This window comes from Phaeodactylibacter luteus (assembly GCF_007993045.1).
GTDB classification, from domain to species: Bacteria; Bacteroidota; Bacteroidia; order Chitinophagales; family Saprospiraceae; genus Phaeodactylibacter; species Phaeodactylibacter luteus.
Genome location: NZ_VOOR01000008.1, coordinates 1 through 115,343, shown reverse-complemented (window position 1 = coordinate 115,343; position 115,343 = coordinate 1). Strand labels below are relative to the sequence as shown.

At 54.0% G+C, this 115,343-nt stretch carries 104 protein-coding genes (1 of these 104 running past the window's edge); 49 read left to right on the top strand and 55 right to left on the bottom strand.

Translation table 11 applies throughout. From position 1 onward, the window contains the following. Both scpA and FRY97_RS05775 read right to left on the bottom strand, forming a co-directional pair. A protein-coding gene (gene scpA / locus FRY97_RS05780; RefSeq protein WP_147166490.1) for a methylmalonyl-CoA mutase crosses the window boundary here: on the bottom strand, positions 1–917 show its 5' portion. The gene continues 1,225 nt to the left of window position 1, outside the view; the window shows 917 of its 2,142 coding nt (coding positions 1–917); it begins with the start codon at positions 915–917; its stop codon lies beyond the left edge, outside the window. A gap of 99 nt (positions 918–1,016) precedes the next feature. Beyond that, a complete protein-coding gene (locus FRY97_RS05775; protein ID WP_170254519.1) occupies positions 1,017–1,760 on the bottom strand; it encodes an energy transducer TonB in 744 nt (247 codons plus the stop codon). Positions 1,761–1,994: 234 nt separating this feature from the next. On the opposite strand from FRY97_RS05775, the gene FRY97_RS05770 reads away from it, so the two are divergent. After that, entirely contained in the window at positions 1,995–3,251 is a 1,257-nt protein-coding gene (locus FRY97_RS05770) for a M16 family metallopeptidase (protein WP_147166488.1), read from the top strand. A gap of 8 nt (positions 3,252–3,259) precedes the next feature. Here FRY97_RS05770 and FRY97_RS05765 read toward each other — a convergent pair whose 3' ends face one another. The 5 genes from FRY97_RS05765 to truA form a co-directional block, all read right to left on the bottom strand. Beyond that, positions 3,260–3,943: an NAD(P)H-hydrate epimerase gene (locus FRY97_RS05765; RefSeq protein WP_147166487.1), complete on the bottom strand. Its 684-nt coding sequence runs from the start codon at positions 3,941–3,943 to the stop codon at positions 3,260–3,262. A 797-nt stretch (positions 3,944–4,740) separates the two neighbouring features. Continuing rightward, complete coding sequence (gene hpt, locus FRY97_RS05760) at positions 4,741–5,292, bottom strand: hypoxanthine phosphoribosyltransferase (RefSeq protein ID WP_147166486.1); 552 nt, start codon at positions 5,290–5,292, stop codon at positions 4,741–4,743. 39 nt (positions 5,293–5,331) lie between these two features. Continuing rightward, positions 5,332–6,726 (bottom strand): M20/M25/M40 family metallo-hydrolase, encoded by a 1,395-nt coding sequence (locus FRY97_RS05755; protein ID WP_147166485.1) that lies wholly within the window; start codon positions 6,724–6,726, stop codon positions 5,332–5,334. An 865-nt stretch (positions 6,727–7,591) separates the two neighbouring features. Next, positions 7,592–8,152: a hypothetical protein gene (locus FRY97_RS05750; protein ID WP_147166484.1), complete on the bottom strand. Its 561-nt coding sequence runs from the start codon at positions 8,150–8,152 to the stop codon at positions 7,592–7,594. A gap of 33 nt (positions 8,153–8,185) precedes the next feature. Beyond that, complete coding sequence (gene truA / locus FRY97_RS05745) at positions 8,186–8,929, bottom strand: tRNA pseudouridine(38-40) synthase TruA (protein WP_147166483.1); 744 nt, start codon at positions 8,927–8,929, stop codon at positions 8,186–8,188. Positions 8,930–9,340: 411 nt separating this feature from the next. On the opposite strand from truA, the gene FRY97_RS05740 reads away from it, so the two are divergent. Beyond that, positions 9,341–10,255 (top strand): hypothetical protein, encoded by a 915-nt coding sequence (locus tag FRY97_RS05740; RefSeq protein WP_147166482.1) that lies wholly within the window; start codon positions 9,341–9,343, stop codon positions 10,253–10,255. Positions 10,256–10,284: 29 nt separating this feature from the next. Here FRY97_RS05740 and FRY97_RS05735 read toward each other — a convergent pair whose 3' ends face one another. Then, positions 10,285–10,893, bottom strand: a complete 609-nt coding sequence (locus FRY97_RS05735; RefSeq protein ID WP_147166481.1) for a hypothetical protein — start codon at positions 10,891–10,893, stop codon at positions 10,285–10,287. A 127-nt stretch (positions 10,894–11,020) separates the two neighbouring features. Between FRY97_RS05735 and trxA the strand changes: the two genes are divergently transcribed. Beyond that, a complete protein-coding gene (gene trxA, locus FRY97_RS05730; RefSeq protein WP_147166480.1) occupies positions 11,021–11,794 on the top strand; it encodes a thioredoxin in 774 nt (257 codons plus the stop codon). Positions 11,795–12,278: 484 nt separating this feature from the next. Here trxA and nadD read toward each other — a convergent pair whose 3' ends face one another. The 3 genes from nadD to dnaN are packed head-to-tail and all read right to left on the bottom strand — an operon-like array spanning position 12,279 to position 14,491. Beyond that, positions 12,279–12,860 (bottom strand): nicotinate (nicotinamide) nucleotide adenylyltransferase, encoded by a 582-nt coding sequence (gene nadD / locus FRY97_RS05725; RefSeq protein ID WP_147166479.1) that lies wholly within the window; start codon positions 12,858–12,860, stop codon positions 12,279–12,281. An 18-nt stretch (positions 12,861–12,878) separates the two neighbouring features. Further along, the gene (locus FRY97_RS05720; protein ID WP_147166478.1) at positions 12,879–13,358 is read right to left on the bottom strand and encodes a hypothetical protein; all 480 of its coding nucleotides are present in this window, start codon (positions 13,356–13,358) and stop codon (positions 12,879–12,881) included. 17 nt (positions 13,359–13,375) lie between these two features. Then, positions 13,376–14,491: a DNA polymerase III subunit beta gene (dnaN, locus tag FRY97_RS05715; protein ID WP_147166477.1), complete on the bottom strand. Its 1,116-nt coding sequence runs from the start codon at positions 14,489–14,491 to the stop codon at positions 13,376–13,378. 271 nt (positions 14,492–14,762) lie between these two features. Between dnaN and FRY97_RS05710 the strand changes: the two genes are divergently transcribed. The 6 genes from FRY97_RS05710 (at position 14,763) to FRY97_RS05685 (ending at position 21,179) form a co-directional block, all read left to right on the top strand. Further along, positions 14,763–16,034 (top strand): M16 family metallopeptidase, encoded by a 1,272-nt coding sequence (locus FRY97_RS05710; protein ID WP_147166476.1) that lies wholly within the window; start codon positions 14,763–14,765, stop codon positions 16,032–16,034. Between the two features lie 316 nt (positions 16,035–16,350). Then, on the top strand, positions 16,351–17,382 hold the full coding sequence (locus tag FRY97_RS05705; RefSeq protein WP_147166475.1) for a rod shape-determining protein: 1,032 nt from the start codon (positions 16,351–16,353) through the stop codon (positions 17,380–17,382). Between the two features lie 45 nt (positions 17,383–17,427). After that, entirely contained in the window at positions 17,428–18,255 is an 828-nt protein-coding gene (mreC, locus tag FRY97_RS05700) for a rod shape-determining protein MreC (protein WP_147166474.1), read from the top strand. Continuing rightward, positions 18,248–18,769 (top strand): hypothetical protein, encoded by a 522-nt coding sequence (locus tag FRY97_RS05695; RefSeq protein ID WP_147166473.1) that lies wholly within the window; start codon positions 18,248–18,250, stop codon positions 18,767–18,769. Before mreC ends, FRY97_RS05695 begins: the two co-directional genes overlap by 8 nt. Before the next feature lie 40 nt (positions 18,770–18,809). Then, entirely contained in the window at positions 18,810–20,678 is a 1,869-nt protein-coding gene (mrdA, locus tag FRY97_RS05690) for a penicillin-binding protein 2 (RefSeq protein ID WP_147166472.1), read from the top strand. Positions 20,679–20,681: 3 nt separating this feature from the next. Then, positions 20,682–21,179 (top strand): dihydrofolate reductase, encoded by a 498-nt coding sequence (locus tag FRY97_RS05685; RefSeq protein ID WP_147166471.1) that lies wholly within the window; start codon positions 20,682–20,684, stop codon positions 21,177–21,179. 51 nt (positions 21,180–21,230) lie between these two features. On the opposite strand, the gene FRY97_RS05680 is transcribed toward FRY97_RS05685, so the two are convergent. Beyond that, complete coding sequence (locus FRY97_RS05680) at positions 21,231–22,610, bottom strand: serine hydrolase (protein ID WP_170254518.1); 1,380 nt, start codon at positions 22,608–22,610, stop codon at positions 21,231–21,233. Between the two features lie 842 nt (positions 22,611–23,452). On the opposite strand from FRY97_RS05680, the gene FRY97_RS05675 reads away from it, so the two are divergent. From FRY97_RS05675 to FRY97_RS05660, 4 genes are all read left to right on the top strand, one after another. Continuing rightward, positions 23,453–24,271: an inositol monophosphatase family protein gene (locus tag FRY97_RS05675; protein WP_147166469.1), complete on the top strand. Its 819-nt coding sequence runs from the start codon at positions 23,453–23,455 to the stop codon at positions 24,269–24,271. A 217-nt stretch (positions 24,272–24,488) separates the two neighbouring features. Then, the gene (locus FRY97_RS05670) at positions 24,489–25,727 is read left to right on the top strand and encodes an ABC transporter permease (protein WP_147166468.1); all 1,239 of its coding nucleotides are present in this window, start codon (positions 24,489–24,491) and stop codon (positions 25,725–25,727) included. A 139-nt stretch (positions 25,728–25,866) separates the two neighbouring features. Beyond that, positions 25,867–27,315 (top strand): oligosaccharide flippase family protein, encoded by a 1,449-nt coding sequence (locus FRY97_RS05665; protein ID WP_147166467.1) that lies wholly within the window; start codon positions 25,867–25,869, stop codon positions 27,313–27,315. Positions 27,316–27,364: 49 nt separating this feature from the next. Further along, entirely contained in the window at positions 27,365–28,306 is a 942-nt protein-coding gene (locus FRY97_RS05660; protein WP_147166466.1) for an FkbM family methyltransferase, read from the top strand. Positions 28,307–28,471: 165 nt separating this feature from the next. Here FRY97_RS05660 and FRY97_RS05655 read toward each other — a convergent pair whose 3' ends face one another. The 3 genes from FRY97_RS05655 to FRY97_RS05645 all read right to left on the bottom strand — a co-directional run bounded on the left by FRY97_RS05655 (position 28,472) and on the right by FRY97_RS05645 (position 31,358). Continuing rightward, a complete protein-coding gene (locus FRY97_RS05655; RefSeq protein ID WP_147166465.1) occupies positions 28,472–28,969 on the bottom strand; it encodes an NADAR family protein in 498 nt (165 codons plus the stop codon). Positions 28,970–29,176: 207 nt separating this feature from the next. After that, positions 29,177–30,304 (bottom strand): hypothetical protein, encoded by a 1,128-nt coding sequence (locus tag FRY97_RS05650; protein WP_170254517.1) that lies wholly within the window; start codon positions 30,302–30,304, stop codon positions 29,177–29,179. A gap of 523 nt (positions 30,305–30,827) precedes the next feature. Then, positions 30,828–31,358 (bottom strand): hypothetical protein, encoded by a 531-nt coding sequence (locus tag FRY97_RS05645; protein WP_147166464.1) that lies wholly within the window; start codon positions 31,356–31,358, stop codon positions 30,828–30,830. A 554-nt stretch (positions 31,359–31,912) separates the two neighbouring features. Here FRY97_RS05645 and FRY97_RS05640 point away from each other — a divergent pair. Further along, complete coding sequence (locus FRY97_RS05640; protein ID WP_170254516.1) at positions 31,913–33,016, top strand: GumC domain-containing protein; 1,104 nt, start codon at positions 31,913–31,915, stop codon at positions 33,014–33,016. Between the two features lie 3 nt (positions 33,017–33,019). Next, on the top strand, positions 33,020–34,519 hold the full coding sequence (locus FRY97_RS05635) for an O-antigen ligase family protein (RefSeq protein WP_147166462.1): 1,500 nt from the start codon (positions 33,020–33,022) through the stop codon (positions 34,517–34,519). A 7-nt stretch (positions 34,520–34,526) separates the two neighbouring features. Here the strand turns inward: FRY97_RS05635 and FRY97_RS05630 are convergent, their stop codons facing one another. The 3 genes from FRY97_RS05630 to FRY97_RS05620 form a co-directional block, all read right to left on the bottom strand. Next, complete coding sequence (locus FRY97_RS05630; protein WP_147166461.1) at positions 34,527–35,471, bottom strand: tryptophan 2,3-dioxygenase family protein; 945 nt, start codon at positions 35,469–35,471, stop codon at positions 34,527–34,529. A 55-nt stretch (positions 35,472–35,526) separates the two neighbouring features. Then, the gene (gene crcB / locus FRY97_RS05625; protein WP_147166460.1) at positions 35,527–35,889 is read right to left on the bottom strand and encodes a fluoride efflux transporter CrcB; all 363 of its coding nucleotides are present in this window, start codon (positions 35,887–35,889) and stop codon (positions 35,527–35,529) included. A 150-nt stretch (positions 35,890–36,039) separates the two neighbouring features. Continuing rightward, positions 36,040–37,110: a glycosyltransferase family 4 protein gene (locus FRY97_RS05620; RefSeq protein ID WP_147166459.1), complete on the bottom strand. Its 1,071-nt coding sequence runs from the start codon at positions 37,108–37,110 to the stop codon at positions 36,040–36,042. A 461-nt stretch (positions 37,111–37,571) separates the two neighbouring features. On the opposite strand from FRY97_RS05620, the gene FRY97_RS05615 reads away from it, so the two are divergent. The 3 genes from FRY97_RS05615 to FRY97_RS05605 are packed head-to-tail and all read left to right on the top strand — an operon-like array spanning position 37,572 to position 41,432. Beyond that, positions 37,572–38,747 (top strand): tetratricopeptide repeat protein, encoded by a 1,176-nt coding sequence (locus FRY97_RS05615; RefSeq protein ID WP_147166458.1) that lies wholly within the window; start codon positions 37,572–37,574, stop codon positions 38,745–38,747. Between the two features lie 15 nt (positions 38,748–38,762). Beyond that, complete coding sequence (locus FRY97_RS05610; RefSeq protein ID WP_147166457.1) at positions 38,763–39,134, top strand: BlaI/MecI/CopY family transcriptional regulator; 372 nt, start codon at positions 38,763–38,765, stop codon at positions 39,132–39,134. 12 nt (positions 39,135–39,146) lie between these two features. After that, positions 39,147–41,432 carry a TonB family protein gene (locus tag FRY97_RS05605; protein ID WP_147166456.1) on the top strand — a complete coding sequence of 762 codons (2,286 nt, stop codon included), beginning with the start codon at positions 39,147–39,149 and terminating at the stop codon, positions 41,430–41,432. A gap of 79 nt (positions 41,433–41,511) precedes the next feature. On the opposite strand, the gene FRY97_RS05600 is transcribed toward FRY97_RS05605, so the two are convergent. Further along, on the bottom strand, positions 41,512–42,357 hold the full coding sequence (locus FRY97_RS05600) for a DUF2911 domain-containing protein (protein ID WP_147166455.1): 846 nt from the start codon (positions 42,355–42,357) through the stop codon (positions 41,512–41,514). A 146-nt stretch (positions 42,358–42,503) separates the two neighbouring features. On the opposite strand from FRY97_RS05600, the gene FRY97_RS05595 reads away from it, so the two are divergent. Then, positions 42,504–42,866, top strand: coding sequence for a methylglyoxal synthase (locus FRY97_RS05595; RefSeq protein WP_147166454.1), 363 nt, complete (start codon positions 42,504–42,506; stop codon positions 42,864–42,866). Between the two features lie 5 nt (positions 42,867–42,871). Here FRY97_RS05595 and FRY97_RS05590 read toward each other — a convergent pair whose 3' ends face one another. Continuing rightward, positions 42,872–43,501, bottom strand: coding sequence for a T9SS type B sorting domain-containing protein (locus tag FRY97_RS05590; protein ID WP_170254515.1), 630 nt, complete (start codon positions 43,499–43,501; stop codon positions 42,872–42,874). 364 nt (positions 43,502–43,865) lie between these two features. On the opposite strand from FRY97_RS05590, the gene FRY97_RS05585 reads away from it, so the two are divergent. Both FRY97_RS05585 and FRY97_RS05580 read left to right on the top strand, forming a co-directional pair. Next, entirely contained in the window at positions 43,866–44,357 is a 492-nt protein-coding gene (locus tag FRY97_RS05585; protein ID WP_147166452.1) for a hypothetical protein, read from the top strand. 206 nt (positions 44,358–44,563) lie between these two features. Then, positions 44,564–45,139 (top strand): LOG family protein, encoded by a 576-nt coding sequence (locus FRY97_RS05580; RefSeq protein ID WP_147166451.1) that lies wholly within the window; start codon positions 44,564–44,566, stop codon positions 45,137–45,139. Positions 45,140–45,154: 15 nt separating this feature from the next. Here the strand turns inward: FRY97_RS05580 and FRY97_RS05575 are convergent, their stop codons facing one another. Both FRY97_RS05575 and FRY97_RS05570 read right to left on the bottom strand, forming a co-directional pair. After that, positions 45,155–45,814, bottom strand: coding sequence for a DUF6090 family protein (locus FRY97_RS05575; protein WP_147166450.1), 660 nt, complete (start codon positions 45,812–45,814; stop codon positions 45,155–45,157). Positions 45,815–46,318: 504 nt separating this feature from the next. Next, positions 46,319–48,286, bottom strand: coding sequence for a CBS domain-containing protein (locus FRY97_RS05570; protein WP_246141584.1), 1,968 nt, complete (start codon positions 48,284–48,286; stop codon positions 46,319–46,321). Positions 48,287–48,462: 176 nt separating this feature from the next. Here FRY97_RS05570 and FRY97_RS05565 point away from each other — a divergent pair, with 176 nt between their 5' ends. Next, positions 48,463–48,990 carry a hypothetical protein gene (locus FRY97_RS05565; RefSeq protein WP_147166449.1) on the top strand — a complete coding sequence of 176 codons (528 nt, stop codon included), beginning with the start codon at positions 48,463–48,465 and terminating at the stop codon, positions 48,988–48,990. Positions 48,991–49,535: 545 nt separating this feature from the next. Here the strand turns inward: FRY97_RS05565 and FRY97_RS05560 are convergent. The 4 genes from FRY97_RS05560 to FRY97_RS05545 form a co-directional block, all read right to left on the bottom strand. After that, positions 49,536–51,593: a PEP-utilizing enzyme gene (locus FRY97_RS05560; RefSeq protein ID WP_147166448.1), complete on the bottom strand. Its 2,058-nt coding sequence runs from the start codon at positions 51,591–51,593 to the stop codon at positions 49,536–49,538. Continuing rightward, positions 51,586–52,368: an alpha/beta fold hydrolase gene (locus FRY97_RS05555; RefSeq protein ID WP_147166447.1), complete on the bottom strand. Its 783-nt coding sequence runs from the start codon at positions 52,366–52,368 to the stop codon at positions 51,586–51,588. The genes FRY97_RS05560 and FRY97_RS05555 overlap by 8 nt, the downstream gene beginning before the upstream one ends. A gap of 87 nt (positions 52,369–52,455) precedes the next feature. After that, positions 52,456–53,031, bottom strand: coding sequence for a hypothetical protein (locus FRY97_RS05550; RefSeq protein ID WP_147166446.1), 576 nt, complete (start codon positions 53,029–53,031; stop codon positions 52,456–52,458). Between the two features lie 398 nt (positions 53,032–53,429). After that, entirely contained in the window at positions 53,430–54,059 is a 630-nt protein-coding gene (locus FRY97_RS05545) for an outer membrane beta-barrel protein (protein ID WP_147166445.1), read from the bottom strand. Between the two features lie 114 nt (positions 54,060–54,173). Here FRY97_RS05545 and FRY97_RS05540 point away from each other — a divergent pair, with 114 nt between their 5' ends. The 4 genes from FRY97_RS05540 (at position 54,174) to FRY97_RS05525 (ending at position 57,343) form a co-directional block, all read left to right on the top strand. Next, positions 54,174–55,304 (top strand): OmpA family protein, encoded by a 1,131-nt coding sequence (locus tag FRY97_RS05540; protein ID WP_147166444.1) that lies wholly within the window; start codon positions 54,174–54,176, stop codon positions 55,302–55,304. Positions 55,305–55,378: 74 nt separating this feature from the next. Then, positions 55,379–55,666 carry a hypothetical protein gene (locus FRY97_RS05535; protein ID WP_147166443.1) on the top strand — a complete coding sequence of 96 codons (288 nt, stop codon included), beginning with the start codon at positions 55,379–55,381 and terminating at the stop codon, positions 55,664–55,666. A gap of 43 nt (positions 55,667–55,709) precedes the next feature. Then, the gene (locus FRY97_RS05530; RefSeq protein ID WP_246141582.1) at positions 55,710–56,468 is read left to right on the top strand and encodes an MBL fold metallo-hydrolase; all 759 of its coding nucleotides are present in this window, start codon (positions 55,710–55,712) and stop codon (positions 56,466–56,468) included. Positions 56,469–56,482: 14 nt separating this feature from the next. Next, complete coding sequence (locus FRY97_RS05525; RefSeq protein WP_147166441.1) at positions 56,483–57,343, top strand: DUF695 domain-containing protein; 861 nt, start codon at positions 56,483–56,485, stop codon at positions 57,341–57,343. Positions 57,344–57,352: 9 nt separating this feature from the next. On the opposite strand, the gene FRY97_RS05520 is transcribed toward FRY97_RS05525, so the two are convergent. Beyond that, the gene (locus FRY97_RS05520; RefSeq protein WP_147166440.1) at positions 57,353–58,456 is read right to left on the bottom strand and encodes an XdhC family protein; all 1,104 of its coding nucleotides are present in this window, start codon (positions 58,454–58,456) and stop codon (positions 57,353–57,355) included. Positions 58,457–58,665: 209 nt separating this feature from the next. Between FRY97_RS05520 and FRY97_RS05515 the strand changes: the two genes are divergently transcribed. From FRY97_RS05515 to FRY97_RS05495, 5 genes are all read left to right on the top strand, one after another. Beyond that, on the top strand, positions 58,666–59,124 hold the full coding sequence (locus tag FRY97_RS05515) for a CoxG family protein (RefSeq protein WP_147166439.1): 459 nt from the start codon (positions 58,666–58,668) through the stop codon (positions 59,122–59,124). Positions 59,125–59,176: 52 nt separating this feature from the next. Further along, positions 59,177–59,665, top strand: a complete 489-nt coding sequence (locus FRY97_RS05510) for a (2Fe-2S)-binding protein (RefSeq protein ID WP_147166438.1) — start codon at positions 59,177–59,179, stop codon at positions 59,663–59,665. Beyond that, a complete protein-coding gene (locus FRY97_RS05505) occupies positions 59,665–62,034 on the top strand; it encodes a xanthine dehydrogenase family protein molybdopterin-binding subunit (protein ID WP_147166437.1) in 2,370 nt (789 codons plus the stop codon). The genes FRY97_RS05510 and FRY97_RS05505 overlap by 1 nt, the downstream gene beginning before the upstream one ends. Positions 62,035–62,115: 81 nt before the next feature. Beyond that, positions 62,116–62,970 (top strand): FAD binding domain-containing protein, encoded by an 855-nt coding sequence (locus tag FRY97_RS05500; protein WP_147166436.1) that lies wholly within the window; start codon positions 62,116–62,118, stop codon positions 62,968–62,970. 150 nt (positions 62,971–63,120) lie between these two features. Beyond that, a complete protein-coding gene (locus FRY97_RS05495; RefSeq protein WP_170254523.1) occupies positions 63,121–64,020 on the top strand; it encodes an AAA family ATPase in 900 nt (299 codons plus the stop codon). Positions 64,021–64,313: 293 nt separating this feature from the next. On the opposite strand, the gene FRY97_RS05490 is transcribed toward FRY97_RS05495, so the two are convergent. From FRY97_RS05490 to FRY97_RS05480, 3 genes are all read right to left on the bottom strand, one after another. After that, positions 64,314–65,858: an Rne/Rng family ribonuclease gene (locus tag FRY97_RS05490; protein ID WP_147166434.1), complete on the bottom strand. Its 1,545-nt coding sequence runs from the start codon at positions 65,856–65,858 to the stop codon at positions 64,314–64,316. 1,077 nt (positions 65,859–66,935) lie between these two features. Then, positions 66,936–67,724: a tetratricopeptide repeat protein gene (locus FRY97_RS05485; protein ID WP_147166433.1), complete on the bottom strand. Its 789-nt coding sequence runs from the start codon at positions 67,722–67,724 to the stop codon at positions 66,936–66,938. Between the two features lie 5 nt (positions 67,725–67,729). Continuing rightward, entirely contained in the window at positions 67,730–68,041 is a 312-nt protein-coding gene (locus FRY97_RS05480) for an HU family DNA-binding protein (RefSeq protein WP_147166432.1), read from the bottom strand. A gap of 322 nt (positions 68,042–68,363) precedes the next feature. On the opposite strand from FRY97_RS05480, the gene FRY97_RS05475 reads away from it, so the two are divergent. Genes FRY97_RS05475 through apaG form a run of 3 tightly spaced genes read left to right on the top strand, consistent with a single transcriptional unit; the run spans position 68,364 to position 70,198 of the window. After that, positions 68,364–69,239 carry a YicC/YloC family endoribonuclease gene (locus tag FRY97_RS05475; protein ID WP_246141580.1) on the top strand — a complete coding sequence of 292 codons (876 nt, stop codon included), beginning with the start codon at positions 68,364–68,366 and terminating at the stop codon, positions 69,237–69,239. Further along, the gene (gmk, locus tag FRY97_RS05470; RefSeq protein ID WP_147166431.1) at positions 69,236–69,805 is read left to right on the top strand and encodes a guanylate kinase; all 570 of its coding nucleotides are present in this window, start codon (positions 69,236–69,238) and stop codon (positions 69,803–69,805) included. The genes FRY97_RS05475 and gmk overlap by 4 nt, the downstream gene beginning before the upstream one ends. Positions 69,806–69,811: 6 nt before the next feature. Next, entirely contained in the window at positions 69,812–70,198 is a 387-nt protein-coding gene (gene apaG / locus FRY97_RS05465; protein WP_147166430.1) for a Co2+/Mg2+ efflux protein ApaG, read from the top strand. 45 nt (positions 70,199–70,243) lie between these two features. Here the strand turns inward: apaG and FRY97_RS05460 are convergent, their stop codons facing one another. The 4 genes from FRY97_RS05460 to FRY97_RS05445 all read right to left on the bottom strand — a co-directional run bounded on the left by FRY97_RS05460 (position 70,244) and on the right by FRY97_RS05445 (position 76,663). After that, complete coding sequence (locus FRY97_RS05460) at positions 70,244–72,481, bottom strand: tetratricopeptide repeat protein (RefSeq protein WP_170254514.1); 2,238 nt, start codon at positions 72,479–72,481, stop codon at positions 70,244–70,246. A 604-nt stretch (positions 72,482–73,085) separates the two neighbouring features. After that, a complete protein-coding gene (locus tag FRY97_RS05455; RefSeq protein ID WP_147166428.1) occupies positions 73,086–74,432 on the bottom strand; it encodes a dihydrolipoamide acetyltransferase family protein in 1,347 nt (448 codons plus the stop codon). 127 nt (positions 74,433–74,559) lie between these two features. Further along, on the bottom strand, positions 74,560–75,810 hold the full coding sequence (locus FRY97_RS05450; RefSeq protein WP_147166427.1) for a competence/damage-inducible protein A: 1,251 nt from the start codon (positions 75,808–75,810) through the stop codon (positions 74,560–74,562). Positions 75,811–75,892: 82 nt separating this feature from the next. Further along, on the bottom strand, positions 75,893–76,663 hold the full coding sequence (locus tag FRY97_RS05445; protein WP_262712226.1) for a biotin--[acetyl-CoA-carboxylase] ligase: 771 nt from the start codon (positions 76,661–76,663) through the stop codon (positions 75,893–75,895). Positions 76,664–76,869: 206 nt separating this feature from the next. Here FRY97_RS05445 and rsfS point away from each other — a divergent pair, with 206 nt between their 5' ends. Beyond that, positions 76,870–77,256, top strand: a complete 387-nt coding sequence (gene rsfS / locus FRY97_RS05440; protein ID WP_147166425.1) for a ribosome silencing factor — start codon at positions 76,870–76,872, stop codon at positions 77,254–77,256. Between the two features lie 162 nt (positions 77,257–77,418). Continuing rightward, the gene (gene ftsH / locus FRY97_RS05435; protein WP_147166424.1) at positions 77,419–79,488 is read left to right on the top strand and encodes an ATP-dependent zinc metalloprotease FtsH; all 2,070 of its coding nucleotides are present in this window, start codon (positions 77,419–77,421) and stop codon (positions 79,486–79,488) included. Between the two features lie 400 nt (positions 79,489–79,888). Here ftsH and FRY97_RS05430 read toward each other — a convergent pair whose 3' ends face one another. The 4 genes from FRY97_RS05430 to FRY97_RS05415 form a co-directional block, all read right to left on the bottom strand. After that, positions 79,889–80,332 carry an SRPBCC family protein gene (locus FRY97_RS05430; protein WP_147166423.1) on the bottom strand — a complete coding sequence of 148 codons (444 nt, stop codon included), beginning with the start codon at positions 80,330–80,332 and terminating at the stop codon, positions 79,889–79,891. Positions 80,333–80,344: 12 nt separating this feature from the next. Next, positions 80,345–81,226: a porin family protein gene (locus FRY97_RS05425; protein WP_147166422.1), complete on the bottom strand. Its 882-nt coding sequence runs from the start codon at positions 81,224–81,226 to the stop codon at positions 80,345–80,347. A gap of 70 nt (positions 81,227–81,296) precedes the next feature. Next, complete coding sequence (locus FRY97_RS05420) at positions 81,297–81,728, bottom strand: GNAT family N-acetyltransferase (protein WP_211356818.1); 432 nt, start codon at positions 81,726–81,728, stop codon at positions 81,297–81,299. Next, complete coding sequence (locus tag FRY97_RS05415; RefSeq protein ID WP_147166525.1) at positions 81,725–82,495, bottom strand: exodeoxyribonuclease III; 771 nt, start codon at positions 82,493–82,495, stop codon at positions 81,725–81,727. Before FRY97_RS05415 ends, FRY97_RS05420 begins: the two co-directional genes overlap by 4 nt. A 733-nt stretch (positions 82,496–83,228) precedes the next feature. On the opposite strand from FRY97_RS05415, the gene FRY97_RS05410 reads away from it, so the two are divergent. Next, entirely contained in the window at positions 83,229–83,672 is a 444-nt protein-coding gene (locus FRY97_RS05410) for an RpiB/LacA/LacB family sugar-phosphate isomerase (RefSeq protein WP_147166420.1), read from the top strand. Positions 83,673–83,765: 93 nt separating this feature from the next. After that, positions 83,766–84,806: a nucleoid-associated protein gene (locus FRY97_RS05405; RefSeq protein WP_147166419.1), complete on the top strand. Its 1,041-nt coding sequence runs from the start codon at positions 83,766–83,768 to the stop codon at positions 84,804–84,806. Between the two features lie 218 nt (positions 84,807–85,024). Here the strand turns inward: FRY97_RS05405 and FRY97_RS05400 are convergent, their stop codons facing one another. Both FRY97_RS05400 and FRY97_RS05395 read right to left on the bottom strand, forming a co-directional pair. Continuing rightward, positions 85,025–85,798: an endonuclease I family protein gene (locus FRY97_RS05400; RefSeq protein ID WP_147166418.1), complete on the bottom strand. Its 774-nt coding sequence runs from the start codon at positions 85,796–85,798 to the stop codon at positions 85,025–85,027. Between the two features lie 459 nt (positions 85,799–86,257). Continuing rightward, positions 86,258–86,842, bottom strand: a complete 585-nt coding sequence (locus FRY97_RS05395; RefSeq protein ID WP_147166417.1) for a DUF3109 family protein — start codon at positions 86,840–86,842, stop codon at positions 86,258–86,260. A gap of 458 nt (positions 86,843–87,300) precedes the next feature. Here FRY97_RS05395 and FRY97_RS05390 point away from each other — a divergent pair, with 458 nt between their 5' ends. The 6 genes from FRY97_RS05390 to FRY97_RS05365 all read left to right on the top strand — a co-directional run bounded on the left by FRY97_RS05390 (position 87,301) and on the right by FRY97_RS05365 (position 93,435). Then, positions 87,301–87,711: a hypothetical protein gene (locus FRY97_RS05390; protein WP_147166416.1), complete on the top strand. Its 411-nt coding sequence runs from the start codon at positions 87,301–87,303 to the stop codon at positions 87,709–87,711. A 464-nt stretch (positions 87,712–88,175) separates the two neighbouring features. Continuing rightward, on the top strand, positions 88,176–89,474 hold the full coding sequence (locus tag FRY97_RS05385) for a citrate (Si)-synthase, eukaryotic (protein ID WP_147166415.1): 1,299 nt from the start codon (positions 88,176–88,178) through the stop codon (positions 89,472–89,474). A 165-nt stretch (positions 89,475–89,639) separates the two neighbouring features. Next, a complete protein-coding gene (gene gcvH / locus FRY97_RS05380) occupies positions 89,640–90,032 on the top strand; it encodes a glycine cleavage system protein GcvH (protein ID WP_147166414.1) in 393 nt (130 codons plus the stop codon). A gap of 84 nt (positions 90,033–90,116) precedes the next feature. Next, positions 90,117–90,455 (top strand): VanZ family protein, encoded by a 339-nt coding sequence (locus FRY97_RS05375; protein WP_147166413.1) that lies wholly within the window; start codon positions 90,117–90,119, stop codon positions 90,453–90,455. Positions 90,456–90,503: 48 nt separating this feature from the next. Next, a complete protein-coding gene (locus FRY97_RS23190) occupies positions 90,504–91,406 on the top strand; it encodes an energy transducer TonB (RefSeq protein WP_147166412.1) in 903 nt (300 codons plus the stop codon). 220 nt (positions 91,407–91,626) lie between these two features. Next, complete coding sequence (locus FRY97_RS05365; protein ID WP_147166411.1) at positions 91,627–93,435, top strand: tetratricopeptide repeat protein; 1,809 nt, start codon at positions 91,627–91,629, stop codon at positions 93,433–93,435. 540 nt (positions 93,436–93,975) lie between these two features. On the opposite strand, the gene rpmH is transcribed toward FRY97_RS05365, so the two are convergent. The 4 genes from rpmH to serS all read right to left on the bottom strand — a co-directional run bounded on the left by rpmH (position 93,976) and on the right by serS (position 96,994). Beyond that, on the bottom strand, positions 93,976–94,131 hold the full coding sequence (gene rpmH / locus FRY97_RS05360; protein WP_147166410.1) for a 50S ribosomal protein L34: 156 nt from the start codon (positions 94,129–94,131) through the stop codon (positions 93,976–93,978). A gap of 246 nt (positions 94,132–94,377) precedes the next feature. Continuing rightward, positions 94,378–94,941: a ribosome recycling factor gene (gene frr, locus FRY97_RS05355; RefSeq protein ID WP_147166409.1), complete on the bottom strand. Its 564-nt coding sequence runs from the start codon at positions 94,939–94,941 to the stop codon at positions 94,378–94,380. Positions 94,942–94,985: 44 nt separating this feature from the next. Continuing rightward, positions 94,986–95,678 carry a zinc metallopeptidase gene (locus FRY97_RS05350; protein WP_246141576.1) on the bottom strand — a complete coding sequence of 231 codons (693 nt, stop codon included), beginning with the start codon at positions 95,676–95,678 and terminating at the stop codon, positions 94,986–94,988. A gap of 32 nt (positions 95,679–95,710) precedes the next feature. Further along, positions 95,711–96,994, bottom strand: coding sequence for a serine--tRNA ligase (gene serS, locus FRY97_RS05345; RefSeq protein WP_147166408.1), 1,284 nt, complete (start codon positions 96,992–96,994; stop codon positions 95,711–95,713). A gap of 1,001 nt (positions 96,995–97,995) precedes the next feature. Between serS and rho the strand changes: the two genes are divergently transcribed. Then, positions 97,996–99,717 carry a transcription termination factor Rho gene (gene rho, locus FRY97_RS05340; protein ID WP_147166407.1) on the top strand — a complete coding sequence of 574 codons (1,722 nt, stop codon included), beginning with the start codon at positions 97,996–97,998 and terminating at the stop codon, positions 99,715–99,717. Between the two features lie 114 nt (positions 99,718–99,831). Here rho and FRY97_RS05335 read toward each other — a convergent pair whose 3' ends face one another. Next, positions 99,832–101,445: a mechanosensitive ion channel family protein gene (locus tag FRY97_RS05335; protein ID WP_147166406.1), complete on the bottom strand. Its 1,614-nt coding sequence runs from the start codon at positions 101,443–101,445 to the stop codon at positions 99,832–99,834. Between the two features lie 64 nt (positions 101,446–101,509). Here FRY97_RS05335 and FRY97_RS05330 point away from each other — a divergent pair, with 64 nt between their 5' ends. Both FRY97_RS05330 and FRY97_RS05325 read left to right on the top strand, forming a co-directional pair. Next, positions 101,510–102,352: an endonuclease/exonuclease/phosphatase family protein gene (locus tag FRY97_RS05330; RefSeq protein WP_147166405.1), complete on the top strand. Its 843-nt coding sequence runs from the start codon at positions 101,510–101,512 to the stop codon at positions 102,350–102,352. Positions 102,353–102,406: 54 nt separating this feature from the next. Beyond that, positions 102,407–102,856, top strand: coding sequence for an SRPBCC family protein (locus FRY97_RS05325; protein ID WP_147166404.1), 450 nt, complete (start codon positions 102,407–102,409; stop codon positions 102,854–102,856). Here the strand turns inward: FRY97_RS05325 and FRY97_RS05320 are convergent. The 6 genes from FRY97_RS05320 to FRY97_RS05295 all read right to left on the bottom strand — a co-directional run bounded on the left by FRY97_RS05320 (position 102,843) and on the right by FRY97_RS05295 (position 109,504). Next, a complete protein-coding gene (locus tag FRY97_RS05320; protein ID WP_147166403.1) occupies positions 102,843–103,397 on the bottom strand; it encodes a thioredoxin family protein in 555 nt (184 codons plus the stop codon). The genes FRY97_RS05325 and FRY97_RS05320 overlap by 14 nt on opposite strands. A gap of 469 nt (positions 103,398–103,866) precedes the next feature. Further along, entirely contained in the window at positions 103,867–104,697 is an 831-nt protein-coding gene (locus tag FRY97_RS05315; protein ID WP_147166402.1) for a M15 family metallopeptidase, read from the bottom strand. Positions 104,698–104,707: 10 nt separating this feature from the next. Then, complete coding sequence (locus FRY97_RS05310; RefSeq protein WP_147166401.1) at positions 104,708–106,126, bottom strand: TonB-dependent receptor; 1,419 nt, start codon at positions 106,124–106,126, stop codon at positions 104,708–104,710. Between the two features lie 118 nt (positions 106,127–106,244). Next, on the bottom strand, positions 106,245–106,622 hold the full coding sequence (locus FRY97_RS05305; protein ID WP_147166400.1) for a DUF2237 family protein: 378 nt from the start codon (positions 106,620–106,622) through the stop codon (positions 106,245–106,247). A 12-nt stretch (positions 106,623–106,634) separates the two neighbouring features. After that, a complete protein-coding gene (gene rlmN / locus FRY97_RS05300) occupies positions 106,635–107,684 on the bottom strand; it encodes a 23S rRNA (adenine(2503)-C(2))-methyltransferase RlmN (protein WP_147166399.1) in 1,050 nt (349 codons plus the stop codon). A gap of 23 nt (positions 107,685–107,707) precedes the next feature. Next, positions 107,708–109,504 carry an aminopeptidase P family protein gene (locus FRY97_RS05295; RefSeq protein WP_147166398.1) on the bottom strand — a complete coding sequence of 599 codons (1,797 nt, stop codon included), beginning with the start codon at positions 109,502–109,504 and terminating at the stop codon, positions 107,708–107,710. Between the two features lie 372 nt (positions 109,505–109,876). Here FRY97_RS05295 and rpoN point away from each other — a divergent pair, with 372 nt between their 5' ends. Next, the gene (rpoN, locus tag FRY97_RS05290; protein WP_147166397.1) at positions 109,877–111,376 is read left to right on the top strand and encodes an RNA polymerase factor sigma-54; all 1,500 of its coding nucleotides are present in this window, start codon (positions 109,877–109,879) and stop codon (positions 111,374–111,376) included. A 2-nt stretch (positions 111,377–111,378) separates the two neighbouring features. Here the strand turns inward: rpoN and FRY97_RS05285 are convergent, their stop codons facing one another. Then, positions 111,379–112,581 (bottom strand): aspartate aminotransferase family protein, encoded by a 1,203-nt coding sequence (locus tag FRY97_RS05285; protein ID WP_147166396.1) that lies wholly within the window; start codon positions 112,579–112,581, stop codon positions 111,379–111,381. A gap of 198 nt (positions 112,582–112,779) precedes the next feature. Here FRY97_RS05285 and FRY97_RS05280 point away from each other — a divergent pair, with 198 nt between their 5' ends. Continuing rightward, a complete protein-coding gene (locus FRY97_RS05280) occupies positions 112,780–113,511 on the top strand; it encodes a glycoside hydrolase family 25 protein (protein ID WP_246141574.1) in 732 nt (243 codons plus the stop codon). A 342-nt stretch (positions 113,512–113,853) separates the two neighbouring features. Here FRY97_RS05280 and FRY97_RS05275 read toward each other — a convergent pair whose 3' ends face one another. From FRY97_RS05275 to FRY97_RS05265, 3 genes are all read right to left on the bottom strand, one after another. Beyond that, positions 113,854–114,663 carry a mechanosensitive ion channel family protein gene (locus tag FRY97_RS05275; RefSeq protein WP_147166395.1) on the bottom strand — a complete coding sequence of 270 codons (810 nt, stop codon included), beginning with the start codon at positions 114,661–114,663 and terminating at the stop codon, positions 113,854–113,856. Between the two features lie 63 nt (positions 114,664–114,726). Continuing rightward, the gene (locus FRY97_RS05270) at positions 114,727–115,023 is read right to left on the bottom strand and encodes a hypothetical protein (protein WP_147166394.1); all 297 of its coding nucleotides are present in this window, start codon (positions 115,021–115,023) and stop codon (positions 114,727–114,729) included. A gap of 2 nt (positions 115,024–115,025) precedes the next feature. Beyond that, the coding region (locus FRY97_RS05265; protein ID WP_147166393.1) for an RNA polymerase sigma factor at positions 115,026–115,343 on the bottom strand (318 nt) is incomplete at its 5' end.

Below are 115,343 nucleotides of genomic sequence, written 5' to 3'. Positions count from 1 at the left end.
TGCGGGTTGAACTGCTTGACGATTTTTGCCCAGAGCATACGGGCCGCCCGCATTTTGGCAATCTCCATAAAGTGGTTCATACCTATGCCCCAGAAAAAAGACAACCGGGGCGCAAAGTCGTCGATCTTGAGCCCTGCTTTCAAGCCAGCACGGATGTACTCCAGGCCATCGCCAAGGGTGTAAGCCAACTCGATATCAGCCGTAGCCCCAGCCTCGTGCATGTGGTAACCGCTGATGCTGATGGAATTGAAGCGCGGCATACGCTGAGCAGTGTACTCGAAGATATCCGCGATAATGCGCATAGAGGGCAGGGGCGGATAGATATAAGTGTTGCGCACCATAAACTCCTTCAGGATGTCATTTTGGATGGTGCCGCTGAGCTGTTCTGGCTTTACGCCCTGTTCTTCCGCCGCTACGATATAAAATGCCATGACCGGGATGACAGCCCCATTCATGGTCATAGAAACCGACATTTTGTCTAGAGGGATTTGATCGAAGAGGACTTTCATGTCTTCTACCGTATCTATGGCCACTCCTGCTTTGCCCACATCGCCCGATACACGCTCGTGATCAGAGTCGTACCCTCTGTGGGTGGCTAGGTCGAACGCAACAGAAAGCCCTTTTTGCCCCTGTTCTAGATTGCGGCGGTAAAAAGCATTGCTCTCTTCTGCTGTAGAAAAGCCAGCATACTGCCGGATGGTCCAAGGGCGCACCGTATACATAGAACTGTAAGGCCCCCTTAGGTAAGGGGGCAGGCCTGCGGCGTAAGACAAATGCGTTACGCCCTGTAGATCTTCGGCAGTAAGTGCCGGGGCAACAGATATGCGTTCGGGGGTTTGCCAGCTATCCTCTTTGGAAGGCGTATCCCGCAGCAATTCAAAATCGAGTGCGATCTGGCTGAAGTCAGGGCGTGCCATAATGCGGTCCATTTTGGTGTAGCTCCAAATATAGCAAATGCAGGGCAGGACAGCCGTGATCTTTTAAAAAATCAAAGGTGGACTAGCCCTGCCCTGCCCTTATTCCAAACGGAAGCGCACCGGCAGGCTCATCTGCACCCGAACCGGGCGGCCTCTTTGCAGGCCCGGCGACCACTGAGGCATGTCATTAAGGACACGCAGTACCTCCTTGCCACAGCCGCCCCCAATGTCCCGCATAATCTCTGCCTGAGAGATGGAGCCATCTTTTTCGATGACAAACCTGGCCACCACCGTGCCTTCCAAGGCCGATTCTCTCGCTATCGGCGGGTAGCGGATCTGGCTGTAAAGGTACTGCAGCAGGGCTCGGTCGCTGCAGGCCTGCCGTTCTGATTTGCCGTGGCCCTGCTCTCGGCAGGGGCCGAAGGCTGGCATTTCTTCCACGACCTGAAAGATGGGCGGGGGCTCGTTGCCGGGGGCAGGTGGCGACGGCAAAGGGGGCGCGGTAGCCCATACAGCAGGCGAGGGCTCAGCAAAGGCTAAAGGCTCAGGCCCTGGCTCGGCTGGCAAAACGGGCTCGGGCAGGGGCGCTGCTGCCAGCGGCTCTGCCTCCGCAGAAGGCATAAAGACGGGAGGGGCTGTACGCCGGGGCTCGGGGAAGTGTGTGCGCACGACCTCTATCTCCGGCTCCCCCGGGCTCAGCTCTAGGGGATAGCCGGCTGCCGGATGGCCGGGCACCGTCCACTGAAACGCTAAGATGGCAATGAGCAGGGCTACAATCAGCCCTACCTTGAAAAATAAAGGCTGATCACGCCTAAGCCTTGAAATATCTGTCCGTTTTTTCATGGTGGCTTGGTTTTGTGCCACCGGGCCCGATGTGCGATGAAAAACAAAGGTTCGTATTTTGCAACTGCACGCCATGCCTGCCTCAGAAGGGCAGAGCCTTCAACTGTTTGGCAGGCATACAACTTCAAAGATGCTAAGGTGTTTCCTTTTGGTGTATTTGCCAGCTTGACTTTCCCCCTCTCCTTGTGTATTATGCGGGCAAAGGCAAGCCCTATCAGCAAAAGCGTTGAGCAAGTGATTAGATTCGACCGATTTGAACTCAGCAACGGCCTCAGGGTCATCGTCCACGAAGACGATAGCACGCCCATGGCTGCCGTTAATGTATTGTACAACGTGGGAGCACGAGACGAGTCTCCCGACAAAACGGGCTTCGCCCACTTGTTCGAGCACCTGATGTTCGGCGGTTCAGCCAATGTGCCTGACTTTGACACCCCCATACAAATGGCCGGGGGCGAGAATAATGCCTTCACCAACAACGACATCACCAATTTTTACGACCTGCTGCCTGCCGAAAACCTCGAAACGGCTTTCTGGCTGGAATCTGACCGTATGCTCGCCCTCAACTTCGACGAGAAAGTGCTGGATGTGCAGCGCAAGGTCGTTATCGAAGAATTTAAAGAAACATGCCTGGATGAGCCCTATGGGGATGTCTGGCACCATATTGCAGATATGGCCTATAAGGTACACCCCTACCGCTGGCCTACAATCGGCAAAGTGCCCAAGCACGTAGAGGATGCTACGCTGGAAGACGTCAAGGCTTTCTTTTACAAATACTACCGCCCGAACAACGCCATATTAGCGGTAGCAGGCAATGTGAACGCAGAACAGGTCAGAATGCTCGCAGAAAAGTGGTTTGGGGACATCCCCCCAGGGCCCAAACACCTCAGGCAGCTGCCTCAGGAGCCCCCCCAAAAAAGACTGGAAAGGCGGATCAACGAAGCGAATGTCCCTGTCGATGCGCTTTACCTGGCATTCCACATGCCCTCGCGCTATCAGCGGGAGTATTACGTGGCCGACCTCCTGTCTGATGTGCTGTCCAATGGAGATTCCTCCCGCCTCTACCGCCGGCTCCTGAAAGAGCAGCAGTTGTTTACTGCCATAGACTGCTACGTGACGGGCAGCATCGACCCTGGCTTGTTTATCGTAGAAGGCAAGCCTGCCCCTGGGGTTTCCCTTGAAGCTTGTGCAGGCGCCATCTGGAAAGAGCTGGAACTGCTCAAAGCGGAGCCGGTGCCCGAAAGGGAGCTGCAGAAGCTGAAAAACAAGGTAGAAAGCACCCTGATTTTTTCTGAGCTCAATGTACTGAACAAAGCCATCAATCTAGCTTTCTTCGAACTCTTGGGCGACGCCGAGCTGATCAATCAGGAGGCGCAGTTCTATCAGGAGATCAGTAGCGAAGACCTGCATAAGGCTGCACAGGCCATCTTTACGGCAGAGAACTGCTCGGAGCTGTTCTATAAGGCTAAGCAAGCGGAAGCGCAGGGCGCCTAACCGAAGCGCTAAGGCAGGCGCAGTACATCGGATTCCGCAAACAGCGGGCTCTTAGGCAGCTGAACGCCCAGTGTGTCCCACAACACGCTTGGAATAGAAATATCTGCGAGGTAAAGCTCCCCCCTGAAATCCAGCACCGGAGCTTCGTACAAGGTATCCAATGGCAAGCCAAGGCTTAGTGTCGCCCGGGCCTTGGTACGGGCTGAAGCGGCCCCGGAAGGCGCCTCTACCGAGACTTTTGGGGCGGGTTGCCGGTTGAGCCAGGCAATAAGCCGTTCCTCCTCCCCTGTTGCATTGCCCTCCGCCCCTATGATCCCCTCCATGATGGCCTCGCTATCCAGCCGCTCCTGTGGGAGGTCGGACAAAGACAAGACCGTACAGCCCAATCGCTGCAAGACAGGGGCAGGCTCTTTTTGATAAATCGTAAGCTTCGCGCCCCAATTGCTGAGGCGCCGCGCCGCGCCGGCCGCTACCTCGCCTGCAAAGCCGGGCCCTGCTACCACGGTAAGCGGTTTGCCCCCAGGCTGCCCATCCAGAAAACGGTCCCTGACCAAGATAGCCATGCAACGGGAAGCGTTCTCCAATGCCTGCAGCGCAGAAACGCCATAATTCGGAAGGGCTTCAAATGCCTGTTGGCGCTGTGCCAGAGAGATGGTAGGGAGCTCGTCCCGAAAAACGCGTATGCTGCTCATGGTCGGATAAAAGGGTGTGCAAATGAACCTTAAAACAAAGGTGCGCAATACTACGGCATTCCGCCCGCTTTTCCTAGGCTTGGGCCGAATACCCTTTGCATATGCCCAAACCGGACACAACACTAGGCCCGCTCAGCCTATCACAAATAACAAGCCGGCATCTGGCGGGGCAAACCATGATATACTCCCCACGGGCGCAAACCTGATTGCTTTTTTCCCTGCCCCTGCCCAACGGGAGGGGGCCTGCCCCTGCCTAATGGCAGGGTGCCGCTATGCTCCGGGGCTCGCTATCCGCTCGGCCCTACCGGGCTTGCCACCCCTGCGCAGCGCTAGGCCGGTCCCCGCTATAGCCGATGCGCCTATTATACCTTCAAAATCTTAGCTGGCCTTTCGGCATTTTTATAAACCTCCAACATCGATGAAAAAGCCCTATGCCAGAAGTTTAGGGCCAAGAATACAATGCCTTGAGCAGGCACTGCTTGCAGCGGTAGCATAAATGCCGAAAATCCAGTTAGTTTTCATTAGGCTTGATGGGCCCTAGTGCGGCTAGACCGGATTATTTGATAGTATTTCCACGCTTAAGCCTTCTCTGGTGTTCGGCCTTTAATGGTCAAAAATTACGGCTCAATCTACTAGTGGTCTGTCAAGTGTTAATTTATGGGTTGAGTGGGAGCGAATTTTGAGGCTAATCAAGGCGGATGTTCCCGCGCATAGCAGCGCTACGTAAGGGGTTGTCCAACGAAGAGTAGCCTCAAAAGTCGCCGCAGGCAACCCCTAGTTTTAGCCTTGACAGACCACTAGGGCAATGTACTTGCCGCCAGGCTGTAGATGTCAGGCAGGTTCCTGCCGAGCTCGTTGTAGTCCAGCCCATACCCTACTACAAATTCATTGGGGATTTCGAAACCGGTATACTCGGCTTCAAAGGCAACCTTCCGGGCTTGTGGCTTAGAAAGCAGGGCTGCCACTTTCACTGATGCGGGCTTCTGCCGGGCCAGCTCGGGCAGGAAGGCATGCAGGGTCTGCCCAGTATCAATGATGTCTTCGACTAGTATCAGATGCCGGCCCTCTACGGGCTCCCGCAGCCCGATCATAGTCTTGACCGAACCGGTAGAAGAGGTGCCTTCGTAGGAGGAGAGCCGGACGAATGCAAAGTCGGCCTCAATCGGGCAAGCCCGGGCCAGATCGGCCATGAAAAGGAATGCCCCGTTTAGGATGCCGATGAACAGAGGCCGTTTGCCGGCATAGTCCTCCGCAATCTGCCGCCCCAGCTCTTGCACGCGCTCCTGAATCTGCCGGGCGCTGAGGTAAGGGGTGAAGGTCAGGTCGTGGAGCTGAACAGAATCTAGCATTGTGCATTTTACTTTTTATAAGGGTGAGGGAAAGGCCGCTTATTCCACCTCCAGCCCATATTTGTCAATCAGGTAGACCAGGCTGAGCATAGCGGCTGCGCCCAGCTCCAGCTCCCGCCGGTTGACCACGTCTGGCCCATCTATGGGCGTGTGGTGGTAGTCGAAATAGCGCTGGGAGTCTGGCTCAAAACCGAACAGCAGCCCTTTCTGGCTTTTCAGCCCTGATATATCAGCCCCGCTCCCGCCTTTGCGGAAGGATAGCCCATAGGGCTCGAGCAGGGGCAGCCACTCGATCGCTTTTTTGAACTTGGCATTAAATACCTCATCGTGGCCGTCTACCGTGAAACCACGCGGGGTGAAGCCGCCCCGGTCCGATTCTATGGCAGCGGTATGATATTCCTGGCCGGCATCCGACCACTCCCAATAGGCACGCCCGCCGCGCAGCCCATTCTCTTCGTTCATAAACAGCACGCAGCGGATGGTACGCTTGGGCCGGTAGCCAGCCAGCTTGATCTGCCGGAGCACTTCCATCGCATGTACACAGCCCGCCCCGTCATCATGCGCCCCGGTGCCCACATCCCAAGAGTCGAGGTGGCCGCCTACCAATATGATCTCTTCCGGGTGCACCGATCCGCGGATTTCGCCTATGACATTATAAGATAGCTTTTCCCCTAGCATCCGGCTTGTGTTGCGCAAGTAGACCCGTACGGGCTCTTCCTTCAACAGCTGGCTGAGCAGCTCTGCATCCAAAGTGCTGATGGCCAGGGCAGGGATGGGCAGGGCATCCTCAGTATAAACTGTAGAGCCCGTATGTGGAATATCATCAAGGCGGGTCGTGAGCGAACGGACCAAAGCGCCGACAGCCCCGTACTTAGACGCTCGGGAAGCGCCGTATACCCGCGCCCCGGCTGCTTTGCCGTAGGCATTGAAGGTATTCAGCTCTGTGGGGTCCATAGGGGTATTGAAAAAGACGATTTTACCGCGCAGCTGCTCCCCCAGGCTGTCGGCTTCTTCCAGGGTGCGCACTTCTACGACAGGAGCGGTCAGCCCCCTTGGGCCGGTACCTATAGAATTGCCCAAAGACAGGGCATTGAGGTCGATACTGCCCATTTTCAAGGAGTTGACAATGCGTACCTGTTCGGGCTCCCCCCTTTCCCAGTGGGGCACCATTACCGGCTGCAGCCAAACGGTGTCCAGCCCAAGGGTATCTAGCATCTGATAGGTGTACTCCACTGCAGCGGCTGCCTGAGGGGTGCCGGAAAGCCGGCCGCCTATGCGCCGAGTCAGATACTGAAGCCAGTCGGAGCAGGAGCTGTTGGTCAGGGTCTGATCATACAGTTTGCGGATAAAGAAGGCATCTTCAGTTTGTGCTTCTTGTGCCCGGGCCAGCGGGCAGAATAGGGCAAGCAGGAGGCCAAGCAGGGTGTAGCGCATAATTTCAAGGTTTGGAGCCAACATGGCCGAGTTGCAAAAATAGCAGGATTCTGCCGGTGGGCAATTTTGGCTGCGGGAAAAGGCTAGTGCCTCAAGCCATAAATCCTTGACACCCCAAGTTTCGTTATTTTCCGTCTACTCTTCGTTAAAGAACCGCTCCTTTAGCTCGGGCTAAAGTCGCGAACCTTCGCCTTGATTAGCCGGAAAATAACTTCAACTTAAGTATCAGAGATTTATGACTTAAGGCACTAGTGCGACTAGGCCGAATCATTTGATCGTATTTCCACGATTAAGCCTTTTCTGGTGCGTGGGCTTTAATGGCCAAAAATTACGGCTCAACCCACTAGCTAAAGGCCATGCTGCGGCCATTTGCGCCTGTAGGGCTATTTTTTTTTGAGGTTTTTTTATTCCGCCGGCTTAGCCTTGCTCGAGCAGAAGGCGCAGAACGCTGATTTGGATGAATATTCGGAATGAAAAGCTGTAGCCGAATTTTATTCCCGGCTAGGGGGCGCTGCATCCCTAAAATATCTAGTTGTTTCGATGTGAAAAAAGCGCTTGTGCGGTTTTTTTACAAAATCTCACGGTTTGTTTTTCCATCCGCAACCAAGAGCGACATTTTTTAATGAATTTGTAATTGTATTTTTTACACAAAGTACTTATCTTTGTATCAACATCAACTGATAAGGAAGCGGCAGCTGCAGAGCTGCCCATCTTCATAAAGATTATAATTTGGTTTTATTTGGTTAGGGCTGAGGTAGTGCTGTGGTAGCGCTGCCTCTTTTTTTTTGCCATTTGCCCACTGCGCCCGAGCCTAATAGCGTGCTACATCACACACAAAGTGGCGCAGCAGCCATAGCTGAACTGTTCATTCCCACCGTACGCTGACTTCTACCTCTTTTTCTTCTGACAAAGCGGTAGACTGTGCGGTCAGCAGCCGGTAGCCACTGCCCGGTGTGTAAGTCAGGTCCTGCCGTACATCTGCCACTGGGCTCTGCGTGCGGTTCTGTATTTTGATCTCCTTCACGTCCCCTTCTTCTGTAAACTGTATGGACAGAAGGCGGGTCTTCAAGCCCTCCACAAGCGCTTCGTAAGAGAGCGCCCGTACTTGGCCGCGCTCCAGTAGGGTATCCGCTCTGTACTTATCGGTCCATGCGGGCCGGTTGATATCAGAGCGGATGAAAACCTGCAGTTCTTTTTCATAATTGAGGCTGTCGAAGGGCAGGCTTTCCTGCTGCCCGTTCACGGCGACTTCTTTGCGTGCTTGGGGCTGCTGTTTTTGCAGCTGCTCTATTTCCTGCTCTACAAAGCCCTTCAGGTCAAAGAAAGGGGCTGCATTCAGGGATTCGGTAGGCGGTGCCGGGCTGCAGCCGATGAGGATGAGGGCAAAAAGGGCAAGCAGCAGGGGAGATGATGAGGGATAGCTCATGTTGGATTGGCTTTTGGGCAGCGGTCAGCGTGTTTAAATATAAGGATAGCGGATGTCAGTCAGGTAAAGGCCGTCGGGCGGTACGCTCAGGCTTTTGGGCAAGCGCACTTGCTGCTCCATAGCCTGCCGCACATCCTGCAAAGGCAGTTTGCCACGGCCGACGTTCAGGCACATGCCTACAATTAGGCGCACCATGCCCCTGAGGAACCGGTCGGCAGCGATGTGGAAAACGGCTGCCTGCCCGTCGGGGGCAAAGGCCCATTCCGCCCGCCGGAGGTCGCACCGCATGGTTTTAGCATCCGAATGCGTTTTGCAAAAGGGCAGGAAGGCTTCATACTGCAGCAGCAGGCTTGCTGCTTCTTGCAGCGCCCCATGTTCTAGGTGCTGGCCGTGTGGGTAGAAGAGCCTAGTGCCTTTGGCGAAGGGGTTCTTTCGGAAATCGATATGGTACTCATAGGCGCGGTGGGTGGCGTCAAAACGGGCGTGCGCTCCCTCCGGCACTTGGATGAAACGGTAGATGGCGATATCAGGTGGGAGGTACTTATTGATCCGGCTTAGAAAGCCCCGGGGCCATTCCCCCTCAAAGTCGAAGTGCAGGAAATACTGTTTGGCGTGCACGCCGGTATCGGTACGCCCGCAGCCGGTCACCGCAATTGAGGTATTGAGGATGGTGCTCAGGGCGTCTTCTAATGTCTGCTGTACAGAAACCTGACGGGGCTGATTTTGCCATCCGAAATAGTTGGCGCCGTTGTAAGCCAGTTCGGCGAAATATCGCATAGGCCTTGCTCGTGATGTTTTGCGAGATGGTAACACCCCCAACGGCGGGGTTGTTGCAATGCCCCCTTACTGCTTTTGGCTGCTGTGGCCCTTGCGCACTGATCGCGCTTTTGGTAAGCGGGCGTACAATTGGAGTAGCAGAGAAATAGTATTTTCCAAAGCTAATTTTGTTTAGCCTTAAAGGCAGGCCCCAATACCGCAAATCTTTTATAGCCTTTGCGAATTGCAACGGGCTAGCGATGCGCAGGGGTATAAGCCCGCAGGGCCGAGCGGATAGCGAGCCCCGGAGCGTAGCGCCCCCTGCCTTGAGGCGGGGGGAGCCCCCAAAAAAACGCTGAAGACAAGGCCCCGCCAAAATCAGGTAGGGCATAAACGCTCCATTGCTTTGCCTACCCTAAAATCCATATTGACATGAAAGCTTGTTTGTTTTTTATCGCTTTTGCTTTGCCGGTTCTCCTGCCAGCTCAGGCCCCCTTTGCTCCTGTAGGCGCTGAGTGGGGGCATTATATCCAATGCGCCCCTGCCAATTTCCCTTGCCCGCCGGGGTACCCTATTTATTATACTGCGGCGGTAACATCGGATACCATCATACAAGGGAAGTATTGTACCATCATCCCGGAAGCGGATTGGGGGGTGACCCCCAGCACAAATGACTTTCCCGACTTTATTGTGCATCAGGATGGGCATCAAATCTACCGTTATGACCGGGAGGCGGAGGTTTTCAAGCTTGTGCTTGATTTTGCGAAGGAAGCAGGCGAGTCTTGGCAGATGGAAGTGCCCCGTATATGGACAGGGCTTGAAACAGACACCCTCACCCTTACCGTCTTAGAAAGGAGTGGCCCACGAAGGTTGATCAGGGTGAATTCAACGTACTATTTTGACCTGTATGAAGGCTTTGGGAGCATCATACCCAACCGCCGGCTGGGCTTTAGCCCGTCTTGGTTTTACATCAGCCACCCTTTTGTTTGGGACGAACTGACCTGTTATGCGGATCCGTCAGAAGGGCTGCTGTATGAAGGCCCTATGGGGTGTGTTCCGAACCATACAGTGCACCCCCCTTCGGAGCCTTTGCAGTTTCAGGTATACCCCAACCCGGCCAAGGCTGAGGCTATGCTGGCCTGGAATAAGCCCCTGCCTGCTGGCCGGCCGGCATATTGGGTGCTGTCCGGCCTGTCGGGGCAGGTGGCCCTGAAAAAGCCTTTGCTGCCTGGTGGCGCGCAGGAGTGCTCCTTTTCCGTGTGGGGGCTGCCCGAGGGGCTTTACTTTTGGCAGGTGCTATCCGATGGCGTACAGCTTGGGGCCGGGAAGGTAGTAGTGGCCAGGTAAGGGCTGGGCACTTTGCAGGCGCATCGGGCCTAATAATGGCCAAAGCCGCCAAAGCGGAAAGTCAGTGTGCCTGTAGGGCTGCTGAAATCCCGGTTGCCAAGCCCGGGAAGGGCATTGGCGCCGGTGACGATCCGGTAGCCGCCGGTCAGCCCCAACTTAAAAAAGGAGGTCATATTGACCTCAACGCCCACCTCCGGCGTGAGCACCAACAGCCGGTCTTTTGGAAGGCCGTACTGTTCGTGTTGGAGGGTGGCACTGCCCCATCCGGTTTTCAGGCTGGTATAAAGATGAGCTTTGCGCTGAATCTGCTGGACATACCCAAACCAAAGCCCGCCGTGCCTAAACTCCAGCCCGTAGTCTATCTCAAGGATTTCGCCATCTATGTTGCGCTGTATCTTGGCCTCCGGGTAGCCGGTGCCCATGCCATAACCGCCTATGAAAAATTCGTCAAGCATAATGGCTCCGCCCCCGCCTACATCTGCTACGAGCTGGCCGTTGATACTGCTGAACTCCAGTATGGGGCCGCCAAAGCCGCCAAGGGTGTTTACATCGTCAAAAAGCGCATCGTGCTGGGCATGGGCAGGGCTGAGCCCAAGTAGGGTGAACAGCAGCCAAAAGAGCAAAATTTTGTACATCATATCGGTTGGTTTTAGCCATCCGCCACCCTGGCAGGGGGCGAACCTATTGTAATACCATGATGTATTAATAAGTGGTGCTCCCCTATGCGGAGTACATTTTTTTGCGCTTTCCAAATCAAATTTAGCTATGGACTTTCAAAAAGATGTGATCGGCCGAAGTTATGAACGCCCTGTAGTGGTCGACTTTTGGGCGCCCTGGTGCGGCCCCTGCCGTGTCCTTGGCCCTGTGATAGAACAGCTGGCTAGCGAAGAGCAGGACCGGTGGGACCTGGTGAAATTGAATACAGAGGAAGAGCAGCAGCTGGCTGCACAGTACCAGATCCGTAGTATCCCTAATGTAAAAATGTTTTACCGTGGTGAAGTCATAGGCGAATTTGCTGGCGCTTTGTCCCGCCCTCAGATTCAGGAATGGCTGGCGAATACCCTGCCCGATGCTCGTAAGGAGGTGTTGGGGCATATTTTGGACCGCTTGGGCGAAGCGGGGGCCCTCTCCGAGCTGGAAGCTTTTGTAGCTCAATATCCGGATATGCAAGATGCCCGGCTCGCTTTGGCCATGGCCGTCGTAGTGCCTAGCCCAGAAAGGGCATTGGCACTGTTGGCGCCCATCCCTATGGGCAGCCCGCTCCACGATCAGGTAGAAACGGTGCGGGCTTTGGCTGAGCTGATGCAGCACGCCCCGGATCCGAGCGCTGCGGGGCAGGCGCTGCTGCAGGCACAAAACGCACTGAGGGCAGAACAGAATGAGGAGGCTATAAAACAGGTTATACAGGCCGTGATGGCGGACAAGGCTTATGCCAATGACTTGCCGAGGCGGGCCGCTATTGCCTTATTCCATGCTTGGGGCGCTGATGCCCCACTGACGAAGCATTACCGCCGGCGTTTTGATATGGCTTTGTATTAGCACGAAGTGCTGATGGGCTCCGGTAAACACTTTTGGCGTATGGCTGTTAGCCATCCACGGTAAAACGTATTGATCCACAGCAGTTTTAGTGATCGGATTTGGCTTGAAGACCACAAAAAACTGTTCCTTGCTCCCGTGAGGGAGGGCCCGTGCCATTAGTTTTTGGTACGGGCTTCTTGTTGTGCGGATCCCCGATAGGGAGAAAGAAAAAATAGCGCTCAGTGACAAATGTCATGGTGCCAACGCCTGTGCTGCTGTAGATTTGCCCCATCAAAATGAGCCATTCACTAACAGGGCATAGCCCTGTAGTGGACATCTTTTCATACTGCACCCCATTAGCTCGGCGGATACCCGGCATCTACTGGGGATATTTAGTGTTATCGGTTTTTGAACACAGCCCTTCATGCCAGCGGAGGGCTGTGTTTTTTTGCCGGTTAAAGAGGCCAGCATTTGATAAACGGCAAAATATCATCTAGCCTAATCGCTACTGGTAAAGAGGGGTCTTTTCCAGGTACCGGAAGACAGGCTCGGGCACCAGGTAGCGCACAGAATGGCCGTGCTTAAGGCAATTACGGATGTAGCTCGCAGAGATGTGCATCATCGGTGCTTCAAAGAGGTGGACATGGGGGTGGCCGGAGAGCTCGCCCAAGCTGTACTCAGGCCTTTGGTAGACAAAGATTTGGTGCTCAGCGAGGAGGTGCTCAAAGTTTTTCCATTTATGGAGGGTAGCGAGGTTGTCACCGCCCATGATCAGCGTAAAGTCCCGGCTTGGGTATTTTTCTTTGAGGTAGGCCAGAGTGTCTACGGTATAAGAAGGCTTGGGCATTCCGAATTCAATATCAGAGGCCCTCAGCTGCGGGTTGTCTTCAATGGCAATCTGTACAAGGTGGAGGCGGTCATAATCCCGAGCGAGGCTTTTCTTGGGCTTTAAGGGGTTTTGCGGAGACACGACCATCCACACTTCGTCCAGCGGTGTTTGGGTAGCCATGAAGTTGGCGATGATGAGGTGCCCGATATGCACCGGGTTGAAGGAACCAAAGAAGAGCCCGGTTTGGAGTGCCGGCATAGTATTCACTAATTTAGATTACTGCCCGGGAGCTTCTTCCATAAGCTCTTGCAGCAGTGTGTCGGGCAGGTTTTCCAGTATATCGCCTTCTATCTGAACGTCATCTTTAGGCGCATCCACCAGCCATTGCCCGTTGGCTTTCACGAGGTAATAGTCGGAAGTATACTTTTCGTACTGATCCTCCAGCACACAGTTGCAGCGCAAGGTATCCCCAAGGCCTTCGCAATGTATAGCAAGGAATTCAGTTTGGAACAGCGTGCTATCGGGCTGTTCCCCTTCGAGGATGCTGGCAAGCTCAGTGAGCCAATCTTGGTTAGCAGCCGTGCTCAGGCGTTTGGCCTGCTCAAACTTATTCTGATCGACCAAGGCCTGATAAGCTTTGAGCACCTCTTCGGGAGAGGAAGGCGGCGTACTGCCGCTGCCTTCTTCTTTTGCCGAACAGGCCTGGAAAAGCAGGCAGAGTAAAAGCCATGCGCCTATTTTTAGCGGGAGCCTCATAACCTGGGACTTGGCATTTAATTGCTCAACATTACTGGCATGACCAGCATCAGTATCTCTTCCCCTTCCATTTCCTCTGCAGGCAGGAGGATGCCTGCCCGGGTCGGCGTAGACAATTCTATTTTGACTTCATCAGACTCCAGCACATTGAGCATTTCGACCAAGAACTTGGCGTTGAAGCCAATAGTGAGGGGGTCCCCTTCATAGGTGCAGGCCAGCTGCTCGGTGGCCTCATTGGAGAAGTCCAGGTCTTGTGCAGAGATGGTTAGGCTGCCGTCGTTGATATTCAGGATGACCTGATTGGTCGTTTTGTTGGCATAGATGGCAATCCGCTTGAGGGAGTTTTGGAAATCAGAGCGGGCCAGCGTCAGGGTATTCGGGTTATCGACAGGGATGACCGCGTTGTAATCCGGGTAGCGGGCGTCGATAAGGCGGCAGACGAGCTCTGTGTCCCCAAAAGAAAAGAAAGCGTTGGCTGCATTGAAGGAGACGGTCACCTCATCTTTTTCTGGCAGGGAGCCTTTAAGCAGGTTGAGCGCTTTCTTGGGCACGATAAAAGAAGTAGAGACTTCACTGCCGACCTCATTGAAGGTGTATTTCACCAGTTTGTGGGCATCTGTTGCTACAAGCACGAGCTTGTTGAAATCGACTTGGAAGTAGACTCCGGTCATTGCGGGGCGCAGCTCGTCATTGCTGGCCGCAAAAATAGTTTTGGTGATGCCATGCGTCAGTGCCGCACCGTTGATTTTCAGCGTATCCACGGTATCGGGCTGCGGTATATTAGGAAAGTCCTGCCCATCTTCTCCGGCCAGTTTGTACTTGCCATACGCAGAAGTAATTTCGATGCCGAAATTTTCTTCATTGACCGTAAAAGTGATCGGCTGCTGCGGCAGGGCTTTCAGGGTTTCGAGCAGGATTTTGGCGGGCACTGCCACCACGCCGTCTGTATCAGACATGACCTCTATCTCAGTAGTGATGGAAGTTTCCAGGTCCGTTGCGGCGATGCGCAGGCGATTGTTGGAAATCGTAAAGAGGAAGTCTTCCAAAATAGGCAGTACCGGGTTGGAACCAATAGCGCCCCCTACGATTTGGAGGCGTTTGAGAAGCTCTGAGGAAGAAACGCTAAATTTCATAGTCTGTCAGCTAAATTTGACGGATGAAAAAGGGGTGGTTTCACGGGCAGCGGAACTCCCGGTTGTCAGCGTGTTGTTTGTAGTTTCACCTTTGGGCTGTGCAGCCCGGGCGCAAAAACTTACGAACAAGCGCTCGATATGAAAACTCGCCGAAATATCAGCAAAAATAGGATATTTCGGGCATTTTAACATCAATAGTATTCCACAGGTTGTTGATAAGGGCATCAAATGGGCTTTGGCTCATAGCCCTGCCCCAAACAGACGATGAGATATGCCAGACCGTACCCGCCCCCCTCAGATTCATGACATCGCCACCCTGGCCCTCCCTGAGCCCCGCTGCCTGCGGTTGTCCAATGGCATGCCGGCCTACGTAACGAGCAAAGGCACACAGGAAGTGATCAAGCTGGAGGTAGCTTTCCATGCGGGCCGGCCTTTCGAGCGCAAGCCCCTCGTTGCACGGGCAGCTACCAGCCTGCTGCGGGAAGGCGGGGCACGCTACAGTGGGGCTGACGTAGCCGAAATATTGGACTTCTATGGGGGCAGCCTGAGCTTGCCCTTTCAGATGGACACCGCAAACGTTGTCTTGTACAGCCTGAACAAGCACCTCGGGGCTTTGCTGCCGGTGCTGGAGGATGTGCTTTCCTGCCCCCGTTACCCGGAAGAGGAGCTGCAGGCTTTCATCCGCCGCAATCAGCAGCGCCTTGCGGTAGACCTGTCCAAAAACGATACCGTGGCTTATCGCCAAATTACCGAGCTGTTTTTTGGCGAACGCCACCCCTACGGCTACAACAGTACTGCTGCAGCCTACGGAGCATTGCAGCGGCAAGACCTCCTGGCCCACCACGAAAGGCTGTTCCGCGCTGGGAATGCTGCGGTTTTTATCAGCGGCAAAGTTGCGGATAGCGCCTTAGCGGCCATCGATGAGGCACTGAGCCGTGCAGTCCCGCCCGGCGAAGCAGCAGTGCCCGATGTAGCAGCTGTAGAGACCCGCCCTGAACGGGTATATTTTCAGCAGGGCGAGGCCAGCCAATCGGCCCTGCGGATAGGGCGCAAGCTGTTTGGCAAGGGGCACGAAGACTATGAAAGCTTTTACGTGCTGAATACCGTGCTGGGCGGGTACTTTGGCTCCCGCCTCATGGAGAACATACGGGAAGAAAAGGGCTACACGTACAATATTTACAGTATGCTGGACACCATGCGCTACGGGGGCTGCTTTTATGTGGGCACCGAGGTGAGCCAAGCTTATGTGCCGGATACGCTGGAGCAGATCTACCTAGAGATGGAGCGCTTGCAAGAAGAGCTCATCCCGGAGGAAGAGCTGCAGATGGTGCGCAATTATCTGCTAGGCAACTTCCTGACTATGGTGGACGGGCCCTTCAATATCTCGGAAGTGGTGCGCACCTTCGTACTGGAAGGGCAGCCCCTGAGCAAGTTCGGGCAATTGGTGCAGGCGGTGAAGGCTGTACAGCCAGAAAGCCTGCGGCAACTGGCCAGGAAGTATTTCCGGAAGGAAGATATGTGGGAAGTCGTGGTAGGGGCCTGACCCCTTCGCTGCCGGAAAGCGCTGCAGGGCTTCCTTTTCCACTAAAAAATGTGTTGCTTTGTGCCATATTGGCACAAGGAGGGCGCTCCGGCTGGCCAAGTTGCTGTTGCAATGGCGCAAAAACCTATTGCAGCCTCAATATTTTTCTGTTTAACGGTGGAAAAATGCTATTTTCAACGCGGAAATATGGCGCACTCTTGCAATAGCAGGGCGTCAGCTGCGTTATTGGAGCTTACGCAAAAACAGGGTGCGCACGCACGCTAGAACAAATTGAAAAGGAACGGCTAGACGCCAATCAAATCAGGATATAGGCTTAATGAAACTCTTCAGCTTTTTTACCCAAGAACTTGCTATCGACCTTGGCACTGCCAATACCCTCATCATTCAGGACGGCAAGATCGTCGTGGATGAGCCTTCAATTGTTGCGATCAACCGCCGTACAGGCGAAACGATAGCGGTCGGTAACAAGGCCATGCAGATGCACGAGAAAACGCATGAAGAAATCAAAACGGTCCGCCCTCTGAAAGATGGGGTGATCGCAGACTTTCAGGCCGCCGAAAGCATGATTGAAGGCATGATCAATATGATCGGCCGCCGCCGCCGGTTCTTTACTCATATGAAAATGGTGATCTGCATCCCTTCTGGCATTACGGAAGTGGAGAAAAGAGCAGTTTTTGATTCTGCCGACCACGTCGACTCCAAAGAGACTTACCTCATCCACGAGCCTATGGCCGCTGCCCTGGGTATAGGCCTTGACGTGGAAGAGCCCGTCGGCAACATGATCATCGATATTGGGGGGGGCACCACTGAAATCGCTGTTATCGCGCTTTCCGGTATTGTTTGCGACCAGTCTATCCGAATTGCAGGGGACGAGTTCACCAGCGATATCATGAGCTACATGAAGCGGCAGCACAACATCCTGATCGGCGAGCGTACGGCAGAACAGATCAAAATCCATGTGGGCTCTGCCCTACATGAGCTCGAGACCCCACCGGAGGATTATGCCGTCAACGGGCGCGATCTCATGACCGGTATCCCTAAGCAGATCAAAATTTCCTACAGCGAGATTGCCCATTCTTTGGACAAATCCATCTCAAAAATTGAAGATGCCATACTCAAGGCCTTAGAGACGACGCCGCCGGAGCTGGCCTCTGACATCTATCGTACCGGTATTTACCTCACTGGGGGTGGCGCTATGCTGCGCGGTTTGGACAAAAGGGTGGCACAAAAGACCAAGCTCAAAGTCCATATTGCCGAAGACCCCCTGCGTGCTGTTGTGCACGGCACTGGCATTGCGCTCAAGAATACAGACCGGTTCTCCTTCCTCATCGACCGGAAGAGTGTGTAGCTACAACAGTTGCATACGATTGCAAACGATTAAACCTGCGTGGCCATGAGAGGCCTGTTACAGCTTTTTGCGACTTATGGCAACTTCCTGCTGTTCTTGGCTTTGGAAGGGATTGCGCTGTTTATGGCTGTGCAGTTCAACCACCGGCAGCGGGCCATTTGGGGGAATTCTCTTGGGCTGGCAGCGGCTTCTACCGAAGCTACCGTAGACCGCATTGGGGATTATGTTGGCCTCCGGGAGGAAGTCATTCGCCTGCAAGGGGCCAATATAGCGCTGATGGAGCAGTTGGACAACGCCCGCTACCGCAATGCTATCAAGCGGGATACTGCTTTCAGCGAAGCATCGGAGCCGCTCTACACCTTCATAGGGGCTAACGTGGTCAGTAATGAAGTGACTTCACTTTCCAATACTTTCCGGTTGGACAAAGGCCGGCTTCATGGCGTGGAGCCGGGCATGGGTGTGATTGCTACCGAAGGCATAGCTGGCGTGGTGCTGGCTGTCTCCGATCACTTCAGCCTGGTCATGTCTATCCTGCACCGGGAGTCCCGGATCAAGGCTGAGATTGCCAGCAGCGGTTACTTTGGCACCCTGACCTGGAATGGCAAAAGCCCTCGTTACCTGACGCTTGAGGCCATCCCTAAGCACGCTGCGCTGCTAGAGGGCGATACGGTAGTGACAAGCGGCTACTCCAACCTGTTCCCGGAAGGGATCATGGTGGGGAAAGTTGCGGAGATTGCCCTTCCGGCCGGAGAAAACTTCTACCAAGTTAAGGTAGAGCTGGTGAATGACCTGAGCCGCCTGCGCTACGTTTACATTGTGGAAAACCAGATGCGGGAAGAGCACGAACAGCTAGACGAAGTGGCCAATGAGTAACCCGATTGTTGTCAATATCATCCGGTTTGTAGTCCTGCTGCTGTTGCAGGGGCTTTTCCTAAAACGCATTTCTGACGGCTGGGATGGCTGGTTCTACGTGCACGTTATCCTTTACCCTCTTTTTATCCTTTTACTGCCTTTGCGAACGCCCAGGGTAGCCGTGCTGCTCTTGTCTTTCGCACTGGGCTTGGGAGTCGACCTTTTCTATGGCACCCTTGGCATACATACAGCGGCTACTACCTTTATGGGCTATGCCCGCGCCTATATCCTCAATATCCTGGAGCCACGGGAAGGCTACAACGTCAATTACAGCCCCACCGCCAAGCGCATGGGCATGGCCTGGTTTGTACGCTATGCAGCCGTCATGATGGGGCTCCACCTTTTAGCTTATTACAGTGTAGACGCCTTTTCACCGGTCTTTATCCTGGATATCCTGCTCAAGGCCGCTTTCAGCTTCCTCTTATCTATGGCCCTGCTGATTATGGCTACCTATATCTTTAATCCCCAGGATTAAAGCTGTAAATTAGCTCCCTCCCAAATTTAAAAAACGGATTGTGTCTGATACCAACAGCCAACGACAGTATACGATACGCCTGGTGTTCATCATCGGGAGCGTGATGCTCATCCTTCGGGCCATGCAGCTGCAGGTACTAGACCCCACCTACAGCTCAAGCCCTGATGCAACAGCCATAGATGAGCAGATCGTTTACCCTTCCCGGGGCATTATCTATGACCGAAATGGCAAGCTCCTGGTGTACAATGTGCCCATGTACGACCTAATGGCTACTTTCAATCAGCTAGATCCAGAGATGGACACTACGGCTTTTTGCAATCTGCTGGGCATCGATCGGGAGTATTTTGAAAAGACCCTCAATAAAAACTGGAGAGACCCGCGCTTCTCCAAATCGGTCCCGTTCCCTTTCCTCACCAATCTTTCTGCCGAGCAGTTTGCAGCTTTGGAAGAGCGGCTGTATCAATTCCCGGGCTTTGAAGCCCGCCTGCGCCACGCCCGGGGCTACCCCCACCACAATGCTTCTCATGCGCTGGGCTATATACGGGAGGTAGACCAAAATGACCTGAAGAAGTACGAAGGGCTGTATGCCCCCCGCGATTACATCGGCAAAAGCGGGCTGGAACTGGCTTATGAGCCCCTGCTCAAAGGGGAAAAAGGCGTGAAGCTGGTCCTGAAAGACAACCTGGGGCGGGAGGTAGGCCCCTACAAAAATGGCGGGCTGGACGAGCCGGCGATTTCCGGGCAAGACCTTATTACCACTATAGATCTGGAGCTGCAGCAATACGGCGAAGCCCTTATGCAAAACAAGATCGGTGCGATTGTTGCGATTGAGCCCGCTTCTGGGGAAGTGTTGGCCATGGTCAGCAGCCCCGGCTATGACCCCAACCTGCTAGCCATCGGGAGGGGCAAGGGCAATGCTTATGGCCACCTTTCTATAGACCCTGCACAGCCGCTTTTCAACCGCGCCCTGCAAGGGAAGTACCCACCGGGCTCCATTTTTAAGACCATAGTGGCTTTAGTCGGGATGCAGACCGGGGAGCTGGACCCCGACCGGACCATCCCCTGCCAAGGGGCCTACTACTTCAATGGCATGAGGCTTACCGGCTGTCATGGGCACCCTACCTGTTTTGATGTGGAAACCGCCATAGAGCACTCCTGCAATGCTTACTTCGTTACCGCTTTCCGCGAAATTGTGGATGGGCCGGGCACTTTCCGGAACCCGGAAAAAGGCTTGGATGTTTTTAACAGCTACCTAGATAAGTTTGGGCTCGGCAAAGCCTTGGGGATTGACCTGCCGCGCGAGGCCGCTGGCTTTTACCCGACATCGAAATACTATACGGACAAGTTCAATGCTCAGCAAGAAGGGCAGCGCTGGAATTCTATCTGGATCCGCTCCGTTGGCATAGGGCAAGGGGAAATCGAAATGACGAACCTTCAGATGGCCAACCTGGCTGCCATCATTGCCAACCGGGGCTACTATATCACGCCCCATTTGGTCAAGGGCTTCCGCAGTGGCTCCATGGCGCTGCCTGATAAGTATGTCGTCCGCAATAATGTAGGCATCGATAGTGCCCATTTTGAGCCCATTATCGAGGGCATGGAGCGGGTGACTGTTTCGGGTACGGCCCGCTCTGCTTATATCCCGGGCATCCCTGTTTGTGGCAAAACGGGCACAGCAGAGAACAACTTCGGTGAAGACCACTCTGTGTTCTTTGCATTTGCCCCGAAGAAAAACCCTAAAATTGCGATCGTCGCCTATGTTGAGAACTCGGGCTTCGGGGGGACTTACGCTGCGCCCATCGCCAGCCTGATGATTGAAAAATATATCCGGGATAGCATCAGCACCGGCCGCCTTTGGCTGGAAAAACGGATGCTGGATGCAGACTTGATGCCCAAAACAGAACCTTAAGCTATGCTGATTTCTGCAATTGTCGCAGTTGGGCACGGTGGCGTCATCGGCAAAGAAGATGATATCCCTTGGCACTTGCCCGCTGACCTCAAGTATTTTAAGCGCAAAACCCTCAATCACCATGTCATTATGGGGCGCAAGACCTTTGAGTCGATTGGCCGCCCTTTACCCCGGCGCACTAATGTCATTGTTACCAGAAATCCCTTCTTTATTGCATCGAATTGCCTGGTAGTCAATAGCATAGAGGAAGGCTTGAAGCTGGCTGAGGCCAATGGGGAAACGGAAGCCTTCATCATTGGTGGTGGTACCATTTACCAGCAGGGGCTGCCTTTCGTTAGCCGGGTCTACCTTACAGCAGTAGATGTGGCAGTAGAGGGTGGCGAGGCTTTCTTCCCAGAGCTCCCCCGGGAAGATTGGGAAGAGGTCAGCAGTGAGCCGCACCAGCCAGATGATAAAAACCCTCACCCTTACACCTTCAAGGTTTTTGAGCGCAGAGGATAGCCGCCCTTTCTATCTGCGCTCCTATGTTGGCCAAGGCTGGCGGGGGGTAGATTACCGATAGTGGTTGGCTACGACGACTAGCAGCCCGTTGACCAAGTCGTACCAGTTGGTATGCGGATCATTTGTCGATAACGCAATACTAGCATTAGCCTCCGGAATGTACATCAAGATGCTGCGGTAGTCCATCAACGCACCGGTATGCCCCAAATGTACCACGCCATTGTCATCCCAAAGGCGAGTGCCTAAACCGTAATGGTCGCCCCCCACCGCAAAACCATAGTCGGTGGCCATGGCAGCCTTGCTGCTTTCGCTCAGGTAGGTGCCCCCGTATACCGCTTGCCCGAAGCGGGCTACATCAGTAGGGGTGGAGACGATGGCACCTGCCGCCCCAACGCTGGTCAGGTGGTAGTCGTATGAACGGCTATTTTCTGCGAGGCTGTCAATTTTCTGGCTGTAGGTGCTGTAATCGTCTAAGAAGGTATGCTCCAGCCCCAGAGGTTGGAGCAGCCATTGGCCAAAAGCTTCAGCGAGCCCCATCCCTGTGGCTTCCTCAAGCAGGGCGCCAAGGATATAGAAACCGGTATTGGAATACCGGTAGCTGCTGCCGGGCCAGAAGTAAGAGCCCTGAGCTACCGCGTAGCTGTAAATGTCCTCATGTTCCCAGATGCGGGTTTGCCAGTTGCTGCCAGTATAAAAGCCGCCGTCATTGAGGTGGTCTGCCAAACCAGAGGTATGGGTGAGCAGGTGCCGGATAGTGATGGCGATGCCATTGTCCAGCCCCGGGATTTCGATATACTCAAACAGCCGGTCGTCCAGTTCAAAATAACCCTCCTCCGCAAGTTTGAGCACCAAAGCAGCGGTAAAAGCTTTGCTGACGCTCGCTACCCGGTACTGATGCCCAGGGAGCAGGGGTTCTCCCGACCATGCACTGTGGGCGCCACGGGTGGCAGCAATGAGCTGCCCTTCCGGGGTGAGCACAGCGGCAGAAACGCCTAGCATGCCTGTAGTGGCAAACTGGAACTTTGTGCTCAGCTCTGCATTGATTTTTTCCTCTAGGCTATAGTACACCAAGACCGTGAGGGTGAGCTCCCGGCGGGCCTGCTCCAGCCCATCATCCACAATGACAGCAAAGGAGCTTGCTCCCTGATCAGAACGGCTTGGCGTGCCGGTCAAAGCCTGCTCATGCTCGTCGTAAGCCAGCCAGCCGGGCAGGCCTTCAAAGCTAACGGTGAGCTCATCCCCATCCGGGTCTTCGATCGTGAGCCGCAGGGCGAAGGTGGAGTCGGCAATGGCGGTGACGGCAGCAGGTGCTTCGATCGCCGGCGGGCTATTGACCGGGGCAGGCCCCGGGCTGCTTTCTTTAGAACAGCCAAGGATAAGGGATAGAAATAGAAGAAAGGCGAGCACGAGCCCGTTCCGTAAGTGAGGCATAACTAAGCGGGTTTGTCTTTTTTTGGGCATGCACTTCTTGCACCCCGCCTCCTAAGGTAAACAATTCTAGGATATGGAAAAGCTGTGATGCAGCCTTCAATAGGCTAGCCCTTGGTATTGCGAGGCCTACGGTATCACAGCGGCAGCAGGTGGTGCTGATGTACACTTTGCAACAAGAGTATGCCCTATGGCCCAGCTTACTATAGCACCTGAGCTGTTGGCTGAGATAAGGTAGGCAGGACAAGATGTACGGCCCAGCCTGCTTCGTAGGATGGGGCCTGCCCCTGCCCGATGGCAGGTGCCGCTATGCTCCGGGGCTCGCTATCCGCTCGGCCCTGCGGGCTTGCCACCCCTGCGCAGCGCTAGGCCAATGCCAGGCTAGTGCCTTAAGTCATAAATCTCTGATACTTAAGTTGAAGTTATTTCCCGGCTAATCAAGGCGAAGGTTCGCGACTTTAGCCCGAGCTAAAGGAGCGGTTCTTTAACGAAGAGTAGGCGGAAAAGAACGAAACTTGGGGTGGCAAGGATTTATGGCTTGAGGCACTAGTGGTCTGTCAAGTGTTAATTTATGGGTTGAGTGGGAGCGAATTTTGAGGCTAATCAAGGCGGATGTTCCCGCGCATAGCAGCGCTACGTAAGGGGTTATCCAACGAAGAGTAGCCTCAAAAGTCGCCGCAGGCAACCCCTAGTTTTAGCCTTGACAGACCACTAGAGCCCCAAAAGCATAAACGCCTGCGGCATTTGAGTTCACGCCTCAGAAAGAGCGACTGTAGTGTTAATTTGTGATTTTTTCAAAGAACTTTTTGAATGTTTGCACCACATTTCTAAATCAATAAATTGATATGAATTGGGAGAAGACCGCCTTACAGGCTGCACGGATAGCAGCCGATACTGGCCGCTTCCTGAGGCAGGAGCTGGGGCAAGTGCAGCAGGCACAAATCGAGGAGAAGTCGCTGAACAGCTTGGTCAGCTATGTAGATAAGGAAGCCGAGGCCCGCCTGGTAGGCCAACTGGCGAAGCTGGCCCCCGGCTGTACTTTTTTTACAGAGGAGGATAGTGTAGAAAACGAGGACAGTGACCTGCAGTGGATCATCGATCCTCTGGACGGGACGACGAACTTCCTGTACGAGCTGCCGGTATTTTCCGTCAGCCTGGCCCTGAAGGCTGGGGGCGAGCTGGTGCTGGGCGTAGTGCACGAAGTGAACCGGGAGGAAAGCTTCTACGCTTGGGCAGGTGGGGGCGCCTATTGCAACGGCAAACAGATACACTGCAGCCAACGCCCGGGCCTGGCGCAGAGCCTCATCGCAACGGGCTTCCCCTACTACGACTATGCGCATACGGAAGCTTACCTAGAGGTGCTGCGGCACTTTATGGAGCATACCCGTGGCATACGCCGGCTAGGCTCAGCGGCAGTAGACTTGGCGTACACGGCCTGCGGCCGCTTCGATGGCTTTTTCGAGTACAGCCTGCAGCCGTATGATGTGGCCGGCGGGGTGGTGCTGGTGCAGGAAGCCGGCGGGGTGGTAACGGATTTCAGCGGTGGCAGCGGGTATCTGTTTGGCCGGGAAATGGTAGCTTCTAACACCGCCATTGCGGCAGATTTCCTTTCCGTAATACAACGGGCTTTCCGGGCAGGGGGCACTGCGGGGCTGCGCAAGTGATGTGGAGCCCCTTGGCCCGCAGGGCTGAGGAAGGTTCCGAAGGGCGGAACGTAACGCCCCCGGCCACAAGGCATTGCATTGCCGGGGGGGCGCCCTATCTACCTTCAGTATAGACAAAACAGGCGTTTATCGATTGTATGCCGGGGGGCGGCCAGTATTCCTTACTTTTGGCTGAGCCGGGCGCCCACAGCGGGCATCCGGGAAAAGCCCTTTTGCAATGAGTTTACGAGAGACGATCATTTTGGCCCTGCGCACGGTGCGCTCCAACTGGCTGCGGGCTATCTTAACGCTGATGATTATTGCCTTCGGGATTATGGCCCTGGTGGGCATACTGACGGCTATCGATGTAGGCATCAACTCCCTGAGCAGCAATCTGTCCTCCCTGGGGGCCAACACCTTCAATATTGAGCCCAAGGGGGAAGGGGTGCGCGGCAATCAGGGCGGGAGGCGCGAGAAGCGGGGCGAGCCGATCACTTATGATCAGGCGATGGAATTTAAGGCGCGGTACGATTTCCCTGCGCGCACCTCGATATCCCTGCGCTGCAGTGGGATTGCGACCATCAAGCGGGGCAGCGAGAAGACGAACCCGAATATCCCGCTGTACGGGGCGGATGAGAACTACCTGGAGAGCCGGGGGTACGAGCTTTTGGCCGGGCGCAATTTCACCAGCCTCGAAGCTGTACGGGGCGGTGCTATAGCGGTAGTAGGGAAAGAGATTGTGGATGAGCTCTTCAATGGACGGGAAGATAAGGCGCTCGGGCAGTTTATAGGCGCGGGCAATATCAAGCTGAAGGTTGTTGGCGTCTTGAAGTCTAAGGGCTCTGGCATGGGCGATAATGCAGACCGGCAAGTGATCATCCCCTTGCAGCTGGCCAAGCGCTACTATGGCAGCGCCCGCACGAATTACAACCTGATCGTAGCGGTGGACGATGCCACCCAGATTGACATCGGGGCTGATTTTGCGACGGGGCTCTTCCGGAATGTGCGCGGGCTGCAGGCCAAACAGGCCAATGATTTTGAAATAACGAAGAGCAACAGCCTGATTGGGCTGATCCGGGAGAACACGACCTACTTCCGATGGGCCGCGGTGGGCATTGGGCTCATCACCCTGGTAGGGGCAGCGATTGGGCTGATGAACATCATGCTGGTTTCGGTAACGGAGCGCACCCGAGAGATCGGCATTACCAAGGCTTTGGGGGCGAAGAGCAGCACGATACGCACACAATTCCTGACGGAGGCCGTAGCCATAAGCCTGATCGGCGGGATAGTCGGCATTGCGCTTGGGGTCATGGCGGGCAATATTGTGGCGGTCATCTCTGGGGGCAGTTTCCTCTTTCCGTGGGTATGGGTGACTATTGCCATTGTGACGTGTACACTGGTGGGCTTGGTCTCTGGGTTGTACCCTGCAGTGAAGGCTTCTCAGCTAGACCCCATCGAGTCGTTGCGCTATGAGTAGACGGCCTGCCGCTCAGGGGCTCAAAGGGCAATGGCCGGGATAGCCAAGAGCGGGCAAAAGCAGGCAGGAGGATAGCAGGGCTGTATTTTTACAAATACGGAAAGTTGCCCATCTAGTATTTTTTCCGTCAATTAGCCGGATGAAGCGAGAATTCCTGCTCAATATCCTGTTCCTGCTGACGGCCAACCTCCTGATCAAGCCGTTTTACCTATTCGGCATTGACCGGACAGTGCAGAACACCGTGCCGGAAGGGGACTACGGGCTCTACTTCACCCTTTTCAACTTCACCTTCCTCTTCCAGATCATCAACGATTTTGGCATACAGTACTACAACAACCGGAACATAGCGCAGCACCGGCACCTGCTGGGCAAGTATTTCCCCAACATCTTGGTATTGAAGGGGCTGTTGTCTGTAGCCTATCTGGCGCTGTTGCTGATCTTTGGTTTATGGGCTGGCTATACACAAGCCTACTTTGGGATGGTGCTGCTCATTGGCGCCAATCAAGTGCTCACCGGGCTGTTGTTGTTCTTAAGGTCCAATATTTCGGGCCTTGGGCGCTACCGGCTGGACAGCCTGCTGTCTATTACCGACCGCTTGCTGCTCATCATCATCTGCGGGGCGCTGCTCTGGGGGGGGCTGCTGCCCGGCCCATTCCGCATCGAGTGGTTTATCTGGGCACAGACGGCTGCGCTAGGGAGCACCGTACTGCTTGCGATGGCCATACTCAGGCGGCATCTGCCGGTTGTCAGGTTGAGGCTGCACTGGCCTTTTTTATGGATGCTGCTGCGCGACAGCGCGCCCTTTGCATTGAGCATATTCCTGATGTCTGCTTACTACCGGCTGGACGGGGTCATGCTGGAGCGGCTGCTGCCGAACGGGGCAGTGGAAGCGGGCATCTACGCTTCTGCCTACCGCTTGTACGAAGCCAGCAATATGATCGGCTATTTGTTTGCCTCCCTGCTGCTGCCCATTTTTTCGAGGATGCTGAAGGCGGGCGAGCCGGTGAGCGGGCTGGCACAGCTGGGTTTTCAGCTCATCTTCACTGGGGCGCTCAGCCTGTTTGCGGGTGTCTTGTTCTACCCTACCGAGATCATGGAAGCCCTGTACGAGAGCGGGTCGGCTTATTCCGGGCGCATCCTCCGCTATCTGATCGGCAGCTTTGTGGCGGTGGCGGGCACCTACATTTTCGGCACGCTTCTAGTGGCCAACAACAGCATGAAGGCCCTGAACGGGGTTTTTGCGGTAAGCCTTGCCCTGAACTTGGGCCTCAATTTTGCCCTCATCCCTTCGCTGAAGGGGGAAGGGGCTGCCCTGGCGACTTTAGCCACGCAGTTCTTTGTGCTTTCCGCGGAGGTCTACCTTGCGGCAAAACTGCTGGGGCTGCGCTTGGGGCGGGCTTCATTTGCCCTACCCCTTGCCTGGTTCGCCCTGCTGCTGATCACTGGGCGGCAATCTGTGGGCTGGGCTGATGTTTTTTGGGGCTACCGATTTGCCGGGCTGGTAAGCCTGGGCGGGCTGGGCGGGCTGGCGCTGGCCGTAGGCAGCAACCCTGGCTGGAAAAGGTGGCTAAGGCCCAATAAAGCCTGATGCACGCCCCGTGCCGCTGCAAGAATTTGTATTTTGTGCGCCTCAATTGATGACCAAGACCAAGAAAATGCGGGAAGCCTTACTCAATGCGCTGGACAAAGTGGAACGATTGGCCGCAGGCAGCAAATGGGAGCGGGCATTGGCCCTGCCCGCACGCTATGCCTTTGCCATTGGCTACCGGGAAGCACTGTACCGGTTCCGCCCCAAACCGCTGCTTTGTAGCGCCCCTACCTTTTTCGGTGCGCAAATGCAGGTGGCGCTGCCTGCTGGCACAGACCTCTACCTGCTCGGCGGCAAATCCCACCAATCTGAAATCCGGCTGGCCCGCTATATGATACATACCCTGCAGCCTGGGGATGCCTTCGTTGACATCGGGGCGCATTACGGGTACTTTGCACTGCTGGGCTGCACCTTAACCGGTGAACAAGGGGAAGTACTGGCTTTTGAAGCTTCCCGCCCCAATTTCCATATCCTTGCACACAACCTCGCCCCTTATGCTCAGGCCAAGGCCGTGCATGCAGCTGTCTCAGATCAGTCGGCCCCGCTTACCTTCTACGAGTTCGGTGCGCTGTACTCTGAATACAGCACCATGGATATTTCCCAGTTTGAAGGGGAGCCTTGGCTAGACAAGCACCCACCTACCGCGCATACCATTGCAGCCTTGCCCTTGCCCGAGGCGCTGAAGGGCATGCAGCGCTCGCCACGGATGATCAAGATCGACGTAGAAGGGGCCGAAGACAAAGTCATTGCCGGCGGCAGAGCATGGCTGTCTGCCCACCGCCCAGCAATCGTCATGGAATACCTGAGCCAAGAACGGGGCAATACTGCCCACCGCCAAGCGCTCTCTATCTTATCGGGGCTCGGCTACACTTTGCACACCCTATCCGCATCGGGGCGCCCCCTCCCCTGCCCCGACCCAGATGCCTGGCTCGTGCAGCAGGGGGAAGACTCTGACAACCTGCTGTTCCTGCACCCACAGCAACATCAATAGACCTATATGCGCCGGGCCAGCCAGCACAGTGGATAAAATGAGCTGTTCTCAGCTACACGCAGGCTCCTTTTTAGGAACTTGCTCAAAGCTAGGCCGCAAAAAAAGAGAGGTGCAAAAGGCAGGGGCTGCCTCAACATCGCAATGCCCCATCCCATTGCGGCAAGCCTAGTAAGGAAAGTACCGCCGCTGTGCTGCCCGCAGCCACCTCAGGATAGGGACAAGCAGGCGGGGCTGCCCAGCCAGATATAGCTCATCGCGCACTTCCATGAGCAGCCGCCCCAAATGGTTCTGCCCCTCGCCGGTCTTCAGGTCAACGCCCCAGAACTGATCGCCCCATCTGTTGCCCTCCTCCAAATGGCAATTTCCGGTATCGAGCAGGTAGCTGCGGAAAGGCTCGCGGGAAAATTTATCGCGCAGCACCTCGCGCATGACTCCGACCTTGACTTCGTTCCAATCTGGCCGCACCGCTATGCGCCGGCTCATCGCCTTGACACGGCCCGGCGAATTGCCGCCATCTTGGCAGAATGCTTTCCAATCGGGGCATTCGGATTTGGCGCTCATGTACGCGTGCTCCGAGCTCGTATAGGCTGCTCCCCGGAAGAAGACTTCGCAGCGCTTAAAATTTGACAGCCAAGCGTACTGGCCTTTGAAGGTAGTAATCATCAGGGCATAGTTTTAGCGCAGGCTAGCTGCGGAGTTGAACAATGTGATACTCTGCAAGCCTAAACCCCTATCGGCAGCAGGCAAGTTCCGCTGCCGATAAAAAAAGCCAGTACTGTGTAACGTACTGGCTGAACGATATTGCGATATAGTCGGCCAAGCAGCCCGCAGAAGGCTGCTGCCAATTGTAGGAAATGCTTTTCTAAGCCATCAATGCCCATCCATAGCAGGTACCGCTGCTGAGCCAATGAGGAAGGTGCAGCCAAAGTTGACCAGGTAGTCTGCAAAAGCCGCATCGCCATTTCGGGGCTGCCCAGTGGCCAGTTCTGTGGCCCGGTCGGTCAAGCTCTGTGGGCGGTTGCGCCAGAGCGCAATCGGGGCCGACAAGCTGAACGTGAGCTTCCCAAGGGAAACGCCTACCCCAGGCTCTACAGAAGCTACAGCACCTGGGCGCCGGAAACCTCCACTGCCGCCGATCAAGTCGCGGACCGGGATAGCCTCGTAACGTCCGCCGAGCGAGAAACTGAGCGCAGGCAAAGATGGCGCCCAAGATAAACCTGCCCGCAGGGCGTATTGGTCAGGGACAGACATCACGGCTTCATTCGCAAGCACCGGGCTAAGGGTCTCGCGGAAAGTCCGCACCCCATTGGACGCTCTAGGGTTGGCCAGATAAAATGCACTGCCGTACACAGAAAGCGCGGGCGATACCTCTTGGAAAAACTGTAGCTCTAGGGTAGCGCCAAAACCGCCATCGCCGGGTTGAATCGACTGATCTACCGGGCGGACTTGCGGCCCGCCATTTGGCCCCACATTATAGAAGATATCTGTCGCCTGGTAATTGCCGGTCGGCAATTTGATGCCCAGCCCAAGCGCCAGGTTGCCTTTAGGGCTGCGCTCCGGCGACATCAGCCAAAAACCCACTCCAACCCGGACATCGGCAAGCCCTCGGGAGAAGGTCGTATTACGCTCTTCGCGCCCGTGCTCGTACAAGGAGGAGCGCACGTTTTGCACAAAAGGCAAGGTGGCCGTGACGTACAACCGGTTGGTCAGCCCATAATTGAGGCTGAAGTCCCAGGCATGGGCGTGGTTGATGACCTCGGTCCCATTCGCAACACGATCGGGCTCCTCGTGCGTGCCCCTGAAATGCCGGAAAGACTTGAAGTAGCGGTAGTTCATATTCCCTTGCCACTGCCCGGGGCTGAGGAGGGCAGTGGCGGGATTGCTGCCGCCACAGGCGGCATATTGACGGATGGCGACACAGCCCTGCCCATTGAGGGTACTAGACGTAAATGTGATGACGGCTAAAAAGAATAAAGTAAACAGGTATTGGGTATACATGGTGTTGGGTGTTGTAGGTTGAAAAAATAGCAGCGCAAGCTGCCGCACAGCAAAGGCCCTTTGCAAAGGGGCAAAAGCCCGTTTCCTAAGCGCTTATCTAGAGCGGTTTTGTCATGAAAATCAAGAGCTTACCCCCACCTACTGTGCCGGCAGGCCTCTGGCAAAGCCACTACATTCAAGCTTAACGTGCTAAATGAAAATGCAGCAAGAAAGACATGCTCATAAAGTATTGATCTTCAAAACAAACAACTCCAGCCGTGCTCTAAAACCAACTGCAAAAAGCTAACGGGCTCAGCCAAAAATGCCTGTCAGTTGGGAGCTCCGGCACACGAGGTCCGGTATAGCCATCCTAGGCTCAAGTGGCCATGAACAGCCAAGGGAGATTGAACAAGCTTTGAAAACGGCATCTTGCTGCTGAGGACGGCCATACAGGCGGTTTTGCCGAAGGGGCCACCTAATGGCTGCCATTCGGCAGAGCAGTATGGAGTGCAGACAGCATTGAAGACAGGGCTTCACCTCGCAGTTATGCAGGAAGAAGAAAAGAAGGGGTAAGGAAATCTGGGGGCTGCCCGATGGAGGAGGTTAGGCTACAGCCTATCAGGGGCACATAAGCCGGTATTTGCTTCAGCAGCGCGGTGGCCTCTGCGATTTGGGGTAGCTCCATCTGCGCCACGGTGCACTTGGCGCACAGGTCGTTCAGCAGGAGCTTGGGCGCCGGTTCGCCCTTAGCGTCAGAGGGGGTATGGCCTGCGACTTCCACTTTCTGGAGCGCCTGCTGCCCGACGATATAATAGAGGGTATCCCCCTCCACCACTTCCGAGAGCAGCAGCTGACTGCTGTACCCCAGGGCCGCAGCCTGGAAAGAAGCTTCATCGATGATGCTCAACTTCAGGGGTTCGCCCTTGCATTCCTCGATGAAGTGTGAGAGCCGGGCTTCCTGTGCATTCATAGCCCACTCTATTTCAATGATATGCAGCTGCTGTACCACCCAATGACCACCCACCCATTGCACAGCAATGAGCAGCAGCAGAAGGTAGGACATGGGCTCTCGCATAATCATAATTGAGCCTCCAAAGTAGGCTTTTTCCGGCGGACTCAACAAGAAGCACCTATTTTTTATTCCAGCCAACTGCACATCAGCCAACAAAAAGATGGCAAAAGGGCAATATCAACACAGAAATAAGCACTAGCCAAGCTACAGCGGTTCCATAAGCGCTAACCAAGTTGCCGTTTTTGGGGCCTGCCCCTGCCTGACGGCAGGGTGCCGCTATGCTGCGGGGCTCGCTGCCCGCTCGGCCCTATCGGGCTTGCACCCCTCCGCAGCGCTAGTCCGCCCCCCCTGTAGCCAACGAGGCCAAAACGCGTGCGGCATTCTGGCCGGCGCACGGCAGCACTCCGGCTATTTCTATGGCGTTTACCTTTAGCACCGCCCTACCCAACCTTTTCCTACAGCAGCCCCCTCTATGCCAATGGCAAACAGAAGCCGTCAGCCGGGGCAGCCTTTCCGCGGCCCTGCTTATCAGGTTTGGGCGGAAAGCACTACTTTTGCCCCGCCTTTGGGGCCAAAAGCCAAACCCAGCCCCAATTGACATAACAGAAAGACCATTCATGAAAGAGAACGATAACCTGCTGGGCGTACTTCAGACCCTCTTCCGCTGGAAGCGGCAAATACTGACCGTCTGTGGCATTGCAGCCATTGGCGCAGTAGGCATCAGCCTGCTCCTGCCCAATTACTACAAGGGCATCACGGTGTTCCTGGCCATCAGCCCAGATCAGGCGAAGCCCGAAGCCCTTTACGGTGATGGGCAAACCCTTACGGAATATTATGGCAACGAAAACGATATCGACCGCATCCTTACCCTGGCCCAGTCGGGGGAGCTGCTCAAGTTCATGATAGACAGCTTCCGCCTTTATGAGCATTATGATATCAACCCCGACAAGCCCAAGGCCGCATTCAAAGTGCGGGATAAATTCCTGAGCCTTTACGAGGTGGAAAAGACCAAGCGGGATGCCATAGAGCTGAGCATTGAGGACAAAGACCGGGAGCTGGCCTCTGCTATGGCCAATGCTGCCCGGAACAAAATCGCCACGATGGCGAGGCAGTTGATCCGTGATGGGCAGCAGCGGACCATCACTTCTTACGAAAGCAATATCCGGAACAAAGAGAGCCAGCTCGAGGTTTTGGGCGACAGCCTGATCGCTATGCGGCGGCGGTACAGCATTTTCAATATTGAAGGGCAATCTGAAGCGCTGACCACACAACTGTCCGAAACAGAAGCCAAGCTGGTGCGCAAGCGGGCCAGCCTCCAAGCCTTGCAGGAGGCCAATGGCATTCCCCGAGATACCATCCTTCTAATGCAAGCGCAGGTGCGAGGGCTGGAAGAAGAGTTCAACACCCTCAACACCCGGATGGAACGCTTCAACGATGGCATGGCTATGGTAGGCACCTACGACCGGCAGTACCTGGAGGCCAACGCTTCCCTCAGCGAAGACAAGGAGCGCCTCAAACAGACCTTGTCTGTTTACGAATCCGATATCCCCGCTATTGTCGTCGTAGAGCCCGCAGAAGTGCCCCTGATCAAGTCCCGCCCCAAACGGAGCCTGATTGTGATTGGTGCGGTAGCCATCGCATTCCTTTTCAGCATAATAGGCGTGCTTGTGCTCGATAACTACCGCGATGTAGATTGGAAGGCGGTTTACAAAGGCGCCTGATTGATGGGGAAAGGGAAATCCATAGCCAAGCGGACAGGGAGGTGGGCTGCATTATCACAAGAGCAACAATTCTTTGCAGCCTATGCCGGGCTTATGCTCACCGCCCTCTTTGCGGGCATTGCGGGCGAATGGTATTTCCTGGCGGGCGTACCTGCGGTACTGCTGATCGGCTACCTGGCCATAGTTGACTTGAAGGCTGTTTTCACCTTACTGTTGTTCTGTATCCCTATTTCTACCGAGCTGCAGCTGCCGAGCGGCCTTGGGCTCGACTTGCCAACGGAGCCCCTCATGGTAGGGCTTATGTTCGTCGGTTTCTTATTTGCACTGCAGCAGGGGAAAACGCTCGACGGCGGCTTCCTCCGCCACCCCATCACGCTGCTCATCCTGCTGCACTTAGGGTGGATTGCCATCACGGCTATCCTTTCCCATCAGGTTGTCGTCTCTTTCAAGTTCCTGCTGAGCAAAATTTGGTACCTGGCTACCTTTTTCTTCCTGGCGAGCCGTATGCTCCGCAGCCCAGCCGATATCAGGCGCTTCCATTGGGCGGTGCTGCTGCCGCTGGTGTTGACTATTGCCATAGTGACCGTCAGGCACGGGCTGAGGGGGTTTGCCTTTTCAGAAATACACTGGGTGCTTTCGCCCTTTTACCGGAACCACGTAGCCTACGCGGCCATCGCCGTGCTGTTCCTGCCTTTTGTTTGGTTTGTCAGGCAATGGTACCCTAAAGGGAGTGCCGGGCGGTGGGCGGCCACCCTGGCCCTACCGGTCCTGCTCGTTGCCATACAGCTCTCTTACACCCGAGCAGCCTATGTAGCCGCTATGGCTGCAGTTGGCGCTTATTATATCATCCGGCTCAAACTGACCCGGCATGTCCTTATCACAGCGGTGATCGGGGCCGCCGTTGGGCTGGGCTATGTAGTACAAAACAACCGCTACCTCGACCTGGCCCCCAACTACGAGACCACGGTTTCTCACAAGGATTTCAACAACCTGATACAGGCGACCTATGAGCTGGAAGACATCTCTACCATGGAACGGCTCTACCGATGGGTAGCCGGCTTCAACATGACTGCGGCAGAGCCGATCTTGGGCTTTGGGCCTGGCAATTTCTACTTCTTTTACAAGTCCTATACAGTCACCAGTTTTACCACTTATGTGAGCGACAACCCTGAAAAATCAGGGATTCACAACTACTACCTGATGCTCTTGGTAGAGCAGGGGATACCCGGGCTGCTGATTTTCCTGGCGCTCTGCTTTTACGCCCTGCTGCGGGGCGAGGCGATTTATCACGATGCAGCAGACCGGCACGATAGGCATATCGCCATGATGGCAGCCCTATGTATCATTATCATTTTGGTGATGCAGCTCATCAATGATCTGTTGGAGACGGACAAGGTCGGCCCTTTTTTCTTTATGTCGCTGGCCATGCTAGTCGTATTAGACCGTAAGCACAGCCTACGGCAGGGTTCAGCTGCTGGCCCGCTTCCGCGGGAAAAGCCTTAACTAACGTTTACCGCCCGAACTTCATGCTCCGGCCCCAATTGTCGAGCTCTTCTACCGTCCATAATTCCGGGAAAAGGATGACCTGCTGCTTGCGGGGGGGCAAATAATCCTGCCAATTGGTGCCCCCGGTAGCCTTGATGACAGCCGGCTTGGCATCGAGGTAACGCACGGCGGAGCGCAAGTGGGAAAGGGGCCATCGGACGCCAACGCTGAAGTCGAACCGCTTCATTAGATGAATCAGCTCCTCATCCCGCTGAGCATCTTGCGGAAGGCGCAGGTACTGTTGCCATAGGTTGGCTGTGCGCATTTCCCGGGCAAGCCGCTTGAAAGGAGTGGCGTATTTTTCTTCGAACTGCCGCAGTGTCAGCGTCTTTTTCCCCGTTGCCAGCTCCGTTGCGCCTGATTTCCAATACAAGTATTGGTACTTTTCCTCCACTGTGCTATCGGGAGCAACCGCTCCGCGCTTCCCCGCATGTACGAGGTTGTACAAATCCGTAGACCGGATTTCTATCATCCGGTACTGTGCAGACTGGAAACCGCTGGCCGGCAGCAGGCTCATCCTGAACTTCAGGAACTCTTCCCGGTCCATGCCGTCTACCATGATGTCAAAAGAATGGACCAAGTTATCAAAGTAGCTGTTGAGGCGTTCGAACTGCCGTTTGTACCGTTCGGGAGAGCAGGGCTCCTCCCCATTGATCTGATCCATGGCCAGCAAGCAGAGCTTGAAGTACAGCTCTGTAATCTGATGGTAGATGATGAATATCTGCTCATCGGGAAAAGGTGTTTCCGGATTTTGCAGGCTGAGCAGGGTATCTAAGTGGATGTATTCCCAATAGGTGAGGTAATCGGCATACAGCAGCCCATCGAGGTAGGACACCATGTCCTGCCCCATGACTGCATATTTTTCCTCCAGCTTTTTGAGCCGTTCTAGAATTTCAGGGGAGAGCTCCATAATTTTGGCATCAATTTGGTTTCGGGCCTGTCTTCCAAGCTACAGGCAGATGGGTTTAGCCTGCGCCCAAGCGCATCCCCAAATATATACAAATCAATCCAAGCAGAAGGCTCCCGCCCATATTCATGAGGGCCGTACCGTAATGCCCATGCTGCAACAGCGACAATGTTTCTCCAGAGAAAGTAGAGAACGTACTAAACCCACCACAGAACCCTGTCATGAGCAGCCACTTCCACGCGTCGCTGACCTGCCCTCGAAGGCTTTGCTGCAGCATAAAGCCCAACACCAGGCAGCTGATGAGGTTGGCCGTGAGTGTAGCATAGGGGAAGTGCCCCTGTATAGGGGCAATGAGGCGGGCGACACCATAACGGGCAAGGCTGCCCAGCCCTCCGCCTAAAAAGACCAGTACATAAGCCATCCAACTGATATTTTCAAGCCCGGGCGCTCCGCCTGCACGCAAACAGTAGCCCACCAGGCTATTCCCTTGAAAGGCGCCTAAGATAAGGGGAAATCTTGACCGGCAGTACCCCTCAAGTTTTGCGCCGGCCTCTATTCATGCACCAACGTATTAAGCAGCCCACCCCCTCAACTGCCTGCGCCGTACAACTGAGCGGTGCAGCCAGAAGGTAAGGGCAGAAGCCAGGCCTAAAATGAGGGCTAGGAGCACGTGCAGCTCCAGTACGGCGTCTAGCGCAATGACGAGGGTCACAAATAAAACATTCACAGCGGTCAGGACCGCGGTAGCTTGCATGTGGCTGAGCCCCAAGTCTATCATTAAATGATGGATGTGGCGGCGGTCCGCCAGGAAGGGGGACTGCCGGCGGAACAAGCGTGTCAGGAAAACACGCAGGGTATCAAATAGCGGCAATATCATAACCCCAATGGCCACCACGGGCCCGCTGTGCATATAATATGGGCTTGACGCTGAGAGGCTGTCATTGACTGTGATGAACTCGATCGCTAAGACTGCACAGACCGTACCGATGAGCATAGAGCCAGAATCGCCCATAAATGTCTTGGCCGGTGTATAATTGTAGCGCAAAAAAGCTAGGACAGCGCCAACCAGCCCGAAAGACAGTACGGCCAGCTCCACCCGGCCTGCCCAAAGGAACCAACAGCCCAGAACACCGGCAACGAGCGCGCCTGTGCTGCCCGCCAGCCCATTGATCCCATCAATAAGGTTGAAAGCGTTGATAAAAACCAAGATCACAAAAAGGCTGATGCCAGCGAAAACAGGGACCGGCAGCGCTTCCGCCAGCCCGAATATGCCATAAAAGCTCTGAAGGGAAATCCCTCCCGGGAATACGATGATCGCAGCAGCCATGACCTGCCCCAGTATTTTGTTGACCGGTTGCAGCGGCATGAGATCATCCTTTAGCCCCACCAAGAAAACAATGATCAGTGCACAGAGGATGTACTGCAGATTGGAAAAGAACTGGAAGGGCGTCCACATCACAACCGCGAAAACCGTGCCGCAAAAAATACCAATGCCGCCCAGTGCAGGCGTACTGACGGTATGTGAGCTCCGCTCTCCCGGCTCTTCGCACAGGTTGCGGTCGCGGGCCACCTTGATGATGTGGGGGATGGCCAGATAAGACAGGGCAAAAGCGGTTAAGAAACAAAGGACTAAAATAAACATGTGTTCACGGGTTAATGGGACAATTCACTAGGGGACAGGGACGGCTGATGGCTCGGGAATGCCCAAAAAAGGCATTGCGCCAAAGGCATAGCAGAGCCCTACAGGATTTTCAATGTGTACAGTAACGCTTGTTTCTCGCTTAGACTATTGTGTGTTGTAGTAAGGAGCTGTGTTCAGCGTACCGGGGTGGAACGCTTGCAAGTTGACAGGGCTACCGTTGAAGGCAGCACTTGGAAAACACAGATTTTTGTAGGTTGCTCAGAAGAGTTTGCTCCTTTATCGTAGGACACTTCAAAGATACAAATTTTATAGATACAAATACAAGCCCCCTGGCATAGGAGCTGGAACAGGCAAAAAAATCTATTTTTCTCTGGCCCGCTATGCACCAAAAAGCAAGCCCTTCTCATCTCTCAACGTAAAATACAGCCATTTAACTAAAAAATACGTTATATCATTGCCCTATGCCGAACCGCCTACTACTTCTCTTCTTGCTACTGCCTGCCCTAAGCCGCGCACAAACACAGCCGGGCTCAGCAGACAGCCTACGTTTGGAAGGCAAATACCAGGCCGCCAACGAAGCCATAAGCGCTTTTCAGTTCGATGCTGCGCTCCGGCTGCTCAGCGAGTGCTACATCCGTAAGCCAAAGGAAGTAGCCTACCTCCTAAAAATCGGCTATTGCCACAGTCAGCTCGGGCGCTACCCGGACGCCCGCCTTTTTTATGAGGCAGCACTTAAGGAAGATACGGCCAATGCCACTGCCCTGAGCGCTCTGGGCCAATTGTACGAACAACAAGACAACTACCACCAAGCGCAGGCTTATTTTGCCCGCCTCATACATATCGACAGCACCAATAGCTATTACTATAAACGGTCGGCCCGCTTGTACCTCAAGCAAGGAGATGCTACCCGGGCGCTGCTTGCTTACCTCAGCGCCCATACCCTCAATGGCACAGACATTGAAGTGATCACCCAACTGTCTAGCCTCTACCTTGCCATGGAAGATACAAGCTATGCCGGCCGTTTTATCGATGAAGGGCTGCGCCTGGCCCCCAACAATATCCGCCTGCTACAGGCACAGGCCCGCCTGCTGCACAAAACCAAGCAGCACAGCGCTGTAGCCGCCACTGTACAGCGCACCCTTGCACTAGGCGACAGCAGCAGTTATTACAGTATGCTCTTGGGCGTGGCCCTGCTGCACCTCGACAGCACACAGGCTGCTATACGGCACCTTCAATCCATTGTAGCCCGCAAAGAAGACAATGAGCACACCCACCACTACCTGGGGCTGGCTTACCGCAAACTAGGGCACTTGGACGAGAGCGCCGCCCACCTCAACTTGGCGCTGGACAAAGCCATTTCCCCCAAGGCAGGAGACTACTACTACGAGCTCGGGCAAGTGCTGGACCTGCAGGGGCAGCTCAGGCCTGCCATCGATGCCTACACCAAAGCCCTCGATTTCGGGGCAGGAGCAGAAGCCCGATACTTCCTCGCCCGTGCTGCCGACCGCTACTTCAAGGACAAAACCATCGCGCTACAGCATTATCAGCGGTACCTCGCCTCAGATGATACCGCCTTCCGGGAGTACTGCAGCCAACGGTCACGGGAATTAAAGGAGGCCCTGCATTTTCAACAATAAAACACAGCTACAGCCATGAATAAACTGACCAAAGCAGAAGAAGAGATCATGCACATCATTTGGGAAATCGCCCCCTGTACGGTAAGCGATATCCGGAGCTACATCGTAGAACAGTTGGGGCAGCCTAAGCCGCCGCACAGCACCATATCTACTATAGTGAGGATACTCGATGATAAAAAAGGTTTCCTCAAGCATACAGCTTATGGGCGCACTTTCGTCTACGAGCCCGCCGTTTCGAAAGCCGAATACAGCCGGCAGTCGGTACAAGCACTGGTGCGCGACTACTTTGGGGGCTCGATGAACCGGCTCGTCTCCTTCTTAGTCAAGGAAGAAGACCTCAACCTGGGGGAGCTGAACGAGCTGCTCGACAAACTGGAAGAAGAATAAAACCCCTACCTCATGCTGACCTACCTTTTCCAAGTGAGCCTTTGCTGGGCTGTATTCTACCTGCTGTACGCCGGCCTGCTCAGCCGTACCACCTTTTTCCAATGGAACCGGGGCTACCTCCTCAGCACTCTTGTGCTTGGGGCCCTCCTGCCCCTTGCGGCATGGCTCGGCCCGGTGATGGAACCCGGCCACCCGATCGGCCTGGCGCAGTACAAACTGCAGGCCATAGCAGTGCCTGTACATGAGCTAGAAGTGCTCGTCACCCCCGAAGGCAATACCGCAGCCCGCCCTTGGATGGGCCAAGCCCTTTTCTGGGCCTATGCTACAGGGGCCCTCCTTGTTCTGGGCAAGCTGGCTGTAGGGCTGGGGCAGATATGGTCCTGCTACCGGAGGGGCGTCAAAAAGGCATTCCCGGGCTACACCCTGGTAGAGGACCCTAAAACAGCCGCCCCTTTCTCTTTCTTCCGGCTATTGTTCTGGAACCCCGCCTTGCCCTTTGCCCCCGAAGACCGGGAGCGGGTTTTACAGCACGAGCTGGCACATATCCGGGGCTGGCACAGCGCGGATATACTGCTGCTGGGGATCACGGGGGCCGTTTTTTGGTGGCACCCCCTCTTCTACTGCTACGACCGTGCCCTGCGCACCGTGCACGAGTACCTGGCTGATGAAGCCGTCTTAGCCCATCATCCCAAAAAAGCCTATGGCCATTTGCTTTTGCGGCAAGCACAATCCGGACAAGTGCTTGCCCTCGCAAACCATTTTTCACATACTCAACTCAAAAAAAGGATTCTTATGATGACCCGAAAGAAGTCACCCCGGCTACAACTATTGAATTACTTATTACTGCTGCCTATTGGCGCGGCCCTGTTGCTGGCGTTCACTCCCCCCTCAGGTGTGGATAGGGAGGAAGGCCCTTTGCCTGTCTTTTCCGGCTGCGGAGCTGCAGCGCCAGAAGCGCAACAGGCGTGCAGCCAGAAAAAAATGATGGAATTCATACAACAGCACCTCCAATACCCCGAAGCCGCTAAAAAAGGCGGCCACGAAGGGAAGGTGATCGTCCAGTTTACTGTAAACAAAGCTGGCCAGGCAGAAGGTATTAAGGTGGTGAAAAGCGCTGGCTATGGCATGGACGAAGCCGCCGTGGCCGTGGTCGGGCAAATGCCCAGCTGGCAGCCGGCAACTGCTGCCGATGGCAGCCCCATAGCCGCACAAATGACAATACCCTTCAGCTTCCGGCTCGCCCCGGCAGCAAGCTCGGAAGAAGTGTTTAAGGTCGTAGAAGAAATGCCGGTGCTGAGCAGCTGCCGTGAGCAGGAAAGCCAGCAAGCACAGTTGAATTGCTCTTACGAAAGCCTCGCAGCCTTTGTCTCCTCCAACCTGCAGTACCCTGAAATCGATGCAGAGGGCACTGTTGTGATCGGCATGGTGGTCAGCACAACTGGGGAAATCGAGTCTATAGGTATCAAGCGGGGCGTACACCCTGCGCTCGATCAGGAAGCGCTGCGCGTAGGGAAGCTGATCCAGGCAGAAACCTCGTGGATACCAGGCCGCCAAAGGGGCCGGACAGTAAAGGTAGACCTGATACTGCCCATCCGTTTTAAGGGCACGGCAGAAGGTGCAGCCACTGACATGCCTGTTCCGGCTTTAGGTGGGGTGCAAAAGCCAAGGCTCGCCGGGTGCGAGTCTCTGGCCGATGCCCAAGCACGGCAGGCCTGTGCCGACCGCAAGCTGTTGGAGCTCGTTTACCAGCAGGTAAAATACCCCAAGCCGGCTATTGAGGACGGTGCCCAAGGCACTACCGTGCTGAAGCTAAGTATTGGCCTTGACGGCAAGATCTCGGCTTACGAGCTGGCCAGGGGCATCCACCCGGCAATAGATGAAGCCGTCCTGCAGGTCGGCAAAATATTGCAAGAAGAAACGACATGGATACCGGGCCAGCAAGGCGGGAAAGCGGTTGCTGCCAACCTGATGCTGCCTGTGAAATTCAAACTGCCGGAGGAAGGCCAGGCTGCAGAAGAGGCCGGGCTGGAAGCCCCTCAGCCTATCAAAATACAGGGCTTTTCCGCTTCCCCCAATCCTGCACAAGAAGAGGTCCGAGTCAAGTTTCAGGCCAAGGAAGGCCCGCTCGCTATCCGCCTGATGGATGCGGTAGGAAAGGTGCTTTACGAGGCTGGCTACCCTGGCTTCGATGGCATTTTTGACCAAGTGTTAGACCTCAGGGGGCTGCCAAGGGGCATACTGTTCTTGCACATTTCCCAAGATGAAGGCCAAAGCGTACAGCAAATTGTAGTACAATAGGCCCGGCCGCATAACAAAGCCGGCTGCCAGAAATACATCTGGCAGCCGGCTGTTTATGAGGTACTTTCAAAGAGCAGCCTTATTTGCTCCACTCCTCGATAGACGCCTTGTTCATGCGCACATAGTCGTCGTTGCCAGCTTTTTTAGCCAGTTCCATAGACATTTTGGCGGCATCGATGGCATCTTTCTTCTTGCCCAAGTCTGCCAAGATGAGCGCTTTGCGGCGCACTTGCCAGAACATAGGGTTGTCGCCTTCTGTAGCTTTGTTGATCCACTCCAGGGCCTGCTCCAGGTCCTTGCCAGAATCATGGTAGTAAGAAGCAGCAGCGTAGTAATCGTTCTTAGAAGGGCCGCTCATCACCTTGTCGATAGAGGCCGCGACCTGCTTTTCCGTGTGCACTTCGACCGGGATGCTGACCTTGGTATCGGCCCATGCAAATACGATGTCCGCGCTGTTCATTTCGGCATTCTCGATAGTGAAGCGCAGGCGCTCAACCATTTCCTTGCTCATCATCGGCTCAACAGCCACCTTGCCAGCAGGGGTTTTGTCCATATAGCTGCCCCAGTTGCCGCTCTCGTAAGGGTAGAACATCAGCGACCAGCTATCCTTAGCTGGCGTACACAGTACTGCATAATCCCCAGCAGGCATTTCTACGCCGCCCACTACCACATCTTTGCTGAACGAGAACTTGGTAGCAGAGTTGGCGCCAAAACGCCAAACTTTGCCGTAAGGCACGAGGTCACCGAAGACTTCCCGCCCCTTCACGCCAGGGCTGGAATAAGAGACAGAGACATCGGTCAGGCCTACAGTCTGCTGTACCATGGCCGCAGGGCTAGGTGCAGGGGTTTGGATTTGGGCCAGTGCAGGTGCTGTCACTAAAGCCAGGGCTAACAGGGTGAAAATCGGGCTCAACAGTTTTTTCATGTTAAACTTGGTTTTGATTTAGAATTGTTAAAATTAAGGGCAAAGTCCATACATTTACCCTCAACCAAGGGAACAACCTTCGGGATAGTTGGTTGCCGCCCTTTGGCAAATTGTACACCAACCTTTTACATTCCAAACCGGAAACCATGACCATTGCCATCATTGCACACGACGGAAAAAAAGCCGAGATGGTTGCTTTCATCAAGGACCACGCTGAGCTGCTCAAGTCGAGGAGCATAGAGCTGGTGGCCACCGGCACTACAGGCTCCCACTTGGAGCGGGCCGGGCTGGAGGTCACCCGTTTTGAGAGCGGCCCCATGGGGGGCGATGCCCAGATTGCAAGCCGGCTGGTAGAGGGGAAAGTAGATATGGTGATTTTTTTCCGGGACCCCCTCGGCAAGCACCCCCACGAAGTGGACGTCAATATGCTCATGAGGCTGTGCGATGTACACAACATCCCCTTGGCCACCAACCAAGCTGCAGCAATGCGGTTTGTACAGACCCTTTGACCGGGTTACCGGACTAGGGTTACGCTGCCTTTCAACTGTAGGCCCTGCCCTTCCGGGCTCTGCACTGCTGCGCGGTAAAAGTAGACTGCGGCAGGGGCAGGCCGGTTTCGGCACCTCCCGTCCCAAGCCTGCTCAACGTTGCCAGATTCAAAGACTTTTTCGCCCCAGCGGTCAAAAACCTGTAGGCGGTAGCCCTCGGGGGGGCAGCTGCTGAGCAAGCCAAACGTATCGTTCAGCCCGTCGCCATTGGGGGTGAAAGCGTTAGGGAAATTGTACTGGCACCCGCCCGCTGGCCCACAGAACGCCACCTCAAAGCTGATGTTGGCACTGAAGACACAGCCGGCCTCATCTATAGCGATCAGCACTGCGGAGTACAGCCCTGGCTGTGGGTACACCCGCTGTAGCTCAGCCGTTGAAAAATTTTCACCATCGCCCAAGTTCCATTCGTACTGCTGCAGCCCGGGCAGCCCGGCAGCCGAAAAAGTCAGCACGCTGTCTGTGCAGCGCTCGCCAGATAGGGCGATGCTCAGCATGCCAAGGCTATCGCAAGGGGTGCGGCCAGCAATGCCCTCCTGCGCGCTGGCCACGAGCGGCCAAGCACAGCCTAACGCAAAAACAACCCATAGGTACTTCATAAGCTCCAATATGCTTGTGAGAAAATACGGCATTGGCCCCACGCTCTGCCCAAAGCGCACTTTCTGGGCAGGAGCCGGGGGTTTTCATTAAATTGCTTGACCTGGACCAAAGTGCCGCAGGCATTCGAGCTGGTCTGGAGCTCGTTATTTTTAAAAGCCAATGCTTTATAAACCCTTGATTTTGACAACCAACCCGCTCCAAACATGCGCTTAGCTCCATGATGGCACCGGACTAGCGCTGCGGAGGGGTGGCCAGCCCGATAGGGCCGAGCGGACAGCGAGCCCCGGAGCATAGCGGCACCTGCCATCAGGCAGGGGCAGGCCCAAAGAAGCGATCATTTGGTTTATGCCCTTTACAAACGCTATGCCCATGCCGCTAAAGCGCATTACGCTCCGCCATCTATCGGGTGAGCTGCTCAAGCTCGCCAATCTCGAGAAAGGCTTCGGTTATACCGTCCGCCAATTTGCCGCCCGGGAGTACCTCTACCAAGACCGCAGCCGGATGATGAAGCCCTTTCTCCTGCTGGCCTTGGTGGCCACTATTGCCACCTTTCTTTCCCTGCGCTTGCTCCCATTGGGAGCCCCCCTGTGGCAAAGCCTAAAAGCTGAGGGGATAGGCAGCCGCCTGCCCCTTGCTGTACAGGAAGCCCTGCACTTGGTAACGATAGGCATGCAAAAGTATTTCAATATCGCCTTTATGCTTTCCCTTCCTGGGCAGTCCGTGGGCACGTTCCTCCTCTTCCGGAAAACAGGCTACAACCTGGCTGAGCACTTGGTCATCAACACCTATCTTTTTGCTGTTCAGACCCTGATTTACATCCTTGTCCTACCATTCATTACTATAGATAGCCAATAGCCTGGCCTGCTCCTTCTTGTGCTGATGTATGGGTACTGGCTCTTTGCCTTACGGCAAATCTCCAGGCCTGCGTGGTGGCCACTATTGTGGAAGTCAGCCACGCTTGCCCTCATTGCCCAGGCTTTTACCAATCTGATCGTCCTGCTGGCGCTCGGTATTTACTGGATTTATCAATATTTTGCAGCCTAAACCAAACAGCAACAGGCATGCAATCTGTACTCATCTTCTGCGGGGCCAACCCTGGCCATAACCCCGCCTATGCTGCCACTGCCCGTGAACTGGGCCGTACCCTGGCTATGCAGGGCAAGCGCATCGTATATGGGGCTGGCAAAGTAGGCCTAATGGGGGAAGTGGCCGAAGGCGCCTTGGAAGCCGGCGGGGAGGTCATCGGCATCATCCCTTTCTTTTTGCGCAAAGCGGAAGTCTGCCACGAAGGCCTCAGCCGGTTGTATGTGGTAGACAGTATGCACGAGCGGAAAATCAAGATGGCGCAGCTGTCTGACGCTGTGATCGTCCTGCCGGGCGGGTACGGCACCTTCGATGAAGTTTTTGAAATACTGACCCTCGCGCAGCTGGGCCAGGGGCAGCACCCCGTGGGCATCCTCAACCAAAATGGCTTCTACGACCTCCTTTTGCAACAGCTCGACCATATGGAGGCCGAGGGCTTCCTAAAGCCGGAGCACCGAAAGCTCACTTTATCTGCGGGCGATATGACCGAGCTGCTCCATTTGCTGGAAACCTATCAAGCGCCGCCCAAGACCGGTAAATGGATCAAGCTGTAGCGATGAGGGCCCTTCCTAAGGGGAAGACAAACGGGCTTCCAGGTCGTCGAGGAGCTGCTTCGAGCGGTCTACGACCATGCGGTAAGCTTCTACTTTTTGGGCGATAATGGACTCGTAAACGATGAGCTTGTTGCGCAGCACGACCTTCTTCTGCCCCTCCGGCATGCCAAAGGCCAAAAGGTCCGTATGGGCCATCAGCCAGCTGAGCAGCTCCCCGGTGAAGAATGCCGTCTGAAACTCCGTTTTTGCCCGGCATTCCACTACAGTAGCTTCGTAATAGCCGGACAGCTCTTTCGCCAGCGCCAAGTCTTCCATCAAGCGGAGCTTCCCAGATGCCTTCATCGAGCTGTAAGTAGAGGTGGTCGGTACGTAATTTTCCAATTGCAGCATGGCAGACGATAGCGCTTCCAGCCCTGTGGTATCACCTGAGGACAGCAGCTCTGCCAATGACGCTATGCGCTGCTGTTGCTCCTCGTTCATTGGGATCTGATACTTTTCGTAGACCTCCATATCGTCTTTCAGGTCGTTTGCCAATGAGGCTATGAGCAGCTGCCGCTCCCGCCCCTCCTGTCTGGCTTGTGCTTTTTCATTGACATAAAAAGCCAGGTAAACGCCCAATATGACCGCCAGGAAATTGAAGACATGGTTGATCCAGTGGTAGCTTCTTTTTTTCATAGGTATGGATTTCAGGGTAAAGGCAATTATCTCGCCCGTGCTACTGCTCAGGCTGCCATCTGCCCTTTTTGAAAAACATAGTGCCAAACTTAGGGCTTGTCCGCCCCATCGGCCACATAAAAAACCAGGAACCCTTCCCGGCCACCTCACCCCCCAACAGCTGTACTGCCAGTTGGCCCTGTGGGCCAGGGAAATGGCTACGGGCAATAACATAAATGCCGTAATTGCAGGCCTTCTCCAAACAGATTGCCATTTTTTTCTGCCCAGCCCACTTTGCGGGATGGGGCCTGCCCCTGCCGTTGGGCAGGTGCCGCTATGCTACGGGGCTCGCTCTCCGCTCGGCCCTGCCGGGCTTCCCACCCCTTCGCAGCGCTAGGCCGCTGCCACCCTATGGCTGATGAAGCCTAAATACCTGCGGCATTATTAGGCTATGCTCACTTCGTTTGTATTACCCAATATATGTGTTCCAGGGCTGACGAGGGCTATCGTCAGCCCTATTTTCCTCTAATCCTCTTCCTGCTCTAGGCGCTCCATAAGGCGGCCTGTAATGCGCAGGAAGTCCATTTCGGTGATGATCCCTATGAGCTCCTGCCCCTGCACAACGGGCAGGCAGCCAATCTTATTTTCGCGCATGGTCCGCATGGCCTGTATGATGGTGGCATTGGGCCCAATCGTTTTCGGGTTGGCGATCATGATGTCCTTAACACAGGCTGCAGCCTTGCCATTGAGCTTGTGCTGATGCGTATAATAGCGCAACAGCAGGCGGGAGGTAATCAAGCCCACCAAATCACCTTTGGAATTTTCGACAGGCATGTAGCGTATCTTGCGCCAGTCCATCAGCTCTGCGACCAGCTCAATGAGGTCATCTTTCTGTACTGTGAACAAATCCGTCTCCATAAATTCATCGACCAGCAGACGGGCGGGCTTATAATCGGGCAAGCTGACCGCCTCCGGCATTTCCCAGGTATGTACAGGCTTGTTCTCAGCCTGGTTTTTGATGATCGCTGCCGTCATGACGGTCAAAGCCTCGTCCCTTGACACCTCTTTAGATAACTTGGTGTAGGCTCTCAGCTGCCAACGGGAGCCGCTCATATGGCTTTTGGCCCGCTCTTCGATAATGCCCAGGTAGTGGTCGATATCGCCAGTGTCTACCCCTCTGCTTTTTAGGCCCTCCCGAGCAATGGGCAGCAGCTCCTGCTGAACCAAATCTGTGGCAGTCACTTTCTTATCGTTAAACCAAGTAAACTTGGTATCGATGCCAAACTTGGCCGACTTCAAGAAGTTGTCGCGCACATCTTCCCAAGAAATGTGCTCACGGATATCGGGGTAAGCCGAGTGCATCCCTTCCATCGCCCCCAGCCAGAAAGCTGCATTCGCTACCTCATCGGCCACCGTAGGGCCGGCGGGGATAACGCGGTTCTCGATGCGTAGGTGCGGTTTGCCATTAGGGCTCACGCCGTAGCAGGGGCGGTTCCATCGGTAAACGGTAGAATTGTGCACTTGCAGTGCACGGAGTTTTGGCACCTCCCCTTTTGACAACAACTTCAGGGAATCCTCGTCCACATCAGCGCTGAGCAACACCCGGAACCGGGCTATGTCCTCTTTGTAAATCTCCATGATGGACTTGTCGAGCCACCCTGTGCCAAAGTTGACGCGCGGGCTGCGCTCCCGCATATGCTCATGTGTAGTGCGCACATCGAGCGCCTGCTGAAAGAGCGCAATACGGCTTTCGTGCCAAAGGCGCTTCCCAAAAACGATGGGGGAATTGGCAGACATAGCAATGACCGGGGCAGACAAGACCTGAGCGATGTTGTAAAACGGGACAAAATTGGCGGGGCTCACCTGCAAGTGGACCTGAAAACTGGTGTTGCAAGCCTCGAGCAGGGGAGAACGGTGCCGGATCAGCAGCTCATCTATACCGGACAAACGCAGCTCGTAGGCAGCCCCGATCAGCTGCTGATTGATGGCCTCCATGAGGGCATAGTAACGCTTCTTCGGCGTCAGGTTGTGCATTTCGAGATCGTACTTGCGCAGCGTAGGCAATATGCCCGTCAGGATAGGCTTAGCTTTGAGTACCTCTAAGCGTTCTCTTATTTTTTCCAGCTTGCCAGCATTTTCGGCCTCCAGCTCACTGAGGCACTTCCCTGTGAATGTCCGGGGGTCCAAATTCGTCTCAAGGTTGAAACGGGCCAGCTCGGTCTCTACCCACTCATAGTCCTTCATGTGCTCCAAGGCTTCCATAGCAATTGTAGCCGGCTTATAGGTTTTGCGGTGCACTAAGCACATTTCCTGCTCCGCACCAATACGGACGATGTCGTCCTCAAACCATTCGTGCTCGAGCATATACTCCAATGCCTGTACATCCTTCAGCAGTTTCTTCACAAACTGCTGCATCATTTTTTCATCCTGAACGAGAGATACCTTTTGTTCACCCATAGCGTTATTTACATTGAACGGGGCAACAAAGGGCATAGATAGCACCTGATTTGCCCCAAATGGAATTTAGCTGTCAATTTACTGTAGATTTACAGTGGCAACGGGCGGCAGCCCATCCTCATTCCTAAATATAGCTGATAATTTGACAGGCCCGTTATAATTCCATTTTTTCTTTTGCTCAACCCTACATTCACCTTCGTAGCTCTTTTGATATGAAATTTTTATGGTACGCTCTTTTGTCCATCCTCTTGTTAGCTGCTTGCCGCAAAGACCGCCGCACGCCCTTGTTTGAGCTCCCCTATCCCAACTTCCGGTTTACCATCAATGCTGGGGAAAACCCCTTCCTCCCCGGCTCCTATGCGACCCGGGGCGTCGCGACCAACATCAACTTTTTTGTCAATCAGAACAACCTGGATACGGCCGTTATTTCTGAAATCAGCGCATCTGCCGCTACCCTCCGCTCGTTGGACGGCTTCGACTACGCGTTTCTGGAAGGCGTTTCTGTAAGGATTTGCCCCGATGGCACAGATCCTTGCATCCCTGCCGATGAGGTCTTTTATATCGACCAGCTACAGCGGTACCCGGAAGACGACCGGATAGAATTATTGCCAGGCCTGCGCAATGTGAAGCGGGTATTGACGCGGGAAAGCTACCGCCTAGAAGTTGTCGTGTTCTTTGCTTACAGCCCCCCCTTCAATTACGAGACCCAATTGGACATGACGTTCCGGGCTTTCCAATAAGCGCAGTCAACTTGGGTGTGAACCAAAATATCGCAGGTGTTTATGCTTTTGGGGCTCTAGTGCCTTAAGCCATAAATCTCTGATACTTAAGTTGAAGTTATTTTCCGGCTAATCAAGGCGAAGGTTCGCGACTTTAGCCCGAGCTAAAGGAGCGGTTCTTTAACGAAGAGTAGACGGAAAATAACGAAACTTGGGGTGGCAAGGATTTATGGCTTGAGGCACTAGTGGTCTGTCAAGGCCAAAACTAGGGGTTGCCTGCGGCGAATTTTGAGGCTACTCTTCGTTGGACAACCCCTTACATAGCGCTGCTATGCGCAGGAACATCCGCCTTGATTTAGCCTCAAAATCCGCTCCCACTCAACCCATAAATTAACACTTGACAGACCACTAGGCTGGCATTGGCCTAGCGCTGCGCAGGGGTGGCCGCAGGCCAGACCCGACGCCTGTAGGGCGAGGGGCCGAGCGGACAGCGAGCCCCGGAGCATAGCGGCACCTGCAGGCAGGCAGGGGCAGGCCCAAAAAAACGACAATCTGGTTTGCGCCCGTCAGCTTACTGCAAGGTAGGATACCGTGCCAGTCCGGCCATCCATCACAATGTGATCGCCCTGCTCCAGCTTGATGTGCGCTGGCAATTGGGTGATTGCTGGCACACCAGCTTCGCGCAGCATAATGGAAGCATGTGAAAGCAGCCCGCCCACGTACGACACCACACCGTCTACTTGCCCGAAGTAGGGCACCCAACCGGGGTCGAGCGCATCGGCTACCAATATGACCTTTTCCCCTTGCGGCCGGGCTGCCCCTGGGTCTCCCGCCGTCCTGACCCGCCATACCACCCCCTCCACTTTTCCTGGGCAAATCCCAATCCCGTGCTCAGCTCGGCCACCGCCCTGGCTCACATTGCCCAGCACTGCCAACGGCAGGCGCCTCCCAAACTGGTTGTACAAAAACGTATCCATATCCCATCCTGCTATCTCCTCTTCAATGAGCGCACCTTCGCCATCTCTTATCCGGCTGTGCAAGGCCTCTACCCGATAGCCCCATGGAGAAAAATCCAGGTGCTGCTGTAATTCCTCCCGCATGGCCCAGAACAGCTTCATGGTTTCGTGCCTCACCTCTTCACGGGCATGCACCAACCGCATAAGGGGCTGTGCCAGGCATGCAAACCACCTGCGCCGCATAGGCAGGCGCTGAAGCGGGGGGAGGGCTTTTTCTGGGCGGAGCCGCGCCCAGTCGGCTTCCTCATACTCATAAAAACGAGGCTGCCCTATGTCTGACTCGTAAAACCCACGATGCCCAAAACGCTCCAAGAATGCTTCCTGGCTCAGCTCGCCTGCCTGCCAGCTCCTGAATGCGCTCATATAATCGGTGCTGATGCTCTGCCTCGACAGCGACTGCGCTGCTATGCCGAGCAAACCGAGTTTTTCCAGTAAAGCTACTGGGCCAGACATCGCGCCAGTCAAATTTTGCATATGCGTGACCAAGGCCACATACAATTGCCTAAACGATTCTGCCCACTGAGCAAACGCTGCAGCAGGATCAGCCTGCCAAAGCTGTTTACGGTCGGCCTGAGCTGATAACAGGCGCTCACGGGCTTTCTCCTGCCACAGCCGGGTGGCTCGGGCCGCCCTCATCTGATGCGCCAACACCCTGAAAAAAACGCCGATTTTCCGAAGCCCTTGCCATGGCCTCAGCCCGACTTTGTAGAAATCTTCAGCTCCAACCGAACGGCAGACCAACTGTGTAGGGAGCCCCCAATGTACCATCGTATCCAAAAGGGCGGAAAGGTTGATCCAGGGCATACCTGCTGCCTCGGCCAAAAATGGCCGGTCGGGCAACGTGGGGTCTAGCCTACGGTAGTACTGAAACAGCTCGTACCCAGCGCCCGTTATCAGGCTTGTCATAAGCCGTGAAGGGCGAGGCGGCAAAATCTCTTTGTGGTTTGCGGAAGTCAATACCACTTCTGCTTCCTGTGGAGTGGTAATCGGCCGGGCCTGCAACAGCCACACCTGATGCCCAGCCACTGCAAACTCTATGTCCAGCCCATGTGCGGCGGCGGATGCAGCCAACAGCTGCCCTGCCTTGGCAGACAGCTCAGCCAAAGCGCGGCGGAGCCGTCTGCCCCCAACACCTGGCCCTCCCCAAAAATCATAGACTTTCGCAATTGCCGCATCTGTCTGGCTAAACCGGGGCAACAAAAAAGACGTGCCTTCTTTTTTGCCGCTCACCAGCTCCTCTGCAAGCCCATCCGTAAGCTCTGCTTTCCAAGCGCCCTCCCGGAAGGCAAAAAGCACCCCACTGTAATCTGCACTGACCATTTCCTGAAGGATGAGCACTTGCCCCTCCGGATCAGGGTAACTGCTGAAGACCGTGCCCACAGCCTCCTTCAACCCTTCCTGGCCCACTCCGAGCATGGTGGCAAACTGCCCTGCCCAACTACTGTCCTCCCCATCCTCCTCCCCAAAGGAAGACCGCACGGCCAGCGGATAGCTAAGGCTGTGCACTGCTAATCCTCTGGCCTTCCAGTCCTCATAAACTAACCCTTCGAAAGCGGGCACCTTACAACCGTGCTGCCTCATCCATTCTAGCTGTTCCAGTTTAGTCATAGCTCGGGCCGGTTATCCATTCTGAAAGGTAATCGTAAAACGCTTGGGGCTCATCCAGCATAGGGAAGTGGTCCCAGCCCGCTACCACCTCAAAGCGCGCATTGGGGAAGTCCTCCTGCCAGTACTTTAGGTAGCGCGCCGCTACCACCCGCTCATGGCTGCCCCAGATGAAATGAAAATGAGCCTTGGACAAAGACTGCTGCACCTGCCGGTACCAAGATGGGGTAATGAGGTCGAAAAAGATTGGGAAGGCTGCACATTGTGCATAATCCCTAAAGAACTGCCTGCGCACCTCCTCTGGGATTTGGCTGGGGGACTGGAACAGCCGACGTTCCCAAACTGGCCTGAGCAGGGGCCAGGCGATCAGGTGCTGCATGATGGTGCGGGCCAGCCGCGGCTTCATCATCTTCGGGAAAAGACGGTGCTCAAGGGATGCACCGATGATGCCATGGAGCACAACCTTCTTGGGCTCCCATTGCAATTGCCCGGGGAGCGCCCAGCCCCGGCTAGCCCATTCGAGCAGGAGGCTGCCGCCTACGCCATGCCCGTAAAGCACCCAATCTGCACCAGGCTGCTGAGCTACTACAGCCTGAAGGGCTTTTAGCATAGGCTCCCAGGCATCGGCCGCTCCAGATGGCCAAGGCCTGCCATCAAAGCCGGGCAACGCTGGCAAATGAAGCGTAAATGGCGCTTGCCTTTGCTGGTACAATTCCAGCAAAGGCAAGAAGCGCGTCCGGCCGCCGCCGTTTCCGTGTAAAAGCAAGACCTGTGTCATAGAGATGGAGCTATCCGTTAAGCAACGGTGTTGGCTAAGCAACTGCCGTTACTGTCACCTAACCCCACAGGCGGGAAAAGGTTGGTATCATTTGCCCCAAGACAGGCCTAGGCGGAGAGCGATGTTCACAAATGGGGAGGATAGGTCTGCCCCTGCAGCACGGTCAAAATCATCGTAAGCGATGAAACGGTAGCCAGCCTCAAGGCCTACGCGGAACCACTGCGTGGTATTGAGCTCAATGCCAACTGATGGTTTCAGCACAAAGACGTTGTCGTGTTCGGACTCTCCAAGCCGCGCCCGCCCGCTGCCGCCAAAGAGGTTGAAACGGGGGTGGATCGCCCGGTAGCTGTTGGGGGTATAGCCCAGTAATAGCCCGTCGTACTGAAGATCGAAACGGTCGCCAGAATTGCCGACGACAGGGTATTGGCGGAACTCGTTGCCTGCGTAGGCCACGATGAGGGAACGGCTGATTTCAATGCCTATGCTGCCGCCGCGGGCATAGGCGAAATCATCAGAAAAATAGGCATAGGAGTGGTCGAAACTGCCCCAAATGCCAGACAACCGCACTTCAGGGCTGCCTAAAAGGGTTTGTTCGCGCTGCTGCGCCTGAGCAGAAACAGCCAGCATAAGCAGGGTGCCGAATAGTAAGGTGATTTTCCGCATAAGTCAGGTGTTTGGTTACAGGGCTTAAGAAGCAGGCAAAATGGTATTGCCGCCACTTTTTAACCCTCTTTAACCTGCATTTAGTGGTTCATTAACGCCTGCCGAGCCACCCCAATAGAGCTGAGCGCAGACCAGATTGCCATTTTTTGAGCCTGCCCCTGCCGCAAGGAGGGGGGCCTGCCCCTGCCTGCCGGCAGGTGCCGCTATGCTACGGGGCTCGCTGTCCGCTCGGCCCCTCGCCCTACAGGCCTCGGGTCTGGCCTGCGGCCACCCCTACGCAGCGCTAGGCCAATGCCAGCCTATAGCCCGAAAAGCATAAACCCCTGCGGCTTTTTGGCTTACGCCCCAATAGCTTACCGTGGCTATTTTGCCCTGTTTTGCGCATCTACGAACAGGCGCTAAAATAAGTAGCACCCCCTGACCGTGACGGTGCGGCCTATCCACGGGACGAGGGTCTGAGGATTGGCCTCGGCCTGAGCATCGGAGTAAGGCGAGCCGAGCCAACGGGACCACCGCACATCCAAGACTATATTATCGGTAAAGTAAAAAGAGCCGCCAAGGATAACGGAAAAGATATCCTCCGACAATTCATGGGTTGCCGTACCGTCTTCCCCTGTCACTTCCGTGACGCTGTAGTCCATAATGCGGCCATAAGAGCCGCCTGCCGTGACCTGCAGCTTCCAATCCCGGAAATGCACAAGCAGGGGCGCTTCCACCATATTGAAATGGATTTCCTCTATATCGAACTCGGAGTCTAAGCCATCAAATTTGCTCCGCTTAGCTCCTTGCTGGCTGAAAAGGATTTCTATGCCGACTTTCCAGCGCTCTGTGAGTATGGCATCCGCTTTGAGCCCACCTTGAAAGCCGAATTTATAAAACCCCCGCAGTTTGTCCCCATCAATCTGGGAAAGGTTGAGCCCGGCTACGAGGCCAGCTTCAAACCGGCGGTCGGGGAGCTCTGGGGCTTGCGCCCGGAGAAAAACAGCAAAAGCAAGAAGGATGGTTGTAGTCAGTAAGAACTGCTTCATAGCGGAAATTCAGATTTGTGCGCCAAAGTTAAGGATAGAACGCTACATCTTTCGTTTCCGTGCGCCCTGCAAGCTGTAACTTGTGCAAAGCCCTGGCATTAAGGTATAAAAACGATGAGAAAGCTCGCCAACCTGCTCTGGGCATTTGCCTTTTGCCCAATCTTATCTGGCCAAAACCTGGCCCTCAACCCTGGTTTTGAAGACCTCAAATCTACACAGTACCATTCTCCTTGCACCTTTTCACAGCACAACTTCAACTTCAATGAGACCGTAGCCCATTGGAACACCTTCATGGACCTGACACCGGACATCATTTCCTACCCAGACTCCGGCTCCTGCATATTCCCACGCCCATTTGCCGGGCAGCGTATGGCCGGCTTTATCAACTACTACCCCTCTGAACAGACCCGCTGGCTATACGATTATCACGAGTTCTTGCAAGGCGAGCTGCGGGAGCCTTTACAGCCTGGGATACTTTACGAGATCAGCTTTTGGGCCAACCGGCAAGACACTGCCGCGCTGCACCACATCAAATCGCTTGACCAATACACCGTGCCACCGGTGGCAGTGAGCAGCAACAACATCGGGGTGGCCTTTATGCCCAACAAAGCCAGCCAATTTGAAAACTTCCGGGCTAGCATCCGGCAGTTTGGCATACGCCCGCAAGTGAATACAGACAGCATCACTGCACCGCAAGCAGGAGAATGGGTTTGGGTGAAAGATACTTTCCGGCTGCAGACCGCCGCCCGCTACTTTGTCTTGGGCAATTTTTTTAGCGATGCCCGCACGTTGGTCAACTATGAGCCTGACCCCCTTGAGGTCTTCCCAGTCCGGGTAGCCTACTACTGCATAGATGAAATTTACATTGGCCCGCCCAGAGCGGATATCGCCACCGCCCTCACCCGAACGGGCACCTACACTTTCCGCAACCTGCATTTTGACAGCGGCAGCGCGCTGCTCCGGCAAGAAGCGCTGCAGGAGCTACAAGGGCTCGCCCGTTTTTTGGCAACCCGCCCAAGCATCCATATCCTGATTGAAGGGCATACCGATGAGATCGGCAATAATGAAGACAACCTCTTACTCTCCAAGGCCAGGGCCAAAAGCGTCTGCCGCTACCTGGAAGCGCAAGGCATTGCGCCAGCCCGGCTACAGTACCGTGGGCATGGAGAAGAACAGCCTATAGCGGACAATCAGACTGCTGCAGGACGGCAGGCCAACCGCAGGGTAGTCTGTAAGGTACTATGACCCCAACGCCCTTGGCGGAAAATGCCTATATTTCGGGCCTGGTGAAAACACCTGGCCAAAAGATCAGAAGCCTTATGTTCAAGTATACCCGGCACAGCCTGAAAAAGCTCGAAGCCTTGTTGGAAGAGCTGGAATACGCCATCCGATATGAAAAAGGCAACTTCAACTCCGGCTACGCGCTTGTGGAGGACAGGAAAATTATTGTCATCAATAAGTTTTTTGATGTGGAGGGGCGCATCAACTGCCTGGCCGACATCCTCTCTTCCATAACCGTACCATCGGAGGCCCTCTCTGAAAAGTCGGCCAAATTTTACCGGCAGCTTTCCCGGGAAGTGCTCCCCGGGCAGGAAGAGGAAGAATAACCTTCACGAAAAGACCCTGACTATCGAAGCTCAAGTTACTTTATTGGGGACCGGCACCTCACAGGGCGTTCCGGTCATAGGCTGCACCTGCAAGGTCTGCACCTCTAACGCCCCCCGAGACCGAAGGCTGCGTACGGCTGCCCTCATCAGGGCTGGCAAGCAGCATATCGCCATTGATTGCGGGCCCGACTTCCGGGCGCAGATGCTGCGGGCCGGCGTGGCCAGCCTAGATGCCATACTGCTCACCCATCAGCACAATGACCACATTATCGGCTTGGATGATGTGCGGCCCTTCAACTTCAAAAGTGGGGCGGATATGCCGGTGTATTGCACAGAAGCGGTGGGGCAGGAGCTTCAGCAGCGCTTCGCTTACATTTTTGAGACCCAAAACCGCTACCCCGGGGCACCGCAGGTCAAGCTGAACTATATCGACAAAAGCGGCCCCTTCAGGGTAGGCCCCCTCGAAATAACCCCGGTGGAAGCCATGCACGGCCGAATGCCGGTGCTCGGTTTCCGGGCAGGTGCGTTTGCCTACCTGACGGATGTCAAAGAGATTGCCGCGCCCGAGCGGCCCAAACTGCATGGGCTAGATACCCTTGTGCTGAGCGCCCTTCACCATAAGCCCCACCATTCGCACCTTACCCTCGAACAGGCCGTTGCCCTAGCCGGGGAGATCGGCGCTCGGCAAACTTGGTTTATCCATATGAGCCACCACATGGGGCTGCACGCCGAGGTGGACGCAAGCTTGCCGCCGGGGATGAACCTCGGCTACGACGGGCTTTCTTTTTCCATACCGCTTTAAAATCATCGATAGTTATGTATACGCGTTTGATATGGTTCGCTGCCTTATGGCTCATTTTCAATGCTTGCGGGGAAGCAGACGCCCCAGCTGACTTAGCGCAGCGACAAGCAACGCCCCCTGCCCACCAAGACCAATGGGCCGTATTTTTGCGCCAAAGCGCTACAGCCCCTTCTGTGATCACACTAGACTTGGGCTGGAAGAAAACCGCACCCGTAGAAAACTACTCCCGCCTGTTCACCGCGACCATTTTCGCAGAAGACCTGCTGCCGACCGGTTTCCCAACGGATTCCGAAACCCGCATTGCGGATGAATTGCAGCAACAGCTGATCCGAGAGCTGGAAGGTGGGCAGTATGGGCTTTTCATAGGTTCGCAGGTAGCCCCAGGCGCAAAGACCCTATACTTTTACCTCAAGGCTGAGGCAGCAGCTGAGCAACTGGCGCAGCAATTGGTCAAAGATTACCAAAAGCGGCAGGTGGAAGCGGCCATCTCGCCAGACAAAAGGTGGGAGACTTATATCAATACGCTTTCCCCAAGCCTAAAGGAGCAAGCGGAAATCCGCAACGACCAAGTGCTCTTGCAGCTACAGCAGGCCGGAGATGCCCTCAATCAGCCCAGGCTGATAGAACACTGGGCCTATTTCCCTAGCCCGGCAGCCCGGCAGCAATTTCAGGACACCGTGGTCGCAGCAAGCTTTAAAATCCTTGGTTTTGACACCATAGATGTCGGCAAAGCCGCCCGGTATGGCATACATATGGCCCGGCAGGACAGTATCCACGTCCCCTACATACATCAGCTCACGTGGAACCTCACCCGCTTTGCAGAATCTCTAGGCGGCTCTTATGATGGCTGGGAGACTGTAGTGGTCAAAAAATGAACACCTGCCCTAAGCCCGCTCGTGAATTGTGCCCCGCCGGTGCTTAAGGAAGCCCCCGCTGCGCTGACTGAAGAAAGCCCTGATTTCTGCCAGGACAGACAGCGCAATCTCTTCTGGGGACAATGCGCCAATATCAAGGCCTACCGGGCTATGCAAGCGAGCCTGGCTTTCCCCGTTAAGGGCAAAGCCTGCTGCAGCCAGCTCATCCAACATTTTATCGGTGCGCTTGCGAGGGCCTAGCAAACCAATATAAGGCACATCCGTTGGCAGCAAGCGCTGTAGGTTGGCCAGATCAGTCTTATAGTCATGTGCCATAAGGATACAGGCGGTATAATCATCTACTTCTACCTCCGCTTCTTTCTCTTTGACCACATGGGCTTCCTTGAATATAGCCCGGCTCAGTTTGTGAGGATTGGCATAGACCGTCACCTCATGCCCAATTGCTCGGGCCAGCTGAGCCATTGGGAAGACATCATAGTTGCCGCCGAACAAGAGCAAACGAAGCTCTGGCGGCAAAAACTCGATGAACACGCCTACTTCCTCCCTTTTCCAAGGGTAAGTATTGCTGCTCGATTTCTGTCGCGCCTGCACCTGTTCAATATCGGCCAGCAGCTGTTTGATAGGGAAGCCCTCCGGCAGTTTTCCAGCGAGCCCCCCGTTTTCGTATTTAATCATTTGGCCGGGGTACAGCGGGCCCGCCCCTTCGTAGTGTGAGATCGTGAGCAGGATACTTGGCTGCCGCTCCCCCAAGCAGCCTTCAAGAATATGCAATGGGTTGAGCGGGCTGTCTTGCTCCAAAGGTGCGATCAGGACATCGATAATGCCATTGCAGCCTAGGCCAACGCCAATTTGTTGGGCGTCATCATCGGTAGTGTCATAGGTTACGAGCGAAGGCTGTTCGCGCAAGATGGCCAGCTGTGCTTTGCGCAGGGCATCCCCCTCTAGGCACCCCCCACTAATGCCCCCGATCCAATTGCCATCGTCCATGATCAGCATACGAGCGCCAGTGCGGCGATAAGAAGAGCCCTCCACCCGTACGACGGTAGCCAGGGCAACCCTCCTGCCCTCCGGCAAATCTTTGTAGGCCTTTAAAATACTGCGTATTTCTTTCATGTCTATCTCTGCTTAGCACGCTATGAAGATAAGGAATCCAGGGCACAACGCCCACTCGTTAAACACAACGAAAAACAGGTTTTATTTCAAAAAATACAATTATACCCAATTTTTATTTGAACAACCGTTTCTAATTAAGTCGATAATTTATAACTTTAGAAACCCTATTCCAAAATACCCCAGCGCTTAATCATCTTCAAAATTTAGCTATGCAACTGAAAGGCTCGCACAGGTTTCCGGCATCTGCACACACCATATTCAATATGCTGATGGACGCAGATACTCTGGCCAAAATCACGCCGGGGGTCTCTACCCTTGAAGCCACGGGAGAAGATACTTACAAAGCTATTGCCAATGTCAAACTAGGCCCTGTCAGCGGCTCTTTTAGCGGAGACTTGGAAGTAGCAGATAAAGTAGCGCCCCAAAGCTTCCTCCTAAAGATCAAGCAGAACAGCAAAATTGGCAATGTCTCTGCTAATGTACAAATCGGGCTACAAGAAGTTGGGCCAGAAGAGACCGAACTCTCCTTTGATGGCAAAGCCAACCTATCGGGCCTGCTGGCACGGACTGGGCAACGGGTGCTGAGCGGTGTAGCCAATACGCTGACCAAGCAGTTCTTCCAAGCCCTGGAAGACGAGCTGAGCCAAACGAGACAACACCCTGCCTGATTGGGCAGCACTAAGCATCATATTTCCTGGACAAATAAAATCAGAACATCCAATGTCTACCAGAATCACTGTTACTGTAAATGGCCAGGCGGTGACCCGGGATGTGGAAGGGCGCACCCTGCTCGTCCACTTCCTCCGGGATACACTTTCCCTGACCGGTACTCACGTAGGTTGCGATACGAGCAACTGCGGTGCCTGTACGATCCTTATGGACGGGCAGGCTGTCAAATCCTGCAGCATGCTCGCTGCACAAGCCGACGGAGCAGAAATCACTACGGTGGAAGGGCTTTCGCAAAACGGCGAAATGCACCCTATACAAGAGGGCTTCCGGGAGGAGCACGGGCTGCAGTGCGGCTTTTGCACACCTGGCATGATGATGGCCGCCGTTGACCTGCTGAAAAACAACAGCAACCCCTCCGAGCAGGAGATCCGCGAAGCGCTGGAAGGGAACTTCTGCCGCTGCACCGGCTACCACAATATTGTGAAGTCGATTCAGTATGCAGCCAAAAAAATTAACGAACCTGAAAAAGAAGTAGCATAATGACTAACTATATAGGCAAAGCGGTCAAGCGTGTGGAAGACAAGCGCTTCCTGACCGGAAAAGGCCGCTATACTGACGATATCGTACTCCCGGGCATGCTGCACGCGTACATTGTGCGCAGCCCTTATGCACATGCTAAAATTATAAGCATTGACACTTCCGCTGCTGAGGCTATGGAAGGCGTTGTTAAAGTGTATACCGGTAAGGATATAGCCGATTCGGGCGTGGGCGGTGTGCCCTGCGGGTGGCAGATCAATTTCAAGAACGGGGACCCTATGAAAGAGCCACCCCACCCTCTGCTCGTGGCGGACAAAGCCCGATACATGGGCGATGGCGTAGCGGTAGTTATTGCCGATACCCGAGAAATTGCTCGCGACGCTGGCGATGCCATCGAAATTGAGTGGGAAGAGCTGCCTGCTGTCGCACATGCTAAAAAAGCTACCGAAGCCGGGCAGCCCCTAGTACATGACGATGCCCCCAACAACCTTTGCTTCGATTGGGAGCTGGGCAACCCTAAAGAAGAAGTGGACAAAGCCCTTAGCCATGCCCATCATGTAACCACGCTGGAGTTCACCAATCAGAGGGTCATACCCAATGCGATGGAGCCCCGCTCCGCTATCGGGCACTTTGACGAATCTACGGATAAATATACCCTCTATACGACTTCCCAAAACCCTCACCTTACCCGCCTGCTGCTCTGTGCATTCGTGTTGGGCATTCCGGAACACCGGGTCAGGGTGGTTGCTCCTGACGTTGGGGGCGGCTTTGGCAGCAAAATATTCCACTATGCCGAAGAGGCCCTTATGATTTGGTGCTCTCAGCGGCTGAAAGTGCCTATCAAATGGACTTCTGACCGGAGCGAAGCTTTTATGACGGATGCGCACGGCAGAGACCACGTCACCAAGGCTGAAATGGGCTTCGACAAGGAAGGCCATATTGTCGGCTTGCGGATCAATACGCATGCCAACCTTGGGGCTTACCTTTCCACTTTTGCCCCTGCTGTGCCTACTTGGCTGCATGGTACCCTCCTCCAAGGGCTTTACACCACGCCCAAAATACATATCGACCTGTGCGGCGTGTTCACCCATACTACCCCTGTAGATGCTTACCGGGGCGCTGGCCGGCCCGAGGCGACATACCTCCTCGAACGGATGATGGATGTGGCCGCACTGGAGATGGAAATGGACCCGGCAGAACTGAGGGTCAAGAATTTCATCCCGCCCTTCGACGGCGTCAATGAGCCGGGCTATCAGACACAGGTGGCGTTGCAGTACGATAGCGGCGACTACCATGCCGTGCTTAAGCGCGCCCTCGAAATGGTCGGCTATGATGATTTCCGCAAGGAGCAAGCCGAAGCCCGCAAGCAGGGCAAGCTGCTGGGCATTGGCTTTTCAACGTATATCGAAGCCTGCGGCATCGCCCCTTCTGCGGTAGTAGGCGCGTTGGGCGCAAGGGCAGGCCTTTACGAAGTAGGGCAGGTCAGGGTACAGCCTACTGGCAAAGTCAGTGTGTACACTGGGGCCCACTCGCACGGGCAGGGGCACGAGACCACCTTTGCTCAGGTAGTGGCCGACAGGCTGGGCATCCCTTTGGATGATGTTGAAATTGTGCACGGCGATTCTGAGTCCGTGGCTTTCGGAATGGGCACTTACGGCTCACGAAGCCTTGCCGTAGGTGGGAGCGCTATCGTAAAAAGCTTAGACAAAATCATAGACAAGGGCGCCAAAATTGCAGCCCACAAGCTTGAAGCAGCCGAAGAGGACCTGGAGTTTGCAGATGGCAAATGGACCGTAAAAGGCACTGACAAAAGCATAGCTTTTGGCGACATTGCGCTTACAGCTTATGTGCCACACGACTACCCCGAAGGGCTGGAGCCCGGCATGGACTTTTCCAGCTTTTATGACCCGGCCAATTTTACTTACCCATATGGTGCTCACATTGCTGTGGTGGAAGTAGATCAAGATACCGGGCAGACCAAGCTTAAGCGTTTTATCGCTGTAGATGATGTGGGGAATGTCATCAACCCTATGATCGTAGACGGGCAGATACACGGCGGTTTGGCGCAGGGCATTGGGCAAGCCTTGTTTGAAGGGGCTATGTACGATGAGAACGGGCAGCTGATCAACGGCTCTTATATGGATTATACCATGCCGAGAGCAGATGACCTGCCAAGTTTCGAAATTGACCGGACAGTGACGCCTTGCCCTCACAACCCTCTCGGGGTAAAGGGTGCAGGCGAAGCGGGCTGCATCGGTTCTACGCCAGCTGTGGTAAACGCAGTAATGGATGCGCTACGGCCATTTGGCATCAAGAAGGATCTTGAAATGCCACTGACGCCCGAGCGGGTGTGGCGTGCAATGCACAGCTAACCGCTGAAGCTGGCCCAACAAAAGCTGCCGGGCACTAGGCCCGGCGGTTGTCTGATTTTTTGTCCAACAAAAAGCAAAACCATGATTCCAAATAAAGTTGATTACGTCCGCGCAGACTCCGTGGATGACGCCCTTAGCCTAATGGCACAGCACGGCATGGATGCTAAGCTCCTCGCTGGCGGGCACAGCCTTATCCCAGCTATGAAGCTCCGGCTGAACGCGCCGGGCATCTTGATTGATATCCGTAAGCTTTCTGAGCTGCGCTACATCAAAAATGACGGGGGCCGCCTCATCATTGGAGCAGGGAGTACTCACCACGATATCGTCACCTCTGAGCTTGCAGGACAAGCTTATCATATGCTGCCCGAAGCAGCAGATCTCATTGGCGACCCTCAGGTGCGCAATATGGGCACATTAGGCGGAAGCCTTGCTCATGCCGACCCTGCAGCCGACTGGCCCGGGGTAATGATCGCTGCCCACGCCCATATCCACTTGAAAGGGCCTGATGGGGAACGTACAGTAGCGGCAGATGACTTCTTCACTGGCTTCTACTCCACCGCCCTGCAGGATAACGAAATCCTGACGGCAGTCAGCATCCCGATACCAGCGGCAGGCACACGGAGTACTTACCAAAAATTCATGCAGCCGGCTTCGCGCTTTGCAATTGTGGGCGTAGCCGCAGCAGCTTCTGTCAAAGACGGGAAGATCGAGCACATCAGTGTAGCGGTGAACGGGCTTGCGGATGCCGCTTTCCGGGCAACCAATATCGAAGAGGCTCTCTTGGGGCAGGCTCCTACTGCAGCCAATATAGAAGAGGCGGTCAAAGGTACCGGCTCCGATGTGATGGTCATGGCAGACCACTTCGCCTCTGAGGAATACCGGCTGCACTTGGCCCAAGTTTATGCCAAGCGGGCGCTGCTCGCCATTACGCAGTAAAAACAACTTGTCTTTTTTGCGGCTGCCGGCCGCTCATAGTGTATGAAACTTTTATGCTAATTTGAAGGCGGGAGCTTGTTCTCCCGCCTTTTTGCTTGGCCCGCCTCAGCGCTTATGGCCAAGAGGACGACACACCCAACAACAACTATGATGGAGAACAAGGAATTGGAAGAGATCCGGCACATGCTCAGGGAGCAAGGCTACATCACAGAGCCTTCAATTGTCATGTCTGTTTTTTTAGCTAAAGCCCTAAAAAAACCGTTGCTCATTGAAGGGCCCGCCGGGGTAGGCAAGACAGAGATCGCCAAGGTGATGAGCCGTGCGCTCGACACAGACCTCATCCGCCTGCAGTGCTATGAAGGGCTAGACGCTACACATGCTATTTATGAGTGGAACTATCAGCAACAGCTGCTGCATCTTAAGCTAGAGGAGCAGAGCGATAAAAGCCTGGAAGAGCGGGAGCAAAATATCTTCAGTGAGCGCTTCCTCCTTAAACGCCCGCTGTTGCAAGCCATTACCCATCACAGAGCGCCCGTCTTGCTGATTGATGAGATAGACCGGGCCGACGAAGAGTTTGAAAGTTTTTTGCTAGAAATCCTCTCTGACTGGCAGGTGAGCATACCCGAAATAGGCACCATCAAAGCGACGCACATCCCTCAGGTCATTGTCACAAGCAACCGCGTGCGGGAGCTTTCCGAAGCACTGCGCCGACGCTGCCTTTACCTTTATGTCTCCTACCCGGAGTTTGAAAAAGAGCTGCAGATTGTCAGGGGCAAAGTACCAGGCATAGACCAAAAGCTAGGGGAGCAGATTTGCCGGTTTATGCAGGAAGTGCGCCAAATGCGGTTGGAGAAAATTCCGGGGGTCGCTGAGACCTTAGACTGGGCAATGGCGCTTTCAGCCCTGCATATTGACCACCTCGATAAGGAAATTGTGGAATCGACCCTAGGCATTGTCCTCAAAGACTGGCAGGATATACGGCAAGCCAGCCTCTCTTTGACGGAGCTCCTGGAAAAGGTCGGCGCTATCTCCAAATTTGAAAACCTCTGAGCCTATGCTCTGCCAGTTGAGAGGATAGACAAAGGCAGCTACCCCAAGAAGGGGCAGCTGCCTTTTCATCTTTTTGGAGATCACACAATGGGCAGCGCTGACAACTTAAGTAAAACAAAGCCCTGGCGAAAATCAAAATACCGCAGGTGTTTATGCTTTTCGGGCTTTATAGGTGGGCATTGGCCTAGCGCTGCGTAGGGGTTTGAGCCCGATAGGGCCGAGCGGATAGCGAGCCCCGGAGCATAGCGGCACCTGCCGGCAGGCAGGGGCAGGCCCCAAAGCCAAGCCCCCCGCTAGTTCAAGCGGATTTCGTCCTCGTTTTCGTCGTAAAACTTGTACTTGGTAAGGTGGAAATCATTGTTAGGCTGAATTTTCACCCATTTGTAGAAGCTCATGTACCACTTCATCTGCATACTTGGGAGCCCCTTTTTGAGGTACGCCTCAATGAAAGGGTGGACCAACAGCTTGATTTTTGATTTTGGCCTAGACTGTACAATGAAGTTCAGGTCACGCTCAATCTCATCGTAGATAAGCAGGGAGGCATTGATCTTGCCGGTACCGTTGCAAGTCGGGCAGACCTCTGAGGTACTGATGTTGACCTCCGGGCGGACCCGCTGCCGGGTGATCTGCATGAGGCCAAATTTGCTAAGGGGCAAAATGGTATGCTGTGCACGGTCTTTCTTCATGAATTGCCGCATGGCCTTGATAAGGTCGCGCCTTTGTTCGGCCTTCTTCATGTCGATGAAGTCGACGATAATGATACCGCCGATGTCTCTGAGCCTGAGCTGACGGGCAATCTCCTCTGCTGCTTCTAAGTTGACCTTCATGACCGCATCCTCCTGCTTGCCCATCTTGTGCCCACTGTTGACATCAATGACGTGCATGGCCTCTGTATGCTCGATAACGAGGTAAGCGCCGCTAGGCATAGTAGCCGTTTTGCCAAACGAGGACTTAATCTGCTTCGTTATGCCATGCGTATCGAATATCGGTTTGTTGGACTTGTGGAGATTGACGATTTTCACCTGTTCAGGCGAAATGGACTCGAGGTAGGTCCGGATATTTTGGTACATCTGTTTATCATCCACCACAATGCGGTTGAAGGAGTCTGTCAGTACATCCCTCAAGATGCTAGAGGTTTTATCCAGCTCGCTCAGCAGTTTGAGAGGCGGTTTGGCTTTGTGCAGCTGCGAGTGGATATCCTCCCAGCTTTGCATGATCTGCATGATCTCCTCGTGCAGGTCTGCCACTTTTTTGCCTTCCGCAGCAGTACGCACAATCACGCCAAAGTTTTTGGGGCGAATGCTTTCCACCAGCAGGTGCAAGCGCTTTCGCTCTTCAGCGTTGGCAATTTTTTTGGATACGGCTACCGTATTGGAGAAGGGGGTGAGTACGATATAACGCCCGGGGAGCGTGATTTCGCAAGTCAGCCGCGGGCCTTTTGTAGAGATAGGCTCTTTGAGCACCTGAATCAGGATCGGCTGCTTTTTGCTCAGCACCTGATCGACCTTTCCGGTCTTGACAATTTCCGGCTCCATTTTGAAATTATCGAGCGTATGGGTATTGATACCGCCCGACATAGCGCCATTGGTGAACTTGAGCAGCGACTTTAGCTTGGGGCCCAAGTCAGTGTAGTGCAAAAAGGCGTCTTTGGGATGGCCAATGTCTACGAAAGCAGCATTGAGCCCGGGCATGAGCCTTTTTATACGCCCGACGAAAATATCCCCTACGGTGAAGTTATCATTGGTCTTTTGGTAGTGCAGCTCTACTAGCTTAGAGTTTTCAAGCAGCGCAATCTGGACCTCCGTGGGGGTGGAATTGATGATGAGTTCTTTTTCCACGGTTATTTTTTTTCCCTGGCTCTCGTAGCTAAACCGGGAGCCCCGGCTACAGCGCAAGCCAGCGGTTATGATACTCCGCTGCCACGCCACTGCTGTTTGCTGCATGAGCAAAGGCAGACGAGGTGGCCACTAGCACACGGAGTTGGGGCAAAGCGGCGAGCAGGTATCTTAAGGCAGGCAGCACGGAGCTGAAATTGCCCCTTGCTTAGCACTGCATACGGCAGCGTTCCACAAGCGGAGCGCCACGCAGCTGTGCTTTGTGCCCTGTATATTGCTCTACACACGAATACGATCAGAAGGCTGAGCCGATAATAACCGTTGAAGGATATATAATTGGTCAATGTCTCCGTCTTTGGAGGAAAGGCAAGGTTGAAAGCCGTAAAAGGTCTTGTTTTTTCTTTTATTCAAACTACAGGCAATGTACAGCCCTGAGGGCATGATCAAAAAAGCGGCCTGCCTAAAAAGGGGTACGGCTTACAGCAAACAACGTATAGTGCGGGGCGAACGCATTGCTTTTATACTGCGTGCAGGCATTGCTGAGCCTTTTGCACGGAGCTGAGTGCAAAGATATCCACATTAACGGCTGCACCCTAGGTCTAGGGCTATGGCGCTAACGGAATGCTTCCGCCCTGCAAAGGGCTAACGCTTACTTTCCGAGTTCAAAGAACAGATCGGCAAACCGCGGTGCTGAGGACAGCACGACAGCCTGCTGGCTTTATTTGGAGGAATTGCTCTGCTAATGCGGGGCCAATGCCCACAACAGCAAAACCCGCCCTTCAACAGGCAGGTTGGCCAAGGCAAATCCGATCGTGTTGCGCATGATCTTCTGTGGGCTGAGCTATAGAGCTGACAGCCCGCAGAAGAGCCGAAAAATCACTTATTTGTTCTTTTTCTTATGGCGATTCTTGCGCAGACGCTTTTTACGCTTGTGCGTAGCGATCTTATGTCTTTTTCTCTTTTTTCCACAAGGCATAATTCAGTCCTTTTAAAATGAATAAATTTGTTTTCAGCTTGTTTGCTCAAGCTGTGATATACCGCGAGGCTCAATCTTGAGGCCTTTGCGGCAAAAACGGTGTCTTAATCTGTCAACGAGCGGCAGCGCTCAGCAAAAACCGCAGCCTGCGCTTCATCCCCCTGCCCTTCGTAAGCCTGCGCAAGCAGGCAGACCGTGGTAGGGTTCTGCGGTTCGGCATTCAGTGCCTGGCTCAGGCGCTCTACGGCCCGGCCGAATTGGCCTGTCCGGATAGCCAAACGGCCTAGCGCATTCAAAACAAGAACGTTGTCGGGCGCTTCCTGGTTGAGTTCGCGCAGCATGAGGATCCCCTTCATAGGGTTGTCAGCAGGAGGATTGGCCGTGTAGACCAACGCTAGGTTGACCCGGTTGGCCATATCATCCGGTGCAAGGGAAATCGCGCTTTCGAAAGCCTGCACGGCACGGCCGGTACAAAACTCCCGCTTGCGCGCTTCCTCGCTCCGCTGAATGCAGATGGTGTAGGTAGTCCCTGCAATCGACCAGCTTTCAGCGGTGCCGGCAAGCTCTGCAACGGCCTGAGCATAATAACCGGCCACCGAAGGCTCTTCAAGGCTATACCAAGCACTCGACAGCGCCTTGTTCAAACGGAGCTTCGTCGAATCGTCCAGTGCAGCTGCTAATTCTTCTTCCAATGCCAGTACTTCAGCAGACTGCGCAGGGGCGAGAGCCCCACGTGCTTCGCTGATCAGCGCCTGGACATCGGTACTTTCCGTTGCCAGCGCCCTCGACTGATCGAGGGAGGAGATCTCCTTGGGCTTACGGTCGCACCCCAGATAAAGGGTTAAGAAAAGGGCAAGAGCTGCAGCAATAACGCCCCATTGAAGCTTCGTCATCGGCACTAGTCGTTACTTTCTTCTTCTGGCAAAGAGGTCACATTATCCTTGACCTGCTCCACGAAAACTTTCGCAGGCTTGAACGAAGGGATATAATGTTCAGGGATTTCAATGGCGATATTCTTCTTGATGTGGCGCCCGATCTTCTTCGCGCGCTTTTTGATGACGAAAGAGCCAAAACCACGAATATACACGTTCTCCCCATCAGAGAGGCTGCCTTTCACTTCCTTAAAAAAGGTCTCTAATGTTACCAGCACATCCACTTTAGGCACGCCTGTTTTCTCTGAAATTGCTGCAACCAAATCAGCTTTTCTCATCGTTATTTATTGGTTTATAGTCAGTTATAGCAATCTATCGCTTTAAAAATGAAGGGCAAATTTCGGTATTTTATTTTTTAAACGAAAATAAAAGTTTAGATTATTTTACTTTTTTTGTTCGTTCTCAACTGATTACAGCACCTCCTTGCATTCTCAATCCCTTTATTATCTTTGCAATCCGTACTTGACTACACACCTCAAAACCTTGCCCACTGCTGTGCTTCCAAGGCCGCTGCAACCGCCTACAAGTGCTAGGGCTATTCTCCAAACCCGCTCCAACCCGGCCAGGCCCACCTTGCCTCGGGAGCCTATAACTGACCATATGCTTTTATCCATGACAGGCTACGGCCGGGTCTCCAATAGCTTCGATGACAAGGTCATCAATGTGGAAGTCCGGTCGCTCAATAGCAAATACACAGATATACGGGTGAAAATCCCGCAAAACTACAAGGAGAAGGAGCATGAGCTTCGGAAAATCGTCTCTGATAAAGCCCTGCGCGGCAAAATAGAGATCACGATAGAGGTGGAGACCGGCAACGGCGGGGATGAATACGGCTTGAACGAAGCGCTCTTCCGCAGGTACCATCAGGAGCTCAGCCGCCTGACGAATGAGCTGCAAATCCCAACTGCGGATATGCTTCAGGCCATACTCCGCCTGCCTAATGTAGTGGGGGCTGCCGCAGATACCATAGATGACAAAGAGTGGGCGGCTGTGCACAAAACAGTAGACGGCGCGCTGGCAAAATTTACTGAATTCCGCACCGTTGAAGGCAATGCGCTAAAAGAGGATCTCCTCCTGCGTGTCAACAACATCGCTAGCCTCCTTGCGCGCCTCGACCCTGAAGAGGAGGAGCGCATCACCAAACTGCGGCAGCGCATGCGCCAAAGCCTTGAAGAACACCTCGGCAAAGACAAAGTAGACGACAACCGCTTCGAGCAGGAGATCTTGTTCTACCTTGAAAAAATTGACATCACAGAGGAGAAGGTAAGGCTGGAACAACACTGCAAGTACTTCATTGAAGAGCTCGAGAAGCAACAGCCCCTGAAAGGGCGCAAGCTCAGCTTCATCAGCCAGGAAATGGGGCGGGAAATCAACACCATGGGGGCCAAAGCTTATTCCTCCAACATTCAGAAGCTTGTTGTTGAAATGAAGGACGAGCTCGAAAAAATTAAAGAACAGGTGGCCAATACGGTATGAGCAAACTTTTTCTATTCGCCGCCCCTTCCGGGGCTGGCAAAACGACCATAGTCCGGCACTTACTGTCTAAATATAATCAGCTGTCTTTTTCTATTTCTGCAACGACGAGGCCCCGTAGGCCGCACGAGGTAGATGGCAAAGATTATTACTTCATCTCTTCAGACCGCTTCCGGGAGCTCATACAGCAAGAGGCTTTCGTAGAGTGGGAAGAAGTATACGAGGGGTTGTACTACGGTACACTGCGGTCGGAAGTCGGCCGCCTGTGGGCCGACGGCAAGCACATTCTTTTTGATATTGATGTGAAAGGCGCGCTCAACATCAAAGCCGCTTTCCCCGAAGAAGCTGTGGCCATTTTCGTCCGCCCGCCTTCTATAGATGCTTTAGCCGAAAGGCTGAAAGCAAGAGGCACCGAAGATGAAGCCAGCTTCCGCAAACGCATCAGCAGGGCTACGGATGAACTCGCCTACGAAAACCAATTCGACCTGACCCTCATAAATGATCGGCTCCCAATTGCCCTCTCCGAGGCCGAGCAGCTCATTGAGCGCTACCTAAACCAACCGACCTGAACTGTTATGGCCACTCAAACTACTCAAGGCATACGGGTTACGGTGGAGCCCACCTATCAGCCCGCATATTCCAACCCACTACAAAGCCGGTTCATTTTCGCCTATCAGGTGATCATTGAAAACTTGGGCACGGCCACAGTGCAGCTGCTGAGGCGGCATTGGTTCATCTGGGATGCAGATGGGAGTATGCAGGAAGTAGAAGGGGAAGGGGTCATCGGGCAACAGCCAATATTGCCCCCCAATGGGCGCCACGAGTACGCGTCTTGGTGCGACCTGACCACAGGGATAGGCAAAATGAACGGCACTTACCTGATGGTGGATGTGGAGAAGAACGAACAGTTCTACGCGAAAATCCCCGCGTTTGTCTTGATCGCCCCACTACGGCTGAACTAAAAGCTTGTTTAGATTTTACACTTTGGGCTGCTCTTGCCCCGAAGCCTAGCGGATATAATGCTTCAGATCTGCAAACTCGCTCAAGTGCTTTTCCGCCAACCGCTGATCTGCCCGGCGGCCATTCACATAGGCCGTAACGTAAGCAGAGGAAAAATCTCCGCTAAGCAGCTTTGCCCGGTAGGCATCCGCTTTGCTATGACTCTCAAAACCGCCAACTGTATAGCGGTAGTAGGGGCTGTCCATCTGCCGCTCCACCATAACCACGGGCAGCCCGTTCAGGCGGCTGCTCTTATATGCCCCGCTTAAGGAAGCCACTTGCACCTTGAACAGCAAGGGCGCATTGATGGCATGCCCCTCCACTGCCAGCTTAGCCACAACCGCCATATCGCCTGCACTGCCCCCGCTCGACAGTGGTTCGTAAAAGTGGAAATCTATTGCAGTGCGCGCTCCATCCGGCAGCGCGCCCTTCTCGGCTAGCGTGCCACGGACGAAGACCTGACCACTGCCAACACCTTTGTCTATGAGGTGTTGGGCAGCAGATTCTGCACGCCGGACAGCCTCGTATACTTGCACGCCGGCAATAGCAGAAGGCGCTTCAACGTAAGCTGTAATGACTAAGTAGGGGTCCGTTGATGCAGTCATCACCTCCGCCATCCAATCAAGCTGCAGCTTCTCCTCTGCTGTGAAGCCCACAGCAGCATTACCGCCCAAGAACGGGGTCAGCCAAACTTCCTCAACGGCCGCTCCGGCAGGCAAGCCCACAGCAGCGCTATCGCCGGCCTCCGGTTGGCCCATAGCCACAGGCAGTATGGGCTCTTCGGGCTCCTCGCCTGACTGAGGCACTGCTATATCCGGCAGAGCCACCGGCATTTCTTCAGCCGCAGGCTGTGCAGCCAGCTCCCCCTCCTGTTCCAGGACCGAAGGCTGTACCCGGCTTGCCATGGGCTTGCCAGCGGTCAGCTGAGGCACAGGCAGTTCCATTTCCGGAAGGAAGGTTTTGAAATGGGCTGCATAGATGTCCCGTTTGCCCATGCCATCCTTACGGGAAGAGGAAAAATAGGCCGTAAAACCATCATTGGAGACCCGGAAGTAGGCATCGTCCCCTGCGCTGTTTATCTGGCTGCCCAGGTTCTCGGGCACAGTCCAAAGCATTGCATACTGATTGTATACAGACTTTACCACATCCAGCCCGCCTACACTGAAATTGGGGTGGTTGGTACTATAATACAGCGTGCGCTGATCCCTAGCCAGAAAAGGGGTAGTCTCATCGTACGGGGTGTTGATCTGCTCGCCCAAATTCTCCGGTTCGCTCCAGCTCCCATCCCGCCAGACTGTCCGGTAAATATCAAGCCCTCCAAAGCCGCCTTTGCGCCGGCTGGAAAAGTAGATGAGGGTGTCATTCACGAAGAAAGGCGCTTCATCTCCCATAGCAGGGGAGACCGGCCCCTCAAAAACATCCGCGCTAACGGTCCGCTCAGCTGCATTGCGGAAGGTATCTACTAGGATCTGCCCATTGCCAGGGCGCCAGCCCTGATAAAAGTACATGACCTGCCCTTCCGGGTTGAAGCCCAACAGCATATCGTGCTGTGTACTGTTCAGCAGGTAGCCCATGCTCCGTGCATTTTGCCAGTTGGCCCCTGCAGCAGCAGCTGTGCAAGTGTAGATATCGGCGTAGTACTGCCCAAAGCGAGTATCCGGCATGCCGTATTCATTGCGCAATCCCCCCATATTGCCTTTACGGCGGGCCGAGAAGTAAAGGCGGTCGGCATGATTGGGGCTCACGATCGGGGCATACTCATCGGCAGCAGAATTCACGCCCGGGCCAAGGTTTTCTGCGTAAGCATCTGAGCGCTGATACTGTACGCGCATACCTGTAGCACAGCGGCGTATTTCGTCCCAAACCATACTGCGGTTGGGATGGTTGGGGCGCAAGCGCCTAAGGTAGTCTTTGTAGTAGGATGCTGCCCGCTCAAAACGGTTCATGGCATGGCTGACCTTCCCAAGGTAGAGCCAGCATTCCGGGTAAGCCCCTTCTTGGCGCGACAGCCGCTGCAGCACCGCTTCAGCTTCCTGCAGCTGATTGACCTGATACAGGCATACCGCTTGTATGAATTGTGCTTCAAGGTCGTTGCGCAGCTGTGCATCCGCAGATTTCAGGACCGCAAGAGCGTCTTCAAAATGCTCGTTCAGAAAGAAAGCTTTGGCTTCCTCTTTCTTATAGTCTTGGCTGTACGCAGGCAGGGCCAGGCAGCAGATCAGGATAAGTAGTAATGGTATTCTCATAAGGCCCATTTCGATGTTGCGTTAAGATGCCGAAGGGCACTGTTCGGTTTGGGTACATCCTCTTTGCAGCACCTGCCCCAGCAGGGCTGTAAAGCAAGAGGGCTGCATTATGGTAAACTGCCGGATGCCCGGCTCCGCTGCCTTGGCAGGCAAAACGGACTTTAATTTACCAAAATGCAGCCACTTTTCCGATTGCTACATGGCAATCGATAGATTTAGCAGGCTCAAAGAGCTCGCTTGGAGCAGTTCTATCATGAAAATCAACAATTTATGACCTACCTACTGTGCCAGCACAGCGGGCGCAAACCAGATTGTCGTTTTTTTGAGGGGCCTGCTCCTGCCGTGAGGGCAGGTGCCGCTATGCTACGGGGCTCGCTCTTCGCTCGGCCTTATCAGGCCTGCCGCCCCTTCGCAGCGCTAGGCCAATGCCAGGCTAGAGCCCCAAAAGTATAAACGCCTGCCACACTTTGGGGCTCGCCCAGCACAGCCGGCAGAGTTCTGGCGAAGCCACTTCATTTGAGTTTAGCGGGCTAAATAAAAATTCAGTGAGAAAGCCAGGCTCATAAAACGTTGATTGGCAACAAGTACGAGCTCCAATTATGCTCTAAATGCGCTGATCCGCATCAAACGCCTCTAGGTAATCCCCTACCCTACGGAGGAAGGAGCCGCCCAAGAAGCCATCAACCACACGGTGGTCATAAGACAGCGACAAGAACATCATATGCCGCACTGCAATCAAGTCGCCGTATTCGGTTTCCACTACTGCGGGCTTTTTACGGATTGCCCCCACCGCCAGGATAGCCACTTGTGGCTGATTGATAATAGGGGTGCCCATCACATTGCCAAAGGTGCCTACATTGGTCAGTGTAAAAGTGCCGCCCTGTATCTCTTCCGGCTTAAGTTGATTGGCGCGGGCACGGGCAGCCAGGCTGTTCACTTGCTTGGTAAGCCCGAGCAGGTTGAGCTGATCCGCATTTTTGATCACAGGGACGATCAGGTTGCCAGATGGCAACGCAGCGGCCATGCCCAGGTTCACCTGCTTCTTACGGATAATCTGCGAACCGTCAACTGATGCATTGATCATTGGGAAGTCGCAGATAGCCTTGGCAACAGCCTCCATGAAAATAGGCGTGAAAGTGATTTTTTCTCCATGCTTCTCTTGGAACGCTTTTTTCACCCGGTTGCGCCAGTTAACGATATCTGTCACATCCACCTCTACGAAAGACGTGACGTGTGGCGAAGTCTGCTTGGAATTGACCATATGGTCCGCTATCAGGCGGCGCATACGGTCCATCTCAATGATCTCCACGTTGTCATCACTCGAATGCACGGCAGGAGCAGCAGCAGGCTGCCGGGGCGGCTGAGGGGCTGAGGGGGCTTCCTTCCGGGGCGCAGCCGGCGCAGTCGCAGGTGAGGAGCCCTGTGATTTGCGCTGCTCCACATAAGCCAGAATGTCTTTTTTGGTCACCCGCCCTTGCTGTCCAGAGCCTTCGATCTGATCCAGCTCCTGTAGGCTGATCTGCTCTTTGTCTGCTATGGTGCGGACCAAAGGAGAGTAAAAGCGGTTGCCGCTGCCAGTACGGGCAGCGGGCGCGGCCTCTGCTGCAGCAGGGGTTGGCTCAGGCTGAGGGGATGCAACCTCTTCAGCCATTTCTTCTGCGGGCGCTTCTTCTTTCACGCTGGGGCTGGGCTGAGGCGCCACGCCCTCCCCTTCTGTCTCGATAATGGCGATCACCTTGCCGATTTCAACGGTCTCATCTTCTGGGAAACGAATTTCCTTTATGGTACCTGATACAGGGGAAGGCACCTCTGAGTCGACCTTGTCCGTAGCGATCTCAAGTATGGTTTCATCCTCTTCTACAGTATCCCCCACTTGCTTCACCCACTTCAGGATGGTCGCTTCCATGATACTTTCGCCCATTTTGGGCATGATCAATTCAACTTGAGCCATAGTGATTTTTTCTTGTATAGTTTGGTTCTAATTTGGTTAGCGCCTGGTGGCAAGGCACACTTTTTCGGCTGCAAAATTAGCCGTTTTCGGTGGCTATTACAAATACCGTATTGACCAAAGCCACGTTTCACTGTGGATAGTGCCGAAGCAAGAACTGCCGAAGCAGGTGCAGCGCATGTGCCCCAGTATACTGTATGTTCTTCTCCCGGTCCTTTCCTGCCCGTAGGAGCAGGGCCTCTGTAACTTGACGGTTGCCCACAGCCAGCCAGATCGTGCCCACCGGCTTATCCGGCGTCCCTCCTCCAGGCCCTGCTATCCCTGAAATGGCTATAGCGACCTGCCCGCCAATGTGCTCTATTGTTCCTGCTACCATTTCGCGGACAACCTCCTCGCTCACTGCCCCGTGCTGGCTGAGCGTTTGCGGGCTTACGCCCAAAAGCTTCTGCTTTAGCTCATTGGAGTACACTACAGCCCCTCCTGTGTAATAAGCAGAGGAGCCCGGCACAGAGGTGATCAAGTGCCCAACATACCCGCCGGTACAGCTTTCGGCTGTTGCCAAAAACAACCCCCGCTCTTGCAGCAAGCGCCCCACCGCTGCCTGCAGCCGGTCGGCGCCCTCGCCAAAAACGATATCAACAAGCCGCTCGCGGAACCGCTTAGCCCAGCTATCGACCTCCTGCTCAAGTGAAGCCAGGTCTGCACCTTCGCCCGAAAGCCGGAGCCGGACCTGCCCAAGGTTGGGGAGGTAGGCCAGCTTGATATGGGGCGGCAGGGTATCCTCAAGGTCAGCTATACGCTCTGCAATCCGGGATTCGCCAGTGCCTGAAGTCAACAGGGTCCGGTGAGCAATAGCCCTTAGCGGAAACTGCGCCTTCAGACGGGGCAGGACTTCCTCCTTCATAAGGGATTTCATTTCATAAGGCACCCCTGGCATAGAAACAAGGACCTTCCCCCCGTGTTCAAACCACATGCCTGGGGCCGTCCCCATGCGGTTGCGCAACAGCTGGGCATTATCTGGCATATAAGCCTGTAGGCGGTGGGCTTCTGTTGGCTTACGGCCTAGCTGTTCAAAAAAGCGGGTGATGGACCGGTAGGTCTCCTCATGGAAGAGCAGGCGCCCACCGGTAAAGCCCGCCAAGACTTTTTTGGTCACATCGTCTTTTGTAGGCCCCAGCCCTCCTGTAATCAGCACAGCATCGGCTTTCGAAAGCCCCTCCTGCAGTGCGGCTCTTATCCCCTGCTCTTCATCAGGCGCGGTAGTGATGCCGGCCACCTGCATGCCGTTGAGGTTGAGCTGCTGCCCCATCCAAGCGGAGTTGGTATCTATGATCTGGCCTATCAGGATTTCGTCTCCTATCGTAATCAGGTATGCTTTCATATCATCAGGCTGGGTTGCTGCAAAGCGTGAAGTAATGAATGTGCAAACAACCAGGTGCCGCAGTGGTTGCAGCCCCCTGCAATCAATCTGGCAGCCACTGTATTTCCTTCAGCCCGAATGCCTGCTCCTGCCCGTCGAACCAAAGCCGCAGCCGCCCATCCTCATCTACCCCCTTCCCCACAGCAACGACCTCCCGCCCGCCCGGCAACAGGTACCGGCAGCTCTCCCCGTAGCCTAAAAGGTTTTCGTAATACTCCTCCTGCAAGCTTGCAATTTGCTTGCCCCGGAGGGCAAGATAGCGCTGCTCCAAAGCGCGCCCAAGGGCCTCTTCCACTGCCCATAGGTCATACAATGCCCCACCGGCCTGCCGGAGGGAGATGGCCAAGGGCAAAGCCGGAGGGAATTGCTCAACATTGACATTCAGCCCAATACCAATGATAGTGTGCTGTAGCTGACGGCCCGCAATCTGGTTTTGTATCAAAATACCGGCCACCTTTTTACCGGCCAAATAAACATCATTGGGCCATTTGACACGGCAGGGCGGGCCATCTGCCAGAAAGTGCTGCACGGTATCCCGGACAGCAAGAGCGGCTATGATGTTCAGCCCAAACTGACGCCGGGCTTCCAGAAAACGAGGGTAAAGGATGACGCTCATGCTGATGCACAAACTGGCAGGGCTATACCAACGGCTGCCAATTTGTCCTCTGCCCGCAGTTTGTTCCGCCGCCGTTATGACAGTCCCTTCAATTGGCGTGCTTTTTGAGAGTAGCTCCTGTGCATGGGAATTGGTTGATGGCAAAGCTGAAAACGCATGAACAACCTTTCCAATAAAAAGCGTGTTTTTATACTGCAACCGTAAATTATTTGATACTTTTAGTTGTTGTAAAGGCCGCTGAGCAGCAGGGGCTGGCCGAACTAGCTGCCCCCACTGTGGGGCGAGCTTGAGCTCCAACCCTTCCCCGCAACAGTTGACAGGTTCAGCAGAGCAGGAGCCAAAAGCTCCATCTTTATTGACCGAAGCTGAATCAATTCCTTAAGCAAAATTAATAAAATCTGAGTTTGAATTCACACGCTAAAGTACAGCCACAGCCATTCACGACCGAGGAACTGAATGACCTTATCATAGAAAGTATTCAAGACATCAAAGGTAAAAGCATCGTAAAACTCGATATGCGCAAATTGCACGATGCCCCGACGGATTACTTCATCATCTGTGAAGGCGACTCTAACACTCAGGTGAAAGCCATCGCAGACAATATACAGAAGCGTATACGGCAGGAGACCGGCACCTACGCCAGCCATGTGGAAGGCGACAGAGGCGCTACTTGGGTCTGCATAGACTATTTCACGACCGTAGCCCACATCTTCCACAAAGAAAAGCGGAACTTCTACGAATTGGAGAACTTGTGGAGCGACGCCCGCATCACGGAATACGAAAGTTTGTAGCCTTGCCGCAACTCTTGGCCGAAATCTGGCAACGAAACCCGTACTGCTACGTTACTTAGTAGATTGCTCAGGGCAAAACACCTTGCCCAGCGCTCTGCGCGCTTTATTTTTTATAGCAAAACCTAAGGCTGAAGCCTTTCGAAATTTGTAAAGATTTTCTGAATGGAAAACACAAACAATAATAACAAGCCGGATGCCAACAAGCCGGGCGGCCCTAAATTCAATACGTATTGGATTTATGGCATCATCGCGCTTTTCCTGCTTGCGCTCAACTTCTACAGCATGTCCGAAGGGACACGCGAACAGGTGAGCCGCACTAAGCTTGGCGAAATGCTGGCTAGCCAAGACGTGGAAAAGCTCATGGTCATCAACAGCAAACGGGCTTATATTTACGTCAAGAAGTCTGCCCTGGAAGAAAAGCCTGAGTTTTACAAGGATGCAGAGCAGCGCTCCGCCCTCAGCGGCGACAGCTATCAGTACTGGCGCGAAATTGGCTCTGTTGAATCTTTTGAAGACTGGCTCTACGAAGTGCAGGACAAAGCAGGCATCGAAAGTGCCGATCAGGTGAGCCCTATTTACGATACCCGCCAAAACTGGCTGACCCCTCTCTTGGGATGGGTGCTCCCCATTATCATCGTCGTTGCTATATGGGTATTCATCATGCGGCGCGTAAGCGGAGGCGCTGGCGGGCCCGGTGCTCAAATTTTCAACATCGGCAAATCTAAAGCAACACTGTTCGACCAGAACAGCAAGGTCAACGTCACTTTTCAGGATGTTGCCGGGCTGGACGAAGCGAAGGAGGAAGTCATGGAAGTCGTTGACTTCCTGAAAAACCCTAAAAAATATACTGCCTTGGGCGGCAAAATCCCTAAGGGTGTCTTACTGGTCGGCCCTCCGGGCACCGGTAAAACCCTTTTGGCCAAAGCCGTTGCCGGAGAAGCCGGCGCTCCTTTCTTCTCTATTTCTGGGTCTGACTTTGTGGAAATGTTCGTAGGCGTGGGCGCCTCGCGCGTGCGCGACCTCTTCAAGCAGGCCCGCGAAAAGGCTCCTTGTATCATATTTATAGATGAAATCGATGCCATTGGCCGCGCCCGTGGCCGCGGGAATATGCAAGGCGGGAATGACGAACGGGAGAACACCCTCAATCAGCTGCTCGTGGAAATGGACGGCTTCAGTACCGACAAAGGGGTCATCCTGATGGCTGCTACCAACCGGCCGGATGTGCTTGACAGCGCATTGCTCCGCCCTGGCCGCTTTGACCGCCAAATCGGCATTGACCGCCCTGACCTCAAGGGAAGGAAAGCCATCTTCAGTGTGCACTTGAAGACCATAAAAACAGCACCTGGCGTAGAACCGGAAGAACTGGCCGAAATGACGCCTGGGTTTGCTGGTGCAGATATCGCCAACATCTGTAACGAAGCCGCTCTGGTCGCCGCTCGCCGCAATAAACAGGCTGTGGATATCGACGACTTCAACTATGCACTCGACCGCATCATCGGCGGGCTGGAAAAGAAAAATAAGCTCATCTCTCCGGACGAAAAGAAAATCATCGCTTACCACGAAGCCGGGCATGCCGTCTGCGGATGGTTCCTCCCTCACGCTTCTCCCCTTGTCAAAGTGACCATCGTGCCCCGTGGGCTTGGCACCCTCGGCTATGCACAGTACCTCCCGAAAGAAGAGTACATCACACGGACCGAGCAGCTCCTCGACCGTATGTGCATGACTTTCGGCGGGCGGGCTGCGGAATCTATCATTTTCGATAAAATCTCAACCGGCGCACAAAACGACTTGGACCAGGTCACCAAGATGGCTTACAGCATGATTACGGTCTTTGGCATGAACGAACAGGTAGGGCAGGTCTCTTTCTACGGCCTGTCTCAAGATCAATTCCAACGGCCTTACTCTGATAGCACAGCCACACTAATTGACACGGAAGTCCGCAAACTGGTGGAATCGCAGTACGAAAGGGCTAAAGTGCTCCTAAGGGAGCGCCGCGAAGAGCTCGAGATCCTTGCCAGTCAGCTCTTGGAGAAAGAGGTATTGCTTAAATCCGATGTAGAGCGCCTCATCGGCCCTCGGCCTGGAGATGAAAAGCGCAAAGAAATAGCTGCAGCTGTTGAAGAGCACATGCCCGAAGGCAGCAGCGTAACGCCTTCCCCAAATGGGCTCAATAGCGGCACCGATGGTCCCGATGGCAAGGAAGAAGAAACGGAAACGCCAAATAAGGCGTAGCCTTTTTGGGCTCCTCTCGATGTAAAAGGCCGCGCAGCTAGGAAGCTGCGCGGCCTTTTTGTTGGTTATGCTCTGATGTACTGTCGCCGTGAGGCAAGAATGGCGGCTAAGCGCAAACCAAATTGTCGTTTGTTTTTTTGCGCCTGCCCAGCCTGCCTCGCGAAATGGGCCTGCCCCTACACAATGTGATGTCCCCTGTCTTGCCTGCTTCGCGGGATGTGGGGCCTGCCCCTGCCGCAAGGATGGGGCAGGCAGGCAGGTGCCGCTATGCTCCGGGGCTCGCTGTCCGCTCGGCCCTATCGGGCTTACACCCCTTCGCAGCGCTAGGCCAATGCCAGGCTAGATCCCGAAAAACATACACGGCTGCGGTATTGGGGTTTACACCAGAATGGCTTTCCGCCTATCCTTTGGCAGAAAGCTGCCTGCGCAGGCGCTCCAGGTCTTCATCTTGCTGCCGTTGCATTGGCCCCTTCACAAATGGGCTGAACAAATTGAACAGCCAAGGCCTGAGCTGTACCCGGGAAATCAGCCTTACCCGGCAACGCCCTTCACCTTGATCAAGAAATTCGTATACCTGCTCGCTGATCATGTTTTTGTTCTTCAATACCAGCTCCAAGCGCCGCCCGGGCACCACTCCAGCCACTTCTTCCACGACCTCCAGCTGGCCGCCCCCATCCTCAAACGACAACACCGCCCTACTGCCAGGCTGACGCTTGCGCCCCCTTTCCAGCCGGTAGCCCTTAAAGCCCTTCATCCAGGATTTCATCTGCTGAGGCTCCTTTGCCACAAAACGGAAAACCTCAGCTGCCGGCCGGTTGATGTCTATTGTGGTCAAGATCGTCATAACTTATGCACCTTAAAAGCTGAAGCCCACTGAAAGCTGCAAGTTCAGGTTTTGGTCTTTGTCGTCCCGAAAAGTATAGCCCTGTGCGCCGTTAATCTCCTGACGGGAAATATCCCTGGCCTCATTGGTCACATCAGAAAGCCCATAGTTGAGGCGCAGCCCCATGAACAGCCCCTGATTCAAGTAATAGGCAACACCACCTACCAAGCCTATATCGATGGTATTGAACAGGTTCTCATCTGTATCTACTCCTTCATAGTACGCCCCCAGCGTTTCAGGGATAGCAACATCCTTGCTGTCTAAACGCCGGACCCCGGCCTGTACCGCATCGGCTTCATTGAAGGGGTTCGCCAAGTAATCGTAATCGAGGACGATGACAAAAGGGTCTACAGCGTTGCCTAGCGGTGTCTGCCCTGCAAACCGCACTTCCCCTGCTGCCTTTGAGCCTACCAGGAAACCAACGCTCATGCCAGCGCTCAGCTCGAACTTGCCCAACCTGGCCACCCCCGTCACCGGGATATCGATGTACGAGTTGGTCACCTCAAGGGTAGTTTCCCGGTTGCCCGTTGCCACAAAGGGCTCGCTGCCGTCAAGCGGGCGGAAGACCCAGTAAGAATCCCCTGTGTAACCGTAAACGCCACCTTTTTGGGAAAACAGCAGCTCACCTCGCAAGCGGAACACATCCGTAAACCGGACATTGGCGATGGCCCCAATGTGGAAGCCATTAGAGATCCGGTACTCCTCGAGCTCTCCCCCTCCTGCTCCCATTTCAGAGGGCCCCGATATGGTCGTAAAGTTCAGGCCTGCGCGAAAGCCGCCAGAGAACTCCTGCCCGGCGAGCGGGCTCCATATACATAGGACGGACAAAGCCAGCAAACAAAGTAAACGATTCATATTTGGTTAGTTTTTTGCGGGCCGGTAGCCCTGTTCACAGAGCGCCCGCCGCAGCGGGCTTTATTCAATATCACAAGACCTTCTCCAGCCATATCCGGTTGGCTGAAAGCACAGGCCTTTTTTCAACGCTTGAAATGCTAAATCCGTTGCTCAAGGCAAAAATTAGCATGGCCCGGTGCTCGTTCCTGCTTTTCATCAGGAGCCGGCTGTACCCCCGCTGCTTAGCCCAGGACTCCTGCTCTGATGCCAAGGCCCGTGCTACCCCCCTACGGCGGTAATCAGGGAGCACTCCGCCCATCCAGGAATAAAAGCTGCCCTCCAGTTCGTAACCTACTTTAAAGCCGGCAGCCTTCCCGCCCACACAGGCAAGAAGGATCAGATGAGGCACTCCGGCCAGCCTTTCACGATAGGCCGAAGCGGGGTAAGGTGCCACAAATTCAGGCAGCTGAGCCGAGATCCACACCGCTTCTTCTATTGTGCCTTCCCGTATACAAGGCTTCACAGCTCCAATTTGAGGAATACCGGGCAGTGGTCAGAGTGTACGACCTCGGTCATTTGATAAGATTCGGCAAGCGATGCCACGAGGGGCTCCGTCACGGATTGGTAGTCAATACGCCACCCCTTGTTGTTTGCCCTGGCATTAGCACGGTAGGTCCACCAGCTGTACTGCTCTAGGCTGGGGTTGAGGTGCCGGAATGCATCCGTAAAACCTAAAGACAGCCATTCGTCCATCCACTCCCGTTCTTCCGGCAGGAAGCCAGATGTGTTCTTGTTGCGCACCGGGTCGTGTATATCCATAGGGGTATGGGCAATATTGTAATCGCCCACCACAATCATCTTGGGCCTGGAAGCCTTGAGCTCCTTCACCCATTCCATAAAGTCTTTGAGGAAGTCCATTTTAAAATCCTGACGTACCCCTCCTGTAGTGCCAGATGGGAAGTAACAGTTCAGTAGGGTCAGCCCTCCGAAATCAGTCCTTAAAACCCGGCCTTCTGCATCGTAGCGCTCAATCCCGCAGCCCGCTTCCACCAAGTCAGGCTCTTGCTTGCAAAAGGTAGCGACCCCGCTATAGCCTTTCTTTTCTGCCGAGTGCCAATATTGATGGTAGCCCAAATCCGTAAACCGGGCCTGCTCATTGGGGACTTGCTCCGGCTGCGCTTTGGTTTCCTGTACGCAAAGGATGTCGAGCCGGGCCTGCTCCAGCCATTCGTCCAGCCCTTTTTTCAAAGCTGCACGGATACCGTTCACGTTGTAAGATGCTATTGTCAGTGCCATAGTTGGTGTGCTTTGCCGCAAAGATAACATCTGCTGCCACCCTGCCCAACCGCCTCTCCTCCAAACCCGAAATATCCCGATAGGCCCTATGCTGCTCAGGCGCCTTTTTTACTTCTTTCCAGTTTTTTTACGCCCTTATATATACACAACCTGCTCTTAGTTATACAGAAAAACCAAAGAAAAACACACTATAAATTACTAAAAATCAAGTTTTTAATAAAAAAACAAGACTAATTAAAAACACAGTAATTAACCCAAATGTACTTATTTTCCTATTTGGAATGCAGCACTTTTGTATTGTCAGTAATCGGAAAGGGAATTAATAACACCACCGGAGAAAACTGGCAGGAGGAAAGAAAAACCCTCCGGGAAATGAATTGAATTTCACGAATGTAATCATAATCTCTTGAAGATCTCAGAAGCGTCAAAGGACGCTTCAATTTTGGTATGTAGATAGCCTCTCAAAGCTCTTTTGGAAACCGGTTGTTGCAACAGCCGGTTTTTCTTTTTTACGGGGGCACTGCTATCAGGGTTTCATCTCTTGGCTACAAATTGCATTTTTTTCCATCTAGAACAAACCTCACATACCTTATCCGCTCTTTATCAAACAACTACCCCATTTACCACCCCGGCTTTCGCAGGGCCAGCCAAAGCAGAAGAGTTTGTAGGGCCCTTTACCTCCTCTGCCGTCTTTTCTCTTTATATTCATACCCAAAACCATGCCAATATGATTATTGCACTGGGTTCTGATATGGACGCACCTTTGGTACAAGCCGCAGCAAAAGCCCTTGGCGAACGCGGCCACGAAGTCTTGCCTTTCGGCCCTGTGGCCGCACCTGATGCGCCCTGGCCACAAGTGGCCATACAGGCAGCTACTGCTGTCGCGGAAAACCGGGCCGACCAAGCTATTTTGTTCTGCTGGACAGGCACCGGCATCAGCATGGCGGCCAATAAAGTAACTGGCGTACGTGCAGCCCTATGCTGGGACGCCCCAACAGCGGCTGGCGCTAGGCAATGGAATGATGCCAATGCCCTGGCCATCAGCTTGCGCTATACAACCGAGGCCGTCCTGCTCGAAATCCTCGATGCGTGGTTCGGCCATAGCCCTTCCAACGAAGAAGCGGACGCAGCCTGCATACGATTCCTCAAGGCTTATGACCAAGGGCGGTAAGCCGGCGCTCAGCCCAGGCGGTTTGCTCTTTGCTTAAATGTAGTAGACTTTGGCCTTTCTTGGCTACCTTTGGCACCCAAAATACGCTGGAATATGCCTACCCTCATCCACCGATTAGCCATACATGAGCTGGAAAAAGCTGCTGACGAAAGCGGCGCACGTGTCTTCTTGAGCAGCCAATGCACCCCCATAGATGAGGAAGCACAAGCCCTTGTCGACAAGCTCCATGATACCTTCGTCCGCAAATCCGATACGCTACAGGGCTACCTCAGCCCTCCAGAAGATGCCCTCTTCCCCGGCTACTTTCAGCTGTTGCTGGAAAACGGCCTGGAACAGGCGGATGCTTTCCTAAATTTCACCCGGGACACCATGAACGCCTTACAGCTTTCCCTCCAAGGGGTGCTTGGCGCAAAAGGGGGCTATCTGGTCTATGCCGACTATACCGATGAGGCTACACAAGAACGGGCTATCGGCATTTTCTTGGTCCGGGACACGGATGGGCTGTCCTTCCGGCGGGGGCAGGAAGGGGCCGCCTTCGAGCTCAATTCGGTCACTTACCTCAATACTGACAAACTGGCGATGGCCTGCCGGATTTTTGTCCAGAAATTCCAGCAGGGCCAGGGCCGGTGCGTTGAGCTGATCAAACACGCCCGCACTCAAAAGGAAATTTCCGAGTACTTTATCCAATGGGTGGGGCTGGAAAGGCCCGAAAGCAGCCGGGAGCTTACGCAGACCTTCCTCGATATGGTCAATGAGCTGCCCGCACCGGTAGACGAAGAGACCGGGGAGGCTATGGAAGCGGGCCGGTTCAAAGAGCAGGTCCTCAATTTCGCCAACAGCAACCCACAAAAGGTCATCAACATCCAAGAGTTTGAACAGGAGTTTTACAAAAATGAAAACCCCGCTCAACAGTACTTCCAAGACCATCAGATCGAAATGGACAATGAGTTCCGCTTCGATAAAAAAGCGCTCAATCAGTTCTACAACCATAAGGCCAGCGCTGAAAAGCTCTACCTCTATTTCAACGATGGCCACCTGAGGCAGGGGCAAATCGTAGTAGAAGGCGACTCGGTCACCATTCACTCTCCTGAGTTGGCTGCACAGGTACGGGACTTCATGGACGACCGCAGCTAGACATCGGGCACCAAACAGGTAAACGTTGTTGAGCATGCTACAGCACGGCATGAGGGGCCTTCGCCTGCCTCACGGCAGGCGCCGCTATGCTCCGGGGCTCGCTCCTCGCTCGGCCCTATCGGGCTTCCCACCCCTTCGCAGCGCTAGGCCGATGCCATCAGAAAGCCCAAGCTTACGATAGCTTGGCTGCCCATCCCGCTCCTTGGTGCGAGGCGCCCCTACTCCCCATACAACCGGAAAGCCAGCTCAGGGAATACGACAAACGGGTTCGGCTTCCCATCTTGGTAACGGGCTATGGCATAAGTGCGGCTCACCTCGGCCGCGTCGGGCGGGTCTTGAAGGTGCCACTGCAGCAGCACTGGGCGCATGCCCTGGAAAAACAAGGGGTCGGCCTGCAGGGCCTCCTTCCGGTAAATGGTGTAGAAATAGAATACCGCTCGGGCAATATCCCCTTTCACCGCTTCCCTAGGCTCGAAGACAGACCCTGCCGCTTCACTGTAAGCATCACGGTGAGCGGTGGGCACAGATCCCTGTTCAAAGCCAAGGGCCAGCCACTGCTCTGCCCCTTCGTCGGGCACCTCTCCGAATGGGTTGTTGCCCCGGATGGCATTTACAGCTACCCGGCTGGGGAACAAGTGGTGCATATCGGACTTAGCTGGGCCAGACTTTGCCCCTTTGCTACGGGGGTAAACGTGCTCGCAGTTGATCCCGTCCGGGCTGCCGTCCCGGTACAGCGCCTGGGAAGGGTCTTCGCCAGGAGGCAAAGGCAGAGCATGCCCTGTATAGATGCCATAGACCGTATCGTTTTTTAGGTCTATCTGGCTATACATAATATCCCGGGCAGGGCCATAGCCCAAGACTTCCCTGGGCGTAAAATTCGCCTGCACGTATTTCAACAGGCCTTCGCGGGGCAGGGCAGGCAGGGCAGCCTGCTGCCCTTGCAAGGCCAGAGATAATAGGAAGAATAGCAGAAACGCCACTGTTTTTGACATGGTTGCTGGCTTGTTTTGGGCCCTAAAATAGAAAAAGTGCAGCCCTGACGAACAGGGCTACACCAAAACCAACTTCAAAAGGGGGGTTAAGCGTGTGGTTCTTGTATAAAGATCAAGCGAAAGCCCGGACGGACAGCGCAGCCCGTTGGTGCCTCGGAATTTTAAAAATTTGATTTTGAAGTTGGTGCCTGTGAGCCCTCTTGCTAAGAAGGCTATGGCTTTAGGTATGCAGAGGACGCCCTGTAATGCCACAGATGATGTGGGCGCTCAGAGCAATCAAGCTACTGCTGTAATGGCAGCGTACAGGGCAGGCCTGCACCTCCAATAAAATAGGGGGGGTATGATTTCGGTTTGCGGGACAAAGAAGAGTAGTAGATAGCCCGCCAGCTCTCAGGTTTTTAGAACGGGGATAAAGGTAATCAAAAATACGAAAATTTATAAACTATCCGTTACCGCAACTTAGCGTAATGTTGGCAAGTCAATGGCAGCAGCATGCAGCTGCTCATAAAACGCCTCCCCATACTTCCTGACGATGGCCTCTCTGACAAATTGATAAACAGGCAGTTGGTGCGCCTGCCCCTTTTCGCAGGCCGCTGAGCAAATGTCCCATCGGTCGTAATTCAGGGCTTCAAAGCCAGCAGGCTCATTTTTCAGGACCCGGATAGGATATAAGTGACAGGATATGGGCTTTTTGAAATCCGTTGCCCCATTTTTGTATGCCTGTTCGATGCCGCACTTTGCCACCCCGTCCGAATCATAAACCATGAAGGCGCAAGCACCGTTTTCGAGGAGGGTAGTACCGTACTCCTCCGGTTCTTTAAAATAGGTATAGGGGCCGTTGGCCTCAATTGCAGCCCGCCCTTCCGGCAAAAGGTAGCTTTTTACCGCTTCATATATCTGCTCGAGGACCGGCAGCTCAGCCTCATCGAGGGGGGCGCCAAAATCCCCTTCCCAACAGCAGGCGCCTTTACAGGCATCGAGATTGCAAAGGAACTGCTGACTGACTACATCGTCGCTCACCAGGATATCACCAATCATCAACATTTTCGATGGCTTTTGATCGACAGGCCATGGATAGCCCGGAAAATATTAGAAATACAAAGGTAGCTCCAAGGGTTCACACCCGCTACCTCTACCCTGCTTTTTTCGGCCACTAAAATGCCCTGGCCCACCCCAAGCTGGCGTAAACCAAAATATCGCAGGCATTTATGCTATAGCCTGGCATTGGCCTAGCGCTGCGAAGGGGCGGCAGGCCTAATAAGGCCGAGCGGACAGCGAGCCCCGGAGCATAGCGGCACCTGCCAGCCTGCCCCATCCTTGCGGCAGGGGCAGGCCCCATCCCGCGAAGCAGGCTGGGCAGGCTCAAAAAACGACAATCAGGTTTGCGCCCAACCTAAGCTTAGACGGCAGCCCGCCATATTCTTCAGTATTTTAGCAAGCCCTTGGCGGGGTATGCCCAAAAATTGTATTTTAGCCGGACAACCAGAAACACAAGTATTTTTATGAAACATACGATTCTAGCCCTCCTCTGCATCGGTTTTTTTGCCACGGGTCAAGCCCAGGAAATCAGCAAAGATGCGATCGAAGCCACAGCCAGCCAGCTGATTGCTGACTTCCAGCTCACCCCTGGCCAGGAAGAGAAAGCCTTTGAAATTGCTGAGCGGCAATTGAAAAACCTACAAGAGATACAGCCGCTCGAGGCTGCCGACCAAGCGCTTTTCCTGCAAAAGAAAAATGCCATCCGGCAAGGCACTTGGGCAAGCATCAGGCAGATGCTTACAGATAGCCAGATGCCGGCTTACAAAGCACAGCTCGTGGAGCGCCGCAAGAGAGAATCTGCGCTCATACAACAGCTCAAAAAAGAAGGTGCCAGCCAAAAAGAGATACAGCTTGCTGTTTGGGCGCTAGACTAAGCGCTTGCCCGGAGTAGTTTCGTCTTAACAATCAAGTATTTATACCCGCCAGCTGTGCCAGCATGGCCAGCAGGCTCATTGCGGAGCCACTAAATTTGAGCTTGGCGGGCTGAGAGAAAATTTAGTGAGGAAGCCAGGTTCATAAAACGTTGATTTGTAATAGGGACGAGCTCCAAGCATGCTCTTAGCCCACCCGGTGGCAAAAAGAGCGGCTTCGTCAAGGGGCCGCTTTTTTATTTTCCGGCAACCATTTTACAATTTTCGATGTAATATTACTAGGCTGACAGCCACCTCAGCCTTGGAAAAAGCAACCCGCCAAGTATTGTTCCAAACATCCTGCCCGAACACTACTTGCTGACTGTTTGTTTCCAGAGCGGGTTTCAAAGTATCAACCTAAATACGGTCTAAGGTTTGCACCTGGCCGGTAGTCATTCATACCAACATCACTTAACTATAAATTATTAATGGATCCCCTAAAACAGAAATTTAGCGAAAAAGCAACTGCGCTGCGCAGCGAAATCAAGGCTATGCTCAAAGAGCATGGCGATAAGCGGTTTGACGAAGTCACCCTCAAGCAGATATACGGTGGCGCCCGCGGTATCAAAAGCATGGTGTGGGAGACCTCACAGCTCGATGCCTTGGAGGGCATCCGGTTCCGTGGGTACTCTATCCCTCAACTGCGGGAGCAGCTGCCGAAAGGCCCCGACGGGAAAGAGCCACGCCCAGAAGGCCTGTTTTGGCTGATGCTGGTAGGCGAAGTGCCTACGGATGAAGAGGTACAATGGGTTACGGAACAGTGGGCTTCGCGGAGCGAGGTGCCGGAGCATACCTTCAAAGCGCTCGATGCCCTGCCCGTGGATACCCACCCGATGACGCAGTTTACCGTTGCCATTGCTTCTATGCAGAGCGAAAGCGAGTTTGCACGCCGCTATGACGAGGGGATCAGCAAAAACGATTATTGGGACCCGACCTATGAGGACACCATGAACCTTGTGGCCCGCCTGCCCCGTGTCGCAGCTTACATCTACCGGCGCACCTTCCACAATGGCGACCACATCGCTCCGGATAAAAGCTTGGACTGGTCTGGCAATTTCGCGCACATGCTGGGCAAAGACAGCGCAGACTTCCAGAACTTGATGCGCTTGTACCTTACCATTCATGCAGACCATGAGGGCGGCAATGCATCGGCCCATACTACACACCTGGTAGGCTCTACCCTCAGCGACGCCTACCTCTCGCTCTCAGCTGGCATGAACGCGCTGGCCGGGCCTCTGCACGGCCTCGCCAATCAAGAGGTGATCAAATGGATTTTCAACATGCTGGAATCCTTGGGCACACAGCGCCCAACGAAGGAGCAGATCGCCAAATACGTGGAGGATACACTGGCATCGGGGCAGGTTATCCCTGGCTACGGCCATGCGGTACTCCGCAAGCCCGACCCCCGCTTTATGGCGCAAAAGCGCTTTGCTGAAGAGTATATCAAAGGCGATGATGTGGTAGAGGTCGTCTGGAAAATCTTTGACGTAGTACCGCCAATCCTTCAGAGCTTGGGCAAAGTAAAAAACCCTTGGCCGAACGTAGACGCGCACTCTGGCGCACTGCTCGTACACTATGGCCTGAAAGAGTACAGCTACTACACCGTGCTCTTCGGCGTTTCCCGTGCGCTGGGCGTGCTCGCCGCACTTTGCTGGTCGCGTGCGCTCGGCTTCCCACTGGAACGCCCAAAATCCGTAACAACGGAGTGGGTCAAAGCACAGCTCTAAGCTGCGTCAGCTCCCGCTAGAAAAAGAAAAGCCGCTCTGCCTGACAGAGGGGCTTTTCTTTTTCTAAGGCTAGCCGGGCAAATTGCAGCAGGCAGGCTATTGCCGGGGCAGGAAAATGCGTTATTTTTGGCCAATCATCGTACACTTTCAAAATCAAGCTATCACATGAACTTCCCTGATCATCTGAAATACACCGAAGAGCACGAATGGGTGCGCGTAGAAGATGGCAATATCGCCTATGTCGGAATCACTGATTTTGCGCAAAGCGAGCTGGACGAGCTGGTCTACATCGAGGTGGATACGGTAGAAGAGACGCTCGACAAGGATGAGGCATTTGGCACCGTTGAAGCGGTCAAGACGACTTCCGAGCTCTATATGCCCGTTTCCGGGAAAATCCTGGAGTTCAATGCCAAGCTCGACGAGAGCGATGGCGACGACCCCACCCTCGTCAATCAAGACCCTTACGGAGAAGGCTGGATCATCAAAATCGAAATGACCGACCCTGCAGAGCTCGAAGATTTGATGGATGCAGCGGCTTATCAACAGCTCGTGAAATAATTTTCTCCCGCTGCACACCAAAATCAAAGCCCACTGCATCTTCCTGACAGAAGCTTTCTAACAGCCAACCTAGCCGCCGCCCTGATGTGGGCAGCCACAATTGGCTACCTCTCAACAAGAGGGCACGTACAAGCGCCAGTTTTGACAGCCTGGCTGGAGCCCGACAAGCTGGCACACGCAGCAGCCTACCTTGTCTTGTCTGCTCTGCTTTTTCCGCTTTTGCGGGCAGCTTCTTTTTCCGGGGCACTTGCCTTTGCCGGCGCATTTGTACTGAGCAGCGCCTATGGAGCAGTGCTGGAATGGGTACAGTATTGGTATTTCCCGGACCGGTTTTTTGAAGTTCCTGATATAATTGCTAATATTAGCGGTTCCTTATTAGGATGTTTGCTGGCGAGCTGGTTTTTCAGCAGAAAGCAACAATAGAATTGTAAGTTATTTGCTCATTTTGATAATAATACAAACCTTGTCAGTATGGATGTTTCAATCACTGGCGGGGCTTTAGCCGGAGCCACGGCATTTTTGGTGATAGGCCTCATCGCATTCGTTGTGATCATGCGTTCTATCTATGCCAAGCGCTCTCAATCCGGCTTGAGCCAATCAGAAGGGTCTTCCTCTCTCGCCTCCCGGGCTAAGTACCCCGGTGCCGATGTCTTCAAATACAGCGGTACGTACTTCAACCTGGGCCTGGCGCTTTCATTGGGCCTGACGATCCTGGCTTTTGGCTGGACTCAGTACGAGGAGCAAATCTTTATCCCAGACGATGCCCTTGAGCTTCCGGATGAGATTGAGGTTGAGCCACCACGTACAGCTGAGCCACCGCCGCCGCCACCGCCGCCGCCGCCACCGGTTATCGAAGAGGTACCGGATGAAGAAATTCTCGAAGACGAAGAAGTCACTTTCGAGGATCAGTCAATCGACGAAGAGACTTTTATCGAGGCTCCCGTTGTGGATGATGCACCGCCGCCACCACCACCGCCGCCACCGCCACCGCCCAAACCCAAAGTGGAGGAGATCTTTAAGGTAGTGGAAGACATGCCTCGGTTCCCCGGCTGCGAAGACCTTCCAACTAAGGAAGAGCGTAAGCAGTGCGCGGATAAAAAAATGCTCGAGTTCATCTACAAGAACATCAAGTACCCTGCCATCGCCCGTGAAAATGGCGTAGAAGGTGTAGCAGTAGTACAGTTCGTTGTTGAGAAGGACGGCTCTATCACAGATGCCAAGGTTGTTCGCGACCCTGGTGCTCAGACTGGAGCTGAAGCCCTCCGTGTAGTGGAGCTCATGAAGGACCAAGCTATCACTTGGATACCTGGCAAACAGCGCGGCCGCCCCGTGCGGGTTCAGTTCAACCTGCCGGTGAAGTTCCGCCTCGAGTAAGGCATTTTTGCCTGCCTGAAAAACGGCTATTCAGCAGTTGCTGGATAGCCGTTTTTTCATGCTCCAACCCAACCCTTGCTTTGTCTGTTTATAAGGCGGGCAAGCGCAAAGGCCAGCTCAGCTCATAACATAACGCCCCTCCAAACGTTCTATAAATTCGCTGTGCTTCCTATGCCTAGGGCGCCTGCCATCCAAAGAACAGACACAATTAATACCGTATATGAAAAAGCCGATTGTACTTACGCTCCTCTTCTTTATTGGGCTTGCCTTACAGCTCAACGGACAAGATGCCCGCCTCGCACAACAGTACTACCGGGACGGAGAATACGAGAAAGCAGCGGTTTTGTACGAAAACCTTTATAAGCAGAGCAATTACAACGACTATTACTTCGACCGCTACGTAGAATCTCTGATGGCGATGGACGAATACGGGGAGTGCGAAAAAGTCATCAAGAAGCACATGAAGCGGGCTCCAGACAATGTGCAGCTTCATGTCACCTATGGCAAGCTTTTGGAACGGCAGGTGAAAGATGGGGAAGCCCGGGAGCAATTCGAGCTTGCTATTGAAAAACTCACGCGGGACCAGTTTGCCGTCACCAAGTTGGCCAACGCTTTTATGGCATTGACCAAATACGACTACGCCATCGCGACGTACGAAAAAGGGGCAGAGCTACTGCGCGATCAGGAAGCCTTTGCCTACAATCTCGGAGAGCTGTACCGCCGCAAGGGCGACATCCCCAAAATGGTAGAAAACTACCTCAACAGCATCCGTGCCAACCCCAACCGGGTGAACAACGTCAAGTCTATTTTCCAGCGGTTCCTCAATACTGGAGATTATGAAGAAGTACAGGCACAGCTTTATCAGAAAGTACAGGATGACCCCGACAACCCGCTCTACCCCGAAATGCTATCTTGGGTTTTCATACAGCAAAAGGACTACCGCAGCGCGCTGCGCCAAGTACGGGCCCTCGACCGGCGGCTGGGCGAGAACGGAGGGCGCGTATTCCAGCTGGCCGGCATTGCGGCCAATGATAAAGCCTTCGATGCCGCAATTGCTGGTTTTGAATATATTGTAACAGAGAAAGGCCCGGCTTCGCCCTTCTATCTCGATGCCAAACGCGAGGCACTCCGCGCCAAACGCAGCCAGCTTGTCGATGGCTATGCCTACTCACAGGATGAGCTCCAGGAGCTGGAAAACGACTACGAAGCCTTCCTGAATGAATTTGGGCGCTCCAAGGTAACCGCACAGATCATATTGGAACTGGCAGAGCTCGAAGCCCTTTATATCAACAACCTAGAAAAAGCGACAACGCTCCTCGCTGAAATGATAGCATATCCTGGCGTCAACAACCGGCTACAGGCACAGGCTAAGCTCGACTTGGCAGATTACTATCTCATGCAAGGAGAGATTTGGGAGGCGACCCTGCTCTACTCACAAGTCGATAAAGCCTTTAAAGAAGACCTGCTCGGGCACGAAGCCCGGTTCAGAAATGCCCGGTTGTCTTACTACGCTGGAGACTTTCAGTGGGCGCAGACACAGTTTGACATCCTGAAGTCTTCCACCTCAAAGCTGATTGCCAATGATGCCCTTGACCTGTCTGTCTTCATCATGGATAATATGGCGCTCGACACCACGGATGCGCCCCTCAAGCTCTACGCTGATGCAGATATGCTCGTTTTCCAGAACCAGTTTGATGGTGCTTTCGCCAAATTGGACACCCTTGTGGAGGCTTACCCCGGGCACAGCCTTGCCGATGATGTCCTTTACCTTAAAGCTAAGGTCTTCATCAAAAAACGGGAGTACGAAAGAGCAGCAGAGCTCCTACAGCAGATCATTGCCAACCACTCAGAAGAAATCCGGGCGGACAACGCCTTGTTTATGCTAGCGGAGCTGTATGAGCTACAATTGGGGCAGGCTGATAAAGCCCAAGAGCTTTATGAAACGCTCTTCCTCGATTACTCCAACAGCGTGCTCGCGGTGGAGGCCAGAAAACGCTATCGTGCTTTGAGGGGAGATCAGATGCAATAGGGAGTAAACCAAAATGCCGCAGGCGTTTAAGCTTTGCTTTCCAGGCTTTAGCCTGGCATTGGCCTAGCGCTGCGAAGGGGCGGCAGGCCTGATAAGGCCGAGCGAAGAGCGAGCCCCGTAGCATAGCGGCACCTGCCCGGTGGCAGGTGCAGGCCCCTCATCCTTACGTCAGGGGCAGGCCAAAAAACGACAATCTGTTTTGCGCCCATGCAATAGGCTTTGAGGAGTCAGGTTCTGCAGTACGATAAATGAGCTGCCTCTCTGTGCTTTTAAATAACGGAGCCCCCTAGGTGAGAAGGCGCACGACGCCCCCCCTGAAACGCCCATGCCGCATTAACCCCAATCAATAACAAAGCCGGATTTACAAGAGCAACCTCGTAAATCCGGCTTTTTGTACAGCGGCTGTTTTAGAGCAGCTGCTTGTCTAGGCTAACAGAGTACAAACTATGTAACTCTCCGCCAAGAAAGGTACAGTAGCAAATTACCTGTAAACAGCCTGTTGATGTGCTATGCACAAAGCCTATCTAGGCTTCAATTCGATTACTTCAGGCGCTTATCGTCAGAAACAGTCAGCTTATGACGGCCTTTTGCACGGCGGCTCGCCAATACTTTGCGACCATTCTTAGAAGCCATGCGGGCACGGAACCCGTGCTTATTCTTACGCTTTCTCCGTGAAGGTTGATATGTACGCTTCATTTCGCTATATCTTTATCTTACAATAATTTGTGACATTCAGTGCACATGATCGAGTGCACGGGCTGCTTTACTCCAAGGGAAAGCGACCTTTAGCTTTAAAGGGAAGTACACCCTCCCTCAAAAGCCCGACAAAGGTACAGGTTGTTTGGGGAATGACCAAAGGTTACTGTAAATAAATCCACAAAGGACAAGAAAGAAGCGCTTGAACAGGCAGGCAGGGCCATGCCGCTGCCTGCCTGCGGGGCGCTATACTGTCAGGATATCCTTTTCTTTTACCGCTACAATATCATCGATTTTGCCGCTGTAGCGCTTGGTCATCGCTTCCACTTCATCCTCCATCCGCTTGCCAGCATCCTCAGCAAAGCCATCTTTGACCGCCTTTTTGATGCCGTCCATCGCATCGCGGCGGGCACTGCGCAGGCCAACTTTAGTATCTTCGCCGACGGCCTTCACCTGTTTGACCATTTGCTTCCGGCGATCTTCCGTGAGCGGAGGGATGTTGATGCGGATGAGGTCGCCGTCGTTTTGAGGTGTAAAGCCCATGTTAGCTTCCATGATAGCCTTCTCTATAGGCTGAATCATGCTTTTCTCCCAAGGCTGAATGACAAGGGTGCGGGAGTCCGATACGCTTACGTTGGCCACCTGCGCCAGAGGGGTAGGCGAGCCATAGTAGGGCACCACGAGGCCAGAGAGCATATCAGGGGAAGCTTTGCCCGCGCGAATTTTGACCAATTCTTTTTTCAGGTGATCGAGGGCGTGCTCCATTGCTTCCTTCGCTTCCTCGATGTACATATCAACATCTTCCTGCATGGTTCGGTCTAATATTTAGCTGAGTTGAAAAATAGTTTAATCCTTTAATCCCTAGTTGCTGCACTATAGCGCATGACCAGATAAAGCAGCATGACCAGAGCAGAAAGCGCTGCGGACACATAAGTCATCGCCGCCCACCACAGGGCATCCTTCGCCCCCTCGTGATCGCTGCCTTGTGCTACCCCGCTACTGTTGAGCCAGGCGAGCGCGCGCTTGCTTGCGTCGAACTCCACCGGAAGGGTTACCAAGCTAAAGAGGGTGGTCACCGCAAAAACAACTATTGTCGCCAGCATGATAGAAGGCATACTGCTCAGGGTCACAAATGCAAGGATAAGCAGCCATTGCTGTGCCATGGCAGAAAACTGCACCACCGGCACAAGAGCTGAGCGCACTTGCAACATACTGTAAGCCTGTGCATGCTGCACGGCATGCCCACATTCGTGAGCAGCTACAGCCGCCGCAGCTATGCTATTGCCCCGGAAAACAGCAGGGCTCAGGCTCACCGTTTTAGAAGCCGGGTTGTAGTGGTCGGTCAGGAACCCCTGCCCTTCCACAATCTGTACGTCGGAAATCCCAAAATGGCCGAGCATCTGCTGCGCCACCTCCCGCCCGGTCATACCGGAGCGCAGGCGGATTTGGCTGTAATGGTTGAACTTGCTCTTCAGGCGCTGACTGATGACCATCCCGATGACCGAGAAGATGCCCGCCACAATCATATACCCCATGTCAAAAACCATAAGACCACTATATTTCTGTTAACAAGCCTAAATTACTGTGCCGTAATCCGGTCAAAGCCAGTATAGGATTGCAGCACCTTCGGGATAACAATCCCCTCCGGCGTTTGGTTGTTCTCCAGCAGAGCAGCCAGGATGCGGGCCAATGCTAGAGCAGAGCCATTGAGGGTATGCAGCAGGCGAGTCTCTTTCCCGTCTTTGAAGCGCAGCTTCAGGCGGTTGCTCTGATAGGTTTCAAAGTTGGAGACCGAGCTCACTTCCAGCCAGCGCTGCTGTGCAGCCGAATAGACCTCAAAATCAAAAGTGAGGGCAGCAGTGAACCCAAGGTCGCCGCCACAAAGCCGGAGGATACGGTACGGCAGCTCCAGCTTATCGAGCAGGCCAGCAACATGTGCCAGCATCTCTTCTAAAGCTTCGTAAGATTTATCGGGGTGCTCATAGCGGACAATTTCTACTTTATCGAACTGATGCACCCGGTTCAGCCCCCTGACATGTGCGCCATAAGACCCCGCTTCCCGGCGGAAACAAGGCGTGTACCCAGTCAGCTTGACCGGCAGCTGTGCAGGATCGATGATCTCATCGCGGTAGATATTGGTCACGGGCACCTCTGCGGTAGGGATGAGGTAGAGGTTATCTTTTTCCACGAAGTACATCTGCCCCTCTTTATCCGGCAGCTGCCCGGTAGCCCGGGCCGAGTCTTCATTTACCAACAAGGGCGGTATGATCTCCTCATAGCCGGCTTTCACTGCTTCGTCCAAGAAAAAACTGATGAGTGCGCGCTGCAAGCGTGCGCCCTGCCCGCGGTAAAGGGGGAAGCCAGAACCTGTGATCTTAGTGCCCAGCTCCAAGTCGAAGATGTTGTAGGTTTTGGCCAGCTCCCAGTGCGGCTGAGTGCCTTCCGGCAAAACCGGCAGCTCCCCTGCCCAGTCCCGGTATACCTCGTTGTCCTCGTCAGTATTGCCAGCGGGCACAGAGGGGTGTGGCACATTGGGTATGCTATATAAGGCTTCCGCCAGCTGTATTTTCACTTCCCGGAGCGCTTCCTCAAGCTTAGCCGCTTCTTCCTTCACTTCGTTGACACGGCTGCGCTTTTGCTCTGCTTCCTCCCGCTTGCCCGACTTGAACAGCGCGCCAATCTCTTTAGACAAAGCATTGCGTTCTGCCAGAAGATTATCGAGGCGGGTCTGAACATCCTTGCGGGAGTCATCTAGCGAAACAGCCCGGTCTACAGCCTTCAGCCCTTCCTCGTCATAATTTCTGACTTTCAGCCCTTCTTTTACGCGTTCCGTATTGGTTCTCAGAAAGTTAAGTTCCAGCATAAAGCGGTAATGGTTGGATTTTGTGCAGGCCAGCACCCGCGGTTTGAACTATCTAGCAGATAATTAGTTTCTTTTTTTGCAAAGATACTATTTGAAATCAGAAATTAAACGTATTTTTGTTTCACCAAAACACATAGCACATCACGTAGCTTCCAATTCCCGCACGCCACGTGCCAAATTCACACAGCTATTTCTTAGTACTTTATTTAAGGTTTAAGATCAAGCGAAACGCTCAGTGTGTTTTGGATGTTTCCCTAGCTTCCACCTAATGAGGTCCCTTGCACTCCGCTTCCTTTGCCAGGAAGTAGCTTTTACCAAAGCTATCCGAGCGCTATAGCCAGGCAGAAACATAAACAAAAGCTTAGAGCATGTTGGGAACTCGCTTTTGGAGCCAATGCAGTTAATTTTCATTCTGAACAACCTGCCTGCCAAGCTGTCACTTGCGAGGTGGGCAAGGGCGCGGTGTTTTCAAGAATGGGACAAAATGGATCTATCCTTGAATCATATAGCGAACGCTTAGCGACTGACCTTCCCGCTTTACAAGGCTTTGGCAGGGGAGAGCGCAACGTAATGAAGAACGGAATTTGCCAATACAGCCCAAAAGCTTGAAGCCTCAACATAGCCTTAATTCGGCTCTGCGGGCATCCATCAAGAAAATCCCTGACACCATGTACTGACTGTCCGCTGTACAGGCAGTGCAGAAGTTGTTAAAGTGGCTTTCTGCAGTACTAAACCGGCTCAACCGGAGTTCGACCTTCATACTCCACCCACTCTAAACTACTGAGCTTTTGCTGCTGCAACCTTGACGGGCGAGACAGAGCTAAACCAAACTGTTCTGAAACGGATACAACTCTTCGAGTCACTCCGCACAAGCACTGTTACATCTGTTAAACACCCCCTTTGCCCCATTTTCCTACTGAACTGCTTTTCATTGACATTCATTTTTTTACATATCTCAATCATTTTCCGACAATTCAAACTCAAGTAACACACCTTATATTATGTTGGATATCTCACAACTAAATTTCATGCTCGTCCCTGAGCTGCGCGAACTCGCTGAAAAACTCGGGCTCTCCGGGTACAAACGGCTGAACAAACAAGAACTCATCTACAAAATCCTCGACCATCAGGCTGCTTCCGGCGAGACCAAAGCCGCTGTCGCAACTGAAAAAGAAGAGGAAAAAGCCCCCGAAGCGGAAAAAGACAACAACCGCAAAGACAATGATGCTGGCAACAACCGCCGCACCAATGGACGGCGGGCCAATAGCCGCCGCAACGACAACAGCGACAGTGAGGACGACCGCAATGACCGCCGCCGCTCTCGCCGTATCGTCGACAAAAACAAAAACGAGGAGATGCCTAGGTCACAAACCCCTAAGCCTCAACCCCCTAGAACTGAAGCACCTAAAGAAGCGCCTAAACAGGAAGAGGCCCCAAGCAAAGAGCCTAGAAGCGCCGAGCCACAACAGGAAAGCCAAGAGCGCAGCCGGGAAGAAGCGCCTAAGCGCCGCGAGCAAAACCGCGACGACCGCGGGAACAAAAGCCGCTCTTCCAATACCAATCGCGAGGATAAGCCCAAAGAAGAAAAATTCGATATCGAGCTCGATGGGATCATCGAAGGAGAAGGCATCCTCGAAATGATGCCCGATGGCTATGGCTTCCTCCGTTCTTCTGATTACAACTACCTGACTTCACCTGACGACATCTATGTATCGCCTTCCCAAATCAAGCTGTTTGGGCTGCGCACCGGCGATACCGTCAAGGGGGCTATCCGCCCGCCTAAAGAAGGAGAAAAATACTTCGCTCTGCTGAGGGTTTCCAAAATTAATGGCCTCGACCCTCAGGATATACGGGACCGCGTGCCTTTTGACTACCTGACGCCTCTTTTCCCTACGGAAAAATTCAGCCTCACTAGCTCTCCTACAGGCCGGGATATCGGCAATCGTATGATCGACCTCTTTACGCCTATTGGCAAGGGGCAGCGTGGCTTGATTGTTGCCCAGCCCAAAACAGGTAAAACTTTCCTGCTCAAGGATATGGCAAATGCCATTGCAAAAAATAACCCTGAGTGCTACATGATCGTCCTGCTGATCGATGAACGCCCGGAGGAAGTTACCGATATGAAACGTAGCGTCAATGCTGAAGTCGTTGCTTCTACCTTTGACGAGCCCGCAGAAAACCACGTCCGTGTAGCTGGCATTGTGCTGGAAAAAGCCAAACGCCTGGTAGAAAGCGGGCACGATGTGGTCATCCTGCTCGATTCTATTACCCGCCTCGCACGGGCTTACAATACAGTCGCCCCTGCAAGTGGCAAAGTCCTTTCTGGCGGTGTGGAAGCCAATGCGCTGCACAAACCCAAGAAGTTCTTCGGCGCAGCCCGAAATATCGAGGACGGCGGCTCGCTGACCATCCTCGCGACTGCCCTGATCGACACTGGTTCAAAAATGGACGGGGTCATCTTCGAAGAATTCAAAGGCACTGGCAATATGGAGCTGCAGCTTGACCGCTCTCTCGCGAACAAGCGCCTCTACCCTGCCATTGACCTTACCAAATCAAGCACTAGGCGCGAAGACCTCCTCATGGATAAGGAGACGATGCACCGTATGTTCATACTGCGCAACCATCTTGCAGATATGAAACCGGACGAAGCATTCGAATTCCTGCGCAAGCACATGGTCAGCACTTCTTCTAACGAAGAGTTCCTGACTTCCATGAATGGCTAAAGCTTGTTTGGAGCTCCAAGCCTGCGTGTTAGCTTGAGTACGTTTGCACAAAACCCCTGCCCGTCTATCTGACAGGCAGGGGTTTTGTATGCTGCCCAGGGCTCAGGCGCTGCGTCAGCTCGAATGGAAAAATGCAGCCAACCGGCGGTCTAGCTCCGAAGGGCTAGTTTCATAACCCGGGCTCGCAGGCTGGCCCGGCAATGCCTCTACGTGAAGCGTCTGCGTCGGGAATGCAAAATGTACGCCCAGCGCACGCCCAAGTTGTAAAGCCTGTAGCAAGACCTCGTGCCGCGCTTTCAGCTCTTCGCTCCATGAGGGGACCTCAAAGAAGATGTAGAACAGAATGTCCAGGGAATGAGGGCCCATGTTATTAAAATGGATCTCGTAGTAATCTTTCCGGGTTTTAGGATGCCGGGACACGATCTGCTTCAGCCCTTCCACATATTTCTCAATCAGCTCGGGAGGCGTATCGTAGGTCAGGGAAATGGTCGTATTGAACCTTCGGTACTGCCTAAGCCCATAGTTATTGACCACCATATCTGCCAATTTGCCGTTAGGCACATAGACCAGAGAATTGGCAAAGGTACGGACGCGGGTAGACCGGAAGCCAACCTCTTCCACGGTGCCGTCCACACCTGCGAAGTTGATCCATTCCCCAATCTGAAAAGGCTTGTCCATGAAAATCGTCAATGAGCCAAATAGGTTTTTAAGGGTATCTTGGGCAGCGAGCGCAATAGCCAGCCCGCCAATTGAAATACCGGCAATGAGCGTAGTGATATCCACTTGAAATACCCGCAAGGCTTGAATCACTGCACCAGCGAACAAGAAAAACTGTACGCCCCTTTCTATTACGGGCAGAAGCTGCTCGTCCATCTTGCTTTCCGTCTTCTGCGCAGCCTTGTCTGCATAAAGGATGACAATATCAAGCACTCGCAACAGCACTCCCACGACCAGGCCGATAGAAATCAGGCGGATGACCGTGACCGTGAAATTGGCCGCCTCGATAGGCAACTGCAAGGGCGGCAGAAATAGGCGGATCAGGTAAAGGACGACCAGTACACTGCACAGTTGCGCAATACGCCTGATGATGCGGGTGGGCACCAAAGAAGGATAAATACGAGAGCGGCTCAGCCGGCGTACCACCGGGCTCAGCAACCGGCTGAGCACCCAGTATACGCCAATACTGATCAATAGCATAGACAACAGGCCTACAAATTGCCAAGCCTTCAGCCCCAGCACCTCTTCCTCCCCTACTATGGGCGCCAATTGTAGTAGCAGGTCGGCACCGAACGGGTAGACCTCATCGTGCAGTGCCGCTATCTGCGCTACGGTCTCCTCCGAATAGTACCATCGGCCATCTACCCGCTCCACGTAAACACCAGGGAGCTCGGCCGGGAAAGGGGTATAAACCGCCTGCATCACGGCAGAGTCCAAGTAAGCTGCCGCACGCGGCACCCGGTTGAGGCGGACGAACAGCCCCATGCCGTCGTAAACCTGTTTCAGTTTGATGGCCAGCTCTTCTGCCGCCGTACTATCAGCCCCCCATAGCGTTTGGCCTGCCTTGGCGGGGTCAAAGGAATCAGGCTGAAGGTAGTACAGATGGCTGTAAATAGTATTGTACGGGGTCTGCAGGGTCACTTCCGGTGCTGTATCCTGAGCATAGAGGGGGCTGCCGGCAGTGAGCAGTAACAAGGCAAAAAAACAAAAGCGACTTTGTAACTTCATCATTTATTCACAATTCGGAGATGTAGTGCAAAACTAACAATCCCTACCTTCGTAAAAAACCTCTCCCATGCGAATCCTGCTCCTGATGATGCTGGCCTCCTCTATTTCTGCCCAGAGCATACACTTGATGTCCTACAACCTGCGCTATCCCAACCCTGATGACGGCGAGCATTACTGGCCCCACCGGCGGCCTATGGTCAGCAGCGTTATCCGGTTCCACCAAGCCGATATCATCGGTGTGCAGGAAGCTTTCCGTTCGCAGCTTGATGAGCTCGCGCAAGACCTCCCTGAGCATGCATGGACCGGCCGCTGCCGCACAGACGGATCCGCCCACCCCAGCCCGGACAACGAGTTCTCTGCTATTTTTTACCGCAAGGCGCGGTTTGAAATGCTAGATGGCGGCACCTTCTGGCTTTCGCCAACCCCAGAAAAGGCAGGCTCGCAAGGCTGGGATGCCGCCCTGCCCCGTATCGCCACTTGGGCAAAGCTGAAAGACCGGGACAGCGGCATGGCTTTTTTTGTATTCAACACCCACTTCGACCATAAGGGGGAAACGGCCCGGGCAGAAAGCGCAAAGCTCATCCTACAAAAAATCGGCGCGATCACGAAGGGGGAGCCCGCTGTATTAACTGGGGATTTCAACTGCAGCCCGGAAGACTTGCCCTACGCAATGCTTACTGCTCAGGGCGGCCCACTGCGGGATGCCAAAGAACAATCCGAAACGCCCCATCATGGCCCCTTGCCTACCTGGACAGACAGCTTCAAAGTATCGGGCACAGGCCAACGCATCGACTTCATCTTCGTCAGCAGCAAATGGAGGGTGCTCCGCCATGCCAACCTGGCCGAAAACTGGGGCGGCTACATCCCTTCTGACCACCTCCCCGTTTTTGCAGAACTGCTGCTGCATTGACCTTAAACAAAGCAGGGCCCTTACCGTTTCTCTTGCGGATATACGAACCGATACATGAAATTAATCTTAAAAACCCGGGTTACGGGTAATTATAAAGCTGTGATGGCGCAGTTTGACCGTCAGCTGTTTGAAGCCCTGTCGCCTGGCTTGGCTAAAGTAGAGATTGTGACGTTTACAGGCTCGCGGAAGGGAGACCGGGTCCATCTTCGTTTCCTAAGCCCGATTAAGGCAGAATGGATAAGCGATATTACAGAAGATTATGTCAATGAAAAGGAAGCTTGCTTTGTCGATGAGGGCATAGTGCTCCCTTTCCCTCTGCGCTATTGGCGGCACCGGCACATTGTACGCCGTATATCTGACACGGAATCCCTCATCATTGATGACATCACTTTTAAAGGCCCTAACCGATTGGCCAGCTTACTGCTCTATCCCGGGCTGCTCGCCGGCTTTTACCCCAGGAAAAAGATCTACCGCCGCTATTTCGGAGCGCCTACTTCCACTTGATATTGCAGCCGGCACTTGGGTACTGCCGCTCAGGGGGAGGGATCCCCGCCAAAAGCGCATCTAATGCGGAACGCAGGTCTTTTCCGCTTAACGGCTCGCTTTGGCCTGGCCTCGACGCATCGAGCTGCCCTCGGTAATACAGCGCCCGATCGCTATCGAATACATAAATATCTGGTGTGCAGGCCGCCTGATACGCCCGCGCCACATCTTGCTGCTCGTCGTACAGGTAAGGAAATGGGTAACCCTGTTCTGCAGCATGCGCCTTCATCGCCACGGGGCCGTCCTGTGGGTACTGCTCCGCATCATTCGCACTGATAGCAACAAAACCTATCCCCTGTTTTTGGTAGTCATGGGCAACGCGGCACAGCTCAGGGTTGACATACAACACGTAGGGGCAGTGGTTGCAAATAAACATGACCACAGTGCCCTGCTCGCCAAATACCTCTACATCGGTTTTCGCCCCTCCAGAAACCACATCCAGCAAGCTGAAAGAAGGAGCAGGTGTGCCTAATGCAATCATATTGGAAGAAGTCAGTGCCATAGGGAATACTTTTGCTATCTTTTAAATACTGTGACAGCAATAGCCACAGCGGGTAACATCTTTATCACATGGTCGTGTACGCACACATAAAAATAAGGCCATAAAAATAAGGTCAGCTCCAAGCAAGAACTGACCTTAAAGGGTAGGCTCATAGCACATTAGTGCTTTGCTATTTAGACATACCCTAGAGCAAGTATCTGAAAGCTTGCCTTATTGGTTTAGTTTTCCTAACGCGATCTTTGTGTTGTCCTAGGCAGACATTGCCTACCTAGGGTGTGTGCATATTCATTTGATGCGGAGGGAACTGTCATAAGCCCTAAGCCCCTAATCAGGGTAAACTTTGACTTTTGATGGAGTTTAAGGTGCGATCAGATACTTCGCTCCGTGGGCAAATCTCTAAATTGTTCCTTGAAATTATCCCATATCTACCTTGAAAACACACCGAAAAGCCAATTTCGTGACATAGCAATCACCGCTCATAGAGGCAATCTTGGTTAATGCCAAGTACATAACGGCTGACGACCTGAATGCCGGGCGCAGCTTCTGCCCCCTTAAAACCAGAGATCATGGAATCCCTAAGGGCTTCTTTTGCGAGCTGTGTGAGAGGCCGTGCAACAGGCAGGTAGGACCAATGCCACTTCTCCTCATTATAGCCATACGGCCGCTCATCTCCTTTTGGCGTATAAGGCTGGCAAAAGCCAAATTCAGCAGCGTGAGCAGCCAGCCATTGATACAGCTCTGCCCCTTCCCCCTTTTCAAAATAATCATTATTGAAGGCGTTCAGGTCAATATCGGTCCCCCAATGATGCCTTGATGTGCCGGGCATTGAGCTGTACTTCAATATAGCAAGGGCGCGGCTTTTTGCATCGGGGAAGGCTTCAGCAGCATTTTCGCCAGAAGATAGCCTCCTGTCGCCGGTCCATTTGCGCTCCCAGATCCCCTTTTGATAGTCAAAATTGCGAGCTGCGGAACGGATTACCAGGCTATGGCCTGCAGCCTTGGCCGCCTCGTGCATCCGGAGAAAAGCCTGATAGGCATCCTTTCTCATGTACAGCCCATTCCGGTCTGCATACGCAGCGTCAATAGGCGTAAAGTCGGGGTGGGATGCCGGCTCGAATTTCCCCATAACGTAATCCAAGCCAAAGCTGTCCCTTTTAGGGGCGGAAAGCGCCGGCACGGAATCAACGGCCTCTGCTGTAGAAGGTGCTTGGTCTTTTTGCGGATTGCTCTGCCGGCAACTGCCCAAGAACAAGCCGGTGAGCAACATCAGGGGCAGGAGCGCTATTCTTGTATGGCACATATCGTACTGCTTAATAATCAAATTGAATCTGCTCTACCGGATAGCGGAAGAGGTATTTCTCTTTTATCAGGCTAGCCACCTGCGCCGGCACCATGCTTTCCCACTCCTGCTGCCCAGTCTGTAGCATATGCAGGACCTCTTTCGAAAAAATGTGCAGGACGTTGGGGTTGAACCCTGTAACGTCTACAATCTGCCGGTTGTCCAGCAAATGCTTGTAAAGGAATTTCACACCTTCCGGAATAGGCAGATTGTGGGCATTGAGCAATTCACCGCTGCCCTCCTGCAAAGCAGGATAAACATAGAACTTCACATTGCGGGTAAAAAGCTGCCCGAAGGCTGCCAGCAGCCGGCCATCGAGGTTTTGATAATACTTTTGGTTGATCAATTCGAGCAGCTCCCGCACGCCGAGCACAAAGCCTAAGCGCTGTACTTTATAATCTGACAGGTAAGCGACCATCTTCTGATGCTTTTGGCAATCGGAAACGGCAACAGCCTGCCCAAGGGCGTTGAGCAGCTCTGCCCGGTCGAGGAAATCCTGTTCGTCCAGCTCCCCTTGGCTACAGAGGTTGTCCAGGGTGATCTCTGTCATGAGGTAGGTTTTCCGGGGGTCGGTATCTGCTTCGTTGCGGAACTGCTGATAGCTGGCCTGTATCATATCTAGGTTGACCAAGGTAGCAGGCCTAAAGCTGCCCCTTACCAACATAACATGCTTCTTGTACAGAAACTCCGAAGCGTGGACATTCTGCCGGTCAGGGCCAAACATAGCGACATCCGTCAGCTTGTTTTTGACCATCCACAGGCTGAGCAGGCGATTGTCCAAATCTGCAAAATCGGGACCTGTCAAGCGGACCATATCTACCTTCACCCTCCCGTGCAGGCTGTCCATTAGGGACTGCAGCATCACCTCGGGGTCTTGATTGTAACGGAAGCAGGCATAAATCAGGTTGACGCCCAAGATGCCAATCGCTTGTTGCTGCAGCTGATTGTCGTTGTCGAGCATGCGCACGTGGAGCACAAGGTTGTTCGTACCGCCATCCGGATGGAGCTGAAAGCGGATACCCAGCCAGCCATTGCCCTTGATGGTCCGTTGGTAGTTGATGGCTGCTACCGTATCTGCGAAAACGAAGAAGTTGGTGTCGGGGCGCTCATTGCGCAAGCGGGAGCGCATAAGGTTGTGCTCGTGGTCCAGCATCTTGTAGAGCCTGGCTTCGCATACATAGCGCCCGGAGACCTCCTCTCCATAAATTTGGTCGGAGTAAGTTTTGTCATAAGCGGACATGGTCTTGGCGATCGTCCCTGCTGCTGCTCCCACCTGAAAAAAATAACGGGCGACCTCCTGCCCCGCCCCAATCTCAGCGAAGGTTCCATAAATAGAAGGATCGAGGTTGATTTCCAGTGCTTTTTGTTCGGTCTCGAGTAATTGGCGCATGAGCAGTGTATGTTTTTATAAGCCCCTTGCCCGCTTTCCCTGGCAACGGGCATTCAAAAGTATCAAATATTTTGCCTGCCCGGAAACCCTGCAGTAAAAGGGATAGGGTGGACAGTGACTAATTGAGCTTATCGACAGCGTGGGCGCGCAACAGCTCAAGGCTGACCCATTCAAGCGCCTTGGCATGAGTGGCACCGAGCTCTACAGGTGGAGCAAACCCTGCCTCACAGGCTTCCCGCCACCGCAGGGCGCACAGGCACCACCGATCGCCGGGCTTAAGGCCAGGAAACTGATATTCTGGCCGAGGCGTGCTCAAATCGTTGCCCCTCGACCGTGTAAACTCTAGGAAAGCTGCTGTCATGCGTGCGCACACCACATGCGTGCCCAAATCCTCAGGGCCCGTCCGGCAGCTGCCATCTCTGAAAAAGCCAGTCATAGGGTTGCTGCAGCACAGCTGTAGCGGCTCACCAAGAACATTAAGCGGCTGATTGCTCATAACTCCCGTTTTCTACTTATTGGCCAGTTGCCCGCAGGCTGCATCAATATCTTTCCCCCGGCTACGCCTTACGGTCACCATCACCCCCTGTTCTCTCAGGTAGCGGGCAAAGTCGTCGATGCGGTGCTCTGTAGCCTTACGGAAAGGCGCCCCATCAATGGGGTTGTACTCAATGATATTGACCCTTACAGGAAAGGGCTTGCACAGCCGGGCCAGGAGCCGGGCATCGTCAATAGAATCGTTGAAGTCCTGAAAAGCGATGTACTCATAGCTGATGCGGTTGCGCGTCTGTTCGTAGTAATACTTTAGCGCCTCCATCAGGGTATCCAAGTTGTTCTGCTCATTGATCGGCATAATCTCATTCCGCTTCACATCGTCAGCAGCATGCAGGGAGAGGGCCAGGTTGACCTTTACCGCGTCATCGGCCAGTTTTTTGATCATTCTCGCAATGCCCGCAGTGCTCACCGTTATCCGCCGGGGCGACATATTGAGCCCATCCGCCGAGGTGATCCGATCAATGCTCTCTAAGACGTTTTTGTAAGCCAGAAGGGGCTCGCCCATGCCCATATAGACAATATTGGTGAGGGGATGCCCGAAGGCCTCCTCGCACTGTGCATTGACCATGACAACCTGATCGTAAATTTCAGCGGCATCGAGGTTGCGCAGGCGCTTCATCCGGCCGGTAGCACAAAAGGTACAGCTCAGGCTGCAGCCTACTTGAGAAGACACACATACCGTATAACGGTTATCAGCCGGCACAGGGATAAGGACCGATTCGATCAAGTGCCCATCGTGAAGGCGGAAACGCGACTTGATGGTGCCGTCCAGGCTCCGTTGTACCTGATCTGTTGCAATAGCATGGATCGCGTAGTGCTTTTCCAGCTCTTCCCGGAATGGCTTGGAGAGGTTGGTCATTTCTGAAAAAGAGCGAGCCCCTTTTTTCCAGAGCCACTCGTACACCTGCTTAGCGCGGAATTTCTTTTCGCCCATAGCAAGGACAGCAGCCTCTACATCGCTGAGGCTCATTTTGCGTATATCCGCCTTATCTGTTGTTGCACTCATATCCTGGTTGGTTGTGCCCGGGTTTAGGCCAGAGGCCTACAGGCCAGTTTCAGCCAATGTTGTTCTTCTTCATTGAGCAAAGGGGCTAACTCCTGAAACACCCGGGCGTGATATTCGTTGAGCCAGGCTACTTCTTCCGGTGCCAACATTTCTCTGTCCACCAGATCAGTAGCTATGGGGAAAAGGGTTTGGGGCTCAAAGCCCAAAAAACGGCCGTGGCTGCCCTCTTGCCGGAGGACACAAAGCTCTAGATTTTCGATCCGGATACCAAATGCGCCGGGCTCGTAATACCCCGGCTCGTTAGACTGCAGCATCCCTTCTTGAATAGGCTGCTGCCCCTTGGGGCTGCGCGGGTTTGGCGTAATGCTCTGCGGGCCTTCGTGTACGTTGAGAAAGTGCCCGACCCCATGCCCGGTGCCATGCCCATAGTTCAGCCCAGCTGCCCATAAGTGTTGCCGGGCCAGGATGTCCAACTGCACACCGGTTGTCCCTTCCGGGAATACGGCACGCGCCAGCCCTATATACCCTTTAAGCACTCTTGTATACCGGTCTTTGACCTCACCGCTGACAGGGCCCAGTGCAAAGGTGCGGGTGATGTCCGTCGTACCTTCCAGGTACTGCCCGCCAGAATCCAAGAGCAGCACCCCTTCAGGGCGGATGGCAGCAGCGGTTTCCGCTTTCGCGCTATAATGTACAATAGCTCCATTGCCTTGATAGCCTACGATAGCCCCAAAACTATCGCCCTGATACCCGGGCTGAGCTGCCCGGAATGCCGTCAGCTTCTGCCCAACCTCAAATTCTGTCACCTCTTCCCCTTCGGCCAGGGTATGCTCAAGCCAGCGGGCCAGGCGGAGCAGGGCTACGCCGTCTTTTCGCATTGCCTTTTTGAGATTAGCCCGCTCGGCAGGGTTGCGTATAGCCTTTAGCGGGGCTACCAGGCTGCCCAGTGAAGCCCACTGCTCAGCGGGCAGGAGCCCGTACAAAAATGCAGTCAGCCCACCAGCGTCGTAGCCAACCCTTGCCTTTCCCTCAAGCTCCAACAGCCAGCCTGCCAGCTCCTCGTAAGGGTGTACGGAAACATCCGATTTGGACAGCCCAGCCTCAACTGTGGCATCCACTTTCCCAGGGTCAACGAACCAGTGTGCGCTACGCTGCCCGATCACCAGATAACTGATCACTACAGGGTTGTAATCGACATCCTGCCCCCGGATGTTCAGCGCCCAAGCGATTTCATCCAAGGCAGTAACCAGATAGTAATCTACCCCGCCCATTTGCTGCCGTATGGCATCAAGTTTCTCCCTTGCAGGCTGCCCGGCCAGGTCTTCTGCCAGCAGCCGGGCCGGTTCCTTGGGGAGCGGAGGGCGCCCAGCCCAGATTTTATCGACAAGCCCGTCTTCAAAGGCCAGCTCCAGCCCATGTGGCTCAAAGAAGCGGCGCATCGCCCTCGCTTGCCCCAGGGAAAGCAAGCGGCTGTCTGCCCCAATCCGGCTACCTGCCGGAAGATGGCCTGCCAGCCAGCTCAAGTACTCGGGCGTATGCGGCACTTTTAGTTTCTCTAAGCTGAACCCAGAGCCTGTCAGCTCCTGCTCGGCCTGTAAAAAATAACGGGAGTCTGTCCACAAGCCAGCGTGGCTGTCTGTCACAACCGCTGTGCCAGCTGAACCGGTAAAGCCTGTCAGCCAGCTGCGCGTTTGCCAGTGCGGGGCCACGTACTCGCTTTGGTGAGGGTCTTGGCTGGGCACAATATAAGCCTGCAGGCCTAAGCCAGCCATTGCTTCCCTGAAACGGGACAATTTAGATGCGGAAATATTTTCTGGCATATTTTTTGATAAATATTACAATTTCGTTGATATTTGGACTTGAATCCCCCCGGCTCCTTAACGGTGCTGAGCGTTTGCAAAATATACACATTTTGCTTAACGTAGTAGGCTAAACCGCTAGGGTTTGCCCTGCATCTGCCCGCAACAGCAGGCTGGCCATTATCGATGCCAGGCCGCCGCCTGCTCGCTTTAACCTTTAGAGCCTGCTGATCCTGCTCCAAAAGGCAACTGAGCCGGCACCTGTAAACAAACACAACTGAACACGCCAGTAAATGATTAGCCCCGGGCACTATCAGCGCCGGGCCAAACAACAAGCCGCAGCCGATTTGCAGTTTGAATGCAACCGCAAGGTCAAGGCGAAAACCCGTGCATATGCTTAAGCAGAGCCTAAGCCAAAAAATGCTACAGAAGCTGTCCCCTCAGCAGATTCAGCTCATGAAACTGCTGCAGATCCCTACAGCTACCCTGGAACAGCGCATAAAGGAAGAGCTGGAAGCCAACCCGGCCTTGGAGGAAGGTGAAGAGCGGGACGAGTTTGCCGAGCTGTCCGAAGCAGATGATGGGGCAGAGTACGAAGATGAACCATTTGAGCTCGACGACTATCTGAACGATTATATTGAGGACGACCCCACGACCTACAAAACACAATCTGGCACTTACAATAACGAGGAAGAGGATAAAACGGTCCCAGTTGCTGTAGAAAGCTCTTTCCATGAGCACTTAGAACAACAAGTTGGCCTATTAGAATTAGACGATGAACGCAAAGAGGCCATCGCTCATCAGATCATCGGCAGTATAGATGACGACGGCTACCTTCGCCGGGAGCCCGATGCTATTATCGACGACTTGATGTTCGCGCAGAACATCTTCGCCACTGAGGAGGAAGTCAGGGAACTGCTAAAACTGATTCAGCGCTTTGACCCGCCGGGCACAGGCGCCAAGGACTTGCAAGAGTGCCTCCTGCTGCAGCTGGAAATCCGGGCAGAGCTCGATGATGAGGAAGATTTCCTGGACTTTGAAGAACGGGAAAGCCTCGACCTGGCCATTCAGATCATCCGCAACCATTTTGATGAGTTTACCAAAAAACACTACGACAAGCTCGAACGGAAGCTCGATATCAGCACCGAAGACCTGAAAGGGGCCATCCAAGAAGTCATCAAGCTCAACCCCAAGCCTGCAAGCGGCTATTCTAGTGGGCAAAGCCGCAACAACCAATATGTAGTGCCGGACTTTATCATCCAAAACCGGGATGGAGAGCTGGAGCTCAGCCTCAACTCCCGCAATGCGCCCGACCTTTGCGTAAGCGATCAGTACCAAGATATGCTCAAGGCATACAAACAAAAAGCTAGCGGCCGGCGGAGCAACAAACAGGAAAGGGAGGCTGTAATGTTCATCAAACAAAAAATTGATTCCGCCCGGTGGTTTATCGATGCTATCCGGCAGCGGCAAGATACGATGTACCGCACCATGTACGCCATCCTGCAGTACCAGTATGATTTTTTCCTGACTGGCGACAATACCAAGTTGAAGCCAATGATTTTAAAAGATATCGCTGACATTACGGGGCTGGATATTTCTACCATTTCCCGGGTAGCCAATTCCAAGTTTGTCCAAACCGAGTTTGGCACTAAGCGGCTGAAAGAGTTTTTCTCTGAATCCTTGTCTAAAGAAGACGGAGAAGAGGTCTCTACCCTCGAAGTCAAACAGATCCTTGAAGATTTGATTGGGCAGGAAAACAAGAAGAAGCCGCTTTCGGACCAAAAGCTGCAAAAAGCGCTTGAGGAAAAAGGCTACAATATTGCAAGGCGCACCGTTGCCAAATACCGCGAGCAGCTGAACATCCCGGTGGCCCGGCTACGGAAGGAGCTGTGACCTCACCCCTGCCGGCTCTCCTGCTCTGCTATTGCAATGCCATCCAAAATGACCTCGCAAGCCCATTGTATCTGCTCTGCAGTGATGATCAGGGGAGGGGCAATGCGCAAGGAGCGGTCATTAAACAAAAACCAATCCGTGATCAGGCCTTGCGCTAAGCAGTGGCCGATGACGCGCTGCACAAAACCGAAGCTGGGCAGCTCGACGGCCAGCCAAAGGCCTGCACTTCGGACCTCCACAATCGCCGGGTGTTGCAGCAGCTCCAAGAATAAAGCCTCTTTTGCTTTGACCTCCCCTATGTAATGCTCTTTCAGCAACGTTTCCAGCGTCGCCAAGGCTGCTGCGCAGCTTACCGGGTGGCCGCCAAATGTGGTAATATGCCCGAGAATGGGCTTTTCGGACAGGGCCAGCATGACGTCCCTGCTTGCCACAAAGGCCCCTATAGGCATGCCCCCGCCCATCCCTTTGGCCAAGAGCAGGATATCCGGTACCACATCGTACTGTTCGAAAGCAAAAAGGGTGCCGGTACGGCCATAGCCCGCTTGTATCTCGTCAAAGATCAACAAGGCGCCTACCTCCGTGCACCTCCTCCGGAGCTGTTTTAGATACCCCGGCAGGGGTTTCCTTACGCCCCATTCTCCCTGCACGGTTTCCACAACGACAGCTGCGGTTTGCGCTGTAATGTGCTGCAGGCACCATTCACAATTGTACTCGATGTGACGGATGCCGGGCAATAGCGGGTGGAACGCTTGGGTAAAATCCTTTGGCCACATCAGGCTGGCTGCGCCCTGTGTGCTGCCATGGTAAGCTTTCTTGCAGGCCACTATCTCCGCCCGCCCGGTATAGCGCTTGGCCAATTTCATCGCCCCTTCTGTGGCTTCTGTGCCAGAATTGACAAAGTAGACGCTGTCAAGGGGAGCAGGCAGCTGCTCGCTCAGCAGGGAGGCCAGCTTTACCTGGGGGGCAAGGACAAACTCTCCGTAGACCAGAGTGTGCAGATAGCGGTCCATTTGAGCTTTGGCCGCTTCCACAACCGGGGGCGGGCAATGGCCAAGGCTGCTTACCCCAATGCCTGCGATAAGGTCCAGGTAAGATTTCCCATCCGGGCTGTATAAATACATGCCAGATGCACGTTCTATCTCTAGCATCAACGGGAAAGCACTAGTCTGAGCTACATGTTGGAGAAAAAGCTGTCTGAGGTTCATCGGCAGAATAATTTTAGTTAAAGCCTAAGGCTGCGCCATTAGCCCGGGCAGGTTGCCTGTAGTTTAAGCCTAAAGGAGCACTAAATAACAGAAAGCTGGAAAATAACTGACAATTTTGGGCGCCAATACTCCCTACTGCCCTGGATAGCGGCTCCCTTTTGTAATTTTATCGGGAATAAGCACAAAAAGCGACTAGCATTGCACCTGCGAAGAATAACATACGGCTTATTGATGCTGGCCATCGGCCTGATCTCTGGCTGTGAACTCCCTACACAGCGGATGCACGGGTTTGAAGTGCATGGCATTGATGTATCCCACTATCAGCGGCATATAGACTGGGAAGCCGTTGCAGCCGCTGGCATCCACTTTTCTTTTATCAAAGCTTCCGAAGGCATGACACTGACCGACAGCCTTTTCTGCTCCAACTGGGAAGAGGCCAAACAGGCTGGTATCAAGCGGGGAGCTTATCATTTCTTTCGCCCGGCAACGCCTGTGCACGAACAAGCCATGAACTTTCAGGCTGGCGTCAAGCTTGAGCCGGGCGACCTGCCGCCGGTCCTCGACGTGGAAGTGCTAGATGGGGCCACCCGGGTGCAATTGGTCAGCAGCGTATTGACTTGGCTCTATCTGGCTGAAATCCATTACGGTGTGAAGCCCATCATTTACACCAACCTCAAGTTTTATAACAAATACCTGGCCGGCCACTTTGAAGAGTACCCTTTGTGGATCGCCCGCTACGCCCCTTTCCAACCGAGCTTGAGCGACAAACAGCCTTGGCATTTTTGGCAGTACGGCAACCGTGGAGAGCTGTCAGGCATCGACGGCCCAGTTGATTTCAATGTTTTCAGAGGCAGCCTCGAAGACTTAGACAGCCTTTGCATACAATACCGCCCGGTCTTATCTCAAGCACACCCCTCCAAGCTTCCTTAGCGGGCACACTTCCCGATCGGCTGGCGGCAAACCGAAATGGCCCCATACAGGAGAAGAGCTATCTCCCCCACAGATGGAGCCTTACAGCCACTGCCGGCGAAATCGTCTATCTCAGATTGGAGGCTGACAGCTGGCCAGGGCGAAGCCCCGATCGATTGCCGTTTTCTTGGGGGCCTTCCCCTGCCTGTCGGCAGGGGCCGCTATGCTACGGGGCTCGCTATCCGCTCGGCCCTATCGGGCTTCACACCCCTTCGCAGCGCTAGTCCGACGCCACCACAAAGGCGAAAAGGCTTAAACGCCAGCAATATGCTGATTTTCGCCAAAGGGCAATGCCCCATGCACCTACCCAATTATGGTAATATGCTCCGAGGTGAGCTTGCTCAGCGGGACCAAAATTTTCTTCCCCTCCGCTTGTAGGGTCATCGAAGAGCTGTCCATGCCCACAACCTTACCGCTTACGCCATCTATTTCTACCCTATCCCCCACTTTGACTTTCCCCTTGTTGTAAAAGGAAGCCAGAAAGTTGGCCACGATATTCCTAGACGCAAAGCCATAACCTATGGCAAATGCAAACACAATACCAGCAAGAATGATAGAGAGGTTGTCCTGGATAAATTCCGTGTCTATTTTTGCCTGTGAGAGCGCAATCATGGCGACATTCAGGAAGAGAAAGTAGAATACAATATTGGCGATGAGCCCGGCGGCGGGTATGGCCAAAGACTCACATGTGGTCTTGACTATGTTTTTAAGAAAATCGCTAATCAGGAGCCCGATGACGAGGACCACCATAGCCGAGATGATAACGGGCACATAGTTCAGGATGTCGCCCATCAAGGTAGAAATGACTTGCATGTTGAGGACATCCGTAGCTGCTACAATGAAGATGAACAGCAGGAAGTAGTAGACAATTTTAGAGAGGAAAGCACTGGGCACTAGCTTGATTTTGCTTTTGTGCACCATTTCGATTTCGTTGAGCCGCTCTGCAAGCTTATCTGCGCCCACCGCGACAAGGATGCGGCGGACAAACTTGGAGGCGATTTTGGAGATGATGAGCCCAATGATCAGAATAGCAAAAGCACCGAGCAGATTGGGGATGACCGCTGCAAAACCAGACAACAGTTCCTCGAGTACGTTCCAAAGGTTAAGTTCCATGATAACAAGGGTTCAAACAGGATTGGTTGAATGATAACTTTTGCCTAGGTTAGTATTTGGGAGCTATCGGAGGTTATCGTCTTCTCCTGCGGTGGCAGGGCCATGTGCTGGGCCATCAGGCCCCAGGTTAGGAGGCACTGTACGCTGAGCTGCTACCTCCTGCCGCCCCTCTTCCCCTCCAGTAGCTGCAATCAGCACGTCCACCATTTTGGGGACATACATATCAATGAGCTGCCCAAGCAGTCTGAGGGAGTTGAAGGTTTTGAACAAGCCTTCCTCCGTCTGCTTCCGCAGAACAGGGTCGATGTTTCTCGCCTGCTGTTCCAAAAGCTGCTCAAAGTTATTAAGTTCTTGTGCCATTGTTAGACTAATTGCTCCGGAAAGATTTCTTCCCGGGTTTTTTGGGCTTTTGCTTTGGCCCTTTTAATTTTCATTTTCACAGCGCTTTCCGTTTTGTCTAGTATTTCTGCTATTTCTTTTATGGACATCCGGTCCTGGTACTTCATTAGAAGGACCATCCGATCACTTGTTGGGATGTTTTCCAATACCTGCTGCAGTTGGGTCAGTTCTATTTCCAGGATTATTTTATCAGAAATTTCCTCTTCTGCTAAATCAGGGGCATTGTCCACTTCATCGGCAAAGAGGTCCTGTTGTTTTTTTTTCCTCCTCAGAAAGTCAAT

Coding starts and splice junctions, on each gene's coding strand:
- FRY97_RS05775 (WP_170254519.1), bottom strand. CDS start 1,760: ATGAAAAAACGGACAGATATTTCAAGGCTTAGGCGTGATCAGCCTTTA.
- FRY97_RS05765 (WP_147166487.1), bottom strand. CDS start 3,943: ATGAGCAGCATACGCGTTTTTCGGGACGAGCTCCCTACCATCTCTCTG.
- hpt (WP_147166486.1), bottom strand. CDS start 5,292: ATGCTAGATTCTGTTCAGCTCCACGACCTGACCTTCACCCCTTACCTC.
- FRY97_RS05755 (WP_147166485.1), bottom strand. CDS start 6,726: ATGCGCTACACCCTGCTTGGCCTCCTGCTTGCCCTATTCTGCCCGCTG.
- FRY97_RS05750 (WP_147166484.1), bottom strand. CDS start 8,152: ATGAGCTATCCCTCATCATCTCCCCTGCTGCTTGCCCTTTTTGCCCTC.
- truA (WP_147166483.1), bottom strand. CDS start 8,929: ATGCGATATTTCGCCGAACTGGCTTACAACGGCGCCAACTATTTCGGA.
- FRY97_RS05740 (WP_147166482.1), top strand. CDS start 9,341: ATGAAAGCTTGTTTGTTTTTTATCGCTTTTGCTTTGCCGGTTCTCCTG.
- FRY97_RS05735 (WP_147166481.1), bottom strand. CDS start 10,893: ATGATGTACAAAATTTTGCTCTTTTGGCTGCTGTTCACCCTACTTGGG.
- trxA (WP_147166480.1), top strand. CDS start 11,021: ATGGACTTTCAAAAAGATGTGATCGGCCGAAGTTATGAACGCCCTGTA.
- nadD (WP_147166479.1), bottom strand. CDS start 12,860: ATGCCGGCACTCCAAACCGGGCTCTTCTTTGGTTCCTTCAACCCGGTG.
- FRY97_RS05720 (WP_147166478.1), bottom strand. CDS start 13,358: ATGAGGCTCCCGCTAAAAATAGGCGCATGGCTTTTACTCTGCCTGCTT.
- dnaN (WP_147166477.1), bottom strand. CDS start 14,491: ATGAAATTTAGCGTTTCTTCCTCAGAGCTTCTCAAACGCCTCCAAATC.
- FRY97_RS05710 (WP_147166476.1), top strand. CDS start 14,763: ATGCCAGACCGTACCCGCCCCCCTCAGATTCATGACATCGCCACCCTG.
- FRY97_RS05705 (WP_147166475.1), top strand. CDS start 16,351: ATGAAACTCTTCAGCTTTTTTACCCAAGAACTTGCTATCGACCTTGGC.
- mreC (WP_147166474.1), top strand. CDS start 17,428: ATGAGAGGCCTGTTACAGCTTTTTGCGACTTATGGCAACTTCCTGCTG.
- FRY97_RS05695 (WP_147166473.1), top strand. CDS start 18,248: ATGAGTAACCCGATTGTTGTCAATATCATCCGGTTTGTAGTCCTGCTG.
- FRY97_RS05685 (WP_147166471.1), top strand. CDS start 20,682: ATGCTGATTTCTGCAATTGTCGCAGTTGGGCACGGTGGCGTCATCGGC.
- FRY97_RS05680 (WP_170254518.1), bottom strand. CDS start 22,610: ATGCCTCACTTACGGAACGGGCTCGTGCTCGCCTTTCTTCTATTTCTA.
- FRY97_RS05675 (WP_147166469.1), top strand. CDS start 23,453: ATGAATTGGGAGAAGACCGCCTTACAGGCTGCACGGATAGCAGCCGAT.
- FRY97_RS05670 (WP_147166468.1), top strand. CDS start 24,489: ATGAGTTTACGAGAGACGATCATTTTGGCCCTGCGCACGGTGCGCTCC.
- FRY97_RS05665 (WP_147166467.1), top strand. CDS start 25,867: ATGAAGCGAGAATTCCTGCTCAATATCCTGTTCCTGCTGACGGCCAAC.
- FRY97_RS05660 (WP_147166466.1), top strand. CDS start 27,365: ATGACCAAGACCAAGAAAATGCGGGAAGCCTTACTCAATGCGCTGGAC.
- FRY97_RS05655 (WP_147166465.1), bottom strand. CDS start 28,969: ATGATTACTACCTTCAAAGGCCAGTACGCTTGGCTGTCAAATTTTAAG.
- FRY97_RS05650 (WP_170254517.1), bottom strand. CDS start 30,304: ATGTATACCCAATACCTGTTTACTTTATTCTTTTTAGCCGTCATCACA.
- FRY97_RS05645 (WP_147166464.1), bottom strand. CDS start 31,358: ATGCGAGAGCCCATGTCCTACCTTCTGCTGCTGCTCATTGCTGTGCAA.
- FRY97_RS05640 (WP_170254516.1), top strand. CDS start 31,913: ATGAAAGAGAACGATAACCTGCTGGGCGTACTTCAGACCCTCTTCCGC.
- FRY97_RS05635 (WP_147166462.1), top strand. CDS start 33,020: ATGGGGAAAGGGAAATCCATAGCCAAGCGGACAGGGAGGTGGGCTGCA.
- FRY97_RS05630 (WP_147166461.1), bottom strand. CDS start 35,471: ATGGAGCTCTCCCCTGAAATTCTAGAACGGCTCAAAAAGCTGGAGGAA.
- crcB (WP_147166460.1), bottom strand. CDS start 35,889: ATGGCTTATGTACTGGTCTTTTTAGGCGGAGGGCTGGGCAGCCTTGCC.
- FRY97_RS05620 (WP_147166459.1), bottom strand. CDS start 37,110: ATGTTTATTTTAGTCCTTTGTTTCTTAACCGCTTTTGCCCTGTCTTAT.
- FRY97_RS05615 (WP_147166458.1), top strand. CDS start 37,572: ATGCCGAACCGCCTACTACTTCTCTTCTTGCTACTGCCTGCCCTAAGC.
- FRY97_RS05610 (WP_147166457.1), top strand. CDS start 38,763: ATGAATAAACTGACCAAAGCAGAAGAAGAGATCATGCACATCATTTGG.
- FRY97_RS05605 (WP_147166456.1), top strand. CDS start 39,147: ATGCTGACCTACCTTTTCCAAGTGAGCCTTTGCTGGGCTGTATTCTAC.
- FRY97_RS05600 (WP_147166455.1), bottom strand. CDS start 42,357: ATGAAAAAACTGTTGAGCCCGATTTTCACCCTGTTAGCCCTGGCTTTA.
- FRY97_RS05595 (WP_147166454.1), top strand. CDS start 42,504: ATGACCATTGCCATCATTGCACACGACGGAAAAAAAGCCGAGATGGTT.
- FRY97_RS05590 (WP_170254515.1), bottom strand. CDS start 43,501: ATGAAGTACCTATGGGTTGTTTTTGCGTTAGGCTGTGCTTGGCCGCTC.
- FRY97_RS05585 (WP_147166452.1), top strand. CDS start 43,866: ATGCCCATGCCGCTAAAGCGCATTACGCTCCGCCATCTATCGGGTGAG.
- FRY97_RS05580 (WP_147166451.1), top strand. CDS start 44,564: ATGCAATCTGTACTCATCTTCTGCGGGGCCAACCCTGGCCATAACCCC.
- FRY97_RS05575 (WP_147166450.1), bottom strand. CDS start 45,814: ATGAAAAAAAGAAGCTACCACTGGATCAACCATGTCTTCAATTTCCTG.
- FRY97_RS05570 (WP_246141584.1), bottom strand. CDS start 48,286: ATGCCCTTTGTTGCCCCGTTCAATGTAAATAACGCTATGGGTGAACAA.
- FRY97_RS05565 (WP_147166449.1), top strand. CDS start 48,463: ATGAAATTTTTATGGTACGCTCTTTTGTCCATCCTCTTGTTAGCTGCT.
- FRY97_RS05560 (WP_147166448.1), bottom strand. CDS start 51,593: ATGACTAAACTGGAACAGCTAGAATGGATGAGGCAGCACGGTTGTAAG.
- FRY97_RS05555 (WP_147166447.1), bottom strand. CDS start 52,368: ATGACACAGGTCTTGCTTTTACACGGAAACGGCGGCGGCCGGACGCGC.
- FRY97_RS05550 (WP_147166446.1), bottom strand. CDS start 53,031: ATGCGGAAAATCACCTTACTATTCGGCACCCTGCTTATGCTGGCTGTT.
- FRY97_RS05545 (WP_147166445.1), bottom strand. CDS start 54,059: ATGAAGCAGTTCTTACTGACTACAACCATCCTTCTTGCTTTTGCTGTT.
- FRY97_RS05540 (WP_147166444.1), top strand. CDS start 54,174: ATGAGAAAGCTCGCCAACCTGCTCTGGGCATTTGCCTTTTGCCCAATC.
- FRY97_RS05535 (WP_147166443.1), top strand. CDS start 55,379: ATGTTCAAGTATACCCGGCACAGCCTGAAAAAGCTCGAAGCCTTGTTG.
- FRY97_RS05525 (WP_147166441.1), top strand. CDS start 56,483: ATGTATACGCGTTTGATATGGTTCGCTGCCTTATGGCTCATTTTCAAT.
- FRY97_RS05520 (WP_147166440.1), bottom strand. CDS start 58,456: ATGAAAGAAATACGCAGTATTTTAAAGGCCTACAAAGATTTGCCGGAG.
- FRY97_RS05515 (WP_147166439.1), top strand. CDS start 58,666: ATGCAACTGAAAGGCTCGCACAGGTTTCCGGCATCTGCACACACCATA.
- FRY97_RS05510 (WP_147166438.1), top strand. CDS start 59,177: ATGTCTACCAGAATCACTGTTACTGTAAATGGCCAGGCGGTGACCCGG.
- FRY97_RS05505 (WP_147166437.1), top strand. CDS start 59,665: ATGACTAACTATATAGGCAAAGCGGTCAAGCGTGTGGAAGACAAGCGC.
- FRY97_RS05500 (WP_147166436.1), top strand. CDS start 62,116: ATGATTCCAAATAAAGTTGATTACGTCCGCGCAGACTCCGTGGATGAC.
- FRY97_RS05495 (WP_170254523.1), top strand. CDS start 63,121: ATGGAGAACAAGGAATTGGAAGAGATCCGGCACATGCTCAGGGAGCAA.
- FRY97_RS05485 (WP_147166433.1), bottom strand. CDS start 67,724: ATGACGAAGCTTCAATGGGGCGTTATTGCTGCAGCTCTTGCCCTTTTC.
- FRY97_RS05480 (WP_147166432.1), bottom strand. CDS start 68,041: ATGAGAAAAGCTGATTTGGTTGCAGCAATTTCAGAGAAAACAGGCGTG.
- FRY97_RS05475 (WP_246141580.1), top strand. CDS start 68,364: ATGCTTTTATCCATGACAGGCTACGGCCGGGTCTCCAATAGCTTCGAT.
- gmk (WP_147166431.1), top strand. CDS start 69,236: ATGAGCAAACTTTTTCTATTCGCCGCCCCTTCCGGGGCTGGCAAAACG.
- apaG (WP_147166430.1), top strand. CDS start 69,812: ATGGCCACTCAAACTACTCAAGGCATACGGGTTACGGTGGAGCCCACC.
- FRY97_RS05460 (WP_170254514.1), bottom strand. CDS start 72,481: ATGAGAATACCATTACTACTTATCCTGATCTGCTGCCTGGCCCTGCCT.
- FRY97_RS05455 (WP_147166428.1), bottom strand. CDS start 74,432: ATGGCTCAAGTTGAATTGATCATGCCCAAAATGGGCGAAAGTATCATG.
- FRY97_RS05450 (WP_147166427.1), bottom strand. CDS start 75,810: ATGAAAGCATACCTGATTACGATAGGAGACGAAATCCTGATAGGCCAG.
- ftsH (WP_147166424.1), top strand. CDS start 77,419: ATGGAAAACACAAACAATAATAACAAGCCGGATGCCAACAAGCCGGGC.
- FRY97_RS05430 (WP_147166423.1), bottom strand. CDS start 80,332: ATGACGATCTTGACCACAATAGACATCAACCGGCCGGCAGCTGAGGTT.
- FRY97_RS05425 (WP_147166422.1), bottom strand. CDS start 81,226: ATGAATCGTTTACTTTGTTTGCTGGCTTTGTCCGTCCTATGTATATGG.
- FRY97_RS05410 (WP_147166420.1), top strand. CDS start 83,229: ATGATTATTGCACTGGGTTCTGATATGGACGCACCTTTGGTACAAGCC.
- FRY97_RS05405 (WP_147166419.1), top strand. CDS start 83,766: ATGCCTACCCTCATCCACCGATTAGCCATACATGAGCTGGAAAAAGCT.
- FRY97_RS05400 (WP_147166418.1), bottom strand. CDS start 85,798: ATGTCAAAAACAGTGGCGTTTCTGCTATTCTTCCTATTATCTCTGGCC.
- FRY97_RS05395 (WP_147166417.1), bottom strand. CDS start 86,842: ATGTTGATGATTGGTGATATCCTGGTGAGCGACGATGTAGTCAGTCAG.
- FRY97_RS05390 (WP_147166416.1), top strand. CDS start 87,301: ATGAAACATACGATTCTAGCCCTCCTCTGCATCGGTTTTTTTGCCACG.
- FRY97_RS05385 (WP_147166415.1), top strand. CDS start 88,176: ATGGATCCCCTAAAACAGAAATTTAGCGAAAAAGCAACTGCGCTGCGC.
- gcvH (WP_147166414.1), top strand. CDS start 89,640: ATGAACTTCCCTGATCATCTGAAATACACCGAAGAGCACGAATGGGTG.
- FRY97_RS05375 (WP_147166413.1), top strand. CDS start 90,117: ATGTGGGCAGCCACAATTGGCTACCTCTCAACAAGAGGGCACGTACAA.
- FRY97_RS23190 (WP_147166412.1), top strand. CDS start 90,504: ATGGATGTTTCAATCACTGGCGGGGCTTTAGCCGGAGCCACGGCATTT.
- FRY97_RS05365 (WP_147166411.1), top strand. CDS start 91,627: ATGAAAAAGCCGATTGTACTTACGCTCCTCTTCTTTATTGGGCTTGCC.
- rpmH (WP_147166410.1), bottom strand. CDS start 94,131: ATGAAGCGTACATATCAACCTTCACGGAGAAAGCGTAAGAATAAGCAC.
- frr (WP_147166409.1), bottom strand. CDS start 94,941: ATGCAGGAAGATGTTGATATGTACATCGAGGAAGCGAAGGAAGCAATG.
- FRY97_RS05350 (WP_246141576.1), bottom strand. CDS start 95,678: ATGGTTTTTGACATGGGGTATATGATTGTGGCGGGCATCTTCTCGGTC.
- serS (WP_147166408.1), bottom strand. CDS start 96,994: ATGCTGGAACTTAACTTTCTGAGAACCAATACGGAACGCGTAAAAGAA.
- rho (WP_147166407.1), top strand. CDS start 97,996: ATGTTGGATATCTCACAACTAAATTTCATGCTCGTCCCTGAGCTGCGC.
- FRY97_RS05335 (WP_147166406.1), bottom strand. CDS start 101,445: ATGATGAAGTTACAAAGTCGCTTTTGTTTTTTTGCCTTGTTACTGCTC.
- FRY97_RS05330 (WP_147166405.1), top strand. CDS start 101,510: ATGCGAATCCTGCTCCTGATGATGCTGGCCTCCTCTATTTCTGCCCAG.
- FRY97_RS05325 (WP_147166404.1), top strand. CDS start 102,407: ATGAAATTAATCTTAAAAACCCGGGTTACGGGTAATTATAAAGCTGTG.
- FRY97_RS05320 (WP_147166403.1), bottom strand. CDS start 103,397: ATGGCACTGACTTCTTCCAATATGATTGCATTAGGCACACCTGCTCCT.
- FRY97_RS05315 (WP_147166402.1), bottom strand. CDS start 104,697: ATGTGCCATACAAGAATAGCGCTCCTGCCCCTGATGTTGCTCACCGGC.
- FRY97_RS05310 (WP_147166401.1), bottom strand. CDS start 106,126: ATGCGCCAATTACTCGAGACCGAACAAAAAGCACTGGAAATCAACCTC.
- FRY97_RS05305 (WP_147166400.1), bottom strand. CDS start 106,622: ATGAGCAATCAGCCGCTTAATGTTCTTGGTGAGCCGCTACAGCTGTGC.
- rlmN (WP_147166399.1), bottom strand. CDS start 107,684: ATGAGTGCAACAACAGATAAGGCGGATATACGCAAAATGAGCCTCAGC.
- FRY97_RS05295 (WP_147166398.1), bottom strand. CDS start 109,504: ATGCCAGAAAATATTTCCGCATCTAAATTGTCCCGTTTCAGGGAAGCA.
- rpoN (WP_147166397.1), top strand. CDS start 109,877: ATGCTTAAGCAGAGCCTAAGCCAAAAAATGCTACAGAAGCTGTCCCCT.
- FRY97_RS05285 (WP_147166396.1), bottom strand. CDS start 112,581: ATGAACCTCAGACAGCTTTTTCTCCAACATGTAGCTCAGACTAGTGCT.
- FRY97_RS05275 (WP_147166395.1), bottom strand. CDS start 114,663: ATGGAACTTAACCTTTGGAACGTACTCGAGGAACTGTTGTCTGGTTTT.
- FRY97_RS05270 (WP_147166394.1), bottom strand. CDS start 115,023: ATGGCACAAGAACTTAATAACTTTGAGCAGCTTTTGGAACAGCAGGCG.